A 112,586-nucleotide genomic window follows, 5' to 3' on the forward strand; every position below is an offset into this window, starting at 1 on the left:
TCGTTTATCTCGAACGACTGGACCGACAGCGCGAGCGCTTCGACCTGGCGGTCGGTGCAGTCGGCCTCGACGCTGGCTATGCCACGGCAGGCATCGCCAAGGGGCTGGAGGAAAGACAAATCCTCGGCGTCACCGGCTATCGCAATCCTACCCCGCCCAGGGACGGGATGACGCGCAAATCGAAGTTCGTCTACGAGCCCGAGGCAGACGGCTATCGCTGCCCGGAAGGCCAGTTGCTCGCCTACGCCACCACCGACCGTAACGGCTACAAGCACTACCGCTCCGATCCCGCCCTCTGCCGCGACTGCTCGCTTCTGGCCTCCTGCACGACCAACGCCAAGGCAGAGCGAACCATTACCCGTCATGTCTGGCAGGACGCCCGCGAGCGAACCGACAGCCACCGCAAGACGCCTTGGGGCAAAGCGATCTACAGGCGACGAAAAGAAACGGTCGAACGCTCCTTCGCCGATGCCAAACAGCTCCACGGGCACCGCTACGCCCGCTTTCGCGGCCTTACCAAAGTCAAATGGCAATGCCTGCTCGCCGCCGCCGCGCAGAACATCAAGAAGATCGCAATGATACTGACGAAAACGCCGAAAACAGCATGGGGATGAGGTCACCAGGCTCGCTCTGACCACATCGCGCGTCAACAAGACACAGTGCGAAAACCGTACCACCACAGAAAACAAAACCCGCCAGAAAAATCGGCGGGTTTGTCAGCGGTCTGAGCCGGGCTGATGCCCGGCTTTTTTTGGCCGAACAAACGGCCGCGCCCTGAAAGGCAAACCATCACACAAAGTTTCAGTAAGCCCTGTCAGCGGGCAAAAAGACTTTTAGCAAAATACGAAGCCAGTTCTTCTCGAAAGCAGATGCAGCGAGAGAGCAGGACTTCGTGAAACAGGCGCGGGAGGCCGTCCCTTCGACTGCGAGAAATGCGACTGGCAAAAGATACGGATGATCGCGCGAGAGCAACCTCGGCTCAGATCAGTATGCGTGCGAAGAAGGCCTGAGGCCAGAGACGCCGCTGCAGCCTGCAGCCGCTTCCAAGAAGTCTTAATATTGGACAATGCCCCCATGCAAAGGATACGCTCGAACTTCAAGCCGGCACGGCCGCAAGGCAGATCGCGATGCCCAATCCTTCGGTGACCGGTACGGCTTCCGTACGCCCACCCGACGTCAACATGATCGTCAATACTCGGTGGTTAGCTTCCCACTTACATGGAGCGGCTCTTCGACAACCTGAACCTCGAAGTAACCAGGTGGATGAGCCTTTCCACGCCCGGCAACAGGAAATGCTGGCGAAAGATAACTTCCCTGACGATTGTCTTGGTGTTCATGAACCTCTCCTGCCAGTTACCGCAGATTAGCAGCGCTGAGCGTGTAGGTTCTGCCCCGCTTCGGGTGATAAAGCTTCGTCGCAACCCGATAGATGCTTGATCGGGCGGCGTCGAAGGCACGTAGATAATCCGAAGCAGACAACCTTACCGCTGAGAGCGCGGCGGCATCAAGGTGGAACCTGACCTCGAACATGCCGTCATAGCCCGTAAACCGAACAACATTGCGCACGTCGTCAAAGCTCCTGCTTGCGTTTGGGAAAGTCAGCGTCATGTCACGTGCTCCAAGAGCTCGGGGATTGTCTAAGGGGAAGGGGACCGAGACGTTTCAAACCCACGATCATGGAAGCTGATGAGCGGTTGGCAGACGCGTTAGAGGATAATCATCGGCCTTATAGAGTGTCTGCATCTGGTCGCCGTCGAAACGAGCTTCATCCACCTCCAGAACCGAACCCCGCAGCAAAGCGGCGGGAAGTACCTCGATCGCAAATCGAAGCGCTTCAGCAGCGGTTTCAAACCGCCTGTACCGATGACGACTCCCCTTTTTCTTGCTCCTGCATGGGTAAAAGCCTGCACCATTCTGATAGTCAAAGCTGCCGGCCTGCTTGTTCGCTTGCTTGGTGGCTTTCTTGGTAATCTTTTGCTCAAACACCGCCGTCATCGTGCGAAAATGGCAGAGCCACCCTTACCAGCGCGCTTTTCAAGGCGCAGATGTTTCTCGGCAATTCTCGCTTCCCGCACGCGTTGAGCCTGTCTGATCCGAAAATCCTGCAGCTTCGCTGTGTAAGAGCCGTTCTCGGCCGACGTGACTTTGAATAGGCTGACCGCCTCATGAAGGCTTTTGTTGAACATGTTACGTCCTCGTCACTGGCTGGGCAGATACGAAACCTGCCGCCATCTCCAGCCAGGATGGCGGAGTTCGGGCCGTTCGCAAAAATCGAGGTTAGCCAAGGCCGCCGGCTGCGCCGGGAGGATCAGGTTTCCTAAAAGGCTGAAAACGTATCTCATCATATGGGGGCCGAATGATGAAGATACAAGTCCGCTGGTTACCGCCTCATCAAACGTTGCACCCTCATCAACGGGAGCACCTGGCTTTGTCCGATATTGCCTCCCCAACCAAGGGGGCCGAGGTTTAGGAGAACGTGAAAATAGAACGCAACGGACCTCGTCGATCACCAATAGGCGGGCCAGCCAGATGCTCGTGACCGCGTGAACATGTTGGCGATGGAGACCGAAGAGCTTTTGCGCCATCCAGTGGACGGCGCCGGTCTCATGGGCGGATGCGGCAAGGCCACACCTTGAAGGCGGCTTCCTTGCCTTCGTGGATACGACCTTCGAAGAGTGCCTGGCGAATGATCATGGTACGTCCGATTTAGTTGACCGTGGTTGGCGGCTTTTCGCCGTTGAAGAATGCATGGAGGTTGGCAAGGACAAGCTCACCCATCGCAATCCGCGTCTCGCGCGTCGCACTCCCTTGATTCGGCATCAACACCGTGTTGGGTGAGGTAAGGAATTCCTCGCGGATGCGTGGTTCCTCGACAAAGAGGTCCAGGCCCGCCCCGGCGATCATGCCATCCTTAAGAGCCTGAAGCAGCGCATTCTCGTCCAGAGACTGGGGCATCCCGACGATCATTGCTGGCGATTTCAACGCAGTTCCCTGGGAGCGGGTAACGCGTCGCGCCATGCGGATCGGAGACCTTCTTGATCCGCGTATTGGCCGGGGGGCTCTATCCACCTACGACACGAACAGTTGCTGACGTCCTGGCCACTCGACCAGATCCTGTTCCAGCCGCAGTTTGCGCTAAAGGCTTTCGACACCCTGCCCGACTTCGGTCCCGATCACCGCGCCGTGACTGCGAGCCTTTGCCATGATCCTGCAGCCGCACAGGACGTGCCGGAGGCGTCGGTAGACGACCTCGTTGAGGCACAGAGATCTCTTGAGGCTGCAAGAAGGTTCAGTGACTTAAGAGGATGATCAGCCGCCAAAGCCGAAGTACCACACTGCCACCGGCACCGCCGAGAGGAAGATGAGGGAAAGCACGACCAGCGCGCCGTCACGGGTCAACATGCCTGCCGCAAAGAGTGCAATCACCGCGGAAGCGATGGAGCCTGACGTGGGGATGATCTCCATGAACGGCATGAAGAGGGTCAACGCAAGGATCAGGGAGAGCGGCAGCCAGAGCCATGGGCGATGGAAGAGGAATGTGAGCCGCGCCTTGAGAAACCGTTCCACGAAGCCGACAGGTTTGCGCAACCATCCGATCCCCTTGCAGAGCTTGGTCGTGGACATCCGACGGTGGGTGATGAAGCTCGGCAGCCACACGCAATCACGGCCGATGATCATCTGAACGACCAGAATGAAGACAATCACCGCCACGGTCGCCGTGATGCCAGGGATGGCGCTTGCGGGCGATGTGGAGATCAACGAGAAAACCAGCATGAGGGACGCAAAGGATTTGTGTCCAAGCTTTTCGATCACCTCCTGAACCATGATGCTGTCGCCATGCGCCGAGCTTTCAAGCTGGTCCAGCACATCGCTAAGTGCGCGCGTGTTTTCCGTCATGCTTACCCTCTTAGAAGCGTTCGTCGATCCGGCCAGCAAGGCGTCCATCGTGATTGGACGTGGAGCGTCAAAGCGGCGACGCTCGCCGCTCCTTTTCGCAACGGCAAGCAGGAGCGATAGTTCCTGACTTCACGCCTGCTCAAGATTCTGCAGCCGCACAGGATGCTCCAACTGCGCGTCCATGCTTCTGCAGGGCCGGCTCCGTTTGCGCATTCTTTAGTGGTTCCCGGCAGCTTTACGTCTTCGTGCAGCGTCTCCCTGAGATAGAGCTCTTTCACAACCACATAGAGGACGACCGTGAGCGGCGTGCGAACAGCGTCAGAACCGGCGGCAGGTCTATCGTCCGTCGTTGAACGAGCGGCATGATGATGTTGCCTTCAATCTGCTGAACCAGAATGTAGAGCACCAGCACCCACAAGCCGTGCTGCCACCTTCCGAGAAGGCGATCAGCAGAGCGGGAACGGCACTAAGGATAGGGCCATGATCGGAACGAACTCGGAGGCGCCCGCCAGGAACCCCCAGGGCCAACGCCGATGGCATTCGCAAGACATAAAGCCCCAAGATTACGAGGACGCCAACCACCGTCATCGACACAAGCTGGCCCAGCAGCCATAGCCGCAGGGGCTCGCCGGAGTGGCCGGATGTGGCAGAGGCGCGTTCCCCACACGATGCGGAACGAGCCTGAGGATGCCCCGGCTGTACTGCTTAGACCGGGCCGCGAGATTGATGCCTGCGGCCATGACAAGCAGCACGTTGGCCAGGACACCGACAAGAGCCGAAGAATATCCCACGACTTCCGCCACCAGGTTGCCCCCGCCGGCGAATTCCCCGGCACGGTCCTCGAGTCGCCCGTAGAGGCTATCAACCCCAATTCGTTCGCCGAGGCTGTTGATCATTTCCGGCAGACGCTGAACTACAGTGGTGGCCTCACTAACGATCTGGCCACCGAGCAGATAGAAGAACCCGGCAACGATCAGAGCGACAGCCAGCACGCAGATCACCAGCGACGAAGGGGCTTTGATTGGCGTGGATCCTCAATTCCCTTCGCGCCGCTGCGCAGGATGACGGCAGCGACAATCGCGGCGAAGAACAACAGAAGCACGCTCGAAAGCTGCCACAGGAGGAGCGCCCCCGAAATCACTCCACCCACGATCAGGCTCACTTTCAAGACTTTGAAACCTTCTAGCTTCAAACCCGTCTTGAATTTCGCAACCATGTCTTCTCCCCATCCTGGTGCATGTAGTCCGCGCTGTTCGCGCGCCATCGGCGTGATAATTGACATCACCGCCAAGGAGGCGGATCAGCGGCACCGACGATGCCACCGGCTGGTACGCTAGAACCTCTCTAGCGGGCTTTCCGTGCGGCTCAAGGCGACAAGTCTTCGATGAAGAAGCAGCCTCCCTTCCTGCACCGCACCGACCGGTGTGACAGCCGAAAGATCAATAGTTCCCGAGCATTTGCGGCAAGTTTGGACCCATTAGCCGGAGTGGGGCCATCCTGCCTTGCTGCTCTCAACGTCTGGAACAGAGACTCTGACAGGCTTTTTCTGCACCGGCGTTCTGCCTCGGCGGCTCCGACGCAAAGAGCTGCGCGATCTAGCCCGATAGCGCAGCCGCTCAATCTCTGACCCGACATACCATTGTACCTCGACTAAATCTGCTTCGTCATCTGCACCTGACGCGCATCGGGGCCGGCCCGCCCCCCAGGCCGTGGAACAGAGGCGATAAGAAGCTGTTCGCGAGCACGTCGAATTCATTTGGGCGGTTTCGTTTAATGCACCGTTGGAAAGAGACGATGCTCTGCAGGCGGGCCACGCGGCTTACCGAGGATGGACATCTGGACCGATCTCTCAACAACGACCCTCGTTCCCGGTTCTTCTTTGGCGCCGCCGCAGTAATCTTCTTTGCGGGGTTGCGCATCACAGGACTGGCGGATCGGCTGGCAGACCGCATCGGTTTCGGAGAGGCACTCATCTGAGCGGTCCTCCTCGGTGCGGCAACATCGCTCATCGGCATCATCGTTCCGATCACCTCGACTCTCGATCGCCGCGCCTCTTTCGCGTTCTCCAACAGCGTGGGCGGGATCGCAGCCCGGACGGTCCTTCTTGCGGTGGCCGACGCGACCTACCGCAAGGCCAATCTCGAGCACGCCGCAGCAGATCTCGGCAATGTCTACCAAGGTTTGGTGCTGATGGGTCTCCTCGCATTGCCCCTGGTGGCGCTCACGATACCCGCGGTGTCAATATGGCGACACATCCCGTCTCCTTCGCTATTCCTGTTGTCTACGTAGTAGGCTACGGCGATGCTCATGACCTCGGTTCTCATCGCCGGGCTTATCCTGCGGCAGCGGCTCGGGCCGGGCCGGATTGGCGGAGAAAGCATCGCGCTACTCCTGCTTTATGGCGCCGCGGTAGCGGTTCAGGCTATGGTTTCGGGATAAGAGGGACGGCCGCGGCTAGCGCGCCGATGATGCCGGCGAAGAACATCGAGATGAGGTAGTTGCTCGTGAGGAGGCGCGACGATCCTGACCACCCGCTGCTCCCTCGCTTGTGGCCAAGGCAGAAGCAGACGCCCAGCATGCCAATGCTACGGGATCCCACAGCTCGCGCTAGTCGACGCGGAACAAGCCGGCAACTACGGGGTTCTTGCAGGCCGGCAGAGAGCCGAAGCAAGATTGGCAGGTTCATGTGAACGTTATTGACTACCGAGGTAAAAAATCCTCTAGGTCCCTTGCCGCCGAGGAACAGGCACAGGCCGGAAAGCTGCCGGCGGGTTTGGTCGCAACCAGACTGGCCGCCTCACTACAAGATTCAAGACGATCACAGTGCTATGTGGCCCTGAGCGAGGGGGAGGCGGATGAAATTGCTGGAGCCGTCGGCGCCCTTTTCCCCGACATCCAGATTCTTGTCTTGCCGCCTTGGGACTGCCTCCCCTACGATCGTGTACGACCCTCGCGCCACTCGATGGGCAGACGAATGGATGCGTTGCGGATCTGGAATGGACGCAGCGGCGCGCCGAAACTGCTGGTAACCTGTCTGGAAGCGATGCTTCAGCATGTTCCGCCGGCGACCATCATGGAAGGCAGCAAGTTCGATCTGGCGGTGGGCCAGGTATTCGACCGCGGCGCATTCTCCCGCTTCCTCCAGCAGACCGGCTATGTCGAAGAAGGCGTTGCCGACGATCCCGGCGAGGTGGTGGTTCGCGAGGGTGTGATCGACATCTACCCCGCGGGTGCGCCGGGACCGATGCGGATCGTTCTGTCGAAGGACGACCACATCCTTGAACTGAGGGGTTTTGACCGTGTGTCGCAACGCACCGAGAGCTTTCTGCAAGAGGTAACATTGGGACCCGCGTCCGAAGCAATCCAAAGCGAAAATGAAGGTGAAGGCGCGGCTGCAAGACCCGGTACGATGGAAAGCTTGCTCTGCCGCCTTTACCCTGACATGCCAACCGTCTTCGATATTCTCGGCGATGCCACTGTACATTTCGCTCCCGGCGCCAATGAACGGGTCAGCCGTTACTTCGACATCATCCAAGATGCCCGGCAGGCTAGGGAAAGTTTCGCCGAGACGGAGCATGCGCCGCCTCGTTCATTCTACCTCAACCCCGCGGAATGGGAACGCTACGCCAGCAGCGCACCGAAGGGTGCACTGGACCTCGAAGAAGGCGGTGTCCTGCCGGCGGAAGTGCTTGATACGGGTCCACGAAAGGCGTTGATCAGGTTCGTTCAGGACGGCATCGAGCAGGGAAGGAAAATCGTCATCGCTGGGACAGGCAAAGGTCCCGCAGCCCTTTGTCGCCGCTTGACCAAGGCTACCGCGACAGCAGTCCGCTCCGTCGACACCTGGGAAGCGGTCTTGGCGAACAACGTCGCAAACCTGTTAAAACTCGAATGTGATCTAGAACAGGGGTTCGTCGACGCAAAGAGCGATATCGTGGTCGTCGCCGCGGCCGGCGAAGCAAGTGCCGTCGGCGATCCTTCGGTCCATCTGACCGAGCCGGAGCTGAGAATCGGCGATGTCGTCGTTCACGAGGACCATGGCATCGGCGTTCTCAGAGACTTGGAGCGAATCGAGATCGAGGGTGTGTCTCACGACGCTGCTCGGCTCGAATATCGTGATGGCGGTTCGATCCTCGTGACGATGGAGGAGTTCGGCAAATTGTGGCGTTATGGCTCCGAAGCCGAGGCCGTAACGCTGGATCGGCTTCACACGGAGGCGTGGCAGAAGAAGCGCGAGAAGATTGCGAAAGACATTCAATCTACCGCGCGTCATCTCGCGACCATTGCAAAGCAGAGGCAGGCATCGCAGGCAGAGAAGTTTGTGCCGCAGCGGGCTGCGTTCTCCGCCTTTACAAGACGCTTCCCCTACGCCGAAACCCGTGATCAGACAGAGGCGATCCGAGTCGTCCTTTCCGATCTGGCATCCGGGCAACCGATGAACCGCCTCATCTGCGGGGATGTCGGCTTCGGCAAGACGGAAATCGCCTTGCGGGCAGCGGCCGCCGTGGCGCTTGCCGGCGGACAAGTGGTCGTCATCGTGCCGACCACCGTGCTGGCGCGTCAGCACTTCGCCACGTTCCAGCATCGCTTCGCAGGAACGGGCGTCGCGGTCGGGATGTTGTCGCGGCTCGTCAAGCAGAGCGAGGCGAAGCAGGTGAAGGCGGCGCTGGCAGAGGGAGAGCTCGGCGTGGTTGTTGCGACCCAGGCGATCCTCGCGAAGGATGTCCAATTTGCCCATCTCGGGCTGCTGATCGTGGATGAGGAGCACCGGTTTGGACTGAAGGAGAAGCGTGCGATGAGCGCGTTGGCGCCGGCGCTGCACACGCTTGCAATGTCGGCAACGCCGATCCCCCGGACGCTGCAGTCAGCCATGATCGGTGTTCAGGAGGTCAGCCTTCTGACGACGCCCCCCGTCAAACGACGGCCGGTCCGCACCGCGCTTGCCGCGTTTGACAGCGCCTCTCTCCGCACCGCGCTGATGCGCGAAGTGCGCCGCGGCGGACAGAGCTTTGTCGTGGTGCCGCGCGTTGAGGACATGGAAGAGGTCGAGGCGGTGCTGCATAAGATCGTGCCGGAGCTTTTGGTCAAGGTCGCCCACGGGAAGATGCCGGCGGCGGCCATCGATGAAGCAGTGGTTAGCTTTGCAGCAGGCGACGGCGATGTCCTGCTCGCGACGAACATCATCGAAAACGGTCTGGACGTGCCGCGAGCCAATACCATGTTCGTCTGGCGAGCCGAGCTCTTTGGCCTTGCGCAGCTTCATCAGTTGCGTGGACGGGTGGGGCGCGCAGGAGTGCAGGGCCTGGCAACTTTCTTTACGCAGGAGGGCGCCGAGCTGACGGAAGAAACATGCTCTCGGCTGTCGACCCTCGTCGAGAACGATCGCCTGGGCTCGGGCCTTGCCATCAGCCTACGCGATCTTGATCTGCGCGGCGGAGGCGATCTCGCCGGCGAAGACCAAGCCGGTCATATCAAAGCAATCGGGGTTGGCCTGTACCAGAAGTTGCTTGCAAACGCGGTCGCGAAAACAGGCAAACAAGCCGGACGCGCGTCGCCGCGCGCGACCCTCCATCTGGGTGTGGCGGGCACGATACCGGCTGACTATATCTCGGATCCGGCTGTGAGGCTCAATCTCTATGCCAGACTGTTGCGTGCGTCTGCGCCGAACGAGCTGGACGACCTCCAAGAAGAATTCGAAGACCGGTTCGGCGAGCCGCCGCAGGAAGTACTACTTTTGTTGCGGACGACCCGGCTGCAGATCGAGGCCGCACGGCTTGGCTTTGCCAAGCTTGAGGCCGGGCCAAAGGCACTTGCGGTGACGCTGACACAAAAGGCACCGGCGAAGGTTGTCGCTGCATTGACGAGAAAAGAAGGAGCGGCTCGGCGGGAGAACCGGCTGATATTTGAGGCGGAGAGCCTGGCTGGCGAGGCCCAGCTTCAATTTTTCGAACGGGTAATATCAACGGCGCAACAGCCTTAACGACGAACCAGACGCCGCTGCCGCCGTCATTCCAGGTCAAATGCTCACCTGGCGCCTTTAGCAATCAGCGTCTCCCACAACCTTGGCCGAAGTCGAGGCATGGTGCCGGGAAGCCACGGGGAAGCGGCCTGTCGACTTCCGGCAGACCAACTGCGAAGAGCGGCTGATCGACTGGGTGCATGAGGCGATCGACGAGGGGCGGGGATCACGATTAATCCGCAGCCTTCACCTTCACCTTCACCTCGCTGGCGCTTCTGGATGCCCTCAAGATGTTCAAGGGCCCGATCATCGATTTCCACATCAGCAACGTTCACCGCCGCGAACCGATCTACCACCGCTCGTACATCTCAATGACGGCGACCACGGTCATGGCCGGTCCGGGAGCGGAGGGGTATCCGCTGGCGGTGCGGGCCTGTGCCGTAGAATTCCGGCTCGCGCTTGCCTAGACGGTTCAGGTTCGGGCCGTTGAGGACGTAGATCGGTTTCATGCGTTATCCCTGGTATCCAAACAGTCGCGGCAGCCACAGGACGGCGTCCGGCACAAAGGTGATGAAGGCGAGGCAGACCACCATCCAGAACAGGAAGGGTGCAGCATCGACGATGATGTTCTTGATCGGAGCACCGGAGATCTTAGCAACGATGAACAGCAGCAGGCCGTAGGGCGGGGTCACCAGACCCAGCATGATGTTGACCACGACGACGACGCCGAAGTGCACGAGATCGATGCCGAGCGCCTGGGCCGTCGGAATGAAGACCGGCACGATGATGAGCAGGATTGCCGTGCCTTCAAGCAGGCAGCCAAGCACGAGGAGGATCACGTTGACCAGTATCAGGAAGCCCGTAGGGCTGAGGTCCCACCCGGTCAGCATCACCCGAAGGCTGTCGGGGATATTCTCGATCGTCACGACCTAGTTGAAGACTAAGGCGGCGGCGATGGCGGCCGCTCGGTTGGTGTGGTGATGCCGGAATAGATGCAGCCGAGCAGGACGACGGGCATCATCAGCGCCGGGAAGGCGCAAACCGTGATGCGCGGGATGTCGCGCAACGGAACAGGTTCCTCCACCGAGTAATTCCGGCGCCGCGCAGTGATCACCACCTGCACCATCTGCAGGCCCGCCATCAGCAGGCCGGACACCATTCCGGCGAGGAACAGGTAGCCGTCCGAAGCGTCGGAGACGAGGGAATCATCGGGATCGACGGCGGAATGATCCGGCCAACCACCGCCGTCAGAGCGGCGGCGAAGCTTGGCGTGTATCGCCCTTCAAGCGTCATCATGGTCTGCATCATCTTGCCACTGCCGGCGGCATCGGCGATCGCCGAGCCGGACATGCCGGCAAAGATGATGCTCTGAACGATGTCGACCTGCGCCAGCCGCCGCGGAACCGCCCCACCAGTCCGTTGCAAAAGCTCAGGAGCCGTTCGGTCATGGAGCCGACGTTCATGAATTCAGCCGCCAAGATGATGAGCGGCACGGCTAGAATGACGACGCGCATTTACAATCGCCATCCTAATTTGTTCTCCTGCCGCCAGCGCATCGGCACCGCCCGGACGCTCGCCCTCAAGCCGAAGCTGATCGTGTGCGATGAGAGCGTCGCAGCGCTGGACCTCTCCATCCAGGCGAAGGTCCTCGACCTTCGCCTGGATCTGCAGAAAGAGAGCGGCGTCACCTACGTCTTCATCACTCATGGCATGGCGGTGGTGGAAAACATCTCCGACTGCGTGACGGTGATGTATCTCGGACAGATCGTCGAGATGGGGACGCGCGCGCCAGCATTCGGCGCCCCGTAGCACGCTAATACGAAGCTCCCGCTTCCAGCCGTGCCGCTACCGGGTCCGCCCCGCGAACGTGGAACCAGCTATTGCACGCCGGAACGATGAGCCCTCGATCCGTGTTCTCCCGAAACAACAGGAGGACCCGTCATGCCCGATGAACTGAAGAACGCCGCTACAGACGTGAGTGAGAGCAGCGAGAGCCCGACGACCTTCGGAAGCTCGGCGGAAAGCCAAGCACAAATTGCGGATGCGGAGAAGCTTGCGCGCGGGACGGAGCCGGGCGAACCACTGAATATCTATCGTCTGGTCCCGGTGGCGCCGCCGAACGATGCGCGCTGGCACAATACGCCGGACGTCCGCGAGGTCCTGGTTGCTGCGCGCACGCCCGGTGACGCGCGCATCGTCGCCGCAGGCGTGGAATTCGATTTCACAGAGGTGGGAGCATTGCCGGGCGAAGATGTTACGAGTAGGCACGGCAGTATCTACCGCGATGAGAAGGCGTATACGGTCGTGGAAGTGGAGCGAGGGAGGCAGGACCTGCGCCGCGGGCCGCTCGAACAGCCGCCGCGGAGCGACGTGATCTCACCCGTCCGACGCTGAAGCCGAAGCGAGTTGCCGAAGGGGCCTCGTTCGAGAAGCCCATAGGCGCTGGTCTGCCCCCATCTTACCTCGCCTGTCGTCTCCTGTGGGAAAGCTGCCATTCTACGGTGACAGCAAACGCCAATGCCGATACCGGAGCTTAATCCTCCTGAGGCCCAGCTTCACGGCAGCCTTGCGAGATGATCCATAGGTTTGGCAAGAGCAAGCCGGCTTCTCTCCCAAGGCGTGCGCCTCGGGCGCGGGCCCGGCAGAAATCACATGAGGCGGCGATGGGCGAGACGGGTGGCGGCTATTTTCCAGGTTGGCGGCTGAAGACGGAAGGGCGCATCCTTCCCGACGAGCGACTTCCGGCTGGGCAGACAATCGTGCTGGGCCTGCAGCATGTCGTGGCGATGTTCGGCTCGACGGTTCTAGCCCCGATCTTGATGGGCTTCGACCCGAACGTCTCGATCCTCTTCTCCGGCATTTCGACGCTCATCTTCTTCATTGCCGTTGGCGGTCGGGTGCCGAGCTATCTCGGCTCCTCCTTTGCCTTCATCGGGCCTGTTCTTGCCGCGACGGCAGCAACGGCCGGATCTGCGAACCCCAACATTGCAGTTGCGCTTGGAGGGATCATTGCCGCCGGCGCTCTCTACGCCCTGATCGGCCTGATCGTGATGGCAGCGGGGCACCGCTGGATCGAGCGGCTGATGCCGCCGGTGTTGACGGGCGCCATCGTTGCAGCCATCGGCCTCGTGCTTGCGCCAATCGCAATTTCCAGCGCCTCCGGCATCAGCGCCGCCAGCCCCGAAGGAGACCAGATCTCGCGTTGGGTAGCGATCCTGACCTTCGTTTCGGTTGGGCTGGTGGCGGTCTACGCTCCGGGCCTTGCACGCCGCCTGCCAATCCTGATCGGCGGCGCGCTTGCCTATCTTGTTTACCTGGTGCTCGCCAACGGGTTGGAGCTCGCTGCACCGGTCGACTTCTCCGGCGTCGCATCGGTTCCCTGGTTCGGCTGGCCGAGCTTCACGGCGCCCGTGTTCTCCGCCTCGGCCGTCACCTTTATCGCTCCCGTCGTCATCATTCTCGTTGCCGAAAACCTCGGGCACATCAAGGCGATCGGCGCTATGACCGGCCGCAATCTGGATCCCTACTTGGGACGGGCCTTCATTGGCGATGGCATTGCCACCATGGTTTCGGGCTCATTCGGCGGCACAGGCATGACAACCTATGCGGAGAACATGGGCGTCATGGCCGTGACGCGAATCTTCTCCACCCTCGTCTTCCTGGTCGCGGCCGTGGTCGCGATCCTGCTCGGATTCTCCCCGAAGTTCGGCGCGCTGATCCAGACCATTCCAGGGCCGGTGATCGGCGGCCTTTCCATCGTCGTTTTCGGCCTGATCGCCGCGACAGCAGGACGCATCTGGGTCGAGAACAGGGTCGATTTCTCCGAGCCCCGCAACCTGATCACGGTGGGTGTGGCACTGGTTCTTGGGGCCGGGAATTTCAACCTCGCCGTGGCCGGATTTACGCTGGATGGGATCGGCACCGCCACCATCGGCGCCATCATCCTCTATCATGCTCTCGGCTGGGCCGCATACTGGTCGACTTCCGCTGAGCGCATCGGCTGAGGAGAAGCTTGCAGGGCTGGCATTTCGAAAAATGTGAGCAACACGGGTCATCGGGAATTAACCGCGTCCTTTAGCGGAATCCTTCTTCTTCTCAGGTACTTACTTGCTCGACAGCAGGTGAGGACGATCATGAGCCCCGAGGCGATCCGGACTGAAGATACTCGAGTGGCGGAAGGCCAGAAGGCGGCACTTCTCAAGCGCGCGCTGCGGGTCATTTGTGCGGCCGCCATCCTGACAGCCGGAAGCTGGCTGATCTCGTTCGTCGTGGCCACCGCATAGAGCGATAGGAGCGGCGATGACCTTCAGGTCGGCTCGCCGCTCAAGCCGGGTCATGCTCGGCGCCTGACTCGAGTCTATATCCGAGAAGGAAAGCATTGACCTTGTCGCTCGACATCTCGCAGGGCTTCAACGTCACCTTCTCCTTGCATGTGCGGTAGAGGTTGAAGCTCACGATGGCGCCTCCGGCCAGATCTTCTGCAAACAGCCAGACCCGCTTTCCGTCAGAGGAGCGCTTCACCGTCGCACCCCAACGCCTAGCTTCGAAATGACCCTCGTTGTAGCCGGAGGGGATGGCGGCGAGCGCCTTCTGGAAAAGTTCGGTGTCGTTGTGCGCGTTCGCCATTCCGGTCCCTGCGGTCCAGCGGCTGCGACTGAACCTCGCTCGGTTGTTGTGGAGCATTTTCTCTACGGCCAATCGCACTCTATCTTATCTGCTCGAAAGTGCACTGCGACGGGCGCTTGTCCGGACGCCAGCGCACCAATTTTGTTCCGTGGCGGAAGCGGTGGCCGGTGACTTGGTCGTAACGGACCTCGACGACCAGTTCCGGTTTAAGCGGCTGCCACTCACTGGTTCGGCCCGTGCTCCAGCGGCTGGGTCCGCCGGGCGCCTTGCCCGTGAATCCCGGAGGCTCGCCAAGTGCCCCTAGCCGCTTCGTCAATTCCGGCCGTTCCTCCTCGGTGATCGTCGAGGTGAAGCCGACGTGATCCAGCTTGCCGTCCTCGGTATAAAGACCGAGCAGCAGCGAACCCACGAGGTCGGACTTGCTCTGGTAACGGAAACCGCCCACCACGCAGTCCGCGGTGCGCACGCGCTTGACCTTGATCATTGCCCGCTCACCGGGGACATAGGCGCCGTCGCGCCGCTTGCAGACCACACCGTCCAGATCGCCGGCGCCGGAGGTTAAGAGCCACTCCTGGGCGGTCTCCATGTCGCTGGTGGCGGGCGAAAGTGACGGACGCTGATTGACAGGCAGGGAAACAGCGAACGTCTCCAGCGACCGGCGTCTCTCTTCCAACGGTGCGTCCAGAAGTGCTTGTCCATCCGGCGCAACGAGCAGGTCGAAGAGGATGATTTTCGCCGGGGTTTCCTTAGCGAGCTTCTTGATCCTGCTCTCCGCGGGATGGAGGCGCATCTGCAGAGCCTCGAAGGACAGACGTCCGCCGATCTCGATCACCAGTTCCCCATCGACGACGAATCGGTCGACGGAAAGTTCGCGCAGGTACTCGACCACCTCCGGGAAATAGCGCGTGAGAGGTTTGCCGGACTTGGCCCGCAGATCGATGGAAGAAGAGCCTCGCTTGAAGGCCAGGCACCGAAAACCATCCCACTTCGGCTCGTATTGCCACCCCTCCCCCTCCGGCAGGGTATCGGCCAGGCGCGCTTCCATTGGCTCAAGTTCGACGGACAGGCCGAAATCCACCAGTCTCTCCCTATCCCCGCGGGTAATGCCTCCGCCTGATCGGTCGATTGCATGTGGAAATCGGAAACAATGTGGCGAGTGCCAAGGTTCCAGCCGCCGGGGAGGAGAGCCTGGTGCGACGTGACGTTATTCGGCAGCCATTGAGGAATTGCAACCGTTCAGCTCGATCACTTTGCGCGCGCGCTGCAGACTGGAGGGCTGCTCAGCACGATAACGGGAGCAAATCTCCATCATCAGCACAGTGTCCGGCAGGAAAGTCAGCTCGGAAAAGATGTCGTCCCAGTCGATGTCGCCCTAGCCGAGCGGCATGTGCAGATCGCCGATGCCGAGGGCGGTATTTTCTTGGGGGTGATAGCCCTGGAAGAAGCCTTGCGGACGCCCGAAGGAATCATGGACGTGAAGGTGGCCGGCCACCGGTGCCATGGTACGAAGCTGCTGACGGAAATCGAGGCCAAGATACGTCGACTCGATATAGGCGTGGCTGAAGTCGATCAGGGCAACGATGTTCGGATGATCAAGCGTTCTGACCGTATCGGCAACCTCCGCCGGCGTCTGCCGATATTGCCCCGGCTCGGTGGTGAAGATGTTTTCAAGAGCGATGCGAACGCCATAGGGCCTGGCGAACTAGGCAAGCTCCAGCAGCGCCTCACGCTCGCGCATGTCGGCCGCCGCTCGTTGATGAACCTGGTCAGGGCGCAAGCATCCGCCGTGCTGAACCAGAACCCGCGCACCAATCCGATCGCAGATTCCCACCAGTGCCTTGGCCGCGCCAAGCTGATAGCTGCAGGTGGCTGTGTCCATCAAATTGGAAGAGACGAGACCGTGGACGGTATAGCGGAAGTCGAACTGCCCCGTCAGCGCGACGAGCCGCTGCAGGCGATCCTCGATTACCCTGCCGCCAGCGATGAGGTCGAGACTGGTGAGCCCAGCTCCACCGTGTCGACGCCAATCTTGGCCAGATGGCGCAGCTCTTCTTCAAGCGAAGCAATCTCTCCGTCAGGCGAGCCTGCGATAAAGCCGGTTGCGACGATGTTGACCATTATCTTGCCTCCTGAAGCGAACAGCCCTGTTGCTCCGCGTGCGGCAGCGTCTTGTTCAGTAGGCACGGACTGTAACGCGGCTATGACGACAAGCTAAGTCGGTCTAATGCAACGGCCGGTCCGGCCGTGAGAGGCTGGCTGCAACGAGACTCATTCCTTGCTGCAACAGGAGCTCCGCCGCCCGCAGATCGCGGGTCGCGAGCTCGGTTGCATAGCCCCGGATGGCAAGCGCCAGGTTGTGGGAGTTCGACGCCGAAAGCCGGTCGCCCTGCTCTTCTGCTTCCTCGGCGGTTCCTTCGAGTGCCGACACCACGAAGTCGATCAACTCCCGCCGTTCGTTCACCGTCATCTCTGCAAGCGTCTTCGGTGCATCCATAGCAATATCTCCTTGCCGGCTTGCAAAAACTTGCGCGCCAGGTGCGGTCAGTTGTCTTCCGGGTGATTGTTTCGAAGGTCACTGCCTTCATGTTTGCGTCATGTAAGACTCAGGTCCGCCGCCGGCAAGGCTTGAGCTCGAGTGATTACCTGGGAGGCGCTATCTTCCCCCGGCCAAAGGGTGGGTGCACACGGCCGTAATATTGCGCTACTAAGAGCTTCAGAAGCTCCGGCAGCTCCGGACGTCAACGTGAACAAAGAGATCTTCCATGCGCCTCACGTTTTTTGGCATTGGCTATGTCGGCCTGGTGCAGGCGGCCGTGTTCGCAGAAGCAGGCTATCAGGTGATGTGCGTCGACATAGACCCACAGAAGATAGAGAACTTGAAGGCCGGCAAGATCCCAATTTACGAGCCGGGACTGGAAAGCCTCGTGCGAGAGAACGTGGCATCCGACAATCTGCTCTTCACCACGGACGCACAAGAAGGCGTCAGGTTCTCGCCGCTGCAGTTCATCGCAGTGGGCACTCCTCCCGACGAAGACGGGTCCGCAGACCTTCGCCATGTGCTAACGGTCGCACGGACCATCGCGAGATACATGGAGCAGCCGAAGACGATCGTAATCAAGTCCACGGTGCCGGTCGGTACAGCTGACAAGGTGCGCGCTGCCGTCGATGAGGGGCTGAAGGAGCGGGATCGCATAGATCTCGCCTTTGATGTCGCCTCCAATCCGGAATTCCTCAAGGAAGGCTCCGCGGTTGCCGACTGCATGAAGCCAGACAGGATCATTATCGGCACCGACAATCCAGGCACAGAGCAGCAGCTACGGGAGCTTTACGCGCCGTTCAACAGGAACCACGAGAAGATCATCGCAATGGATATCCGCAGCTCGGAGCTTACCAAGTATGCGGCGAACTGCATGCTTGCGACCAAGATCAGCTTCATGAACGAGATGGCCAATCTTGCCGACCGCTTCGGTGCGGACATCGAGAGGGTGCGCGTCGGGATCGGCGCTGATCCGCGGATCGGCTACCACTTCATCTACCCCGGCGTCGGTTACGGCGGCTCCTGCTTTCCGAAGGACGTGCGGGCCACCATCCGGACGGCCGAGGCGGATGGCTTCGATCCTGTGCTTCTGAAGGCGGTTGAAGCGCGCAACGAACTGCAGAAGGGCTTTCTCGTCAACAAGGTCCTCAGCCATTTCGGTGGCGATGTTCGCGGACGCCGCTTTGCGCTATGGGGACTGGCCTTCAAGCCGAAGACGGACGACATGCGCGACGCGCCGTCACGGGTGGTGATGGAGGCGCTCTGGCAGGCCGGCGCTACGGTGCAGGCTTATGACCCAGCCGCCATGACCGAGTGCCGCCGGATCTACGGCGATCGCTCCGATCTCGCCCTCTGCGACACGAAGGAAGCAACTCTCACCGGGGCAGACGCACTCATCGTGGTCACCGAGTGGAAGCAGTTCCACGCGCCGGATTTCCAGGCAATCAAGCTGGCACTGCGTGAACCGGTCATCTTCGACGGGCGAAACCTCTACGATCCGATGATCGCTCAGCGCCACGGCCTCGAAGTTCGTTCCGTTGGCCGCAAGCGGCTGGCACCGCCAGCACCGCTCACGCAACGATCTGCAGCGGAATAGGAGGGGCGAGGCTGGAGACTACCTAGCGCCTCCTCCAGCCATCGCGACTCTGCTAGCGCGGGTCTTCCTCTTCTTCCACCTCAAGTAGAGCCGCAAGCTCCGCGACGCGGCCGCCGGGCAGCGGGCGGCCATCGTTGATCAAGGCCTCGTCGCTGTTGACCCAGGCCCAGGCTTCGGAAAGTTCGCGTGCGTTTGCGCCCGTCGCCGCAATCTCTGCCGCGAGCGTGTTTCCGACAGGGCCCAGCACGTGTCTGATCTCGTCTCTCGTGATCGTCATGGCTGCCTCCTTTATCCGTTTTGGAAGACAGACGATCATATAAGAATTGCCCGGTGCGGTTCCACCCTCGGATGTCCACCTGAACGCTTTGTTGGCGATCGGGAGGGAGGCAAATCCTGATGCCTTAACGCTTGGCTACATCTCCCGCCGGAACTGCCTCGCCAGCGGCCGACATCAATTCGCCTAGTCGGGCAATCGCATCTGCCAGCGTCTGCCGCTCCTCAGGAGAGAGACGTGCGAAACGGTCAAGGAACATCTCTCCCAGCGGCTCTGGCGCCTGGGTCATTAGGGCACGGCCCTCGTCTGTCAGCCGCGTATGAACGATCCGGCGATCACTTCCTGAGCGGTAACGTTGGATCAGCCCCCGCTCTTCCAAGTTGTCCAGGATGGTGACGACAGTCGCCGCACTGATATCTGCATAAACGGATAGCGCGCCGGAGGTCACCTCCCCGAGCTCAGTGACACCCTTCATCACGACCAGTTGCGCAGCCGTCAGTCCACAGCGCTTTGCCAGCGCACGCGACTGGAGATCATGGGCCCGAACGATACGGCGTACGGCCTTTTCGATGCTCCGCGCCTGCGGCATCTGCAACTTTTCGCCCCCGTTTCCGTTCTCAATGATGCTCATGACCTTGACCTAGATGATTTGAACTCTAATTATCATATCTATAACAGTTTAGCGGACAATCAATAGAAAAGGATCAAGCGGAACCGTGTGCGGGATTTGTGGTGAGATACGTTTCGATGGGGCGCAGCCTTCTCCTCTGGTGCAGGCTCGGATGATGGAGGCCATCGCGCCTCGTGGACCGGATGGATCAGGTCTTGTGATCCACGGTAACGCGGCGCTAGGGCATCGGCGCCTTTCTATCATCGATCTGTCGGAAAAAGCGCGGCAGCCCATGGTCGACGCGGAACTCGGCCTGACGATCGCGTTCAACGGCTGCATCTACAACTATCCGGAACTGCGTAAGGATCTCGAGGCGAAAGGCTATCGCTTCTTTTCTCACGGCGACACGGAAGTCATCCTGAAGGCCTGGCATGCCTGGGGCACGGAATGCGTAAAGCGTTTCCATGGCATGTTCGCCTTCGTCATCCATGAGCGCGACAGCGGCCGCGTGGTAATGGCGCGCGACCGCTTCGGCATCAAACCGCTCTACTTCAGCAGCAACGGCTCATCCATGCGGTTTGCGTCCTTCCTGCCGGCGCTCCTCAAGAGCGGCGACATCGACACGTCGATCAACAAGACGGCGCTGCATCACTACATGACGTTCCATGCCGTCGTGCCACCGCCGCACACGATCATCAACGGCATCAAGAAACTGCCGCCGGCGACCATCCGGGTGATCGAGCGCGATGGGCGCGAACAAGACACGCTCTACTGGAGCCCTCCTTACCAGCGTGATCCGGCCATGGCGAAGCTGTCATCGACCGATATGCGCGACATGGTGCTGGAGGCGCTGCGCACCGCCGTGCGTCGCCGCATGGTGGCGGATGTGCCGGTCGGCGTGCTGCTTTCCGGTGGCGTGGATTCCAGCCTCATCGTTGGACTGCTGGCGGAGATGGGCCAGAAGGACCTGATGACCTTCTCCGTCGGCTTCGAAGCAGCCAACGGAGAGAAAGGCGACGAATTCATGTACTCGGACATCGTGGCGAAGCGTTTCGAGACGGACCATCACCAGATCTTCGTGCCGTCGGAACGCCTGATGGAGGCGCTTCCTGGCGTATTCGCGGCCATGTCCGAACCGATGGTCTCCTATGACAATGCCGGCTTCTACCTTCTGTCGCAGGAGGTATCCAAACACATCCGCGTCGTCCAATCCGGACAGGGTGCGGATGAGGTCTTCGGCGGCTATCATTGGTATCCGCCGCTCGCCAATTCGAACGATGTCGCCACCGATTATGCGAAGGTGTTTTTCGACCGGTCTCACGAGAAGCTGAAGAGCCACCTCAACCCTGAGTGGATTACGGAATACGACGTGAGCTTCAACTTCGTGGCCGATCATCTGCGTGCTCCCCGTGCCGACACACCGGTGGATGCAGCCCTGCGGCTGGACAGCCAAGTTATGCTCGTCGATGATCCGGTCAAGCGCGTCGACAACATGACGATGGCATGGGGGCTGGAAGCTCGCGTGCCCTTCCTCGACCACGAGCTGGTTGAGCTTGCGGCGAAGATCCCGCCGGAGGAAAAGCTGCGCGAAGGCGGCAAGGGTGTTCTGAAGGATGCGGCGCGGCTTGTCGTGCCGCCGGAGGTGATCGACCGGAAGAAGGGGTATTTCCCCGTACCGCAGTTGAAGTATGTGGGCGGCCCCTATCTGGAGATGGTGAGGGACGCACTTCAGTCACAGGCGGCGCGCGAGCGAGGGCTTTTCCGCCAGGATTACCTCGAACAGCTCTTCGAGAGCCCCTCCGACCACATCACGCCGCTCAGAGGCTCCGAGCTCTGGCAAGTCGGCCTCTTGGAAATGTGGATGCAGACCCACGGGGTATAAGCAGATGGCCAAGACGATCACCGAGGACAAGGGGCGTTTTCGCTCAGCCAAATCGGTTGCGCATCGGCTGAAGCAACGGGTGGACTACTCTAGCCATAGCCACCACGGAGCACCCGACCAGGGCGTTCCCGAGGAGGCGGCGCAGGTGGACTGCGGTTGGGGCCGGCTGCTGTTTGCTCAGACGTTCAAGGACCCTGCGCAACTAATTTCGGCTCTTCGCGAGGAAGCGCCGGAACATCGGGACATCGCGATCTATGTCGGTGACCCGCATGTGGTGCTTGCAATAGCCCCTCAGGAGCTGTTTCTCGATCCGTCCCACACTTTCCGCCTGGATCTCGCGACTTATCGCAGTAGCCGCAAGCAGCCGCGCGGCTTCTTCGTGCGCCGCCTCTCGTCCGAAGCCGATGCCGACGCCGTCAATCGGATCTATGCCGCACGCAACATGGTGCCGGTGCGTCCCGACTTCTTTTGGTCCAACAGGGATAACCGGTCGATCACCTATCTCGTCGCAGAAGACGAAAGCACCGGCGAGATCATCGGCACGGTGACCGGGATCGACCATCGCCGGGCCTTCAACGACCCGGAGCGAGGCTCGTCCCTCTGGTGCCTGGCCGTCGACCCGCAGGCGCGCCATCCGGGGATCGGGGAAGCACTGGTGCGGCGGCTGGCGGAACATTTCAAGGCGCGCGGGGCTGCCTGCATGGATCTCTCCGTGCTGCACGACAATGAGCAGGCCATCCGCCTCTACGAAAAGCTGCATTTCCGACGTATTCCCGCCTTTGCGGTCAAGCGAAAGAACTCTATCAACGAGCGCCTCTATGCGCGGCCGCTTGAAGCCTACGACGTGCTCAATCCTTACGCTCGGCTGATCGTCGACGAGGCGCGCCGTCGAGGTGTGCATGTGGAGATCACCGATGCCGAAGGTGGTTTCTTCCGGCTGTCGCAGGGCGGACGATCGGTCCATTGCCGCGAAAGCCTCTCGGAGCTCACGTCGGGGGTGGCGATGTCCATCTGCGACGACAAGGCGGTGACGCGGCGCGTCGTGGAGCGCGCTGGTCTCATTGTCCCGGAACAGATAACCGCGACGGATGACGAAACAAAACTTGCAGAGTTTCTGGAACGGCACGGACGCGTGGTGGTAAAACCCGCGCGCGGTGAACAGGGCCGTGCGGTGGCCGTCGGACTGGACGATCTGGAGGCCGTGAAGCGTGCGATCAAGGACGCGCGAGAGGTCTGCGACCGGGTTCTTGTCGAAGCATGCTTCGACGGGGAGGACCTGCGGCTTGTGGTGATCGACTTCAAGCTCGTGGCCGCCGCGGTTCGTCGACCGCCTTACGTCATTGGTGATGGCCAGCAGACCATTCGGAGCCTGATCGAAGCTCAGTCACGGCGCCGTGCGGCGGCAACGGGTGGCGAAAGCCGCATTCCGACTGACGGAGAGACGGAACGCTGCCTCAAGCTGAATGACCTCAATCTTGACAGTGTGCTCGAACAAGGCCGGGAAGTGGTGGTGCGCAAGGCCGCCAATTTGCATACCGGCGGCTCAATCCATGATGTAACGGAGATTGTCCATCCGAGGCTGGTCGAGGGGGCAATCAAAGCCGCCCGCGCGATCAACATTCCCGTGGTCGGCATCGACTTCATGGTTCGAAACCCCACCGAGCCGGACTACGTCTTCATCGAGGCGAACGAGCGCCCCGGCCTTGCCAATCACGAGCCGCAGCCGACGGCTGAGCGTTTTCTCGATCTTCTCTTTCCGTTATCCGGTCACCGAGCTGCCAGCGTGGCCCTGGGAAAAATGTGACCTCCATGACAATTAGCATCGACGTGACATATCTCCGCGAGCAGTTGAAGGCTCTGCTCGCGATCGCCAGTCCGACCGGCTATACTGACGAGATCGTCCACTACTGCTCGCGGGAACTCGAGCGGCTCGGTCTCCATCCGGAACTCACGCGCCGAGGCGCGATCCGGGCGATCCGCCAGGGCAGCCGCCGCCGTGGTGCGCGCGCGATGGTAACTCATCTGGACACGCTCGGCGCCCAAGTGAAGTTCATCAAGGACAATGGGCGCCTGGAACTGGTCCCTATCGGGCACTGGTCCGCGCGCTTTGCGGAAGGCGCTCGGGTGACGATCTTCAGCGGGAAAGGAAGCTTCCGAGGAACAATCCTGCCGCTGAAGGCGTCAGGTCATACGTTCAATGACGAAGTGGACACGCTTCCGGTCGGCTGGCGCTACGTGGAGCTGCGTATAGACGCAGTGACAAATTCTCGAGACGACACGCTGGCACTCGGCATCGACATCGGCGACACCGTCGCAATCGATCCGACACCGGAGTTCATGGACAACGGCTTTATCAATTCCCGCCACCTCGATGACAAAGCGGGCGTCGCCATTGCGCTTGCCGCCATCGAAGCGTTGGAACGAACTGGAGCGACAACGCCGGTCGACACTCACTGGCTATTCACGATTGCCGAGGAAGTCGGAGTCGGTGCCTCGTCAGTCATCACGGCAGATGTGGCTTCCATGCTCACCATCGACAACGGAACGACTGCGCCGGGTCAAAACTCCTCAGAGTTCGGGGTGACGATCGCCATGGCCGATCAGTCGGGACCCTTCGACTACCACCTGACGAAAAAGCTGGTTGACCTCTGCAGATCCGAACAAATTGCCTTCCAGAAGGACGTCTTCCGCTACTATCGCTCCGATTCCGCATCGGCCATCGAAGCAGGGCATGATGTGCGTACATCATTGGTAACGTTTGGGGTCGACGCATCTCATGGATACGAACGTATCCACACCGACGCGCTCGTCTCTGTCGCTAAATTGGTGGGCGCCTTCGCGGTCAGTCCAGTGGAGATCAAGCGAGATCTTCGGGCGATCTCCGGCGTGGAAGGGTTCACCCACCAGCCCACCGAGCAGGCGGACCAGCCGGCACCGGGCCCGGCGGCGCAAACAGTTGTTTCACACACGGTTCGAGATTAGGTTTCTTCGCGGCGCCAATGCACCTTCATCGAGGCGTCAAAGGCTTGTCTTCGGCCTTACGGCTGCGACAGCCTCGACGATGCGGCGAAAGAGCCGACTTCCCGCCAGTTCCTCCACAGGCACGGACAGCTTGCGGCGCCAGTTGGGATAGGCATCCGACGTCCCGGGCACATTAGTTGGCTGATCCTCGCCAACGAGGTCTGCAAGCCGGAGCGCCACCATCACGCTCGGTGACCTGGCAAGCAGCCGGTGAATGGCAATCACTGCCTCCTCCGAAATCTTCTCGTCGGCGTCGTTCTGCTCCAGAAGACCCGCGCCAGCGAGCCCGGTGACGAAGCTCTGGCGCCGCTGCGCACGTTCCTCCCGCGCTTTCTCCGCAGCTACCGGCTCCGTCAGGCCAACTTTTAGCGCAAGATCGATATCATCGCCGCGCCACCAGCCGATCAGCGGCGGCAGATCATGCGTGGACAAGCAGGCCAGTGAGAGGCGGATGATGTTGCTGACATCGAAGCCTTCCGGATCGGCCTCCTCGAAATAGAGGACCCGGTAGCCGAGGATCTGCGCCTCTTCCATGACATCACGAAAGCCGTCTGGGACATTGCCCAGATCTTCGCCGATCACGACACTGCGCCGCGCATGGCTCACTTCGGCCAGGACCGAGACCATGTCCTGGAACGGATATCGCAGGTAGCCGCCGACGGCGGGCGTCTCCCCCTCCGGCAGCAGAAAGAGTTGCCAGATGCCCATGGCGTGGTCGATCCGCAAGGCGCCGGCGTAGCGCATGGAGGCATCGATCAGCTCTCGGTACGGCTTCATTCCCTGTTCCTGGAGTGCTTGCGGAGACAGGGCGATCAATCCCCAATCCTGGCCGCTGGTGCTGAAGACGTCAGGCGGCGCTCCGACACGCAGGCCCTGCAATCCGAGCTCGGGCGTACACCAAGTCGATGAGCCGTCCGGCGCCTCTCCGACGGCAAGGTCGAAATAGAGGCCGATCTTCATCCCGACTTCTCGAGTATGATCCGTCACCTCGGCGAGCTGCTTTGCTGCTAGCCACTGCAGCCATTGATGGAACTCGACCTCGTCCGCATGTTCTTCGGCAAACTGGCGCACCCCATCGCTGCTCCAGCCCTGAAACTCTCCCGGCCAATGGTGCCAGCCGCTTTGATGACCGCTGTCTTTCAAATGCAGTGAGAGCGTTTCGAAGACGGCATGGCGATGCAGTACTTGCCCGTGTTCGCTCTTGAACCGGTCGAATTCCTCGGCTCCTTTCTCTATTGAAGATCTTCGATTCCAGATCGCCTTCAGTGCGCGGAGCTTCAGGTCGGTCACGGCAGGATAGTCCACCAGCTCAGCCGCCCGCAGCCGTTCGAGTTCAGCACCGCTTATTCCATCTGGCTCGAAACCATTGACTTGGTCGACCGCAATGTAGAGCGGATTGAGAAAGACGCGGCTGGAGGGGGAATAGGGGCTGCAGCGTTCCGGCTCGGCAAGAAAGAGCGCGTGGAGCGGGTTCAGCCCGATGAAATCGGCTCCGGCGGCGGCCGCGATGGTGCAGATCTGCCTGAGATCGGCGAAGTCGCCAATCCCCCAGTTTCGGCTGGACTTCAGCTCGTACAACTGGAGCGAGATTCCCCAGACCGGTGCGTTCTGCAGCGATTCCGGCAGATAGCATACTGTTGGCTCCTTCAGTTCGAGCCGCGGTGGCTCGCGCTCACTTGCTGCTTGCCGCAGAGCATTGAGATTGTCGGGAGCACCCAGAGCCTTCAGAATACGGCGCCGTGTCTCTTCCGGCACCGGACGAACCTCGCTCTGGAGATCCTCGTAATCCGGAGGAACGCCGTAAAGCGCTGCGAGATCATCGAAGCCGAAGCGTGCTGCCGTCGCGTCGTTCTTGCCCATGTGTGGAGGCCCCAGTTTTTCTGTTGAACCACAGATGGCAGATGAAGGTTCCGTCGACGTTGGACCGACGTTCAAAAGGAACAATCCCCCATTTGGGTGGTTGGCAGGCGACAAGGAGAGACCCATGGCCAAAGACACGACATCAGAAAAGACAACCGGAGGCGCCCTCAATGTCCGCGAGGTCCAGCCGCCGCACCTGACGGACAGGGAACTCAAACAAGACCAGTCCGAGAAGCGCGAAAGCGAGCGCAAGGAAGGCAAACCTTCCTGACCACCAGAGCCTATTACCTTGTCCCTGCCCTCCTCGCAGGGAGCAAGGGAACAATCTCACGCGCGTCGTGGTTGCTGGTGGGCCAGCCTCAGAGGAGATCATAATGACGAACCAGCTTGCGCTTTTGGATGCTGATTTGGCCCCACTTACAGACACGGGCGACGGGACGAAGGCTTTTGCGGCCGACCTCGCTTATCGCAAGCTTTCCATAGTCAACGTCATCTTCTACGGCGATCCAGGGCGGGATGGATGGGTACTTATCGACACCGGCCTGCCCACCTCCCGCAGCACCATCATCGAATGCGCCGAGCGGCGGTTCGGTGAGAATACGCGGCCAGCGGCCATTCTCATGACCCACGCTCATTTCGATCATGCGGGCTCCCTGGAAGAGCTTGCGCAGCATTGGGACGTACCCGTTTACGCCCATTCCCTCGAGGCTCCGTTTCTCAACGGGGAAACATCCTATCCCCCGGCCGATCCCTGGGTCGGCGGTGGCGCGATGTCACTTCTCTCTCCGCTTTACCCGCGCTCTCCGGTCGATGTTCGGCTTCGCATGCGGATGCTGCCGGAGGATGGCAGCGTGCCGTTCATGCCGGGCTGGCGCTGGCTGCATACGCCCGGCCACACACCCGGTCACATCTCGCTATGGCGCGAGCGCGACCGCACCCTGATTGCCGGTGACGCGGTCATCACCACGGGGCAGGAGTCGGCCTATGAGGTTCTGACGCAAAAGCCGGAGATCCATGGCCCTCCCCGCTATCTGACACCAGACTGGGAGCTTTCGGAGCAGTCCGCCAGATTGCTGGCGAGACTTGCCCCCGATCTTATCATCTCCGGACATGGGCGACCGGTGAAGGGTCCGAACGTGACTGCAAAGCTCCGCGAGCTGGCAGAGAAGTTCCGTCAGATCGCAGTGCCGGATGATGCCCGCTACGATCACGAGTCCGCAACACCCGCCGGCGGCCACAAGGACGCCCATCACTAGGCACATCGACACGGTCGAGAAGGGAGGATCAACATGCTGGAAGAGAAGATAGAGGAAGCAATCCGTGTCGAGCTCAAGCGGCAGGCTCAGGAGCGTAAGGAATTGCAGGTGGATGAGGGTGACGGCCTGGAGGTGAAGGGCAAGATCGATCTCGCGGCACTTGCAACTGCCATCGCCGGCGCGATTGCGGGAGGCCCGTGATGAGCAAAGAGGAGGCCAGCAAGACAGAGCGCCAAAGGGAAGTGGAACGCGCGGCCGCACTCGGTTCGGGCAAGCCGGAAGGGAGCCTCGCCAAGGAGAAGGACAGCTTGGCCAACGCCTCGCGCGAAACCAGCGTCAACGGACGCAAGGAGAGCTGACTGCCGCCTTGCTCTCCCGGGTGCCGCTACTGATCGATCGCATGGGGAGGGGCCTGTCCAGGGTCTTCCTCTACCACCGTCTGCTGAAACGGCCGGGACAAGAAGGCGACGATGGCGATGGCGATGATTGCAACGATAACGACAATCGCCATGGTGCGGCTTTTCATGAAGGCTCTCCTGTTTGCGACCTGCAAACATTGAGGTCGTTCGAAAGTTCCTGACCTTCAGCCGGCTGCGGCCGCTCTTGCCCAGCCTCGGATCCGCTCCAGACCGGCACGCAGCAGCGCGGCGGCTGCCGTCTCATCCTTAGCCTCTACATAGCACCGCATTTCCGGCGCATTTCCCGACGGCCTGAAGTGGATAATCCGCCCGTCCTCCAGAGTGACGCGCAGACCGTCGATATCGCTTGTCATTGCAACTGCCCCGATCGTCTCAAGAAACTGCGACAGCTCCGCCCGGCCGCGCCGGAGGTAAGCCATGAGAGCAGTGCTCGTTTCAATCGGGAAGTTCTCCAGCCGATCGGCCGCTGCGACCGGCAGATTGAAGAATGCCACGACCTGCGACAACGGCTTTTGGTGGCGGCGTGCCAGCGACAGTATTGCGAGGATCGGAAGGAAGCAGTCGCGGGTCGGTAGAGCCCTCACCTGATGGCCGTTGATGGTAAAGTCGCTACAGGTCAGAAGTCCGCCATTTGCTTCGAAGCCCATAACGCAATCTCGTCCTCCGGCGACGGCCTCTTCCATCCCGGCAATGACATAAGGGGAGCCGACGCGGGTTCGCACAACATCATAGTTCCCGGCAGCCTCGACTCCCGAATTGGACGTGACAGGCGTGACAACCACTGCCGCATCGAGAAACTGCGCGGCGACGAGCCCTAGAACATCACCGCGGATGACGGTGCCGGTTTCATCCGCAACGAGAGGCCTGTCACCGTCGCCGTCTGCAGACACGACCGCATCCAGGCGATGCTCCGCCGCCCACCTTCCGAGCTTCTCGAGCGTTTCTTCGGAAACGGCCTCGGTGTCGACTGGGATGAAGGTTTCTGAGCGCCCAAGCGGCACCACGTCGGCGCCGTAGGACGTCAGCACATCGACCATCATGTCGCGCGCGACGGTGCTGTGCAGGTAGACCCCGATCCTCAGTCCATTCAAAGCACCCTCCGCCAAAAGTGCACGGTTGCGCTTGAGGAATAGGGTTCTGCATGCCTCTTCTTCGTTCGTGACGGCAGACGCTTGTGCATCCATGTTCTCATTGCCGAGGGACGAGGCGATCCGCGTGATCGCCGTTTCATCCTCCTTGCCTATTTCGCCATCCGGCCGATAGAACTTGATGCCGTTGCGGTCCGCAGGGATGTGCGACCCTGTGATCATGAGCGAAGCAGAGTTCGTCTCCAGCCCATAGAGTGCCAAGGCAGGCGTTGGCACCGTGCCGCAATCGACGACCGCAAAGCCGAGGTCGATCAGCGCTGCCGTGCAATTTGCAGCGATCTTGGGACTTGAGTCGCGAAAGTCACGCGCGATGAGGATCCTTGCCCCCTTTCGGGCTTTGCCGCTTTCAAGGAGATAAAGTCCGAAGGCCTTGGCGTATCTATAGGATGGGGGCCCCTTGAGATCGGAGGACAATCCTCTCAGCCCGCTCGTTCCGAACTTCATGTAACCCCATCTCCCGCTTGTTGCGTTTGTCGGAAGCTGTAGCTTTGTCTCTTCTCCCGTTCAAGCCGCGCTACCATTCTCAAGCCCGCCAGACACGCCCCGGGGCAATTTTCCGATTGCGCCGCAGCATCGTCCCCGGCATGTTTGCGCCAGACAATAACAGGACTGGAAACAAGCAGATATGACAGCTGATGCGATCGTTCTGGGCGCCGGCATCATTGGCGTCTCAACGGCACTTCAACTTGCCCGGCGGGGGAAGTCGGTCGTGCTGGTCGATCGCCGAGGTGCGGGCGAGGAAACGTCCTACGGCAATGCCGGGCTGATCCAGAGGGAGGGCGTGGTCCCCTACGGCTTTCCGCAGCAGTTCGGGATGATCTTCCGCTATGCGCTCAACAACCGGATCGATGCCCATTATCACTGGCGCGCCATTCCGTCCGTCACGTCGTTCCTGGCGAAGTACTGGTGGCATTCGAACCTCAGCCGGCACCAGCTGATCGCGCGCGCCTATGCACCCCTGATCGAGCATTCCATCTCCACCCACAACGAGTTGATCGAGGAAGCGGGCGCTCAGGACCTGATCGTCAAGCAGGGCTGGACGGAAGTATTCCGGACATCTTCCAAACGCGACGGCGAACTGAAGGAGGCGGCACGCCTGAGGGAAGAATACGGCGTCACCTTCAAGGAACTGACGCCTGCCGATATCGCCGAGCAGGAACCCGCCTTGAGCCGCGATTTCGTCGGCGGGTTGAAGTGGCAGGATCCGTGGTCGGTGCGCGATCCGAAGGCGCTGACGCTCGCGTATCTTCGCCTGTTCGAGAAGCTTGGAGGGCGCTTCCTCAAGGGCGACGCAAAGAGCCTTTCGCAGACGGCCAACGGCTGGCGCATGGTTGCGGGCGATGGACTTGTCGAGGCGAAGGACGTTGTCGTGGCGCTCGGCCCCTGGTCGGACACGGTTACGAAGCCGCTCGGCTACCATTTCCTAGTCGGCGTCAAGCGTGGATACCACATGCACTATGCGGCAGACGGTGACGCGAAGCTTAACGGCTGGACGATGGATGCAGAGCGCGGGTATTTCCTGGCACCGATGAACCAGGGCATCCGCCTGACAACGGGTGCCGAGTTTGCCCTGCGAGACGCGCCGAAGACGCCGGTTCAACTTGACCGTGCGGAGGCGGTTGCCCGCACGATCTTCCCGCTCGGAAAGCGGCTTGACGACGAGCCGTGGATGGGTGCCCGGCCCTGCACGCCCGACATGATGCCGGTGATTGGCAAGGCACCGCGGCACGACGGCCTGTGGTTTGCCTTTGGCCATGCCCATCATGGCCTGACGCTCGGCTCTGTCACGGGACGAGTCATCGCCGAAGCGATCGTGGGCGAGACACCGCTGATCGACATTTCCGCCTATCGCCCGGAGCGTTTCCGCGCCTGACTGGCATTGGCTGGCGAATGCCGCTAGAATTTGCGAATAGGGGACGATGCGGCCGATGCGGCTGCGGCACAACATGGTTCGATACCTGATCTATAACGCCAGAACCGTTCATCGCTAGCAGAGCCTCTGACGGCTCGGGCGCCTCAAGGCGCCGATCGATAACAGCTTCTGGTGTTTCATGGAAGATATAAGCTCCGCACAAGTTTTCTTCGAAAATAATCCCGACATCGAGGTCCTCGAGGCCTTCGTGATTGACGTCAATGGGGTGCCGCGCGGGAAATGGATCCCCCGCGAACGGGCGCTCGACGTGCTGTCCAAGGGCATGGCGATGCCGCGCTCCGTCTATGCCCTCGACGTCTGGGGACGCGACGTCAACGCCGCCGGACTAGCCGAGGGCACCGGCGATCCCGACGGATTGTGCTTTCCCGTCCCCGGAACGCTTTCACGGGTGACGTGGCTGAACCGGCCGACGGCGCAGGTGCTGCTTGGCATGCGTGACCCCGACGGCAGCGGGTTCTATGGCGATCCGCGGCAGGTACTGGCGAATGTGCTGAGAGGCTTTTTCCGACTGAAGCTGACGCCGGTGGTAGCGACGGAGCTGGAGTTCTACCTGATCGACCCGGTCCGCTCGGCGCTCGATCCCGTCCGCCCACCGAACTCTCGCGATGGCCGCTGGCACACCGGACAGACGCAGGTCCTGTCGATCTCTGAACTGCAAGACTTCGAGGACGTCTTCCACGGAATTGCGTCCGCCGCACGCGCACAAGGCATTCCGGCCGACACCACGCTTCGGGAGAATGGCCCGGGGCAGTATGAGATCAACCTCAACCATGTTCCGGATGCGCTGAAGGCTGCCGATTATGCCGTGCTTTTGAAGCGCATCGTGAAAGGCGTGGCGCGGGCGAACGACCTCGATGCCACATTCATGGCCAAGCCTTACGGACGCCAGGCCGGCAGCGGCATGCATGTGCATTTCTCGCTGATCGACGACACGGGCACGAATGTGTATGCCGGTGAGGACGGCCCGTCAGAGAAGCTCTTCCATTCGGTGGGCGGGCTCCTGGAGAACATGGGGGAGAGCATGGCCGTGTTCGCCCCGCATGCCAATTCCTACCGGCGGCTGAGACCAAGCGAGCATGCGCCGACCTACGCCTCCTGGGGTTTCGACAACCGTTCCGCAGCCGTTCGCGTTATCACCGCCAGCAAGCCTGCAACACGGATTGAGCACCGCGTCGCCGGTGCGGATACCAACCCCTACCTCGTTCTTGCGATGATCCTGAGCGCCGCACTCGCCGGCATCCGGGAGAAGCGGATCCCGGGCGGCGCCATCACCGGCGATGAACATGCCGTCAGCCACGAGCCGCTTCCCACAAACTGGGACTACGCGCTGCAGCAGTTCGGCAAGTCCACTTTCGCCTATGCGACACTCGGGCCGAAGTATCGCGCGCTTTACACGGCCTGCAAGCAGCAGGAAGTTCAGGAGTTTTCACTTCGCGTCACCGACGTCGAATACGACGCCTACATACGGACGGTGTGACATGACCTACAAGACCAGCGACAACCCGCGACACACGAACTCCTGGTACGCCGCATCGGCCAATGACAAGCGCGTCCGGTCGCGACTGCAAGAGGAGCTCGAAGCCGATGTCTGCGTCATCGGCGCCGGCTTCAGCGGCATTTCGGCTGCCCTGGAGCTGTGCGAGCGGGGCTTCTCCGTCGTCGTTGTGGAGGCCGAGCGGGTCGGTTTCGGTGCCTCGGGCCGCAATGGCGGCCAGATCGTCAACGGCTACAGCCGAGACCTGGAGACGATTGCTAGGCGCTACGGCCAGGAGAAGGCGAATAGATTAGGAGAGATGTCGCTCGAGGGCGGCCAGATCATCCGAGACCGTGTCGCCAAATATGGTATCGACTGCGACCTTGTGAGCGGTGGCTTCTTCGCTGCCTTCACCGACAAGCAGATCCGCGAGATGGAGGCACAGAAGAACCACTGGGAGAAGCACGGACATACTGGGCTGGAGATGGTCAGTAAGGCGGATGTCGGCAAATACGTCAGGAGTGCTCGCTATGCAGGCGGGATGATCGACCGGCTTGGTGGGCACATTCATCCGCTGAACCTGGTGTTGGGAGAGGCTACCGCCGTTGAAAGCCTCGGCGGACGTATCTTCGAGCAATCGAGAGTGACGAGCATCGAGCCTGGGGAACGACCGAGGGTGCGAACACAGGAAGGCTCAGTAAAAGCGGATTACGTCCTCGTCTGCGGTAATGCCTACCTCTCCCCGCTCCTGCCGGAGATCCATGGCCGCATGATGCCGGTTTCAAGCCAGGTCATGGCAACAGAGCCGCTGGACCGGCAACTGATCGAGAGCCTGCTGCCGGCAAACTACTGCGTGGAGGACGCCAACTACGTGCTCGACTATTACCGGCGCACCTCGGACAATCGGCTGCTCTACGGCGGTGGCATCGGCTACGGGGGAAACAATCCGAAGGACCTGACGAGCGTCATCCGCCCCAACATGCTCAAGACCTTCCCGCAACTGAAGGACGTTCAGATCGACTATGCCTGGAGCGGCAACTTTGCGCTGACGCTGACACGGATCCCGCATGTGGGCCGCCTGTCGGACAAGATCTACTTCTCCCATGGCGACAGCGGCCATGGGGTGACGACGACACACCTTCTGGGCAAGATCCTGGGCGAGGCCGTCGCAGGCCATGCCGATCGGTTTGATCTCTGGGCGTCTCTGCCGAACCTTCCCTTCCCGGGCGGCCGGAGGTTCCGTGTACCGCTGACGGTACTGGGCGCCTGGTGGTACGGCATCAGGGACCGGCTCGGCCTATGAGGCCTGGGCCGATCGCCTCCTGCCCTCATCAACGGTGATGAAGCGCTGGAACTGGACGTTCGCCGCCTTTTTGAAGTTCTGGATCATGCATTGCTCCTCCTTCTCGCCGACGAGAAGCGCAAGTCGGATGGCGCCTGCCGCAAGATGAAACATCATCAGCACCATGCGGTCGTATTCCTCCCTTAGATCTTGCGGAACGAGCTCACGCGTCGCCTCAGCAAATATGCGGCTGTGCACCCGCGACTGTTCCAGATCCAGCGCTGCCAATCCTTTATCCGCTTGCGCCGCATTCAGGAGGTCCTGGATTGCTGGCTCACTTTTCACCTTCTGGAAATATCCATCGACCAGGAAATCGATCGCGGCGAAAGCGTCCTCCGGTCTGGAGATGGCAGCGATCCCGGTCTCGATCATAGTCTTCACTTCATCTGCATAGCGCTCGTAAAGCATCGCCACGATCGCCGTCTTGTTTGGAAAGTATTGATAAACGGAGGCGATGGGGCCGCCAGATAGAGAGGCTATCTCCTTCATCGTCACCGCATCGATACCCTTGCGGCCGATAAGATCCATCGAGACCTTGAGGATCTCATCGATACGCTCGCGACTGCGTTCCTGCTTGGGAACCCGCCGAAGCTGACCCCGCGTTGCAGATTCATTCATGTCGGGCATCTGTAGTACTTCCTCACACACATCAACCAAGCGGTCGGTGCCACCTGCTTCCACGCTGTACCTTAGCACCGGCGTATATGCGTGTACGGAGACAGACGTGACCCAGATCATCTCCGAGAATGTTTCTTCAACATTTTCGTATGTAAGTACGTACTATTCAACACGAGAGTTAATTCCCGCTTTACACGGGGTGTTTCTTGAGCCCCTGATATGCAGCCTCGACGATTTCATCGAGGGTCGCGTCGATGTCTACGGTAACGACGCCCTCTTCCCCTTCAGGACTTTCTAGCGTTGCAAGCTGCGTCTGCAGCAGAGACAACGGCATGAAATGTCCCGTTCGCTCCCCCATCCGGACCTCGAGCAACTCCGGCGTGCCCTTGAGGAAGACGAAACGCAAACGGCCGCCAGCAGCCTTGCGCATCCGGTCGCGATAGACGCGCTTCAGCGACGAGCAGGAGACCACGATATCCTCACCCTTCTCGATGCACTGGGCCAGTTCCTTGCCGATCAGATCCAGCCACGGCCAGCGATCCTCGTCCGTGAGGGGAATGCCCTTGGCCATCTTCTCGACGTTGGCAGCAGGGTGGAGCCGGTCGCCTTCCGCGAACTCGCAGCCAAGTCGTGCTGCCAGACGCTCTCCTATCGAGGACTTGCCGGCGCCGCTGACGCCCATGACGATGACGGCGGCTGGATGTTTTTTCGACATGACCTTCTACTCCACGTGAGACGGCCCGGTGCTAGCCATCTGCGGCAGGTTTCACAAGGGGCTGACCAGCCGATGGCCCCTCACCGCTGACTTATCCGCATATCCTTGCGCAGCGCGTACGGCATCAGACCGGAAAGGATGAGGAGGCGCAGAACATGATGCGCGCCGACATAGGTCGGCTGCGCGTTCAGCATGACTGCCATGGCGGCCATGGTTTCCAGCCCACCCGGTGCGAAGGCAATCAGCGCGGCATCCACGGGTACAGCCGTCACGGAGGAGACGAGAGCCGCGATCAGTGCGGCAAGCACAACGACCACAACAGTGACGACGCCGCCTGCAACGAACGCGACCCGCATTGCCTTCAGCGATGCGCCCGAGAAGCGCGAGCCGATCATGCCGCCAAGCAGGATATAGGTCGGCGTCATGATCCAGACGGGCATCTGTCCGTCAACGATGCCAGTGAGGTGGGTGCTGCCGGAGGCAACCAGCCCGCCAAGAAGAAGCGCCGCCGGGACACGCCAACGTTGAAACAGAAGGCCTAGCAAAACAGCGACGCCGAACGAGCAGACCAACGGCGACAGTCCGAGCGGCGGAAGGGCCGCATGCGGGCCGGCGTCCTGAAGCCCGAGGACTTCGACGATCAGCGGCACCGTGAGTGTCAGAGCCAGAACTCTCACGCTTTGGATGATGCCTACAGCCAGAAGATCACTTCGCGTCTCCGCAGCCAGGCTCATCACGAAGCTTAGATGCCCCGGCGAGGCCGCGAGCACGGCGGTCGTGCGGTCATAGCCGAAGAAGCGCTGCAGAACCCATGTCGCAACCCATAGAAGAAGAACGACAGCGACCGGCACCATGGCAAAGCTCAACGGCCAGGTTTGCGCGGCGACGAAGACCTCCGGTGTCAGGCCGGTCCCCATTGACAGGCCGACGACTACGAAGCTGGCATTGCGCACGATCACCGGGATGCGAAGCTGAAGGCCGGCAAGCCCGCCAAAGGTCACCGCAACCGCGGGACCGACAAGGAAGGGCGCAGGAAAGGCGAGCAGATATGCCATCGCCGCTCCGGCAGCGGCGATGGCCACGGTCAGCAGGAATGTGCGGAATTCAGGAAGCGACATGAACTGCCTGCGGTAACGAGGAGCCGACTGGCCTGGCGAGTCGATCTCTTCTAAGTGCTACCCGGCGAAAGGTAAAGCGGACGCCAAAGCATGGCATCCGAAGCACATCAGGCCGCCGGAACGGCAGCAAGCTTGGGCCTGCGAACATCGTCGAGACCGAGCAGGAAGTTGATCTGCGGACGGGCCTTCACCAGGTCGTCGATGGTGTATTCCGTCAGCACGTCGAAGAACGCGTTCAGGGCCTTTCGAAGCGCGGAGTTCAGCCCACAGCTGTCGACCAGGGGACATTCCGCCACGCCATCTTCGAAGCACTCCGCCATGGCAAAATTGTCTTCCGTCACCTTGACGACGTCGAAGAGCGTTATGCGGTCTGCCGCACGCCCGAGACGCACGCCGCCGTTTCGACCACGCACCGTTTCCACCAGGCCCGCCTTGTTCAGCGGCTGGAGGATCTTGAAGAGGAAAAGCTCCGACACGCCATAGGCCTTGGCGATCTCAGGGATCCGGCTGAGGTGCCCCTCGTTGGCGGCGCAGTACATCAACATGCGCACCGCATAGTTCGTTTGCTTGGTCAACCGCATGTGGATGTCTCTCCTCGAGTCTTCTGCCCAACATATAGTGGCTCGGGCAGTTTTGAACAATTCAAAAATGAGAAAATCGTGATCAAGTTATGGCACCTGTGGAACATTGGAGCGGCTCGCTCCTATTGACCTGACCGGAAAATCGTGACCCTCGTCATAAGGAAATTCATCTGCATGGAGGACCCAATGACCAGTTTCAAATCCACCCTTGCTGCCGCCATTTTAACCGGCACCTCGGCACTGATTGCACAGCCAGCACTGGCGGACGGTGAGGTGAACGTTTACTCCTATCGCCAGCCGGACCTGATCGAGCCGCTACTCACTCGCTTCACCGAGGAAACGGGCATCGAGACCAATGTTCTCTTCCTCGACAAGGGCCTGGTCGAGCGCATACAGGCGGAAGGGGCAAACTCGCCGGCAGACGTGATCCTGACCGTCGACATCGCCCGCATTATGGAAGCCAAGGAAGGCGGCGTCACGCAGCCCGTCACCAACAACAAGACGATCAACAAGGACATCCCGCCGCAATTCCGTGACCCTGAAGGAGACTGGTTCGCGCTCACCACGCGCGGCCGCGTCGTTTATGCGTCGAAGGACCGCGTCGACCAGGACAAGATCACGTATGAGGAACTTGCCGACCCGAAATGGCAGGGCAAGATCTGCATCCGCGATGCCCAGCACTCCTACAATATCGGCCTGATCGCGTCGATGATCGCGGCGCACGGGGAAGATTACACCGAAGAATGGCTGAGCGGGCTGAAGAACAACCTTGCCCGCACGCCGAGCGGCGGTGACCGAGACCAGGCGAAGGCCATCTTCGCCGGCGAATGCGACATCGCCCTAGGCAACACCTACTACGTCGGCCTGATGCAGACCAACGAGAAGGAGCCGGAACAGAAGGATTGGGCCGGCGCCATCAAGGTTCTCTTTCCCAATACCGATGATCGCGGCACCCACGTCAACATCTCCGGCATGGCGCTTGCGAAGAACGCTCCCAACAAGGACAATGCGCTGAAGCTGATGGAATTCCTTGCTTCAGGCGAAGCGCAGAAGATCTATGCCGAGCAGGTCTTCGAATATCCGGTCATGCCAGGCTCGGAGCCTTCGGACATCGTCAAGGCCTTTGGCACGATCAAGCCGGACACGCTGCCGCTTGCCGAGATCGCTGCCAACCGGAAGAAGGCTTCCGAACTGGTCGACAAGGTGGGCGTCAACGAAGGTCCGGAGGGATAACTCTAGGACATAGAGCGGTTGAGGGGGCCGGCAAACGCCGGCCCTTTTTCGTTCGCCATTCATAGGCGACAGGATCAATCAGAAGCCAAACCCAAGCGCCGACGCAATCCAGGCCGATGCACCGATGGCGACCATCACGATGGCTGCCGTGAGACCCACCCGGGTCCAGTAGGCGCGCCGGGCACGCTTCTCATCCCATTCGTAGACCATCTTCCCCACTCCTCAAGCGGATGGGAGAGTTAGCGCTTGGTTAATTAAGATCAAGTACAGATAGCCGACCCAACCGGGCCGGCCACACGCAATCGCCTATTTCATCGTCGGCATGATGTATTCGGCACCGTCCTTGATGCCGGACGGCCAGCGGGAGGTGACCGTCTTGGTGCGGGTCCAGAACTTGATAGAGTCCGTGCCGTGCTGGTTAAGGTCGCCGAAGGAGGATGATTTCCATCCACCGAAGGAGTGGTAGGCCAACGGCACCGGGATCGGCACGTTCACGCCAACCATGCCGATGTTGATGCGGGAGGCAAAATCGCGGGCGGCGTCACCGTCGCGGGTATAGATCGCAACGCCGTTTCCGTATTCGTGCTTCATCGGCAGTTCGAGCGCTTCCTCGTAGTTCTTCGCCCGCACCACAGAAAGAACCGGGCCGAAGATCTCCGTCTTATAGATATCCATGTCCGGCGTGACGTTGTCGAAGAGACAACCGCCAACGAAGTAGCCGTCTTCATAGCCTTGGAGCTTGAAGTCGCGACCATCGACAGCCAGGTTGGCGCCTTGCTCGACGCCTTTCTCGATCAAGCCGAGGATGCGTTCGCGCGCTTCCTTGGTGACCACTGGTCCCATGTCGGCCTTGTCATCCGTGTAGGGACCGATTCGCAAGCTCTCGACCATCGGCGTCAACTTGTCGATCAGCCGGTTCGCTGTTTCCTCGCCGATCGGCACCGCGACAGAAATCGCCATGCAGCGCTCGCCGGCGGAGCCATAGCCTGCGCCCATGAGGGCATTGGCCGCCTGATCGAGATCGGCATCCGGCATGATGATCATGTGGTTCTTGGCGCCGCCGAAGCACTGGGCGCGTTTGCCGTTGGTTGCGGCCGTGCCGTAGACATAGCGGGCGATCGGGGTGGAGCCGACGAATGAAACGGCACCGATATCGGGATCGGCCAGGATCGCGTCGACCGCCGACTTGTCGCCGTTGACGACGTTCAGGATTCCAGCGGGCAGTCCCGCTTCGATCATCAGTTCCGCAAGACGGATCGGCACAGACGGATCGCGCTCGGATGGCTTAAGGATGAAGGCGTTGCCGCAGGCGATTGCAGGGGCGAACATCCACATCGGGATCATTGCCGGGAAGTTGAAGGGCGTGATGCCGGCGCCGATGCCGACCGGCTGGCGGATCGAGTACATGTCGATACCCGGGCCGGCACCCTCGGTAAACTCGCTCTTCGACAGGTGCGGAATGCCGATGACGAATTCGCAGACCTCGAGGCCACGTACGATGTCGCCCTTGGAGTCCTCGACGGTCTTGCCGTGCTCCCTGGAGAGCATCTCGGCCAGTTCCTGCATGTTCTGGTTCAACAGATCGACGAACTTCATGAAGACGCGGGCGCGGCGCTGCGGATTGGTCGCCGCCCAGGCGGGCTGGATCGCTTTCGCATTTTCCACCGCCGCATGGATTTCTGCGTCACTCGCAAGCGCCACTTTGGCCTGCACTTCGCCCGTCGCCGGGTTGAAGACGTTGGCGGTGCGGCCGCTCGAACCTGCTACGCGCTTGCCGCCGATGAAATGACCGATCTCGTACATAGATGCTCCTCCATTCTTGCTTGAACAGAGACTGACATTCATACTTGCACAAGGCAACTTCGTTATCTCCGTAGCGGTTGTGCAGAAAAGTGCATTGGAGCAGTCATGGACTGGGATGACGTGAGGATGTTTCTGGCCGTTGCCAGAGCGGGGCAGTTGCTCGAAGCCTCTCGTCGCCTTTCTGTCAATCATGCAACGCTCAGCCGACGGATGACCAATCTGGAAGCGGCGCTCGGAACCCGCCTTCTCGTCCGCCGCACCAATGGCTGCGAGCTGACGCCGGAGGGTAACGTGTTCTTCGCAGCGGCAGAGCGCATGGAAACGGAAATGGTCAGGGCACAGGCGGCAACCGGGCGGATCGACACGACGATCGGCGGCACGGTTCGCATCGGCGCTCCGGACGGCTTTGGCGTATCGTTTCTGGCGCCCCGCCTGGGACGGCTCACCGAACGGCATCCGCAACTGAAGCTGCAACTGGTACCGGTGCCGCGATCCTTCTCGCTTTCCCAAAGAGAGGCGGATATCGCCATCACCATCGAGCGGCCCGAGCATGGACGGCTGATCTCATCGAAGCTGACGGACTACACACTCGGCCTTTATGCGGCGCGAAGCTACCTGGAAGCCAGAGGCGCCCCGCATGACGTGGAGGCCCTGAAAGCCCATCTGCGGATCGGCTATGTCGAAGATCTGATCTTCTCTCCATCGCTCAACTTCACCGGAGAAGTGCTGCGCGACTGGGATGCCCGCTTCGAGATCTCGAGCGCGATCGGGCAGACTGAGGCGGTGAGATCAGGAGCGGGCGTCGGCATCCTGCACGACTACATCGCTCGCCAGCATGTCGAGCTTGAACGGGTCCTGCCGCAGGTGGCGATCCGCCGATCCTACTGGACGACCTATCACGAAAGCAGCCGCGATCTGGCGCGCCTGCGAGTGGTTGTGGATTTCCTGAACGAACTTGTTGAAGGGGAGCGGCAGATCTTTCTGTGAGCCTGCCACCAACCTCATTCAGGCTGTGAGGAATGCGGCAGCCGGCAGGCCGAGACCGGTCGCGATCCGCTGCAAGAGCGCCGGTTCGGCGGCGGCGCCGCTCTCCACGGCGTTCAGTTCGTCAACCGTCAGGCCGGTCGTAACGGCCAGCTGCTCCATCGAGTAGCCGACGGCCTGGCGGGCTTCGGCAACGGCTGCTGCGAGCTGCTCCGCGGACACTTGCTTGTCGGTGGCAGCTTCAAAGTTGTTGATGCAAATCGACATGGGGGCAACTCCTTCGACAGGGTTTCGCCAAAGCGATGTCTTTTGAAGATAAAGAAAGCAACAAGCGCGACTGACGCGCTGCACAAAAGTAGGTACTTCTGGTTCAATGACAAGTGGAAACAAGCAGACCGCGATTATGTGATGCGAGCTTGAGCTGTTTCCTGCGAGTGGAAGTGGTACGGTTGGCTGGAGTTGAACCAGCGACCTCAGGTGCCACAAACCTGCGCTCTAACCAACTGAGCTACAACCGCACGATCAGCGCTAGGGCGCTGTTGCGGCTCCAATACGAGCATCGGCTCGAATTTGCAAGCCCCAAGGCCTAAAGAGGCCAGCGTTTTTCCCGCCAGCCTCTTTGGTGTGTTCATCAGTGCATTAGACCGGTTTGAAAGCAGACATGGCTTTTTCAGCCGCTTCCCGGCTAGGCTGGCTTACGGCATCGGCCATCTTGCGCGTGGCGTCCTGGATGGACTTCGCCTGCTCCACCGTCAGCTCGGCCTGCTTGCGGATGTAGGTGGTCTGTAGCTCCAGGAATTCGGCAACGGACTTGAGGCCCAGCAGCGATTCTACGTGGGACAGGGACAGGTCGGCATTGGTGCGGAGTGCCTCAATGGCCTTCAGACCGATTTCTACGGAGCCAGCCTGAGCGGACTGCATGGTGGTCTCGGCGGTCTTGGTTGCATCTTCGGCAGCGGCCTTCATGCGGGCGTAGGCTTCACGCGACTGGGCCGCGCCCTTTTCTGCAAATTCACGGAAGCTGTCGGTCATCTTTGCCGGGTCGAAAGCGGCGAAAGAGAACACGTCATCAGTGCGGTATGCCATGATATTGTTCCTTTTCTAGCTGGTGCCGGGCCAGTGCCCGAGCTTCATGACCATTACATAATACATCCGATTGTGCATTGCAACATTTTTGTGCACCGCACAATTCGCGTTCGTTAACCTTGTGTCGCCATTCCGACGTCCTTTGGTGGACCTAAACACCCGCTCCGGGTATTAACTCTCTGTTAACAAGTGATCGCCGCCAACCCAGCGACTTCGGGCCTTGTCCATGTCAGTCACCCACTATCCATTCATCGATATTGCCGTGCACGAAGAGGTCAGCCGCTATTTCGCAGCAGGCGAAGCGGTGGTCCTGTTTTCGTCAGAGATGACTGAGGTCGTCTGGGCGAATGGACGGGGTGCTCGCCTTTTCGGCTATGATTCCGTTTACGACTTCCTCGACCGCGGCCCGTTCCAGCAGGACCTGTCGTTCCGGCAGATGGCAACTGCCGGCCGCCGTCTTCGCGAAATCGGGGAGAGCGCTCCGCTGACGATCCGCACGACCGCCGGCTTTCGGCGGATCACCGTCACGGGCGCCTGCAGGCTCATCGACGTCTGCGGCCAGGCGGTGGTGCTTTACCATGCGGCAACCGAGGCCGATGCTGCTTCCATGGGCGGCCGTGCATCCAGCATGATCGAAGGTTTGGACGATCCGGGGATGCATCTGGCAGTGATCGATGACGAAGGCGTCGCGCTTGCGAATTCCGCCGGTTTTCCTGATCTCGCGCTGACCCCGCAGACCGCCCGGATGCTCGTCACCATGGCAGGAAGTGAGGCGAGCGGTCTCGTTAAGCGACCGGTTCCGACGGCGAAGGGTTATCTTCCCGCCGCAATGGCCAAGGTCGCGAGCGATCCCGGGCTCCATCTTCTTTTCGTTGTCGAGGCGGCCGCACCGGGCGTTGACCAGCCACCGGCGGACGACACCCTTCCTCTCGAAGACCGCGAGGACCTCGAACACAACCATATCGGCGAAGAGCCACCAGCGTCCACCGATTTTGAGGAAGCGATCGATGCGGTTTCGCATCTGGAAGACCTGCCGGAGCCCGATGAGTTCGTTACGCTTGATCTTCCGGCGAAGGATCCTGACGATGAGGAAGCAGCCCTTTCCTCGCCCTCCCTCCCGCCGGAGGCACAGTCAAGCCAGCAGTCCGACGAAGTAAACACCGCCGATCTGGCGCCGCCGAGGGGGGCTGGCGCTGCCAGCAATGACTTCGTGTTCCGGCGCGATGCTCGCGCCACCCGGTTCGTGTGGAAGATCGACGCAGAGGGTCGCTTCTGCGAGATTTCGGAGGAGTTAGCTAAGACCGTCGGGCCTCATGCCGCAGATATCAGCGGCATGGCTTTCAGCGATGTTGCAGCGCTCTTTTACCTTGATCCTGACGGCAAGATCGGCGAACTCTTGCTCAGGCGGGACACTTGGTCGGGGAAAACCATCTGGTGGCCGGTGGAAGGAACTTCCCTTTCCGTCCCCATCGACCTCGCGGCACTGCCCACTTATACTCGCGACCGCACCTTTGATGGCTTCCGCGGCTTCGGGATCATTCGTGTCAGCGACGCCATCGAAGATCCGAATGCTGTAGGCCTGACCCTGGCGCGTTCGCTTCCCGCGGCCGCGTCTTCAGAAACGCCCCCTGCGGAGGAAAGCGCAAAGCTTGTTGAGCGTGCGGTGGAGGACGACGCACTGGCGGGAGAGCTGACGGCGACCGACGCTGAAGCCCCCGCGGCAGAAGCAGAGGAGCATTCACCTCAGGCGGACGAGCGGTCGGCGGACCAGGCGAGCAATCACGAGCCGGAGGCGGCCGAAGAGCAATTCGATTGGCCGAAGGGAGAAAGGCCAGCATTGCGGTTGGTCGAAAACCGTCTCGAGGCGTCCGACAAGGTGATCCCCCTCAGCGATCGCCGCACACGCCGCGAGAGCCTTTCCCCGGTTGAGCAGGCTGCATTCCGCGAGATCGCGCGCCAGTTGGACAGCTTTATCGGCAAGCGTGACGAAGAGGACGGCATTAAGGCGCCGCAGACGACGGAAGCGGCGAACGCTCTGTCCGACGACGCTGCCGCGGACAATCTCGAGCCGACGCAGACCGTTGGAGAAACACCTGCTGACCCGGTCACCTCGATGCCGGAGCCCGATGACGACCGGACTGGCGCAGTCGACGTCGAATTTGAAAGCGCGGTCTCCGTGCAAGGCGAGGTCGACTCAGAAGCCGACGAGGAAGCCCACGCCCCTGCGCCGGAAGAACCCATTGAGGAGCAATCGGCGCCGGCAGATGACCAGGATAGTTACGGCTCTCTCTACCGGAAACGGGAAGGGCTGACGGGTGAGGTCCTTGACCAGATGCCGGTGGCGCTGCTCGTCCACTCGGGCGACCGCCTCATCCATGGAAACCCTGAGTTCCTGCGGCTGACCGGGTATGCATCGATCGAGGCGCTGGCCGAGGTCGGCGGTCTGGATGCGCTGCTTCAGCGGCAGGACCTGGAGGGAAAAACAGAGGAGTCCGGCGGGATGATCGTCGTCAGACGCGATGACACCATCGTCCCGGTAACGGCACGTCTGCAGTCGGTGTATTTCGAGCAGGCCAGCGCCCTGATGCTCGCCTTGATGCCTGTTGCTGAGCCCCACGGGGCGCAGACGGAGGCACCTTACGAGGCCGACGTCATTCCCCTGCCCACGTCTCAGCTTCCGGAGCAGAATGCACGCCTTCAGGTTGAAGTGGACGAGCTGCGTGCGATCCTCGAAACGGCGACCGACGGCGTCGTCGTGATCGACGCAGAGGGTCAGATCCGCTCGATGAACGGTGCTGCAAGCGCCCTCTTCAACTATGACAGCGAAGAAGCTTCCGGAAAGCCTTTCGTCATGCTGTTCGCGCACGAGAGCCAGCGGGCTATTGTCGACTATCTCTCCGGCCTTTCCGGCCATGGCGTTGCAAGCGTCCTGAACGATGGACGCGAGGTCATCGGGCGCGAAGCGTCCGGCGGCTTCATCCCGCTCTTCATGACGATCGGTCGGCTCAGCTCCTCGAACGGCTACTGTGCGGTCATCCGCGACATCACGCAGTGGAAGCGGACGGAGGAGGAGCTCAGAACAGCAAAGCGCTCGGCCGAGACCGCGAACGCACACAAGAGCGAGTTCCTCGCACACGTCAGCCACGAGATTCGCACGCCGCTGAACGCCATCATCGGCTTTGCGGATTTGATGGCGACGGAGCGCTTCGGGCCGATCGGCCATCATCGCTATGTCGAATACGCCAACGACATCGTCCGGTCCGGCCGCCACGTGCTCGATATCGTCAACGATCTTCTCGACATCTCGAAGATCGAGGCTGGCGAGATGGAACTCGACTTCGTGTCGGTGGACCTCAACGAAACGGTCTCCGAAGCGGTCTCTCTGGTGCAGCCGCAGGCAAACAGCCAGCGAGTCATCATTCGCACCGCGCTCTCGCCTGCGGTGCCCCCGGTGGTGGCCGATCAGCGCTCGGTGAAGCAGATTGCCCTCAACATCCTGTCCAACGCCATCCGCTTCACGCCCTCAGGCGGTCAGATCGTCGTGTCCACCGTCTACGAACCGAACGGCAGCGTCGTCCTGCGGATCAGGGACACCGGCATCGGCATGACGCGCCAGGAACTGGAGACGGCCATGAAGCCCTTCCAGCAGGTGGCGCCGAGCACGCGCAAGCGCGGCGACGGGACGGGGCTCGGACTGCCGCTGACAAAGGCGATGGTCGATGCCAATCGTGCGGACTTCACCATTCAGTCCACACCGCGGGAAGGAACGCTCGTGGAGATCGCCTTTCCGCCGCAGAGGGTGCTTGCGAACTGAGACCGGCGCGATTAGCAATCCTCTGTTCTAAGGAGGATTAAAAGTTGCAGGTTTTGCAGCAGCCCCTGCCTTCTGTAACGCGTCCACCCGCGCGATCGCTCTCCTGGGCAGCCATGCTGGCAGCGGCCGTCGTTGCAATGCCGATCCTGGCCGTGGTCTGGATTGCGCTTGTCGATGGTGACGACAGTTGGCGCCACGTCTTGACGACGGTCGTGCCCCGCGCGACGGGGCGTACCCTCCAACTGCTTTTCCTGACGGGGCTGGTAACTGGCGTGGTCGGTATCATGACGGCCTGGCTGGTGAGCGCCTTCGACTTCCCCTTCAGGCGGACACTTTCCGCCGTCCTCGTTCTGCCGCTGGCGATCCCCTCCTATCTTGCCGCCTATGCCTTCGGCGAATTCTTCGATTTCACCGGACCGCTGCAAAGCGCCTATCGCGCCCTCTTCGGATTTCAGACTTCTCGCGACTATTGGTTTCCCGACATCCGCTCCATGGGCGGCGCGGTTCTGGTGCTGAGCTCGGTTCTTTACCCTTACGTCTATCTCGCCTGCCGCTCAATGTTTCTGATGCAGGGACGGACGGCGGCCGACGTGGCGCGAACTCTCGGCGCGAACCCGGTGAGGGTGTTCTGGCGTATTCAGGTGCCGATGGCGCGCCCGGCCATCATGATCGGTCTTACTCTGGTGATGATGGAGACGATGAACGACATCGGCGCCGTCGAATTCCTTGGCGTGAACACCCTGACCTTCTCCGTCTATTCCACCTGGCTCAACCGCGGCAGCCTGGCCGGTGCTGCCCAGATTGCCTCGGTCATGTTCATCGTCGTAGCGCTCCTGATCCTTCTGGAGCGCAAGGCCCGCCGGAGCCAGAGGTTCTCGACAAACAAGACGACGACAGTCGTCCATGATGGGGTGAGAGCTCGCCTGACGGGCGGCACTGCAGCGGCGGCCATTTTTGTCTGCGCAGCTCCTGTGGCGTCCGGCTTCCTTATTCCGGCACTGGTCATGGGCGGGTTCGCCGTTCGCCGCCTGGACGATTACGCCGACCCTCGGCTGCTGGATGCTCTCTTCAACAGCGTGATGGTTTCGTCCGCCGCAGCCCTCGCGGCCGTGACGCTGGGCTTCGTTCTCTCCTATGCCGCACGCTGCGACCGCTCTTACGGTACGACCTTCGCCGGCCGCATTGCTTCGCTTGGCTACGGCGTCCCAGGAACAGTGCTGGCGATCGGCGTCCTTATTCCGCTTGCCGGCTTCGACAACGTGCTGGACGGCTTCCTCCGATCCCACCTTGGCGTTTCCACAGGACTGCTTCTTTCTGGCAGCGGTTTCGCGATTGTCTATGCCTGCACCGTGCGCTTCATGACCATGGCGGAGGGAACGCTGGACGCGGGATTCCAGAAGCTCTCTCCACACCTCGACATGGCTGCCCGCACACTAGGGCGCAACCAGAGCCAGACGCTCCGCACCATCCTGCTTCCCAACATGCAGCCGGCGATGATGACTGCAGCGCTGCTGGTATTCATCGAAACGATGAAAGAACTCTCGGCCACAATCCTGCTGCGGCCCTTCAATCTCAACACGCTGGCGACGCTCGTCTACGAGGACGCATCGCGCGCGAAGATCGAGGATTCCTCGGTCGCCGCGATGATCATCATAGCAGTCGGCCTCATCCCGGTGCTGCTGGTGTCGCGCGGCATGGACCGGCGCAGCTGAGGCCTGCCTGCCATACGATCAGTGCTGCAGTTCGGCTAGCCCTTCGAAAAGGTCAAGCGCCTCGGGATTTGCAAGCGCCTCCTTGTTCTTCACCGGACGCCCGTGAACCACGTCCCTGACCGCCAGCTCGACGATCTTGCCGGACTTCGTCCTGGGGATGTCCGGAACGGCGATGACCTTTGTCGGTACGTGCCGCGGCGAGGCGCCGGTGCGAATGCGGGTCTTGATCTTCTTGATCAGGTCCTCGTCCAGGGCATGTCCCGGAGTGAGACGAACAAACAGAACGACCCGGACATCGTCATCCCAGTCCTGACCAATACACAGAGCCTCGGCAATCTCCGGCAGCTGTTCGACCTGGTTGTAGATCTCCGCGGTGCCGATGCGCACGCCGCCGGGATTGAGCGTCGCGTCCGACCGTCCGTGGATGATGATTCCGCCGTGCACGGTCCATTCGGCAAGATCACCGTGGCACCACACGTTCTCAAACCGCTCGAAATAGGCCGCCTTGTACTTCCGCCCGTCGGGATCATTCCAGAACTTGATCGGCATGGACGGAAATGGCTTCTTGCACACCAGTTCGCCCTTTTCGCAGCGCACGGACTTGCCTTCATCGCCCCATACGTCCATTGCGAGACCGAGGCCGGGCCCCTGAATTTCGCCGCGCCAGACCGGCTTCAGCGGGTTCCCCAGCACGAAACAGGAAACTATATCCGTGCCGCCGGAGATCGATGCGAGCTGGACGTCGCTCTTGATCCCCTCGTAGACAAAGGAAAAGCCTTCCGGTGACAATGGAGACCCGGTGGACGTCATCAGCCGCAGGCTAGAAAGATCATGGCGTTCTTTCGGGACGAAGCCGCTCTTGCGCACGGCGTCGATGTACTTGGCGGAAGTGCCGAAGATCGCGAACTTCTCTTGCTCGGCGTAGTCGAAGAGGACCTTTTCATCGGGTGCAAAAGGAGCGCCGTCGAACAGGCAGAGGGTGGCGTTCACCGCAAGGCCTGAGACCAGCCAGTTCCACATCATCCAGCCACAGGTGGTGAAATAGAAGAGCCGATCGCCTTCTCCGATGCCGCAATGGAGCCGATGCTCCTTCAGGTGCTGCAGAAGCGTCCCGCCGGCGGAGTGGACGATGCACTTTGGCACGCCGGTGGTGCCGGACGAAAAGAGGATATAGAGCGGATGCGCGAACGGCAGCCGCAAGTATTCAACTTCCTTTTCCGCAAGGCCTGAAACGAAAGCCTGGTAAGTCCGTCCGTCGGGGAGAGACGTCGCAAGAGCATCGGCATCACCGGCATAAGGCACCACCAGGACCGGAACAGCGAGAGCAGCCGAAACCTTCCGCACCTTCTCCGCAACGTCCTGCAGCTTGCCGTTGTACCAGTACCCGTCGCAGGCGATGAAGAGCTTTGGTTCGATCTGCCCAAATCGGTCCAATACACCCTGCTCGCCGAAGTCGGGGGAGCAAGAGGACCAGACGGCGCCGATGGACGCCGTCGCCAGCATCAGCGCCACCGTTTCCGGAATGTTTGGCATCATCGCCGCGACGCGATCACCTTCCTGGATTCCGAGGTTCCGCAGTGCCTGCTGGAGTTTGGAGACATTCTCGGCCAGACGATCCCAGGACCACCGGTCCCGCACCTTGTCCTCGCCACGGAAGATGATGGCGTCCTCCGGGCCCCGCCGCGACAGCAGGTTTTCTGCGAAGTTCAGTTTAGCCTGAGGGAAGAAGCGGGCCGCCAGCATGTGATCGCCGTTGACCAGGACCTGCCCTTCGGCTTCCCCGCGCACATCGCAGAAGGACCAAAGTGCCGACCAGAATTGTTCAGGATGAGCAACGCTCCAGGCATGAAATTCGTCATAGCCATTTATCGGGCTGCCATGCTGCTCGGCGCAGCGCTTCATGAAGGCATAAAGCGGGGTCTTCTGCTGCTCGGCCTCAGACAGGCTCCACAGCGGCTGTGCATTTTCCATTGGATCTCCTCCACCCAGTCCTCTTTCTATAGCATGCTGCACCGCAAGATAAAGAGAGGCGGCCGAGCCTCCCAGCCGGATTTGCACCGTCTCGGGATTTCCTATAATCGCGGGTTCCTGTGCTATTCCTTCCGCACAACAAGGCTAGCTTTGACATCATGAGCGCCGCACGTAGACGCATCGCCGGCCTGTTTCGTCCGACCTCGCCACGCGCGCAGGGGATTACACGCGCATTGATGTGGGCCATCGCGATCCTTGTCCTGCTGTCGGTTCTGTTCCGCCTTGCTGCTCCCTTTCTGATCCAGACCGCGATCGTGCGCGGTGGAATAGAGCGTGCTATCGCGCAGTGGACCGGCCACGACGTGACGATCGAAGGCAACACCACCATCTCATTCTGGCCGCAACCGCGAATTCAGGTCGAGGGCATCACCGTCAGCAAACCATCGGAGGACGGCGTCAGGCTCCTGTCACGCACAGCGAGGCTATCGGCAGAGTTCAGCCTCTACCAAGCACTCCGGGGCCGGGCCAGGTTTGAGGATTTCCGCCTTATCAATCCGGAGATCTTCGTCATCAGGGACAGGGACGGACGGCTGGAATGGACCAATGACGGTCAGCTGAGTGCCGCGATCCGCAGCGTCGCCGCCTCGGGCGGACCTCCGGATCCCAACCTGGACGTTCGGGTAGGCGACATCGCGATTGAAAACGGGCGGATTGAGGTCGAGGATCTTTCGACCGGGAAAACCTGGCGAGTGACACGGATCAACGGGAACATCCGATGGCCGCGTCTTTCGGATCCCGCGAGGGCGCAACTGACGGCACAAGTAGCGGGACAGGCGGTGGAGCTCGGGTTTTCGTCGCCTGAACCGCTGCTATTGCTGGCGGGCAGCACGGCACCCTTGGAAGGAAGCGTTACATCCGCTTTAGTCAGCGCCCGCTTTTCCGGATCGGCGAACTCGGCGGAATTCGGCTTCGTCTCAGGGAGGCTTGAACTTTCCGCGCCGGATGTTCCAACACTTGGCGAATGGGCAGGCCTCTCCACGTCCGGACTGTCAGCCATCCATCAGGTTGATCTGACTGCCGATCTGCTGACGGCAGAAGGAACGGTGCGCTTCAATCAGATGCAGTTGTCGCTGAACGGTTCTTCAGGAAGCGGCGTTGTGGACCTTTCCATACCGGACACAGGGTCCCCTCGCCTCACGGGAACCGTTGCCTTGCAGCGGTTCGATCTCCTGCCGGCTGCCGAAACCGTTGCCGCAGATCCGCCAGGAGATGTTGGTGATGCTATTGCCCCTCTTCTCGATCTCGATCTGCGTGTCTCGGGAGAGGAGGTTACGGCTGGGCCGCTGAACCTGAGCGACGTCGCGATCAGCATCATGAGCCGCACCGACGAGGCGCGTATCGATATCCTTGACGGCACCGTTGCCGGCGGCCGGTTGACCGGTCAACTCGTAGGATCTGACGGAAATCTCAGCACTGGAGGCACCGCTCGCCTCAGCATCCGCAACGCTGAGCTCGGCGAGATCTGGCGAAGCCTGAACCTTCAGGGACCGCTGCCACAAGCAACGGGATCCGTCGAAGCGACTGTGAACTTCGATGGTCGCCCCTCTTGGGAATCTCTCGTGTTCGGCCGCGGCGATCTTCGCGTCATCAGTGGTCCCGGTGTCCTGCAGGATGTGAGCCCTCAGGTCATCCTAGATCGGATCGGCACCAGGAATTATTCGCCCTTGAGGAACCCCGGCGGCGAAGACTTCGACTATTCGACGCTGGAATTGGATACGCTCTTGGAACGGGGGCTCGCAAAGATACAGAGCGCGAGTGTGCTCAGTGACGGCATCAGCGTCGAGCTTTCCGGCATCGTCTCCTATCGTGACGGAGGCCTTGCCTTGTCCGCCCGTCTTCTTCAACCTGAACTCAACGCAACTCCGGAGGAGATCTTTATCGGAGGGATCTGGCCCGACCCGATAGCCATCAAGGTCCCCTAAAGCCAAGCGTAAGGGCGGTGAACCAATCCTTCCTATCAAGGAGAAGCCTGTCCCTCATCCTACACAGTTCCGCGAAGTGCAACATGCTCATCGCGTATCCTGCGAAGCTCTGCTCGCTTAGACGCAATCGAGGCGACTACGACGCTTACCGTCACAAGCCCGATCAAGATCGTGCAGATCGCGTTGATCTCCGGCGTCACGCCGAGGCGGACCTGCGAATAGATCTTGATTGGCAGGGTTGTCGCGCCAGGACCGGTGGTGAAGCTCGCGATGACGAGATCATCGAGCGACAGGGTAAATGCCAGCATCCAGCCCGCCAGAACAGCCGGCAAGATCAACGGCAACGTGATCTTGAAGAATGTCTTCACCGGCGGGCATCCAAGGTCGAGGGCCGCCTCCTCCAGACTGCGATCGAACGTCAGCAATCTCGACTGCACAACGATCGCCACATAGCACATGGTGAAGGTGGTGTGGGCGATCGTTACGGTCCAGAAGCCCCGATCGACGTTGACGGCCACGAAGAGGAGGAGCAGCGAAAGCCCGGTGATCACTTCGGGCATGACGAGCGGTGCGTAGATCATGCCCGAGAAAATCGTCCGGCCGGGGAAGCGGCTATAACGCACCAGCGCAAGCGCAGCCATGGTGCCAAAGACGGTTCCGATGCTGGCACTCAGGACACCGACGCGGGCCGTGACCCAAGCGGCGTCCATCAGCCCCTCGTTCGACCACATGGCCGCATACCACTGGAGGGAAAAGCCGCCCCAGACAGTGACCAGCCGGGAGGCATTGAAGGAGTAGATCACCAAAATGATGATCGGGATGTAGAGAAAGGCAAAGCCCAAGGTGAGGACGATCGGATCGAAGCGTGCCGATTTCATCGCTTACCCTGCCTTCTGCTGCTGGTTCTGAAAGATCATGATTGGGACGACAAGCACCAGGAGGAGCAGTACGGCCACGGCTGAGGCGAGTGGCCAGTCCCGGTTGCCGAAGAACTCCGTCCAGAGCGTTTTGCCGATCATGAGCGTATCCGGGCCACCCAAGAGATCCGGTATGACGAATTCGCCGGTGATGGGGATGAAGCAGATCAGCGAGCCCGCGATCACTCCCGGCGTGGACAGCGGGAAGGTGATCTTCCAGAAGGCCTTCATCGGAGGGCAACCGAGATCATTTGCCGCCTCCAGCAGGGTCGCGTCCATCTTCTCGAGGGCCGAATACAGCGGCAGCACCATGAACGGCAGGTAGGAATAGACGATGCCGATGAAGACGGCGATGTCGGTGCGGTAGATCTGCACCTGCTCGTCGGGGCCCATCAGACCGATCGTCTGTAGGAAGACTGTCAGCAGTCCTTCCGGCTTCAGGATGCCGATCCAGGCATAGACGCGGATCAGGAACGACGTCCAGAACGGCAGGATGACGAGCATCACCAGCGTCGGCCGCCACCGTGAGGGCGCACGTGCCATCGCAAGCGCCATCGGGTACCCGATCAGCAGCAGGAGAAGGGTGGAGATAAAGGCCATCTGCAGCGAAGACAGGTAGGACTGGATATAGAGCGGGTCTTCGGCCAGGAAGAGGTAGTTCTCCAGGTCGAGTTGAGACACGAAGTCACCAACCGACCCGAGTCCGTCTAAGACCGGCGTATAAGGGGGCATGGCGATTGCCGTGTCCGACAGCGAGATCTTCAGGATGATCAGGAAAGGTGCAGCGAAGAACAGCAGGAGCCAGATGTAGGGCACTGCCACAACCAGCCAGCGCGCAGGCCCGGAATTGGACGTCGTCGATATCTCTGCCATTGCCGCCTCTCCTTTACCGGGTCAGCACCAGACCGGCATCCTTCGGCCAGGTCAGCCAAACCATGTCGCCGAAGGTGATCGGCCGATCGACCAGGCGTGACACGTTCGCCTGCGCCGCGCGAACGATCCTGCCGTCGGAAAGGCTGACGAGGAAAATGGAGAAGTCGCCAAGATAGCCGATGTCCCAGACTTCGCCCTGGGCTGCGTTCGCAGACGCATCGGCCGGCTGATCCGGGCTGATACGTACCTTTTCCGGGCGGATGGCGAATGCTACGCGGTCGCCAGGGATGGCTGCGCACTCCTGCTCGACCGCCACGGCCAACCCGTTGCAATCCAACGTTACGACAGCTTGAGATCCCTGGTCGACTGCGGGCGAGACGACGGTTCCCTCCATGATGTTGATGTCACCGATGAAATCCGCGACGTAGCGGCTGTTCGGTGCCTCATAGATCTCGGCGGGTGTGTCGACCTGGACAATGACGCCCTTGTCCATCACGGCAATGCGATCGGAAACCGTCATCGCCTCCTCCTGGTCGTGGGTAACGATCAGGAAAGTGAGGCCGAGCGTGTGCTGGATATCCATCAACTCGAATTGCGTCTCCTCACGTAGTTTCCGGTCGAGAGCGCCGAGCGGCTCGTCGAGAAGAAGGACCTTCGGGCGCTTGGCCAGCGAACGCGCAAGCGCCACACGCTGACGCTGGCCGCCGGAGAGCTGTCCGGGCTTGCGCTTGGCGAACTCTTCGAGTTTCACCAGCTTCAGCATTTCCTGGACGCGCGCCTCTATCTCCCCCTTTGAAAGCCTGTCCTGTTCAAGGCCGAAGGCGATGTTCTTCTCCACCGTCATGTGCGGAAAGAGCGCATAGCTCTGGAACATCATGTTCGTCGGCCGCCGATAGGGAGGCACTCCGGAGATATCGTTTCCCTGGAGCAATATCCGGCCCTTGGTCGGATCCTCGAAGCCTGCCAGCATGCGCATCAAGGTCGTTTTGCCACAGCCGGAGGGGCCGAGCAGGGAAAAGAACTCGCGTTCGTAAATGTCGAGGCTGAGATTGCTGACGGCGGTAAAGTCGCCGTACTTCTTGGTGATGTTTTCAAAGCGGATGAAGGGTTGTGCGTTGGGATCGTTCCAAGGTTCGAACTTGCGCTTTACGGGTCCCAGAGATTTGGCCATGCCGCCCCCAAATTGAGCTTTCTATCACCGCGACAAGAACAAAGGGGCAGGATCACCCTGCCCCTCCTAGACTGCTCAGGTACCGGTCTTGATCTGCGTCCAGAGGCGGTTCAGCACACGCTGCTCGCGCGGCCCATAGGGAGAGATGGTGAAGAGCTTGGAGACGGTTTCCTTCGGAGGATATACGGCTGGATTTTCCAGCACTTCCTTATCCAGGAACTCCTGAGAAGCGAGATTGCCGTTGGCGTACTGGACGTAGTTCGACGCCTTGGCGATCACCTCCGGCTTCATCAGGTAGTTGATGAATTCATGCGCCTCGTCGACATTCTTGGCGTCAGCCGGGATTGCCAGGTTGTCGAACCACATGTACGTGCCTTCCTTCGGGATGACGTACTCGACGTTCACCCCATTGCCCGCCTCTTCCGCGCGCGCCTTCGCTTGCAGCACATCGCCGGACCAGCCCATGGAAATGCAGGTGTCGCCATTGGCAAGTTCGTCGATGTAGGCGGACGAATTGAAGCTCTTCACGTGCGGCCGAATGTTCATGTAGACCTCGGCGCCGGCTTCCAGATCCGCGGTTTCCTTGCTGTCCGGATCCTTACCCATATAGTTCATCCCGATGGCAAAGGTCTCGTCAGAAGCGTCGAGGATGTTGATGCCGCAGGATGCGAGCTTCTCGGCGTTCTCCGGCTTGAACAGGACGTCCCAGCTGTCGACAGGCACGTCGCCAAGCGCTGCCTTCACCTTGTCCACGTTGTAGCCGAGGCCGGTGGTGCCCCACATGTAGTTGACGGCATATTCGTTGCCGAGATCGTACTTCGCGAGCCGCTCGGTAATCTCCGGCCACATGTTGGAAAGGTTCGGCAGCTTTGACTTGTCGAGCTTCTGGAACACTCCCGCCTGGATCTGGCGCGCTAGGAAGGGCGCGGTTGGAACCACGACATCATAGCCGGAACCACCGGCAAGCAGCTTTGTTTCGACGATTTCGTTGGAATCGAAGACGTCGTAGACGACCTTGATGCCGGTTTCCTTGGTGAAGTCTTCCAGGATGGATTCGTCGATATAGTCCGACCAGTTGTAAACATGGACCACACGTTCCTGGGCCGTGGCGGCGGTCGCAGCGAGCAGGACGCCGACAGCGAGTGCGGGTAGGCGGAGCAAATGGTTCTTCATGGTCTCTCCTGTTCCAGTTCCTTTCGGCACGATGCGGTGCCTCTGTTCCCTGGACGAGAGACTAAGAAGGAAAAGCGGGCACCACAAGCAAAAATCTGGGGCGTATCAAGCCCTTCACTGGAAGTCGAACGCGCTCAGGCCTGCCACCATCTTGTCAAGCCCGAGGGGGCGGGTCAGCGGCGGTTCCGCGCGTGCCAGACATCCCTGCCGCTCGCAGAGACGACAGGCCGGCCCCGCCAGCACGCGTGCCGAGGCCGCCGCGGCAGCCGGGCTGTAAACCGTGTCCGCCGCCACCGTCACCTCTCAGCCGAGAAGGATGGCGATCCGCCTCAGCCTCTCCTCGAAGGCTGCCTGCGGCGCCTCGACAGTCCGCGAAACCGTGAGGAACGTGTTTCCATCCGGCATCTCCACCGCTTCTGCCAGAACCTGGCCCGGCTGGGCGAAAGCGGAATGGATGCCGAGCTTCGGACACTGCCCTCCGAAGGCGCCTTCGGATATCCTTGCGCGCCCGCCCTGCGAATGGCGTTGCCTGCATGGTCGAGCTCGAACATGAACGAACCAGGGCAGGCCGGCAGCTCCTGGCCGGGCCAGGGTAGTCAATCGACTGGTTGCCTGTTCGAAGGACACGTTGAAACGCGACCTCAGGACATCGATGTCGTAGCGCACCAGTTGCGCGGCTGCCAGGAAGTCGCCGTAAGGCATCATCAGCGCGTGCGTAGCGTAACGCGCAAGCTCAAGGCGCACTATCCGCCGGGACTCGCCCGTCGAAAGTGAAAGCGCGTCAAGCTCCGCAGAGATTTCTTTTCCCAGCGCGAGGAGCGCAACTTCCATCGGAAGCTCCCGCGTCCGGTCGAAGGGAGACATCCGCTCCGACAGGAAGAGCCGCATCGTGTGCCGGTCATAGCGTCTGTCAGATTGGGCATCGCGTGCACCGGCAGCGTGCGCACGGAAATCCCATGTTTGCTCCCCGATGTGCATCTCAATGCGAAAAGGGTCGTGCTCTGTTCCTCAGGACCGAGAAGTTCCTCGTGACCCACCATGCTAGCCAGGTCCCACAGGAGATCTTCACCCGTGTGGCGCCTGCAGCCTCGTTCTGCCACCCATCAATCCGCCGTGCCGCTCCCTCCATTTCGTGAACCTGACTCAGCAGATCCCTTCCGTCGGCTGTCAGACGCTATCCGGTGCGGCTTCGCAGGAAGAGCGAGCGGCCGACGAGCGCCTCGAGCTCCACCATCCGGCGGCCAATCGTTGCGGGGCTGAGCTCCGTGACTGCGGCGGCACCAGACAGCCCGCCGCAACGTGCGACCTGAAGAAACAGTTGGTACGTGTCCCACGGGATGTTCTTCATTCCTGAAAAACAATATTGCGTTCCAGGTTCTAAAGGAAGTCCGTGGCTGAGGCTTATTATGAGGATCTGTTTTCACAGATGGAGATCATCATGTACGAGTTGGTTGCAGCCGTCGTGGCGACGGCAGGCAGGAAGAACTGCGCCTTGGGAGGCGTCTCCAAGGGCCGACGATCGCTTCTATCAGAAGTTCGCCAGTCCGATGCCGCGGATCTGGACGATGTTGTGTCACTGCTTGTCAGGCGGATGCGTGTGGCGCTTCCGGTGAGTAGGAGGAAGGGCGGCAGCGCCTCAGCGACCGCCGTCCCCCTCGCCTGCTCCGATACTAGGCGGCTTTGTAGGAAAGCCGCCTCGATGGTTGAGTTGTCGTATCCGTGCGGAACTGCTCGACCAGTTGCATCAGCCCTTGCGCTTCGCTTGCCAGCCGGCGACTGGACTCGCTGGTTTCGCCGACCATTGCACCGTTCTGCTGCGTCATCTGATCCATGCGGTTAACGGCACCGTTGATTTCCTGGAGGGCGGCGGACTGATCCTGGCTCGCGGTCGCGATCGTTTCGACATTCTGGCTGATCGCGGTGATCTGCTCGCTGATGGCGGCGAGAACCCGTCCGGCCTCCTGGACGAGGCCCGACCCGGTGCTGACTTCATGCGTCGACTGGTGAATCAGTGCCTTGATCTGCTGGGCGGCATCGGCAGAGCGTTGCGCAAGCTCACGCACCTCCTGTGCCACAACCGCGAAGCCCTTACCAGCTTCGCCGGCGCGGGCTGCCTCGATCCCGGCATTGAGAGCGAGGAGGTTCGTCTGGAAGGCGATGTCGTCGATGACCTCGATGATCAGCTCGATCTTCTTGGACGCATCCTCGATGCGTCCCATCGCGTCGACGGCATTGTTGACTACGGTGCCGGAATCGTCGGCGCTTCGCTTGGTGGCGGCGACTGCGGCATTGGCTTCCTTGGCACGTGCGGCGGAAGACTTCACGGTTGCGGTGATCTCCTCGACGGCCGCAGCCGTTTCTTCCAGCGAGGCGGCCTGGCTTTCGGTCCGCTTCGACAGGTCGGCGGATGCCTCGCTCAACTCGGCGCTGCTGTGCTGGATCGCCAGCGTACCGTTACGGATCTGCGTGAGTGTGTCGCTCAACCGTTGGATCGACCCGTTGAAGTCCACCCGCAGCTGCTCGAGCCGGCCGGAAAAGCTCCGTTCGATGGTGACCGAAAGGTCGCCCTGTGACAGCCTAGCGAGTGCGGCTCCAAGCGCACTTACAGCGTGCTCGATCTGATCGTCCATCTGCTGCTTTTCGACATCGCTGCGCTGCCGCTCTGCTTCAGCTTCGGCCCGTTCCTTGGCGCCGCGGTCTTCGATCGCCTGTTTCTCCCGGTCGTTGTCGCGGAAACGTTCCAGCGCACGGGCGATGTTACCGAACTCGTTCTTGTGGTTGCGATAAGGGACATCCGAGGCAGTATCGCCGCCGGCGATTGCTTCGACCGTCGTGGTCAGCACCTTGAGCGGCCGGATCTGGCTGCGGATTGCGACGAAGCCGATGACGCCGACAAAGAGGAGAGCCAGCAGCGAGCTGCTTATGATGACGTTTCCGGAGGATGCGATGTGGTCGAAGTAGACCGCCATCGGAATGCCGATGAAGAGGATGCCGTCCACGGCGCCGCTTCCATTCTTCGTCGGAAAGTAGCCGGTCATGAAGTCCTTGCCGAAGAGAACGGCTGGACCGAAATAGGCTTCTCCGCGTGCCAGCAGTGGCTGGGCCGGGTGATCGGGGGCAAGCTTGGTGCCGGTGGCCCGGTCGCCATTCTCCTTCTTCACGTTGGTGGAGATGCGCACGAGTTCCGCACCTTGCTTCTGGAAGACCGTCGCGACCCCGCCAATGGAAGCTGCGGTGCGGTCGACAAGAGCGTGATCCTCGGTGCCGCCCTCGCCCGAGCGGATTGCGGTCACCATCTCGTCGGTCAGCGTCACCTTCGATCCAGGGGACTGAACCTCGTAAAGCAGCCCCATCACCCTCAGCGCCTTCTGCGCATCGATGACTGCTGTCTGCATGACGTCATTGTGGATGTGGCGGTACGCCAGCCCTCCCACTGCGACGACAGAGGCGCCAATCAGCCCGAGACAAAGAAGAAGGATGCGTGTGACAACAGAGGAAGGAAGCAAACGCGACATGATCTAAATAGCCCCCAAGTAGAATCGCGGCAGTGTCGCGCAGACACGTAAAATTTTACTGAACCGGACGTCGGTCTATTTTGCAGATTGCTGCAATCGGCAAGGAGAGCTCGAAGCTCGCTTCACAGCGCCACCCTTACCGCGGACGCAGGAAACGCCTGAAAATCTAAATGACAGGAGGAGCTTAGAATACGGCGGGGAGTGAGAGAAGAGCCGCGATTGCACAAACGCTAACGACAAAGAGGCGGACGCGCACCGTCTGCGCCCTTTCCTGGGCCTGAGCGATGGCAACGGCTTGAGCACGGCGGGTCTTCTGCATGAGTATCCCCAAGGTCAGTCGGTTCGCTCCCGACGACATCGCGGCGGGCGCATGCCAGCCACTCAACATAAGACTTGGCTGGCAATAAGGCAGGATCGCTCATCCTCCCTTAACAACAGCTGAATCGGCCGCTATCACAAAGCATCCCCGCAAACATGTCCGGACGCCCAGGCCCATTGGAAATTGTATCCCCCCAGCCACCCGGTGACGTCGACACATTCGCCGATGAAATGGAGGCCGGGAACTCGTTTTACTGCCATCGTCCGCGAGTCAAGTTCTTTGGTATCGACCCCACCGATCGTCACTTCCGCCGTCCGATATCCTTCGGAGCCTGCTGGCGTGAGCGACCAAGACTGGATGGCGTGGCGAAGCTTGTCGAGCGTCTTGTCCGACAGGTCCGCAAGCTGGGCGGTGACGCCTGCGGTCTCTGCTAAAAACTGCGCCAGCCGTTTCGGAAGCACCTCTGCCAGTACGGTCTGCGGCGCCTGTCTTCCGTTATGGTTCCGGGCAGCCTTCAACAGCGGAAGAACATCGAGACTCGGCTCAATCTTCACCTCGACCGCATCACCCTCCCGCCAATAGGAGGAAATCTGGAGAATTGCAGGCCCGCTCAGCCCGCGGTGCGTGAAGAGAAGTGCTTCCCGGAAGCTCGTCTTTCCGTGCCGCACCTCGGCCGGAACACTGATGCCGGACAAAGGCGCAAGCCGCTCCAGCAGAAGCGGATCCAAGGTCAGCGGGACAAGGCCCGGGCGCGTCTCCACGAGCCCTACGCAAAACTGCTCCGCGATACGATAAGCGAAACCGGTGGCGCCCATCTTGGGGATCGACTTGCCCCCCGTCGCCACCACCAATGCCGGCGCCTGGACCAGCCCGCCGGCACCCATCCGAAGACGATAGGTGCCGTCTCCATGCTCAATGCTGGCAATCTCCTGCTGCAACTCCATGACAACTCCGGCTGCCTGCATCTCGAGGAGCAGCATGCGGATGATGTCCTTGGCGCTGTTGTCGCAGAAGAGCTGTCCCAGGGTCTTCTCGTGCCACGTGATGCCATGTCGCTCGACGAGATCAAGGAAATGCTGTGGCGTGTAACGCGCCAGTGCCGACTTGGCGAAGTGCGGGTTCGACGACAGGTAGTTTGAGGGAGACGTATGGAGGTTGGTGAAGTTGCACCGCCCACCGCCGGAAATGCGAATCTTCTCTCCCGGCGCCGTTGCATGGTCGAGCAACAGGACCTTCTTGCCGCGATTTCCCGCGCGAATGGCGCACATCATGCCAGCAGCGCCCGCACCCAGAATTATCGCATCGAATGTCCTTACCAAGCCTAGGCTCCATCATCTCGCGGTGGCTGCTGTTTTCGATCTTCATGCCAAAGTCAATGGCCCGCCCCTCTCGCCAATCGTCGATCTCTGGTTATGATGGCGCTCGGATCAACGCTCACGGTGAATCATGCCCCGTAAAGAAACCGCCTCCACTTCGACCCAGAGCAGCGTGCTGAAGTCGACCGGCACTGCGCCTGTCCAGCCACCGCTGACCTCGCTGAGAGGCGTGTCGGACTGGCGGGAAGCAGCGCTTTGGCTGCGCACACGGGGCATCGAGGACATCGAATGCATCACGCCGGATCTGGCCGGAGTGCCACGTGGCAAGATGATGCCATCCTCCAAGTTTACCTCGAATACCTCGCTTGCTCTTCCCTCGGCGCTTTATCGGCACACGATCTCTGGTGAATATCCGGACGAGACGGCAAGTTTCCGCTACGAGCCCCGCGATAGTGACCTCAAGCTGGTCCCTGACCTCTCCACCATTTCGGTGGTGCCGTGGGAGACGGACCCCACGGCACAGGTGATCTGCGACGTCGTCGGCACCAGCGGCGAGCGCGTGCCTTACACGCCACGGGCCGTTCTCAAGAACGTCGTCGAGCTCTACCGCGATCGCGGCTGGCGACCGGTGGTCGCGCCGGAAATTGAGTTCTACCTCGTCGCCAAGAATGACGACCCGGACTACCCGCTGCACCCGCCAAAAGGGCGCTCCGGTCGCGCAATCCTCGGCGGCCAGGGCTACTCGATTGCCGGGATCAACGAGTTCGACGAACTGATCGACGACATCTACCACTTCTCCGAGAAGCAGGGCTTGGAGATCGATACCCTCATTCACGAGGAAGGACCGGCGCAGCTCGAGATCAACCTGCGCCACGGCGATCCGGTGGAGCTTGCGGACCAGGTCTTCATGTTCAAGCGGACGATCCGCGAGGCGGCACTGAAGCATGGAATCTACGCGACCTTCATGGCAAAGCCGATGCAGGGACAGGCTGGCTCCGCCATGCACATCCACCAGTCCGTCGTCGATATCGAGACGGGGCGCAACATCTTTTCCGATGAGGACGGCAGCCCCTCCAAGGAGTTCTTCCAGTTCATCGGCGGGATGCAGCACTATGTGCCGCGAGCGCTCGTGATGATGGCGCCCTACGTCAATTCCTATCGCCGCCTCACCCCGGACATGGCAGCTCCTGTCAACAACGCCTGGGGCTATGACAATCGCACGACCGCGTTCCGGGTGCCTGTTTCAGATGCCGCAGCGCGCCGGGTGGAAAACCGGCTGCCAAGCTCCGACGCCAACCCTTACCTCGCGCTTGCGGCCTCCCTTGGGTGCGGATTGCTGGGGATCATGAAGGGGATCGAGCCGGAACCGCCGACCGAGCATACGGCAAATGAAGGGACGATCGATTTGCCGCGCGGCCTCCTCGAAGCCGTTTCCGAGCTGGAAGGCGAGCCGGCTCTGGCGGAGGTGTTCGGTGAAGAGTTCATTGGCCTCTATGCCGGCGTAAAGCGCGGCGAATTCGAGACCTTCATGCAGGTCATCAGCCCCTGGGAGCGCGAGTTCCTGCTTCTCAATGTATGAGGTGGCGGCATGACCCTGTGGCAGAGCCCAATTGCGCCGGGCGTATCCTGGTATCAAGCAAGTGTTGAAGACCGGCCGACCTATCCGGCCCTTGATGGCTCCCGCTCCGTCGACGTTGCGATTGTCGGCGGCGGGTTTACCGGGCTGCAGGCGGCGGTCAACCTGGCGCAGCGCGGGGTGTCGGTGGCTCTACTTGAGGCGCATCGCCTTGGCGATGGGGCCTCGGGACGCAACGGTGGTCAGTTCGGCACCGGCCAGCGCGCCTGGCCTGAGGATCTCGAAACGCAGATCGGCTTTGAACGGTCGAAGGTGCTATTCGACATGGCCGAGGGTGCAAAACGCTACCTGCTGAAATTCGCGGCCGAGCACGGCATCGACATGGATTACATGCCGGGTCAGATGAACGTTGCCCACAAGCCCGGGCACGAAAGGGAGTACCGGGCGAATGCAGAGATCGCTGCCGAACGTTACGGTTACCCGCACCTCTCCTACATGGATCGGAAGGAAACGGCCGAACGCCTGGGGTCCGACCACTACCATTGCGGCGTTCGCGATACCGGCACGGGTCATATTCACCCGCTGAAGCTGCTCATTGGGCTCGCACGGGCCGCCGCTGTCGCCGGTGCAGACATTTACGAGATGACCAAGGTAACGCGGATGCAGCGGGAGGGTGGCAAAACGCTGCTGACCACGCCACAAGGCAGCGTATCTGCCGAGCGCGTGCTGCTCGCTACAAACGCCTATATCGAGAACCTAGAACCGATAACGGCGGCGCATGTGATGCCGATTGGATCCTTCATCGCCGCCACCGAGCCGTTAGACGATCACCCTGCAGTGCTGCCCGGTGGGGAAGCGGTTGCGGATTCCCGCTTCGTCGTTCGCTATTTCCGCAAGACGAAGGACAACCGCCTGCTCTTTGGCGGCCGCGAGGTCTACTCGTCGAAGAACCCGCAAGATACGGCAGAATTCATTCGCAAGCAGATTGTGGAAACCTATCCTGCGCTGAAGAACATCCGCATCACCCATGCCTGGGGCGGCAATGTCGGGATCACGATGCCCCGGCAACCGTTCGTCCGCGAGGTGATGCCGAGCGTGACAGCAATCGGCGGTTACTCCGGACACGGCGTTATGCTGTCGAATTTCTGCGGCAAGCTTTACGCAGACAGGATCACCGGTGGCGCGAACTGGCTCGACGCTGTTGAAGAGCTGGACGTCCCCAGCTTCCCCGGTGGACGCCGTTTTCGCAACCCTCTGCTGTTTCTCGCGCTCACCTGGTTCGCATTGCGAGATAGGCTGTAATGCCGCATCAAAAAGCCCGCGCAGGGATGGAAATTTTAAATCGATTAGATTATCACAGCCAGATTCCAGACGAAGGAAAGAGCAGTCCTATGAGCAGCCAGATCATCCCGGTCGATCCCTTTGATTGCGTCGTCTTTGGCGGCTCAGGCGACCTTGCCGAACGCAAGCTGCTTCCGGCCCTCTACCACCGGCAGATCGAGGGTCAATTCATCGAGCCCACCCGTATCATCGGTGCCTCGCGCAGCCCGCTTTCTAACGAAGAATACTGCACCTTTGCGCGCGAAGCGCTGAAGAAGCATCTGAAGCCCGGCGAGTACGACGAGGCGGAAGTCGACAAGTTCAGCAAGCGGCTCTTCTACGTTCCGGTCGATGCAAAGAGCGATCAGGGGTGGGACCAGCTCAAGAAGCTCCTGGACGAAGGCAAGGATCGCGTGCGGGCTTTCTATCTCGCCGTGGCTCCTTCGATCTTCGGCGCCATCTCAGAAAAGATCCGGGACCACAAGCTGATCACCAAGCAGACCCGCATCGTAGTTGAAAAGCCGATCGGTCGCGATCTCGCCTCCGCGCTGCAACTGAACGACACGATCGGCAAGGTTTTCCCAGAAGAACAGATCTTCCGCATTGATCACTATCTCGGCAAGGAGACGGTGCAGAACCTGATGGCGTTGCGCTTTGCCAACGCTCTTTATGAGCCGCTTTGGAACGCCCAGCACATCGATCACGTACAGATCACTGTGGCCGAGGCTGTCGGCCTTGAAGGTCGGGCGGGCTATTATGACACGGCTGGCGCACTGCGTGACATGGTGCAGAACCACATTCTCCAGCTGCTCTGCCTCGTCGCGATGGAAGTCCCCTCTTCGCTCAGTGCCGAAGCGGTACGCGATGAAAAGCTTAAGGTGCTGCACGCCCTGAAGCCGATCAATGAGTCCAATGTCGAGCAGCTGACGGTGCGTGGACAATATCGCGCCGGCGCGTCCTCGGGGGGGCCGGTCAAAGGTTACCTGGAGGAGCTGGAGGGCGGCGTCTCCAACACCGAAACCTTCGTCGCGATCAAGGCCGAGATCGGCAACTGGCGCTGGGCGGGTGTCCCCTTCTACATCCGGACCGGAAAAAGGTTGGCGAACCGCGTCTCCGAGATCGTCATCACGTTCAAGCCGATCCCGCACAGCATCTTCGACGGCGCGGCGGGCCGGATTACCGCCAACCAGCTGATCATCCGCCTGCAGCCGGACGAGGGTGTGAAACAGTCGCTGATGATCAAGGACCCCGGTCCCGGCGGGATGCGCCTGCGCAACGTCTCGCTCGACATGAGCTTTGCCGAGGCGTTTTCGGTGCGCCATCCCGATGCCTATGAGCGGCTGCTGACGGACACGATCCGCTCGAACCAGACGCTTTTCATGCGCCGTGACGAAGTGGAAGCGGCATGGCAGTGGATTGACCCAATTCTCTCCGGCTGGGAGGCAACCGGGCAGGCACCGCAGGGTTATACCGCGGGAACGTGGGGACCAAGCCAGGCAATTGCCCTGATCGAGCGTGACGGACGGACGTGGCATGAAAGCTGAGATGACAGAGCTATCGCTGCACGAATTTGCGGACGGCCCAACGCTCGCGGACAAGCTGGCTGCCCAGGTGGCTCATCGGCTGTCATCCGCCATCGAGGCCAATGGAAAGGCGAGTATCGCCGTGTCTGGCGGATCGACGCCGAAGAAGTTCTTCCAGGCGCTCTCTGCACGGGACGTTGACTGGCAGAAGGTGACGGTGACGCTTGTTGATGAGCGGTTCGTGCCGGTCGACAACCCACGCTCCAACCACGCGCTCGTACGCGACCACCTGCTGCAGAACAAGGCAGCTGACGCCCAGTTCATTCCGCTCTTCCATCAGTGTCCAAATGCCGACGAGGCGGCTTCGATCGCCACGCGGGAAGCGGCGGAGATCGGCAACCCCTTTGATGTCGTGATCCTCGGCATGGGTGGCGACGGGCATACTGCCTCCTTCTTCCCCCACGGCGATCATCTGGCGAAGGCGCTTGATGCAAACGGCCCCCGATGCGTGATGTCGATGGAAGCCGAGGGCGCCGACGAACCTCGCCTGACATTCTCCTTCTCCAGTCTCAGCGATGCGCGCCTGCTGGTGCTCCACATCGAGGGCGAGGCGAAGAAAGACGTTCTGAAAAAGGCGCAGGACGGCACGGATGAAACCGAGATGCCGATCCGCGCCGTACTCAACCGGGCCGCTTCACCGGTGGAGATATACTGGGCCCCGTGAGGCCCTCCTGAAGCATCATCCGGAGCTGCCGACGGCATCTGCCGCTCCCATCGGCATGCTCCCGAACCGGAGGACATGGCCATGGCTGCTCATTCCAGCATTGAAGCGATCACGGCGCGTATCGTCGAGCGCTCCAAACCCCACCGAGAAGGCTATCTCGGCCGCCTGCAGGGAGCCATTTCGCGCGGTCCGCACCGGGCCGTCCTCTCCTGCGGTAATCTCGCGCACGGCTTTGCCGCCTGTTCCCCCCCTGACAAGGCTGACCTTGCCGGAGACGTGGTGCCCAATCTCGGCATCATCACAGCCTACAATGACATGCTTTCGGCCCATCAGCCCTACGAGACGTTCCCGCCGATGATCCGAGAGGCGGCCCGAGAAGTGGGCGGCGTCGCGCAGGTGGCCGGCGGTGTGCCGGCGATGTGTGATGGCGTCACTCAGGGGCAGCCGGGAATGGAGCTTTCGCTGTTTTCACGCGACGCGATCGCGATGGCCGCCGGCATCGGCCTTTCGCACAATATGTTCGATGCGGCGGTCTTCCTCGGCATCTGTGACAAGATCGTGCCGGGCCTCGTGATCGCCGCCCTCACCTTCGGCCACCTGCCTGCCGTCTTCATTCCGGCGGGCCCCATGACCTCGGGGCTCCCGAACGACGAGAAGTCGCGCATCCGCCAGCTCTATGCCGAGGGCAAGGTTGGGCGTGCAGAGCTTCTGGAGGCGGAATCCAAGTCCTATCACGGCCCTGGCACCTGCACCTTCTACGGCACCGCCAATTCAAACCAGATGCTGATGGAGATCATGGGCTTCCACCTGCCCGGCGCCTCTTTCGTCAACCCGGGTACGCCCTTGCGCGATGCGCTGACCAAGGAAGCGGCCAAGCGAGCCCTGGCGATCACCGCACTCGGCAACGAGTTCACGCCCGCGGGAGAGATGATCGATGAACGGTCCATCGTGAACGGCGTCGTCGGCCTCCATGCCACCGGCGGGTCGACCAATCACACGCTGCATCTGGTTGCGATGGCGCGGGCCGCCGGGATCCATTTGACCTGGCAGGACATTTCCGAGCTCTCGGACGTGGTGCCGCTGCTTGCCCGTGTCTACCCGAACGGCCTTGCCGACGTGAACCACTTCCATGCCGCCGGCGGCATGGGCTTCCTCATCAAGCAGCTGCTGAAGACTGGGCTGTTGCACGACGACGTCCGGACGGTCTTTGGCCACGGCCTTGAAGCCTATACGGTTGAAGCGAAGCTCGATGACAACGGGGTCGTCGTTCGCGAACCGGTGCCTGAAGAAAGCGGCGACCCGAAGGTTCTGGCCAAGATCGAGAACCCCTTCCAGCCTACCGGCGGCCTCAAGATGCTGACCGGCAATATCGGCAAGGGCGTCATCAAGATCTCGGCGGTCAAGGCGGAGCGGCATGTGATCGAAGCGCCGGCCATTATCTTCCATGATCAGCAGGAACTGCAGGACGCCTTCAAGCGCGGGGATCTCAACAAGGACTTCGTCGCGGTCGTGCGTTTCCAGGGTCCGAAGGCGAACGGTATGCCGGAGCTGCACCGCCTCACGCCGCCGCTCGGGGTTCTGCAGGACCGCGGCTACAAGGTCGCGCTGCTGACCGACGGGCGGATGTCGGGCGCATCAGGCAAGGTTCCTGCGGCAATTCATGTCACGCCAGAAGCTTCGGACGGCGGCCCGATCGCCAAGATCAAGGATGGCGACATCATCCGTCTTGATGCGGTGCAGGGAACGATCGAGGTGCTCGCTGATACTGCGGAATTCGCCGCAAGGGCACCGGTGAACATCGACCTGACGCATAACGATTTGGGGATGGGCCGCGAACTGTTCTCCGTCTTCCGGCGGACGGCTGGTCCGGCGGACCAAGGCGCAAGCGTCTTCGCCTGACAAAAGCAATGAAGGCGGCTCCGGCCGCCTTCAGACTGCTGACAAAGTCCTCTTTGCCGTTGCTGGCGCTACTTCGACTCCGATCCGTTCTCTTTTCGATTCAGAGACGTTCCGAATCTTGGTCCTTGAGAAGGTGGGGCGGGGGTTTGTCATCAAGCTGAAGGCGGCTCCGGCCGCCTTATCTTTGGGATTGGGAAGCGGTTGCCTACCAGCTCCGGATGTCGAGCACCTTGTCGCGGTGCGCCGGGTGGGTGCTGAACACGAAGATGCGATCCAGCTCCTTCTGCGTCAGCAGCTTCAGGAATCGCACTTCGATCGTGTTGTTGGCAAAGGTCTTCATCAGCAGGCAGCCAACCTTTGCAATACGAGCGTCGGGGATCTCAAGATAGAACTGCTCGGGAAGCTTATATTGGGTGAGAAGGCCAAGGACTGCGCCACTCATTGAGATGCGCAACACGTCGCATCGACGGGAGGCCATGTTCATGACCCCCTTTTCAGTGTACTCGATACGCGCGGCGTTCATCGTGTCTTCCATGCGAAACCGGGTTTCGCGGTCGTACATGAACGACTCTTCCTTGTTCAGAAAATGGTTGCTGCCGCGCTGGACGCCCACGTGCTTTCTCCTTCTCGAGTGCTGAGAGGCTACAAAGCTAAGCTTAACAGAGCGTGTTTGGGCGGTGGCGAGACGAGGAACATGTCATCGTCTCACATATTTGTAGCTAACGGCGGGTAAACACCTCAGCGTCGATAGGTTTTCCCTTCAGCGTCAAAGAGATGCAGCTTCTCTGGCGCTGCCGTCAGGCGGACCGCATCGCCTTTCTTCGCCTGAAAGATCCCGGGCATTTTTGCCACGATCGTCTCCTGGCCGCCCACTTCCTCAAGGTAAAGAAGGGTCACTTCCCCCAGCGCCTCAACAATGGCGATCTTGCCTTCGAAGAGGTGATCGCCATCCGCCGCGACGCTCAGGTCTTCCGGCCGTACGCCGAAGCTTGCAGCCTTCCCGGCCTCCGAAGCGGCAGTGGCCACCGGCACCCGAACGGGTTTGCCGTCTGGTAACGCGATGGTGGTTGTGTCGCCGGTTTCCTTGACTGTTGCCGAGATGATGTTCATGGCGGGCGAACCGATGAAGCGCGCGACGAAGAGGTTGTGCGGCCGCTCGTAAAGTTCCAGCGGCGCGCCCACCTGTTCGATCCTGCCGGCGGACAGGACGACGATCCGGTCGGCAAGCGTCATCGCCTCCACCTGGTCGTGCGTCACATAAATCATCGTCGTGTCCGGCATCGACTCCTTCAGCTTGGCGATCTCGATGCGGGTCGCCACGCGCAGGGCGGCATCAAGGTTAGAAAGCGGCTCATCGAACAGGAAGACCTTGGGATCACGGCAGATGGCCCGTCCGATTGCCACGCGCTGGCGCTGGCCGCCGGACAGTGCCTTGGGTAGGCGGTCTAGATAAGGCGTCAGCTGCAGGATGTCGGCCGCCGAGCGAACCCGGCGATCGATCTCCGATTTGCTTTCGTTGGCGATCCGCATGCCGAAGGCCATGTTGTCGTAGACCGTCATGTGTGGATAGAGCGCATACGACTGGAAGACCATGGCGATGCCGCGCTTGGACGGCGGCACCTCGTTGACGAGCGCCTCGTCAATGAACATCTCACCACCGGTGATGGTCTCGAGCCCGGCGATCATGCGCAATAGGGTAGACTTGCCGCAGCCGGAAGGACCGACGAAGACGACGAATTCGCCCTGCTTGATGTCCAGATCGATGCCGTGGATGACCTTCACCTGACCATAGGCCTTGCGGATGTCCTTCAGAACGACGCCTGTCATGCTTCCCTCCCCTTTTCTCTTTCAGGCTCGACGGGCGAAATACGCCCCCCAGACCGGCAGATTGATCTGGTTGCCTTCCACAGTGCTCTCAAAGCCGTGGCCGTCAAGCATCTCCCAATCACCCGGCGGCGGCTCGACCGACAGCGGCTCTGCGCTCATGTTGAACGCACACAACACAGCTTCATCCCCGAAGATGCGTTCATACTGCAGGAGCGGCCCCTCGGACTCCAGGAACCGAACCTCGCCCTTCACCAAGGCTGGATGCTGCTTCCGGAAGGCAAGAAACCTCCGGTACTGCTCCAGCACCGATTCCGGATCACCATACTGCGCACTCACCGCCCGCAGCTGATGCTCGACCGGGATAGGCAGCCAGGTCTTTTCAGAGGTCGAAAATCCGGCCTGCAGCGCCTGAGCATCCCAGACCATGGGCGTGCGGCAACCGTCGCGGCCCTTAAATTCCGGCCAGAACTGAATACCGTAGGGGTCCTGCAGATCCGCATAAGCGATGTCCGCTTCTGTCAGCCCCAGTTCCTCACCCTGATAGATGCAGACCGAACCCCGCTGCGTCATCAGAACGGCGGACAACATCTTCACATAGGCCTCGCGATCCAGAACCTCCGAGCCCCAGCGGCTGGCATGGCGGACGACGTCGTGGTTTGAGAACGCCCAGCAGGCCCAGCCTTCCGGTGCGGCTCCCGAGAAGCCGTCCTGAACCTCAGCGACGCGCGAGGGCGTGAGTGCGTCCGGCGCCAGGAACTCGAAGGCGTAGCACATGTGCATCTTATCGCCGCCGGACGTGTACTCGCCGACGATCTCCAGCCCGCGCTGGCTGTCGCCCACTTCGCCCACCGCGGCAATGGAGGGAAACTCGTCCAGAACCGCACGGAAGCGCTTCAGGAAGTCGATGTTTTCCGGGCGGTTCTTGTCGTAGACGTGTTCCTGGAAGTTATAGGGATTGACCGCCGGTGCGGTCGACGCATTGCGGCGCGATGGATCGAGCGCGGGGTTGTCTCTCAGGTCGCGGTCGTGGAAATAGAAGTTGATGGTGTCCAGACGGAAGCCGTCGACGCCGCGCTTCAGCCAGAAGCGTGTCATCTCCAGGAGCGCATCCTGGACCTCCGCATTGTGGAGGTTGAGATCCGGCTGCGAGGTCAGGAAGTTGTGCATGTAATACTGCATGCGCGTCGGGTCCCAATGCCAGGCGGACCCGCCGAAGATCGACAGCCAGTTATTGGGCGGCGTTCCATCCGGCTTGGCATCCGACCAGACGTACCAGTCGGCCTTCGGATTGACGCGGCTCGACCGGCTTTCGATGAACCAGGCATGTTGATCCGAGCTGTGCGACATCACGAGGTCGATCATCACCTTCAGACCGAGCCGGTGTGCCTCATGGATGAGAGCATCGAAATCCGACAGAGTCCCGAACATCGGGTCGACTTCGGTGTAGTTCGAAACGTCGTAGCCGAAGTCCTTCATCGGTGACGGGAAGAAGGGGGAAATCCAGACCGCATCCGCGCCCAGCGCGGAGATATGCGGCAGCCTTGCGGTGATGCCTTTCAGGTCACCGATGCCGTCGCCGTTGGAGTCCTGGAAGGAGCGTGGATAAATCTGATAAATAACGGCGCCGCGCCACCAGTCCTTGTCCGGCACTGCGGGGCTTGCTGAAACGATCGTCATCTAAAGTCCTGTAAGCGAATGGTGTGTCAGCCGCCCTTGACGGAGCCCGCCAGAAGGCCGCGCACCAGATATCGCTGAAGACCGAAAAACACCAGAAGCGGAACGATGATGGTGATGAAAGCAGAGGCTGTCAGGATCTCCCAGTTGCCGCCACGCGAGCCCAACAGCGCGTTCAGACTCCCGGTCAGGACCAGCTGCCCGCGCCCGGTGCCGAGGAAGACGATTGCGATCAACAGGTCGTTCCAGACCCAGAGGAACTGGAAGATGGCGAAAGACGCCAGCGCCGGGAACGAAAGCGGCAGGACGATCTTCATGAAGATCTCGAAGTCACTTGCGCCGTCTACCCGGGCAGACTCGATGATTTCCTTGGGAAGACCGGCGATATAATTGCGCAGCAGATAGATGGCGAGCGGCATGCCGAAGGCCGTGTGCGCAAGCCAGATCCCAGCATAGGTCTTCGATGGAACGCCGAAGATCGAGCTTACCTCGTTGTAGAGCCGAAGAAGTGGGATAAGTGACATCTGCAGCGGCACGACAATGAGCCCGATCACTGTTGCGATCAGGATCGCTCGCCCTGGAAAATCCATCCAGGAGAGCGCATAGGCTGCGAATGCAGCGATCAAGATCGGTATGATTGTGGCTGGGATGGTGACCGTCAGCGAATTGATGAAGGACTGGCCGATGCCTTCCGCGTCGATCACCCGCTCATAGTTTTCCAGCGTGAACTCCGGCGGGGTGGCGACGCTCAGATAGACCCGCTGGCCGCGGCTGCCCTCGAACGGCGTGTTCTTCGAATGAACGTAGGAACCGTCTGCGTTGACCATCAGCGTCTCGCCGTCCCCGATATCGGCGTCCTCCCCGGCCTCGAATGCTGCCGGCTCCTGGACCCGCACGCCGAAGGCTCGCACCGTCCCCCCGGCTCCCTCTTCGAAGACATTGCCGGTAATGACATATTCATCGCCCTCCTGCCGCTGTTCGGAGGGATCGCCCAGCCTTGCGGCAGAGGTCTGCGAGGAACTGCTGAAAGCGGTCCACCAGCCGGAGGTGGTGATCTGGTCGCGATCGCGGATGGAGGTCACGAAGATGCCGAGCGTCGGGACGAGCCAAATGATCACGATGAGGAGCACCGAAAGATGCACGAGAAGGCGGGGAAGGCCGACGCGCCGGATGCGCGTTGCAAGTGCCGTCATCTCAGTGCCCTCCCGTTTCGCGGTTCGCCTGGCGGATGTTCCAGATCATTATCGGCGTCACCGCTGCCATGATGACCAGCGCGATGACGGCGCTTCGGCCACTGTCGCCGCCGCCGCGGAACATCCAGTCGAACATCAGGTTGGCAAGCACCATGGTGTCCCACTGGCCGTTGGTCATGGTCAGCACGATGTCGAACACCTTGAGCACCAGGATGGTGATGGTCGTCCAGACAACGGCGATCGTTCCCCAGATCTGCGGGACCATGATCTTCCAGAAGATCTGCCAGCCATTGGCCCCATCGATCACGGCAGCCTCGATCGTCTCCTCCGGAATGCCGCGCAGGGCCGCCGACAGGATGACCATTGCGAACCCGGTCTGGATCCAGATCAGGATCACCATCAGGAAGAAGTTGTTCCAGAAGGGCATCGCGATCCAGACCTCGGGATCTCCGCCGAAGAAGGTGACGATAGCGTTCAGGAGACCGATCTGGGTTTCGCCCGCCCCGCGGTACTCGTAGATGAACTTCCAGATAACCGAGGCGCCAACGAAGGAGATCGCCATCGGCATGAAGACCAGGCTCTTGGCGATGCTTCCCCACCAGATTCTGTCCGTCAGGACGGCAATCACCAGCCCAAGGAAGGTGCAGGCGGCCGGCACGACGAGGAGCCAGAGGAAATTATTGAAGATCGACTGACGGAAGCCCGCGTCCTGCAGCGCCCAGCGGTAGTTCGACAACCCGACGAACACCGAACCGGTCCGGTCATAGAAGGACAGGATGAAGGTCGCGATCACCGGATAGACGAGATAGACCCCGAGCAGGAGCAATGCGGGTCCAAGGAAGAGCCACGGGCGAACGACTGCGCGACGATTGAGATTGCGGGAGGCCCGCTGGATGTCCCCGGATGGTGTGGGAAAGATCACCTGCAGGATCTTGTCAGAAAGCCAATAGTAGAGAGCGCAGACGAAAACGCCGACGACCATCACTCCGACGGCCGATATGATCTGCGACACCATACTCTACCTCCCCCGCCGGAGCGCCGTGTTTTTTGTCTTGTTATCCTCCCCAATGCATGCCGGGAGGGACGAAGCTGCGCCGGCTGAGGCGGGCGCAGCTCCCGATCAGATCAGACCAGATCAGTTCAGGCCGTCCCAAGCCTGCTGGATTTCCTTGCCGACCGTCTCGGCATCCTTACCGCCAACATAGTCGACCATACCTGTCCAGAAGGCCCCAGCACCGATCTTGCCCGGCATCAGATCCGAAGCGTCGAAGCGGAAGGTGGTAGCAGAGGTGAGAATGTTACCCTGCTTCTTCAGCGGCTCGTTGGCATAGGCATCGACGTTCACACCCTTATACGGCGTCAGGAAGGCCGCCTGCGCCATCCAGACCTCATGCGCGATCGGTGTCTTCAGGAACTCGATGAAGGCCTGTGCTGCGGGAGAGTCCTTGGTTATCGAGACCAAAGTGCCCGCGCCGAGAACCGGCGTTCCGAGGTCAGTCTTGGAGGCATAGGTCGGCATGTAGAAGAAGTCGGCATCCGTTCCGAGCTCCACGCCATCCGGGAAGAAGGACGGGATGAACGAAGCCTGGTGGTGCAGGTAGCACTTCGGCGGAATGTCGAAGAGGCCCTTAGGGCTGTCGCGGAAGTCGGTCGATGCGACTGCAGCAACACCGCCGCTGACATACTCCTCGTTCTTTGCAAACTTGCCGAACTCCTCGATGGCGCCGACGACAGCGGGATCATCGAACTTGATCTCGTTGCTCACCCACTTGTCATAGGTCGCGGCCGGCTGCGTGCGGAGCATCATGTCCTCGACCCAGTCTGTCGCCGGCCAGCCGGTTGCGCCGCCCGATCCAAGGCCGATGCACCACGGAACGCCGCCGTCCTCGACGATCTGGTCGCTGAGCGCGATCAACTCCTCCATCGTCTTGGGAACTTCGTAGCCGGCTTCCTCGAAGTTTTCCGGCACATACCAGACGAGCGACTTCACGTCGGCCTTGTAGGGGAATGCGTAGAAATGCTCGTTGCCCTCTGGGCCCTCATAGGTGCCGTAGCCGACCCAGCTTTCGCCCGCGCCATAGTTTTCCTCGACCCAGTTTGCCGTTTCCTCGCCCAGCGGGGTCAAGAAGCCCTTTTCCGCAAGATCGGCGAGCAGGCCGGGCTGCGGGAGAATGGCGATGTTCGGCGGCGAGCCAGCCTGCGTGTCGATGACGATCTGCTGTTCGTAATTTTCCGAAGAGGAATAGCGCGCGTCGACCCCCGTCGCCTCGCGGAAGTAGGCCAGCACGCTGTTGAAGAGGATTTCGTCGTCACCACGCCAAGGCCCGAAGAGGGTGAGGGTCTGGCCCTGCAGGTCACCGTGCGCTGCCTTGAAATCCTCGTAGCTTTGCCAGTTGAAGCGGGAATCCTCCCGTGGCGCGAACTTCAGCTCCTGTGCTGCAGCAGTTCCTGCGATCAAGGCCGCGATCGCTGCGCCCATCAAGAGTGATCTCTTCATGTCGGACCTCCCTGGTATCCTATTGAACGTCTTTTCGCGGCACGGCAGCGAGGCTGCGTGCGCCCTTCCTTCCTTGTTCCAGTAGGTGTTCTTCTTCCAGGGGGAGTCAAGACCCTCGGATCGCAGAGGGCGCTGGCTCATAGCTCTTGCCGGCAGCACGAGGCGGACAGGCCGAAGGACATAACGCGGTCGGTAGTGGTGTCTGCGAGGCTCAGTGGAAAGCCTAGAACTTCGGGACGGGGCGTCCGGCGGCACGATGTGCCGCAACCAACGTGTTTGCCATCAGCATGGCAATCGTCATCGGTCCAACGCCACCCGGTACCGGCGTGATCGCTCCAGCGACCTCGGCGCATTCGTCATAGGCGACGTCGCCGGTGATCTTGCTCATCCCCTCCCCCTTATCCGGCGCCGGAACACGGTTGATGCCGACATCGATGACTGTCGCACCCGGCTTGACCCAAGACGCTTTGACCATGTGCGGCCGCCCCACAGCTGCGACCAAGATATCGGCCCCGCGGCAGATTCCGGCGAGATCCTTGCTCCGCGAATGCGCCATGGTGACGGTGGCATTAGCAGATAGCAGCAGCAGGCCCATCGGCTTGCCGAACAGATTGGATCGTCCAATTACTACCGCATTCAGTCCAGACAGATCGGCGCCGTGTATCTTGTTGATCAGGATCAGTGCGCCAGCGGGTGTACAAGAAATCAGACCGCTGGCGAGATCGCCCGTGGCGAGCTTGCCGGCGTTGACGACGTTCAGCCCGTCGACATCTTTTTCGGGTGCGATGGACTGGATGATTGGCTCGGCGTTCAGATGCTGGGGCAACGGCAGCTGCACCAGGATGCCATGAATGGAGGGATCGGCGTTCAGCTCGGCAACCAGGGCTTCCAGTTCTTCCTGCTTCGTCTCCTCGGGAAGGCTGTGCTGAATCGAGTTGAAGCCGCACTGCTTGGCCATCTTGCTCTTGGAATTGACATAAGCGTGGCTGGCCGGATCGTTCCCGACGATGACGACCGCCAGGCCAGGCTTGATGCCAGTTTCTTGTTCCAGGGTCTTCGCGGCAGAACTCACGGTCTCGATGACCGATGCTGCGGCATGCTTTCCGTCGATGATGTGCGCCACGCAATTTTCCCCTTGTCCACCAAAAAGCCGAAGCCGAGGCCACCAGAAGATAGCCTTGCCAGGTCACGCCTTAGCTTCGGCTTGCGAACAAATGCAAGGCTGTTGCGACAAAATCGGTCGAAAGGGGGCGCGAAGCGATCAGGCCGCTTTCGACCCGGAAGAGCTTTTCCCGGCAAGAAGCGCAGGGCGGAAATCCGCAGCTTGCGGGCGCTGGGCCAGCCTGTGCAGCCGCTGATCGGCAAAGAAGACCAGACCGGCCGGAACGCCGGCAAGGCGGATCCTGTCCGAGATGCTGAGGCGGCCTTTGACGACCACAACCAGATCCGCCGCCTGCCCTTCTCGAAGCGCCTCGAAGGAGGATGCAAAGATGCCGTGCCAAGATGTGTGGGCCTGAAGGTGGTCTTGTAAGGGCCGTATCCCTGAGGAACTGTCGCCAACAACCAGGACTCGGAGCGGTCGCTCGATGTAGGTCAGAAGCGCCGGAAGGACGGTTTCGGCTGAGAATGTGCCTTGTGGCCGTACCCGGCAGAAGCGCGCGACGAGACCTCCCACACCAATCCGGGAGGGCAGAAGCACCTGCTGCGAAAGCCAGCTGCGGTAGTCGGCATCGAAGAGCTGTCGAAGCAAGGTCCTGCCGTCCAAGAAGGAGACCTCGCTCCTGACGCCCTTGCGGGAGACCATGGCCTCGGCCTTGGCAAGAAGCTCAGGCCAGGGAAGATCCAGAACGGGCAGACCTGCGACATGCCGCTCCGTCGGCCAAATCTTCCGGCCTGGCTCGACCTTGGTAACTAGCTGCGAGTGAATGAAAGACAAAAGCCGCATGGATGCTCATCCCCTCCTTGTTCCGAGAGGGGACTAGCAGACGGGAATGAACGGAAACCCAAGCGGATCGCTAAATATTTAGCATCCGCTTTATTTGAAGTTTCTGGAGCGTCAGTGACCTGGCGGCGCAGGTTCTTCAACCGTGATGCCCTGGACGATCTTGGTCGCCTCGATCGGCCGCTTGCCTTCCCTCGCCACGTTAGTACGAATATCTTCCTTCGAAAGGTAATCGAGCTGCTCCACCAGGACTTCGGCCACCATGTCGTCTCCCAGTCGGTGGTTCATGTCGTCCTTGATCCGGGTGCGGAAGGTCTCCAGATCGAAGGCTCCAGGGTTCCCCAGATCGATCATCTTGTCGCCCACCAGCAGCGTGAAGAGCTCATCCGTCGTGAGCTCCGTCATCGGCAACTCCGCCCCCTTGATCTTCTCCTTGTCCATCATGAAGGAGAAGCGACCGAGAAAGTAGCCCGTGACCATGCCGTTGGAAATGACAGGGATCGTCAGCGATTCTCCTCTTACGAGCTGCAACGCTTCCTTCTTCGCCGCTTCTTCGTCGACAGGTGGCGGCGGAGCCGACATCTGCACGGAGAAATAGACCGCACCCAGCGTAACGAGGCAGACCCAAAGGCCGGTGAGCAGGAGCTTCAGCATCAGTTCTCGCTGTAGAGGAATTGTTCCTGGGTATAGGTGCCGTCGCCGTCAGCCTCACGCGCGGCGTTCTTCAGAAGATCGGCCACTGCACGCACTGCATGCAGATGCGCCTCAACGCGCCTTGCGTTCAGCGCCAGCTTGTCCTTGAGCGAATGCATCTGGTCGATATGCGTGACTGCGAGTTCCTTCGGGTCGGTGCTGCGGAACAGCATCGTCAATTCGTAGAGGCAGCGACTCTTGTGCGCGTTTGAGACCTTGAGGTCGAACTGCGGGTCGGTTCCGATCCGCTGGTTTTCGTTGTCGACGATCATCTCAAGGCGACCAAGCACGGTCTTGATCCGGTGATCGTTGGATACGACTTCCATATTTCCTGCCCCAATCTCGGCCATCTCAGGCCTCACTTTCGTTGGCGGCCGAAAGGCCGAGAACCTGACGTTCGAAATCCGTGACGAGCCTCATCGCCTGGCTGCGGTCATCCTCGTCGGTGGTGGCGTTCACCACCTTGCCTTCGCTTCTCGCCAAGGCTTGCGAATACATCTGTTCGGCGATGCCGACGCCGCCGTTCTTGGACATGCCGTCAGCAATCTGCTCGGCCATCATGCTCTTCCAGAACTCGCCGGCAGAGCCCTTGCCGTAGACCTGTTCGCTGTCATTCGGCAGCATGGAGCCGATGAAGTTCTGCAAGATGCTCGCTTCGAATTTCCGGTACTCTTCAGGCATCTGCACCGAGTGCTTGCTCGGCTCGGCATTTCCGAGACCCGCCTTCGTTGCCGGCTGGGAGATGATGTCCATGGCGGCACCGAAGCCGGCGCCCGCCTCCGCCAGGCTGGTTGCCGCAAAAGCCGCCCTGTTGGCTTTCAGCTTTGCCTGCGCCGCCTGAACTTCCGTTGGGTCTGCAGCCTTTACGACATCAAGGATAAGGTCGCTGGGAGGAGAGATGGCCACGTTTTATTCCTTTCGCCATGGCTGAGACATCGGCGACCTGAAGGACGCGACGTGCCAGCAACACTTTGATCTGGTGCGTATTTCCGACCCTGCTCAACGAGCTTCGGGAATACCGTGGGCTAGACTATGAGGTCTGAACCTTGCTGGAGGCTGGCGCCGCCAGCGTTATTTCAAGAAGATCGTAAGTAGCCTGGTCGCTGGCTTCACGGTCCTCCAGTTCCCGCGCCTCCTTCATGTGCTCCTCCAGGCGCTCTGCCTTCGTGCGCTCCTTGAGGACCTTGTTCTCCTGGATCTGCTGCACGTTTTCCAGCTGCTGCTCCTTGATAGCAAGGCGACCGAACCGTTCGACATAATGTTGAGAGAACTGCCGGTGAACCGGCTCCAGAGAGCCTATGGCCTCAATTACGATATCCATCGTTTGCGCGACTTCTTCGCGATGTCGCGTGGTCGCTGCAAGTTCGCTCTCGGCCATTTTCTCCAGATGCCGCTGTACCGCCACCAACCGCTTCAGCTTTTTTGATCGGTTCAGCTCGGCCATAACACCCTCAAAACGACAGGAAGACCATCGCGAAGCCATCCGCGAACTGGCGGATGAAGGCTGCGATAGAAAGGTAGAGGAGGAACAGGCCCCCCGTGATCAGGAACGGCGTCGAGATGAAGAAGACCGGGATCTGCGGCGCGAGCTTGTTGATGAGGCCGATCGCCACGTTGAACATCAGTCCGTAGATAAGGAAGGGGCTTGCAAGCCGCAGCATCAAGCCTGTTGTAGCGCGCAAGGTGTCGGTGAGGGTAATCAGCATCTTCTGCGGGTCGATCACATCCCCCAGCGGAGTTGCCGCATAGGACTCCACCAGTGCGCGGAAAACGACGTGGTGGAAATCCATCATGAAAAGCATCAGGAGAGCGCTGAAACTCAGCAGGTTCGTGAGTTGGTTCTCGGACGTATCTTCCAAGACGTCCGAACCGCCAGGAGCGGTGAAGCCGATCGACATCGTGAGGATTGCACCCGCATACTGCATGCCGAGGGTATAAAGCCGGGCGATCAGGCCGTACACCACGCCCACTGCGGTCTCGCTGACAATAAGGCCGACATAGGTGGCGCCCGGCGAGGAGGCGCGTGGATAGATCGTGTCCCACAGCAGGGGCAGGACCGCCATCGACACCGCGATCGCGACCAGAAGCCTTACATTCGTGGGAACGCGAGCGCTACCGAACCCCGGCAGCACCATGATACATGCCCCCATCCGGCAGAACGCCAGAAACAAGGCGAGAATGGTCCCTTGCGGGTCGAGGAGCATCAGCACGATCCCTTACGGGTCGGTCATCAGGAGATGGCGCCCAAAATCTTAATCTCGAGACCCTTTGCGAGTTCCACGTGGGAGAGGACTGGAAGCGTGGCGAACAGCCGCTCGATGATCATGCGCACATAGGAGCGTGTTTCGGGCGAGGTTACAAGGACGAAGGGCAGTCCCCGATCCATGAATTCACGGATAACTTTCGTCGCCTGCTCACTGAATTCTTCCAGGCTGCGCGGATCGATGTCGAACTCGATCACCTCGCCCTTCGCATCGCGCTTAAGCGCCTGATGGAAGATCATGTCCCACTTGGTGCCGAGTCGCAGCACGCGTAGCACGCCGTTATCCGCGAGATCGCCGCAGAGCTGCTGCGACATGCGGATGCGGACATGCTCGACGATCTGTTCTGTCTTTCGGACATGCGGTGCGAGTTCCGCCACCGCTTCGAGGATGAGGTGAAGGTTGCGGATGGACACCCGCTCCGCCAGCAGCAGCTTCAACACAGCCTGTAGGCCGGAATACGACATGTGCGAGGAGCAGATCTCGTCGGCCAGCTTCTTGTATTCCGGATCGAGTCGGTCGATCAGGATCTTGACGTCCTTGTAGGACAGAAGCTGGGGAAGGTTGTTGCGGATGACCTCCGACAGGTGGGTGAGGACAACCGAAACGTTGTCGATGGGATGGAAGCCCTCGCGCTTTAGGTCCTCCGCGAAAGTCTCGAGAATGGAGACTGCCGGCATACCGAATGCGGGCTCGCGGACCTCGTCGCCCGGTATGCTGGGTTTGCGGCCGGCCCCGGTGACCACGAGGACATCGCCGACGCGCAAGGTGTTGGAGGCAATGGTCGTTCCGTGAACACGGATCTGGTAGGACTTCTCCGGGATCATGATGTCGTCGGTGACCTTAATCTCCGGCACGACGAAACCGTACTGAGACGCAAACTTCTTGCGCATCTTGCCGACGCGGAAGGCAAGTTCCTGATGCGCCCCCAGCAGACGGGTGGAGACCTGCTTGCCAAGCGCAAGCTCGATTTCAGCCGTGCGAAGCGCGCTCTTGACCGAATCCTTCTCCGCTTCCTTGTTCTGAACGACCTTCTTTTCCTCGTCCTCGCGCCGAAGCTTGTTTTCCGCCTCCAGGCGCCGCGGCACTAGCCAGGCTCCGAAGCCCATGACGCCGCCGAGCGCCATGAATGGAATTATCGGCAGTCCAGGAACAAGAGCCAGCACCCCCATCAGACCGGCCGCCATGGAAAGAGCACGAGGATAACCACTTAATTGGTCAACGACCGCCTTGTCTGTCGAGCCGGCCGTCCCACCGCGCGAGACCAGCAGGCCCGCAGCCAGCGAAACGACCAGTGCGGGGATTTGAGAAACGATGCCATCGCCGACAGAGAGCTTGACGAAGACGTCTGCTGCCTCGCCAATCTCCATGCCGTGCCTGAAATAGCCGATGATGATGCCGCCGAAGATATTGATGGCGGTGATGATCAGGCCGGCGATGGCATCGCCGCGGACGAACTTGGAGGCACCGTCCATCGCCCCGAAGAAGGAGCTTTCCTGCTCCAGTTCCGAACGGCGGCGCTGGGCCTCCTTCTCATCGATGATGCCCGCCGACAGGTCGGCATCGATCGACATCTGCTTGCCGGGGATAGCATCCAGGGTGAAGCGGGCGCCGACTTCCGCTATACGCGTCGCGCCTTTGGTGATGACTATGAAGTTCACCGTCACCAGGATCATGAAGACGATGACCCCGATCACGAAGTCCCCGGACATGACAAGCCCTGCGAAGCCCGCGATCACTCCGCCGGCAGCGTCATGACCTTCGTTGCCGTTCGACAGGATCACCCGTGTCGTCGCGATGTTCAGGGACAGGCGGATCATCGTCGAGATCAGAAGGATGGTCGGAAAAGACGAGAAATCCAGCGGCCGCTGAATCCACAGCGACACCATAAGGATCAGCACGGAAAAGGCGATCGAGAACGCCAAGCCCATGTCGATCAGGATGGTGGGGATCGGCAGAAAGAGGATGCATAGGATAGCGATGATGCCGGCAGCAAAGCCGATATCACGACCGTTGGGAGAAACCTTGGGGATCGATAATGCAGGTGGTTGCGCCATGGTGCATCCGTCTCTTCATGAGAAGGGAGGCGGAAATCCCGCCAATTCACCACCTGACTAACCCTTCAAGCTTGCGCGAGGATGGGCTAGAAGCCCGATTGGACGCGGGAGAAGACGAGTGTCGCGAAGAGATTAATCTGAGCGCCGATGAACGGTGCCGTGACCCCAATTGCTACCATGATGGCGACGATCTTGGGCACGAAGGTCAGCGTCATCTCCTGGACCTGCGTCAGGGCCTGCAGAAGAGCGATACCCACACCCACGACCATGGCCGTGAGGACGGCGGGACCTGATGCCACCAAGATGGTCCAGATCGCCGCCTGCATGATGTCAAGCGCGTCGGCTTCGCTCATGTCGCCTGCTCCGGCCCGAATCATTCGGACCTCATTGATGGTTAGGTGTTTGTACCGCCGGAGGAGTCGTCCGTCGAGCCATCGGTGGCGCCGTCAGCCGGCGTGTCTGTCGTTGGCGTTGACTTGACGATCTCCGCGTCTGAGACCACCACGCCAGCCTGAAGCAGCACCTTATCGCCATTCTCAGTGACGGCGATGACGCCATCAGAGTAGACTTCCACTTCCTTGATCTTGCCCATGACGGAGTCATCGGCGCTCATAACGTACTTGCCGACGAGATCTCCCGCACGCGTCAGCGCCTCTGCCTGTAGCATGCTGCGCAGATGGCTGTTCGTCTGGATCGTCTGCTCGACCTGCGAGAAGGAAGCGAGCTGCGACATCTGTTCGCCCGCATCCATCGGATCCGTTGGATCCTGGTTCTTCATCTGAGCGATGAGCAACTGCAGGAAGCTGTCATAGTTCAGCCCGGCCTTGTCGGCGTCCGCGGTTGTGGCCGCCGCATTTGCCCAGGGGTTGGAGGCCGCGGTCGATACGGGATCTACCGCCATGGAGCAATCTCCTTGCGGATCTGCTCGATCGTTGCCGGCGTTATCTCCTGACTGTTCAGGATGCGGTCTTCCGTAGGGTAGAGCCCGCGGATGGCCTTGAGAGCATCAAAAGCCCTGCCGGAGGCGACCATTCCGTCGATGCGCTTCAGCTCGGCGAGAATCTCCTCATTCTGGAAGCAGTTAAGTAACATGCTGACCGACTTGCGGAAGAGCACTAGCGACTGCTCCTTGCCCTCCGGGTTGATCAGCATCATCTGTGCGATGAAGTACAGCTGGCGCAGCGGCGTGTTTGCGTCTTCCGGCTGCAGAACATGGTTTTCCAGAAGGAAGGTCACGTCATTGAGAAATTCCAGTGCCACCTTCCGGTCGACGCGCAGCACGGCGCCGTTGATAAAGATTCGCTCTCCGGACTTCAGCGAGATGCGCAGCGTACTTTTCATTTAAGTCCATCCCTGATGATGGTGGTGACGTCGATAATGCCCTGGTAATTGTCGGACTGCCGCTTTCTGATCCGCTCGCACTCCTTCAAGATCCAGATCGCGATCGAGATGAGGTTTGCGCGCAGTTCAGCGGCCAGTTCATTCTCGGGCTGACTGAGATCCTCGATAAAGCTGATCCATACACGGCGCGCGTAGTACACGGCGTCAATCGTTTTGCGGGAATAGGCGCCCTCGTTTTTGGCAGCCATCAGTAAGTCTATCGACCGATCCAGCGCCTGCCGTTCACGGTCCTTGGCGTCAGCGACGCCATCTTCCATGATCTCGGCATATGAAAACTGGTACATTCATGTATCCTTCATTTTCACAGACTTCCTTCTTCACTGAAGGAAGTTAACAAGGCTCAACTGTTGCAGGCGGGCGGTTAGCGTGTAGGCGGTCTCGATCAGGGCTTCCAAGCCCTTCACCCTCGTAGACGCCTCATAAGCATCCACCGACTCCAGGTCATTGAGGTGCGTTTCAATGATGTTCTTCTGCGCGTTGAGACTTTCGTCGGCCTTTTTCACCCGCTCGGCAGAAAGACCGAGCCTCGTCCGCTCCTGATCGATTCCCAGCTTGGCCGTTCCAATTGAGGCCATTGCTCGGGCTGCAGCCACCTTGCGACCTTCGTCCGAAGTCGCCGCGTTCAAGAACATTTCGGAAACGAATGCGGTGAAGACCAAGTCTCGCACGCCTTTTTCGTTGGCACTGGTCGAGGTGTCGACAATTTCCGACTGGCTGACGCGGCTCCTCATGCTGGCGTCGGATGCGTTCGAAACAAATGTAGACCAAAAGTCTTCACCAACTGTTTCAGGAGGAACAGGCGTCAACACCTGTTTTCCAGCAAAAATCTCCTCCATCTTTGTGAGGAAGGCATTGGCTTGCGCCTCTGTCATCTGATCCTTGGTAACGGGCGGCACCTGGTCCGCAAGGAATAGATCAAGCTCGCGGTCAATTGCCTCGCGTGCAGCAGAATCTGCATCTGAGATGTTCTCAAGGGGCTTCACGTCCGTATTGATGCCCGCAAAGAGGTATTCGCCATTAACGGAGGTATTCGCGAAGCCTACAACCGTGTCTAACGCAGTCTGGATCGAGGTCTGGAAGGTCGCGATCATGGTCGCGTCCGTGCTGTCACCAAGGGTGATAAGGGCATTCATCATCTCTTGGCTTTGGTCAGACATCTTGGAAAGCGCTTCTTCCGACGATTCAAGACGCTGCGTGGCCAGAGAATTTGTAGTTAGCATCGACTTGATGCGAAGGACATCGCGCGTCAGATCGAGGCTTCGGGCGGTGGTTGCGCCGAGGGCCACACCAACGTCCGCGTGGCGACCGGTCGTCACCTCCTGCTGCGCCGCAACCATGTCCTGCTGCGCCTTCGCAACGGCATAGCGCATCGTCGTCTGAACACTAAGTGATGAGATAAACGAGGTCTTCATCCGTTAACTCGCTGCTTCCAAGAGGGCCTGCATCATGGTGTCTACCGTTGACATGAGCTTGGCTGCCGCCTTGTAGGACTGCTCGATGTCGAGCAGCAGTGACAGTTCTTCGTCAAGGCTGACGCCAGTCTCGCTGGAATAGGCGTCGGTTGCGCGGCTGAGCATCGCTAGCTTGTTTTCGGCAGCAGTCGTTGCGCCGCTGCGGTTCATTTCAAGCCAACCGATGGAGTTTGCAGCAAACGCCAGAACCGAGAACGACCCGCCGATCTCGGTTCCATCACCCATGGTGATTTTCACGTCGAAAGCATCATCGAGTTCGTTGAGGCGCTCGGAGAAGCCGGACGCATTTTCGTTGTTGAGGACGTAGCCCAGGCCATTGATGCCACCGTCACGGATCAGGTTCGGGTCACCAGTCGGCGGAACGATCACGGGATTGACCTTGATCCGGCTCGCAAGGCCAGGCTCTACCACACCGCCTGCGGGCATTGCCGTTGAGTCGTCCCAAGTGAATAGTCCCGGGAGCGTTGGCAGCGTCGCGGGATCCGCGGGGTCTTTCTCGGCGAACGCCACAATCAGACCACGCGCAATTTCGTCCAGTTGGCTCTGGATCTCAGGGACGATTTCATCGCGCAGTTGAACAAGCGCCTGAAGCGAGCCCTTGGCGCTGGTATCGGCGCCGACACCAGTCTTCAGCGCGATGCCATCGATGTAAATCCCGCCTCCCACAGTCGTGGCACCGAACGCGGATGTCGGAGTGAATGAAACAGTGCGGGGCACAGTTTCGAACAAGACCGTACCGTCGGTCGTATAGAGCGCTAGATCCTCATTTTCGCGCCTCACCGTGGTGATGCCGACAATCTCAGAAATTTGCTTCAGAAGCGTGTCGCGTTCATCAAGAGCGTCATTTGGATTTCCTCCGACAGCGACTTCCTGCTTTACCTTATTGTTGGCTACTTCGAACTGAGAAAGCAGGTTGTTGAGACTGTCGACGCTCTGCTTGATCTCGTCATCCGCGCGCTTGCGAATAGCCTGTAACTCGTTCGACGCGTTGTTCAGTCCGTTTACCAAATCCTGGGCGGAAGAAACCACGGTTGCTCCCAAGGTCGTCTCGCTTGGCTTACTCGCCCAGGTCTGTAGGTTGTTGCGAAGATTGCCGATGAGGACCGAGGGCGACGTCTCGTAGTCGTTGCCTCCCATCAGGGACTTGATCTCTTCTAAGCCTGCCAGCAATGTCTGCTGACCACTAAAGAGCGACGAGGTTTCGATCGTCTGCCGGAACAGCGACTGGTTCTGGGAACGTTCGATCCCCACCACCAATGCCCCGTTACCGCCCGTCATTAGCACCGCAGACCGCCGGACGTAGTTCGCATTCTGTGCGTTGGCAATATTCTTCGACGTGACGCCCGTCTGGATGCCGGTGTTATTGAAGATCGATTGCGCTGTGTTTAGTGCTGACGAAAGAGTCATTGTGACTGCCTCTGCGGGGTAGCTCCCATCACCTCTTCAGGTTAACGAGAACTTCCATGAGTTCGGAACCGGTCTGGAAGACCTTTGAGTTAGCAGTATAATTGCGCTGGGACTCAATCATCGACGTCAGCTCTTCCGCGATGTCGACGTTGGAGTCCTCGAGAGCACCAGAGAGGATGCTTCCGTAGCTGCCATTGGCCGGATAGCCCATCACAATGACGCCGGAGTCCATACTTTGTGAATAAACATTTCCAGCTAACGGGTTCAGCTTGTCCGGGCTCTGCACATCAGCCATAGCGATACGGAACTTTGGAACGAGCTCGCCACTTTCGTACTTGAGCGAAACTACTCCGTCTTTGCCGATCTCATATCCAATTGCCGAACTGGCCTCGCTACCATTGATGTCCCCAGTCGACTCAAACCCTTTTCCGGTTTGAGTCAGACCGGAAATGTCAATGTCAAGCTCCCCCAGAACCGCACCACTGATGGTGAGTTCGTCCGTTTGGAGCAGCCCCGCAGCAGGCGTTTCAAGCTTGCCATCAGCATCAAACGTCAAGGCAGTGGGGGCAAGAACTGTTGTCGTCGTCGAGGTGGTTGGATCGGTATAACTTGCCGTCACGCTCCAAGCATTATCACCGGTCTTTGTGTAGGTGAAATCCAGCTTTCGTGTATTGCCCTGGCTATCGAATGCGACGAGGGACGTGGCTTTCGAATATGGCACCACCTCATTCGCCGGAAGGTTAGCAGTGATATAGCCGGCAGTGGAAGGGTTTGTGCTGATGCCGCCCCCCTTCAAATTGATCTCCGTCAAGCCATCAAACCCGTTGATCACGATGGTAGGATCAACATTGCTTTGATACGGGTAGCCCATGAGCTTGAAGCCAGCCGCATTGACAAGAGTGCCATCGTCCAGCTGAACAAAGGAGCCAGCACGCGTGAGATATTCTACGCCATCTGTCCCCTCAACGATAAAGAATCCGCGACCGTTGATCGCGAGATCCGTGTCAGAGGTCGTGTAGGAAAAAGTGCCTTGATCAGAGATAGAGTAGCGCACAGACGCGTTCACGCCACCAGAGTTGTAGGAACCTTGGCCAGAAGGAAGGATCAGCGACGAGAACTGCGTCGAGGCCTTCTTGTAACCTGCCGTTGACGCGTTGGCGATGTTGTCGCCGACTGTGCTCAAGCGAGTGGCTTGGGCGTTCATTCCGGACACGCCGGTTCTCATGGTTCCGTAGAGGCTCATAGCAAATCCTCGTTATCGCTTTGTACCGGGAGACTAGGCGGTGGGCCTTGCGTGAAGCTGTCTGATTTCCGCTTCCTTCGAACGCCGCGGAACTCGTTGCAGGTCAGCTCCAATCGATGCAGTAGCCGAGGAAGCGTTTGGAATCGACCGGGTCAAAGCCGAGCTTCTTTCGAAGCTTCTTGCGTAGCTTGCTGATGTGGCTTTCGACAACGTTTTCTTCGACTTCCTCGTCAAAGATGCCGTAGATGGCGTTAAAAATCTGGGTCTTGGAAACGCGCCGTCCACGATTGGCGACCAGATATTCCAGGATACGGCGCTCACGGCGCGGCAACGGGAATACTTCGCCTGCAATCTCGGGATCGCGGCCATCCGAGAAGACGCGGATCTGACCGATGTCGGTGTAGTTGGCGATCGCCTTCAGACGACGCCGGATGGCAGCTGCCCGCGCTAGGATTTCGCGCGGGTGCACCGGCTTGCGCACCACATCGTCGACACCGCTGTCGAAAAGAGCCAGCGTCGCATCCAGCGAGGGTTGATCGCTAACCGCGATCACGGGCGCCTGCGAGCGGTCGCGGATGGCCCGCGGCAGCTCGAGCATACGGTCGCCCTGTCCGATCAGGAATGCCTCAACTGCGTGGATGTCGCCGTCTGCAGCCGTGTTGACCCATTCGGTGAACTCCGACGGGTCGAATCCGGTCGATGGTATGCCCTCACGGCCAAAAAGGGAAGTGTAGCCGTCTTTAACAAGCTCGCGCTCATCAACCACTACGATCATTCGTCCGCCTCCGAATCAGTTGTGGTGCTTCAATGGAGCTATGGGTACGAATCGAGGGAATCGGGTACAAGCTGTAGGAAGTTAACCAAACAAATTAATAGTTGATTAACCACTGCCCTGCGATTTGCACTAGATGTAGTATGCCCATCCTTTGCGGCACACAATTCATCAGTGGATAAGATTAACATCTTGCTTGTCAGGCGTTGCCTTGCCAAATTTGGCCGCAAACTCGCCACAAATCGGCATGCGGGTCATAAGGTTGCGTACTGCAACCAGAGGTCGCACCTTGAGCGCTAGTTCTGGCAAAACTGCGAAGCGTTCGAAGTCCACTTTCCGTAGCCGGTTGCGACTAGATTGCTGATCACCCGGCAGACGTATTTCTTCTGCGCAGGGTCGTTGCTTGGTCCAGCATGGTAACGTGCTACCGCCATTGTCCAGGTCTCATGACGCTCGTGAAGATTGCGGAGGAACTTCGCCGCATACTCCACATTGCGCCGCGGCTCGAACATTTCGGCAGCGGACGAGAAGTTCTCACCGTGGAAATAGTGGTTGATCTGCATGCAGCCGACGTCGATCAGCTTGCGACCCTGCCGCTTCGCCGCGTCGAACTCCGCCAAAGCCTGGTCCCGAGAAGGCGGATAATATGCCTTCCCCTCGATGTTCATCGCGAACGGATAAAGGCTCCCCTTGCGACCCGTTTCCGTCAGTCCAACCGAATAGAGGATGCCTTCGGGCACGCCATACTTTGCTGCAGCCGCCTGTATTTCCTGCTCGCAGGCCCCGGCCGATGCTGCCGCGTCAGAGGTAGAGCTGGCCAGCGCTAGGCCCACCAGCGCCGCCAGGACCGGAAGCGGGCAAAATATCCAAGGATGCATCATTATCAGTATTCCTGTCGTCCGCAATGTCGGAGAATCGCGTACCGCTCTGGTCGCGGTTGGTGCTGCCTTGACGCTCACCATTGCCTGGCGCTTGCTGCTGACCCGCCTGGGCTCCCTGCTGGCCTTTTTGGGCATCACTCTCTGTGCTAGGTGCGATGCTGATGGTGACCTGGTCGACGGAAAAGCCTTGAGACCGAAGGGCATCCAGCATCCCGCTGCTGTCTTCGCTCAATTGCCGATGCGCGGCGCGGCTCTCCACCGTCAGATGCACATGCAGTTGTTCGCCGCTCATTTTAAGCGTCGCGGTGACCGTTCCAAGGTCGTGCGGTGTCATCTGCAGCTTAAGCATGTGCATAACGGAACCGGAGCTGCCTTGCGAGGCTATGTTCGACAAAGTAGCGTCCGGCTGCATGGCGGCCGACCACGCCTGGTCACCTACCATGGCCGCCATTAGCGAGGCGCCGTTGGAGCTCGTCTGCATGCCGATGAACCGGCGGGAATCGAGCACCATCACCGTGTCGGTCTGAGACGTACCGGTCTTGCTTTCCGCACCGGCGGCATCCCGTGACTGTGCAGCCATGGCCAGCTCTGCGTTGAGGCTACCATTCTTCGCGTTGATGAACCGCAGGTTTCGGTCGTTGCCTGCACCTGGATCATCGGCCGTCGGCATGTCCAGGACGTCGATGGGAAGATCTTGACCTCGCGCCACCGCCGCGACCTCGGAAGAAGCCTTGGCAGATCTTTCGCCGCCGCTCCCTTCCGATGTCTTGCGTCCTTCGGCAGCATTTCCAGACTGTGGTGCCGACGTCGCGTTCGATGCCGCACGCTGGCCTGCCAAGATAGCCAGGAGATCGGCCGCCCCCTGATGAGCTTCGGCCGTTGCCGGTGCGGTTGTACCGTCGCCTTCCTCAGCGGCCTTGGGAGCATCCGATCCGTCTGCCTCCTCGGAGCCGCCCTTTCTCGGCGCCCCATGCTTCTCTATAGCGGGGGTCTTCGCCTGGCTGACGTCCTGTGCCTGCGCGGCCTTCCCCTGCATCACTTGGCCTTGCATCACCTGGCCCTGCAGTGCCGCCTCACCCGTGTCTATCAGCACAGCCTTGATGGAGTATCGAACCGGGGCGTCCGTTAACCTCGATTCGTCACCTTGAGCATCCTGAGCGGACCAGCGATGTCCCTCGGCCGCCTTCTCTTCAGAGGCGCCGCGTCCTGCATTCGACAAGGCGGACGAGAAGCCATTTGCCTCCCCATTTTCGCCCGCAGCCCGTCCACTTCCCTTGACCTGTGTCTCGGTCGGGGCCGTTCTGGCAAGAACCTCAAGCGTCATGGCTTTACACCTTCTTCTCTCAGAAGATCGTCGATCGCGCTCAGCTTGGAGCGGCCGGCTTCAACGAAGGTCTGGAATTCGGGATCCAAATTGACACTGGCGCTTGTCGCCGACTGAGGCGCGATATCGGCAGATCCGGCAGCATCATTGCCGATCGACGCAATCGGCGTGCTTGCGTCTGGTGTCGATTGGATCGTGCGCCCTGGATCTTGCGCCAGGCTTTCGGCGTTCGGTTGCCGCAAGACCTCATCGGCAACGAACCTTGCCGCTTGCCGCAGGGCCCGATCGCGTGGCGTCAGTTCTTCTTCGGGGATCGCGGAAAGCTTCTGGGCGGCATCGCCGACCTTGGAGGTGGGAATATTGGCCAATCCGCCATAGAGCTTCGCCAGGGTTTCAGGCGTAGTTGCCTCCATGCCCGACAGCTCCACCGCCTTGGCCGAAGCCAGGCGCGCGAGCTCATCCTTGCCTTGAACGGCAGCACTTCTTGCAATTCTGAGGAAGACCTCGCGACGTCGGTCGACATCCATGAAGGCGATGGTGCCATCTATGTCTGCTTCCCCGACCTGCGGGTAGTGCTCCACGACCAGCTGCACGAAGAAGTCGGCGAACTGGCTTGCATAAGGAGAGTGGACGAAACGGCGCGCGTACTTTCGCGAGTATGCCAGCCCCTTGTCGACCAAGTCCGCATCGACCGCTATCGCAACCGACCGCCTAAGAGCCGCTTCCTCGACGATTGTCCCCGGCGCGGCCAACCTTGCCATGTCATAAAACTCAAGTGCCGCCTTGACGTCCTTTGGTACGGTGACATTGCCGGCAACAAGAGCAACATAAGCGCCGATCCGCTGGTCCCGATACTCCCTCGCCATCTCGCCGAGCGAATTGGCAATTAGGGTCCCCTTGCCGGCGAGGTACTTCCTCAGCGCGTCGGCCACCCTTGTGTCGAAATTGCCAGCCACGTCCCGGCTTACCAGATATTCGAGCGTCGCCGGATTTCCGCCGCTCATCGCGTAGATCAATGCCGCGTCAACGTTGCGCGGGTCTTCGAAGATCGATGGATTCGCAGTCCTCAGCCGCTGATCGATCTTGCTCAGCATGAACCGCTGCATTTCGCCGGCAGAGTGATCACCTGCGACGACCGTGTCCTGCACGAACTGCAGCGATCGCAGCATGATATTGGGTGCCAGCGTCGGATCCTCCTGCGCCGCCGCCTCTGGTCCAGGCAGGATTGCCGAGACCACGACGCCTGCGAGGAGGATATCCCGAAGACCGGCCAGCACCCTTGTCATCCCTTGTCCGCCTGCACGAGGATTTCGATGCGCCTGTTTGCCGCCGCCAGAGGATCGTCCGGCACCTGAAGACGTCGGTCTGCAAAGCCTGAGACCTGCTTTACGCGAGCTTCGGCAAGGCCTCCGCGCACCAGCATGTAATAGGCGCTGTGCGCACGCGACATGGAGAGCTGCCAGTTGTCGTTCTCACTGCCCTTGAACTGCCGGCTATCCGTGTGGCCGCGGATAAGGACATCGCCCTTGCGGTCCTTCAGGATCTGGCCGATCTTCTCCATCGCCAGGACCATTTCCTTTCGCGGCACCGCCGACCCGATGTTGAACATCGGGTCCTCCGCCTGATCGGAGATCGTGACGAGCAGTCCGCCTTCTGCAGGCGTGACAACCAGTCCCTCCGCAAGCTTGCCCGCCACGCCCTTGATCTCGGCCGCGATCTTCTGGCGGAGTTCATCTGCTGCGGTCGACGGATCGGAGGGCTCTTCGGCATCTTCCGGCGGCGGAACATCGCCGCTAACGGCCGCAGCCTGAGGATCCTGGGGCTTTTCTTGATCCTGGTTTTCCGCGACGTCCTGCGGCGAAGCGGGCAATGAGGTATCCATCCGTGGCTGCGGCGCGGCAAGTGCCACTTCCTGCTCATCGGCCGTGGTGGCGGCCTTCGACTGCGCCGTCTGAGGCTCGTTGCCTTCTTCGGCGCTAGTGACCTCAACCTGCTGTGTCCAGAAATCGGGATCGAAGGGGTCGCGATACGCCTCGCCACCATCAGCACCCGTCGCAGGGCCGGAGTCGGCAGCTCCGCCCTCGCCCTTGGCGCTCACATTTGCCTGCTGGCCAACCTCCTGCGCAATTTCGGCGAGGACGGAGTAAGGGTTTTCGAAGTAGTCGGCCTCGGAATAATTGGTTTCGTCACCGGACGTGGAGGTGAGGTCCTCCCCCGTCGCCGCTGCCGAACCGACCGTGTCCTGGTCCGCCTTGACCTGGGATCGCTCTCGCTGCTCCTGGCCTTCGGCCTGGTCAACAGGCTTTTCGATGCCCTTCTGCGCAGGCGTCTCGTCGGATAGCTTGATCGGATTGAAGTAGCTCGCCATGGAGGCCTTGGTTTCCTCGTTGGCTGCGTTGACGAGCCACATAACGAGAAAGAACGCCATCATCGCCGTCATGAAGTCTGCATAAGCAATCTTCCAGGCACCGCCGTGGTGGCCGTCATGATCGCCCCGATGACGTTTGACGATGATGATCTCGTTCTTGCCGTGGTGGTGATTTTCGCTCTCGCTCACGCCAGCACCTCCTTAAGCCGAGCCGACCAAGCAGAGAGCCGCGTCACGAGAGCTGCGTCTCCGATCTCCGCGGAAATATCGACGTCCGGCGCTTCAACGTGACGAAGCTGCGCTGACTGGTCCGGGGAAAAGGCCGCCTGCAGCCTTTCAAACAGGCTGCGAGGGCCGCGAACAGTTACCGTTGCTACATCGCCGTCACTGATCGCAGCCCGAAGCAGGGCGGCCAGATCATCGACTGCCTTCGAGATCAGTGCCTCCTCTACAACCGGTGCCAATACTCGCGCTGTCTGATTGCTGACGGCTTCGGCAATGATGAGAGCCGCCTCGCCCATCTTCCGCTCAATGGTGGAAGCAATGTCAGCCTCGAATCTTTCCCGGAGAGCCGCAATCTCATCCGCATGGGCCTTGAGGAGCTCTTGTCGTTGTTCTTCCCACACGCGTTGCGCGTCAGCGCGGCCTTCATCATAGCCCTTGGCATGCGCTTCTGCCCGCTCCGCCGCAAGATCGACCGGAGCGGCGATCGGCTCCTCCTGCACGTGCAAGCTCTCGCCAGCAAAATCGAAATCACCCTCGTCGACCAGGATCGGAGGAACCGATATTGGCTCGCCGAAATCCTTCAGATAGCGGGCAATTGAGGCGGTCATCGCTTTTCCTGCTCATCAATGTTTGCGCATCCGGATGCCTCGGGTGACATGCCCGCCACATCCCGCCCCTACCGTGCAACAGGCATTCCGAGGGATTGCAGAAATGTTAGGGGATCAAACTTGCGCGAAGGTGAAGATAGCCGTCATCTGCCCCTCTCCCCTAACAAGTTGAGCAGGGTACGTCCTTACTGACGGAATAGGGTGAGGATGTTCTCTGCATTGGTATTGGCGATCGACAGCGACTGGATACCGAGCTGCTGCTGCGTCTGCAGCGCCTTCAGGCGCGTGGACTCCTCGTTCATCTCGGCATCGACAAGACGGCCAATGCCCTTATCGATAACGTCGATCAGCGACGCGACAAAATTTTCCTGAAGATCAATGCGGCTCTGGATCGAGCCGAGGCTCGAGGCTGCGCTGGTCATCGCGAGAAGCTGTCGGTCAACGAAGCTGGTCAAGACGTCGAGAACATCTTCATCCTTGGTGATCGAACCAGGAACCTTGCCATTGAAGGTCACCGCCATCTCAGCCAGCCTGGTGATGTCCAGGGTGACAACGGAGGGGCCGACCCGTCTAGATGCAAGATCATCAGCGAGCGTGAAGGCAAAGAAGAAGGAATCGGTACCGTTGTTATGAACTTCGGTGGTCGTTGCTGGAGCGGCCGGGTCAACAGTCGTCAGCTCAGCCCAGGTGTCGGGCGCGACCCTCATGTAGGACGTCGTTCCATCCGAGAACACATTCGCTGCAGGATCGGCATCTGCCACTCCAAGGTCGGCTATCTGCTTGTCGGTTAGGAAGGGTACGGGATACTCTGTCGGCGTTACCGTCGTCCCATCGTCGATGGTTGCGGTAACCACTGTCTCGCTGGGTCCAAGATAGGTCAGATCCTGATCGAGGATCCCAAGCTTGCCGCCGCTGGTATCAAAAAGGACGGTGGAAGAGTCCATGACGTAGTCTACGGTCGTGACGGCAACCTCGCCGGAAGGGCCACGTGTGAAGGCGGACACCACTTCCTTGACCTGAGCCATGAGCGTGGCGGGGGAATTCCCGTCACTGATCTTCCCCTGGATCCAATTCTCGCCGGAGAAGCTCGCGGATTCCGAGATGCTGCGCAGTTGCTCCTGAAGCTGCGTGATCTCTTCCTGAATTTTCGCGCGGTCCACACCGACACCGTAAGCGGCTACGATCTTGCTTTTGATCTCCTGGACCGTAGCGATGGCACTTTCCATGGCTTCGTAGGCGGTGTCCACCTTGGCAGCACCGAGGCCAAGCGCGTCCTGCACTGTCGAGAGCGTGCTGTTGTCTGATCGCATCGTCGTTGCGATGGACCAGTAGGCTGCATTGTCCTCAGCGGTCTCGACGCGAAGACCGGAAGAAACCCGCGCCTGCGTCGTTTCCATGTCGCGATCGATCGACCGGAGTGTCTGGAGGGCCGCCATGGCTGCGACGTTGGTAAGAATGCTGGTCATTGCTTTTTGCCCCTGCAGAATGCGAACTGCCTCGAATGAGGCTGGCAAAAAGCGTGATGCTGGGCCGCCTTATGCTCCCATCATGGGAGGCAGTCTGCCGTTCGTTAACGGATTGTAAACAGGCATTAGCAGCCGAGGCTTGCGCCGAGCAGGCGATAGGGGCGCATGCTTCAGCGTCAGGGGACGTTTCTAACTAAGTTCAGCGAACGCAAAAACCGCGCCCCGGGTGGAGCGCGGTCTTCCATCATGATCCTCAATCCGCAGGGCGGGACGAAGATGCCCCTAGCCGGGCTCCGCTTACTGGCGGAAGAGGGTCAGGATGTTTTCGGAAGCGGTGTTGGCGATGGAGAGCGACTGGATCGCCAGCTGCTGCTGGGTCTGCAGGGCCTTGAGGCGGGTCGACTCCTCGTTCATGTCGGCATCAACCAGACGACCGATGCCGGAGTCGATGGAGTCGGTGAGAGCTGCGATGAACTCTTCCTGCATTTCTATGCGCATGGCGATGGAGCCGAGATCTGCACTGACGCTGATTGCCGCCTCGAGCGCGACATCAACGGCTTGAACCATGATGTCCAGCTCAGCGTTGGTCAGGGTGGTGATGTTGAGCAGATCGATCGATTGCGGTGCCACAATATTAGTCTGCGGTGCGCCGGTCAGACCCGTATCAACACCCCATTTGTTCGTGCCGTCATCATAGATAACTTCCTGACCTGTGGTACCCACATCGACTGCGCGTACCCAGTAACCATCTACCTTGACGTAGTTACCGTTGTAGTCGATGCCGCCTGCGGGAACTGTGTAGCCTGTCACGTTTGCGGAATTCCCATCGAAGACGGCTCCCGCTCCGATCAGTCCGTCGATCGAGTAGACGCCTACCGTATGCTCTGAAACCGTGCCGTTGATGTTTACCTGGAGAGTGACCGCCGACTGCGAGACGTTGAACTGCTTGTCCAGAATGCCGGTGTTTCCTCCCGTGTCGAAGAGAACATTGGCGGCCGAAAGTGTGTAGTTTACCTTTTGGACCGAGACGGCTCCCGTCTCGTCACGAACGAAGGAGGCGACGACGTTCTTCTGGAGAGCTGCACCGCCGGCCGTCAGATCCGCCTGCAGCCAGTTCTCACCGGAGAAGGAGGCCGCCGAAGCGATCGAGGTCAGCTGATCCTTCAGCTGTTCGATTTCCTCCTGAATCTTGCTGCGATCGACGCCCTCTTCCGTGGCGGCGACGACCTTCGCCTTGATCTCCTTCATGACCTCGACCACGGTTTCCATTGCTGCATACGCGGTATCGACCTTGGCAGCACCGAGACCCAGTGCATCCTGAACCGCCGAAAGAGCCATATTGTCGGAACGCATGGTGGTAGCTATTGACCAGTATGCAGCGTTGTCGGACGCGGTCCCGACACGAAGGCCGGAGGAAACACGCGCTTGGGTCTCTTCCATCTTCGCGTCGATCGAACGGAGAGTCTGAAGTGCAGCCATGGCTGCGATGTTGGTCAGAATGCTCGTCATTGTGTAGTTGCCCCTGTATTGGCTAGATGAGGGACATCCCGGAAGCGCCGGGAACGATGGTGTGGCCTGATGCCGTTAACCGCTTCTTCGTCTTGGTTAACCCATCGTTACGATGAGCGCAGTTAAGCCGCACTTGGTTAACAAACTTTAAACGGAATTCGCAAAGCTTGACTAAACACGAAAAGGCCGCCTTGAGGGCGGCCTTAACTTCTTGTTCTTTTTCGCGATTAACGGAACAGCGTGAGGATAACTTCCGAAGCCGAGTTGGCGATCGAGAGCGACTGGATTGCCAGCTGCTGCTGCGTCTGCAGAGCCTTGAGGCGGGTCGACTCTTCGTTCATGTCAGCATCGACAAGGCGGCCGATACCGGAGTCGATTGACTCGCTCAGCTTCTTGACGAACTCTTCCTGCATCTCGATGCGCATGCCGATCGAACCAAGGTCGGCGGCAGCACTTGTCATGTCGGTGAGAGCTGCATCAACCGCGGAGATCATCACGTCAAGCTGGGCATTGGTTAGCGTGGCCAAGTCGAGCGTCGCAACCGACTGCGTGGCAACAGCCGTGGCCGGAACCGCGGTGGTGTCTACGCCCCACTTGGTCGTGCCATCGTCATAGACGACTTCCTGGCCGGTGGTGCCGACGTCGACTGCAGCAACCCAGCTACCATTGACCTTGACATAGTCGCCGGCGAGAGCACCCGTGGAGTTGGCGTAGTCGCCATTAAACGTAGCACCGTCGGCGATCAGGTCGTCGACCGAGTATGCACCTACCGTGAACTCGGTGTCGGTGCCGTTCATGTTGACAGTCAGTGTGGCGCTTGCCTGCGAAACGTTGTAGGTCTTGTCGAGGATGCCAGTGTTGCCTCCGGTGTCGAACAGAACGTTCGTGGCGGCGAGCTGGTAGTTCACCTTCTTGACCGAGACGTTGCCTTCGTCGTCGCGAACGAAGGAGGCGACGACGGACTTTTGCAGAGCTGCACCGCCGGCGGTGAGATCAGCCTGCAGCCAGTTCTCGCCAGAGAAGGAAGCAGCCGAAGCGATGGAAGTCAGCTGATCCTTCAGCTGGTCGAGTTCTTCCTGAATCTTCGCGCGGTCGACGCCGTCCTCGGTGGCGGCAACTAGCTTGGCCTTGATTTCCTTGACGACTTCGATGGCCGATTCCATACCGGCATATGCGGTATCAACCTTGGCAGCGCCGAGTCCGAGAGCGTCCGAAACAGCTGAAAGAGCCATGTTGTCCGAGCGCATGGTCGTTGCGATCGACCAATATGCAGCGTTGTCTGCCGCTTCGCCGACGCGAAGACCAGAGGACACGCGGGCCTGTGTTTCTTCCATGCCGGAAGAAATGCCGCGCAGGGTGGAGAGCGCAGCCATAGCTGCGACGTTTGTGAGAATGCTAGTCATTTGTGAGTGCCCCTTGAGTGGCTGATACGTGAAGGGACATTCCGGACTTCACCGGGAGAGGGCGCGCAGCGTCATGCTTGCCAACCTCTTGATAATTAAGGTCAACTCGCTCTCTCGATGAACCTAGCTAACACCTGTTTGGTTAATGAAGAACTAAACGCTGCCCGCAGATCGCCGCAGCCTCAGGTTTTATCTTTCGCCTTTCGCGTGTGCGCGCGTGCCAGAACATGCTTAAAAAAAGATAAAGCCGCACCCGTCTCCAGGTGCGGCTGAACGTACTAACTCTGACGAGTTGGCAATTGTATCGGATTAACGGAAGAGCGACAGCACGCTCTGCGAGTCGGAGTTAGCGATCGACAGAGCCTGAATTGCCAGCTGCTGCTGCGTCTGCAGAGCCTTGAGGCGGGTCGACTCTTCGTTCATGTCGGCATCGACAAGGCGGCCGATACCCGCGTCGATCGATTCGCTCAACTTCTTGACGAATTCGCCCTGCATGTCGATGCGCATGCCAATCGAGCCCAGGTCGGCGGCAGCGCTCGTCATATCGCTCAGGGCCGCATCAACAGCGGAGATCATCACGTCAAGCTGAGCATTGGTCAGGGAGGCCAGGTCGAGCGTCGCAACCGACTGCGTGGCAACAGCCGTGGCCGGAACCGCGGTGGTGTCTACGCCCCACTTTGTCGTGCCGTCATCATAGACCACTTCCTGGCCCGTGGTGCCGACGTCGGTTGCAGCAACCCAGCTACCGTTGACCTTGACGTAGTCGCCGGCGAGGGCGCCCGTGGAGTTGGCGTAGTCGCCATTAAACGTAGCACCGTCGGCGATCAGGTCGTCGACCGAGTATGCACCTACCGTGAACTCGGTGTCGGTGCCGTTCATGTTGACCTTCAGCGTGACGCTGGCCTGCGAAACGTTGTAGGTCTTGTCCAGGATACCGGTGTTGCCTCCAGTGTCGAACAGGACGTTCGTGGAGTCGAGGGTGTAATCAACCTTCTTGACTGACACGTTGCCCTGATCGTCACGAACGAAGGAGGCAACAACGTTCTTCTGCAAAGCTGCACCGCCGGCGGTGAGATCAGCCTGCAGCCAGTTCTCGCCAGAGAAGGATGCCGCGGAAGAGATCGCCGTCAGCTGTTCCTTCAACTGGTTGATTTCTTCCTGGATCTTGGTCTTGTCTACGCCGTCTTCGGTGGCGGCAACTAGCTTGGCCTTGATTTCCTTGACGACTTCGATGGCCGATTCCATACCGGCATAAGCAGTGTCAACTTTGGCAGCACCGAGACCGAGAGCGTCCGAAACAGCCGAGAGAGCCATGTTGTCAGAACGCATGGTCGTTGCGATTGACCAGTAGGCGGCGTTGTCTGACGCGGCCCCGACGCGCAGCCCCGAAGAAATGCGGGACTGGGTGTCTTCCATGTTGGACGAAATTGAGCGGAGAGTCGAGAGCGCAGCCATTGCGCTGGTGTTCGTCAGAATGCTCGTCATAACTTGCTTGTCCCTTTGACAAAAATACTAGGTGGGGGACATACCGGTCTAGTTTCCCTTCCGGTCACGTACAGCTCGGCTTCATGCCACTCGGTGCCGCATCTTGGCTACCAAACCCGTCGTGTGGGAGGAAATTCGCACGCCAATTCTTGCCAACTTCTTTAAATCAGGCCCAGCCGTAGGTTACCGCTCACGCTATGGTAAATGAACTACTTATGGGGCCACGACCTCAGCGCTCAGCTGAACGAGCGCACCAAGCTGCCGACAAGCAGGTTCCAGCCGTCGATCAGGACGAAGAAGAGGATCTTGAACGGGAGCGAGATCGATGTCGGCGGCAGCATCATCATGCCCATGGCCATGGTGATGGCGGCGACGATCATATCGATGACGAGGAATGGTAGGATGATCAGGAAGCCGATCTCGAAGCCACGCCGGATCTCCGATAACATGAAAGCCGGGATGAGGACCCTGTAGTCGATCGCTTCGGGCGTGCCGACACTTTGGTTGCGCTCGCGTGCAAGGTCAACGAAGAGGGCAAGGTCCTTGTCGCGCGTGTTGACGCTCATGAAGGCACGGAATGGTTCGGCGATCCGCTGCACCGCCTCCGCCTCCTCGATCTGGTTCTCCAGCAGCGGCTGTATGCCTTCGTTCCAGGCCCGATCAAAGGTCGGCGCCATCACGTAGAAGGTCATAAACAGCGCCATCGAAATCAGCACGAGGTTCGACGGTGCCGTGCCAAGTCCCATGCCAGACCGGAGGATGGAGAAGGCGATCACGAAGCGGGGAAAGCTCGTCACCATGATCAGGATCCCCGGAGCGACCGAGAGAACCGTCAGAAGGCCAAATGTGCGGATGATCCAAGCGGCTGCAGACCCATCTACGGGTATGTTCAGAAGATCAGCCGGCGACTGCTGCGCAAACGCGAGTTCTGGAAGCGAGAAGAGCGCGAGGAAAAGGAAGATCAGCCGAATCATGCGGACACGAAGGTTCTGGACATCAACCTTCCGTCTCACCCTTGCCCTGGCCGGTCAACACGGGTTCGCCAACCATCCCCCGTTATCGGAGGGCGGCGGGCGGGGCAACTATTCGATCACCATGGTCCGGAACAGCACCTTGGAGACCTTTCCTTGCGATCGCAGATCCACGCGCTCCTGAATGTCGTCGCGGAGATACTGGAACCCGCGCGGCCCCTCGATCTGCTGCAGGGACACAGTTCGCATATAGGCGAGAATATCCTGATGGATCTCTTCGGCGAGCGGAAGCTCCGGCGGCCCCTTGAAGGCAAGTGCGACTTCAAGACGGATCCAGTTGTCGGAAGGATAGGCAAGATTGGTGGTTACTGGGTCAAGAAGAACGACGCCGTTCGCCTCGGTCGCGATCTTCGGGATGCCTTCTTCCTTACCTTCGCCATGCGCGCCTGCCCCGCCTTGCGTCGCGGCATGCTCATCGGTCGGCGCGGCGGGTGCGATCATGTTGCCGAGGAACCAGCCACCGCCGCCGCCGATTGATGTCAGAGCGGCGACGCCGACAATCAGCATCAACGGCGACTTCTTCTTGCCGCCTTCCGTGCCCTGGGTTTCGTCCATAGCCGTTGTCCTGTCCGAGAGTCGGTCCAATCAGAAGGGGGAGTAGAGGTCAACGACCTGCTGTCCGATCGGTGGTTGCTGTACTTCCATCAGCCGACCGCGTCCGCCGTAGGAGATTCGCGCCTCGGCGATGCGTTCGTAGGAGATGATGTTGGAGGCATCCACATCCTGCGGCCGCACGATACCAGCGACGTTAAGAATGCGGATCTCGTGGTTGACGCGGACTTCCTGCGAACCGCTGATCAGCAGGTTGCCGTTTTCGAGGATGCCGGTCACCACCGCAGCGACGAGCAGCTTCAGTCTCTCGGACCGTTCTGTCGAGCCCTTGCCCTTGGAATCCGAACTGGAGTCGGTTCCGAGGTCGCCGGTCGTTCCAGTGTCGGTGCTGAAGCCCAGGAAGTTCGAAACCTGCGCGCCCCACTGAAGGTTCGTGCCGTTGGTCCGGCTGCGTTCGGTCTCGTTATCGAAAGAGGCGCGGTCGTTGATCTGGATATCGACGGTGAGGATGTCGCCAACGTTGAGCGCCCGCGCGTCCTTGAAAAGCGCCGCCTGGGAATCGCTCCACAGCGAATAGCCGTTGGACAGCTGACGCGGCTGTTTCGGGTAGGATGCCATCTGGGGCGCCTGGGCATATTGCAGGCCGCTGCCAATCGGGCTCATGGACGGCGCGTTGCCAATTTCCTTAATCGTCTGGCTCTGGCACCCGGTCAGGAGGAGTACAGCTGCGAGAGCTGAGAAGCGCTTCGTCATGAGGGTTCTTTCGAGGTATTGGGATCGGAAGCGCTGGATATGATCGTCGCGATCATACCGGCCTTCTGTGGGTCCATTTCGCTAAGTACAAGACCCGATTGCCGGGCAGGCAGCTTCATGATGATCGCCGCAGCGACTTCCATGTTCATCTCTTCCAGTTGCGGCGCTGCAGCATCTGCCTTCATCGTCTTGAAGATCTCGACCAATCCCGCTTCGGCCCGGACAAGGAAGTCGTTGCGGCGCTGCAGCCAATCCTGGTACTCGGCCTTGCGGCCCTCGAGCACCGCGATACGCTCATCCACGTCCGCCTGCAGCTTTTCCAGTTCCTGCTTCTGCAGCAGGTAGCGCTGATCCCGTGCGGCATCCGCGATATTGGTGCAGAACTGCTGGATCTCGCTCTCAGAAGAAGTCGCCGAAGCGGTCGCCGGCTCTTGAGCGCTGACTTGCGGAACCAGCAGGACGATTGCACCTAGCGCGAGCAGCCTCCGGATCAGGCTTTTCGAGAGGGAAATCCTGAAGATGGTCGATGCTTCAGTCATTGCAGCACGAGCTCCGCTTGCAGGGCGCCGGCCGACTTGATGCCCTGGAGAATGGCGATTATGCCGTCAGGCTTAACGCCGATATTGTTGAGCCCGGCGACGAGGGTGCGGAGATTCGGCCCCTCGAGGATCGCGACCGGGCCACCTTCCTTCATTGCCATGATGTCGGTTTGCGGTTCCACCGCCGTCACACCACGGGAGAAGGGTTCGGGCTGAACGACCTGCGGGGTCTCCGTCACCTGCACGGTTAGAGTGCCGTAGCTGACGGCCACGCGGGAGACGCGCACGTCTGCGCCGATGACGATGGTTCCGGTTCGCTCGTTGATCACCACCTTGGCAGGTGTATCCGTCTCGACAATCAGGTTCTCGACCTCGGCCATCAGTCGTGTCAGGTCGGTCACCTTCGGTTTCAGGATCACCACCTCCTGCGAATCGCGGGCTTCCGCAATCGGCCCGCCGTAGCGGCGGCCGGCAAAGGCATTGACGGCATCCGCCATGCGAACCGCAGTGGAGAAGTCGGGATTGCGCAGCTGCAGGACGAGGTTCACCGCGTCTTTGAAGTGCGAGGGCAGTTCGCGCTCGATGATAGCGCCGTTCGGGACCCGGCCGGCGGTCGTCACGCCCTCATTCAGCGTTGCCGCATCTCCCTGGGCGGAGAAGCCGGATACGATCACGGCTCCCTGGGCGACGGCGTAGATCTGGCCGTCGGCGCCGGTCAGTGAGGTCATGACGAGTGTCCCGCCACGAAGCGAGGTGGCGTCGCCGAGGGAGCTGACAGTGACATCGATCCGGCTGCCGGGGCTCGCGAAGGGCGGGAGATTGGCGGTCACCATGACCGCCGCGAGGTTCTTCGCGTTCGACTGGCCGCCCTGTGTTGAGATCCCGAGGTTCTGAAGCATGGCCCGCATCGACTGGTCGGTGAATGGCGAGCTGCGAAGACTGTCGCCCGTGCCCTGAAGGCCGACAACAAGGCCGTAACCGATAAGCTGGTTGTCGCGGCCCGCCTGCAGCGATGCGATGTCCTTGATCCGCGCCGCATCGGCCTTGGCGGGAAGGCTGCCAAGAGCGAGGACGCTGAATGCTGCGGCGGCGAGTGCAGCTATGAGATGGAGGGATTTCATCGCGCCATCACCTGTACCGTTCCATCCGCCATCACCGTCCCGCTCACGATGACGCCCGTATCGGTGTTGCGGACGCGGATGACATCCCCCACGGAAGCGTCCTGAAGGGGCGTTCCCGCCGCCGAGATCGTCATGTTGCCCATGCTGAAGGCGAGCCTGACCGCCGAGCCGCGTTTGACGGCATAAGGCGCTCTCAGCGCCGAGAGCAGGATGGTGCGGCCGGGCAGCAGTGTTCTGGTGCTGATCATACCGGTCACTTCTCCGACCGAGCGCGCATATTCTCCGGCGAGCTTGGGATTGGTGACGTCGACTTCTTCAACCACGCCGGCAGAAATTTCTTCGCCGGGATAGATGATCTGCTTCGGAATGACCGCTGTGCCCATGTCGGCGACGGCTGGCGCCGCGAGCGCCATCCCAGCCGCTGCGAGAACGGCTGCGGCACCTCCGCCTGCAATCGTCTTGATCCGGCGAAACATCATGTCTGCCTCCTGCTGGTTACTTCAGGTTCTTGCTGACGATGGAAGCCATTTCGTCTGCGGTGGTAATAACCTTGGAATTCATTTCGTAGGCACGCTGTGCGGAAATGAGATCGGTGATTTCCTTAACGGCGTCGACGTTGGAGGCTTCTAGGTAGCCCTGCTTAACGTAGCCGAAGCCCGGATCTTCCGGCACGGCGACGATTGGCTCACCTGACGCAGGGGTTTGGGCGAACAGGTTGTCGCCGAGCGGCTGCAACCCGGCTTCGTTAACGAAGTTCGCAACGGTCAGCTGACCGATCTCCTGGAATTCTGTCTCGTTGCCGACGCGCACGCTGACCTGTCCCGTGCGGCTGATCACGGTTTCGCTGACATCCGGCGGAAAAACGATATTTGGCACGACGGTATAGCCGTCGATTGTGACCAACTGGCCTTCGGCATTGGTGTTGAACGCGCCGGCGCGGGTGTACATGGTCGTGCCATCGGGCGCCTCGATCTGAAACCAGCCGCGACCGATAAGCGCCAGGTCCAGGCTGTTTTCAGTGTGTGTCAGCTCGCCTTGCGTGTGAATGTTACGCACAGCCGCCGTCTGCACGCCGAGACCGATATTGGCACCTTCCGGCACGATCGCCTGGTTGGCGCGGTTCGCAACACCCTGCGCCCGCTCCGTCTGGTAGAGAAGATCGGAGAATTCGGCGCGGGCACGCTTGTAGCCCGTCGTGTTGATGTTGGCGATGTTGTTGGCGATGACCTCGAGATTGGTCTGCTGGGCATCCATGCCCGTCGCGGCGACGGCAAGCGCTCTCATGTCTTTATCTCCGGTCCGTTAGATCGACATCTTGGTGACTTCGAGGTAGGCGTTCACGATCTTGTCGCGTAGCGCGATTGCCGTGTTCAGCGACTGCTGCGCCTGCAAGACGGCATCTACGACTTCACGCGTGTTCGCCTTCCCCTGGATCGCCTCGAACGATTTGGTTTCGGCGAACTTGAGGCTGTTCATGGATTCGGTGGCAACGCTTCCCAGCACGCTGGCGAAGTTCATGCCGGCATTCTCTCCGGGTGCCACGCCTTGCGTAGTCGCGTCGCTTTCGACGAGAGATTCCAGTCCCCGTGAGGACGACAGGGAGCTTACCTTGGTGATGTTGTCGATCATTGTCCGCTCTTCAGAAGGTCGATTGTCGCGGCGACGAGCTCGCGTGTCTGTTTGATGGTCTGCAGATTGGCGTCATAGGTGCGGTTGGCTTCGCGCATGTCCGCCATTTCGATCAGCATGTTGACGTTCGGCAGCTTCACCATGCCGCGCTCGTCTGCCGCCGGATGGTTCGGGTCGTATTCTTCGACGAAGTCCGATTCATCGGTGCCGAGCTTCTGCACCTTGACCAGATCGACGCCGGCAGTGCGGTCGAGCTCTGCGCCGAACGTGATCGTCTTGCGACGATAAGGGTCGGCACCAGGCGTGTCGCCGGTGGAACGGGCGTTGGCGATGTTTTCAGAGACAATGCGCAGGCGTGTCGCCTGTGCTTCGAGGCCGGAGCCTGCGATCTTGGAAGCGGCTGAAAGCGGATCCATTGCTTTACCTTCTTACCGTCATGAGCATCATGCTATGAAAGGACTTCACGAGGCTCGTGCTGAGCTCGTACTGTTTCTTGATCTCACCCGTCTTGGTGAGCTCCTCGGCCAGCGCGACCGTGTTGCCGGACTCCTGGATGCCGATCTCGTCGTTGACCTCGGTCTCCTTGACCGCAATGTCCTGGCTGAACTGACTTTCGGCGAGATGGCCCGGATGGGTCCGCGCCATACGAACCTGGGTCTCATCGAGAACGGCGTCGAAAGGTGAGACGTCCTGAGCCCGGTACTTCGGCGTGTTGGCGTTGGCGATGTTGGTGGCCACGACTTCCTGGCGGACCGAAAGCCATTCAGCCTGCCGAGACGCGAGCGCAAACAGTTGGATCGGTTGCATAGGTTTCTCCATCGTTTGTCTGGAGACTATGCGGGTAATCTTGCGTGGGACTTACGGACGGGCGGCAGATCCCTCGTCGTAGACTTCGCCGGCGGTTGTGACGATCACCCACTTGCCTTCTCGCTGCTCGATGGTGGCAAGCTTGCTGTTGTCAGGCAGGATGGAACCGATACGCACCATGTACATTCCCGCGCCGTCCTCGATCAGAGCACGGCCGTTGGCCACGTGGAGCAAGCGGAAGCTCGACTTCCCAGGGAAGGGTTGGTCAGGAAGAGCATTGCTTCCGCTCTTCTCCTTTCCGAGAGAGGAGACGGTCGCTGTCGTAAGGTTATCGGTCTTTTCCAGCGGCGCCGGCGTCTCCTCGTCTTCGCTATTGTCGGTCATGGCAAGGGGTGACACGCCCATAACGTTGCGGCCTGGCAGCGGAGGCAAATCGCGTGTATGCCCAAAGCTTTCGGTCTTGATGCCGAACTTGTCCTGGTTCAGGAACACGTACCAGGGAAAGAACGCGGAGGCCGCGGCGAGGATGATGCCGGATGCCGTCAGCACGCGATCGCCAAGCCTACCGGTTTCCTTGCTGTTTGTGTGCAGGTCGTTGCGCCGGTCTGCGCTTTGCTGAAGCATCTTCATCCTCTTGGCCTATTAATTAGCGCAGGCGGCGCTTGGTTGGCGGCGTTGCGAAGCGCAGTCGCCAGATCCGCATAGGCATCCGCAGAGGGCTGCTCACCCGGCGATTGTTTGAGAACCTCGTAGATCACCGGCACCTGCTTGATCGCCATATCGAGATCCGGATCCGTACCGGCGCGATAGCCGCCTATGAGGCGCAGATCGCGCGTCTCCTCGTAGCGGTGGATCAGCGCCTTCAGCCGCGAGACGAGCTTTTCCTGATCCTCCGTCCATGCCTTTCGGGCAAGACGCGAGATCGAGGCCAGGGGATTGATTGGCGGATAGCGCCCCTCCTCCGCCAGACTTCGGTCGAGAACCAGGTGGCCATCAAGGATCCCTCGGGTGGAATCGGCAATTGGGTCGTTATGATTGTCGCCGTCCACGAGAATGGAGATAATTGCGGTAACGGTTCCGGCACCCTCGGCGCCTGGCCCTGCTCTTTCAAGAAGCCTCGGCAATTCGGTGAAGACGGAGGCCGGATAGCCACGCGCGATGGGCGGCTCGCCAGAGGCAACCGCCACTTCGCGGATAGCGTGGGCAAAGCGTGTGATGCTGTCTGCGATGAACAGGACGTTGTCGCCTTGGTCGCGGAAGTGCTCTGCGATCGTGATCGCCACAAGCGGTGCCATCTTGCGCAGCATCGGGCTTTCGTCACTGGTCGCGACCACGGCGATCGACTTCGCCATGTTGTCGCCGAGCGTGTCCTCGATGAACTCCCGCACCTCGCGGCCACGTTCGCCGACAAGCGCTATGACTACCTTGTCGAAGGCGCCCGCCCTGGCAAACATTGAAAGCAATGTGGACTTGCCGACGCCCGAGCCGGCAAAGACGCCAAGGCGCTGGCCGAGGCAGAGGGGGGAAAAGATATCGACCGCCCGCACACCGGTCTTGAAGCCTGTCTCGACGCGGCTTCGCGTCATCGATGGTGGCGCAGCGTTGGCGATCGAGCGTCTGACGCGGCCGGTCATGAGCGGCCCTCGCCCATCGATCGGCTCGCCCAGCGCATTGATTGTCCGCCCACACCAGCTGTCGTGCGGCGCAACCCGGAAGGCGCCCTTGCGAATGACGGTGTCACCGATCCCGATCGGTTCGCCCGGCTCGATCGGGCAAACGAAGACAGCATCGGGCTCGACACGCACGACTTCCCCGAGATGGATGCCGGTGGCACTGCGGTGCGCGACGAACTCGCCAAGCCGCACGTGCTTCGACAGGCCCGCCACCGTGTAATGGCCGGCAGCTATAGTTCTTACCTTTCCGCCATGCGCCACGGAGAATGCCGGATCGGCATAACGCTCGGTGATATCGGCAAGCTGGGCGAGCTTGCCGCCCGATACCGCTTGCAAAATGGCTGCCTGTTCCAGCATCCGATCTCAGCCCTTAGCGCCCGCTGCCAAGCGTCTTGATCGCTTCGTCGAAACTCGCTTCCGTGTCGCGCATCAGCGACGAGATACCCTCGAAGGCGCGGTTGACCTGAATCAGCTGTGTCATCTCGCTGATACCGCTGACGTTGGATCCCTCGATATAGCCCTGCATCACTGCAACATCGAAATTATCGACCACCGGTTGCGGGTTGTCCGTGGGAATGACGCCGCTGTTGTCGGCGCGGATGAAGCCCTTGCTCAGGTCGGCCGTAAACAGGCCGATCGTCCCAACAGGCTGGCCGCCCTGCATGATGCGTCCGTCGGCGCCGACTGTCGGAGGTCCGCCGGCGCGGTTGAGTTGTATCGGCGCTCCGCCTGCATCCAGCACAGGGTGACCCATTATCGAGACGAGCTGTCCCGTTTCGAGCATGGTGAAGCGGCCATCCCGGGTCAGTACCTGGCCGGCCGGCGTGTCGATCGCAAACCAGGCATCACCCTTGATGGCAAAGTCGAGCGCGTTGTCGGTATTCTGCAGCTGCCCGTTACGCGTGGAAAGGTAATCGTTGCCCTGCGTCACGAAAGCGACCTTTGCATTGAGGTCGTTGCGCGTGTTGCTCATCACCTCATCGAACTTAACCTCGGTCGCACGGAAGCCCACCGTGTTCATATTCGCCATGTTGTCGGCGATGGTGTTCAGGCGCCGTTCGAGCGCGATCTGCGAGGAGATACCGACATAAAGTCCGGACTGCATATCATTTGCCTCCGAGTTTCAGTGCGTTGATGGAGATGAGAAGATCGGTGGAGATGCCGCTCGTGGAGGGAGAGAAAAGCGTCGTGACGCTGTCTGGGGTTGAGGCGTTCTCCATCTCCCAGAGTGTTGAAAACCTCTCCAGGAACTTCGCAGTCTTCGAAGCGTCCTGGAAGTCCTCGATGTCGATCGATTCCTCGATGAAGGCGGCCTGCCGATCCACATCGAGAGCCGCCACTTCGTCGGGAAGCTGCAGCACGGTGCGAACCACCTCGGCGAGGGCGTCGTCGGCGAGGATCTCCATCCCGGACTTGATCGAAGGGGCCATCCGTTCGAAGTAGAGAGCCAGTCGGACGCCGGGATTCTCCGCGCCCACTTCTTCTTCCAGCGTCTGGCGCTGGTACTTCTCGACAACGCCCTTCTGTGCCTTATCGAAGGAGGTGGCTGCGGCGCCGTTCGCCTGGAAGTTCAACGTTTCGGCAAGGCCCGCATAGCGGCTGTCGGCGAGCTTCAGCGCGAAGGCGTCAGGAGTTGCGACGCCCTCAGTCAGGACCTTCCGGATGAAAGCCTTGGCGTAGGCCATGTCTTCCAGACCATGAGCCTTCAAGGCGTAGTTATAGAGACGGCTGTCGGCCATGAAGTCGTCGACCGACTTCACCTTGCCGATGTTCTCCAGGTAATAGGCGCTTTCGCGGGCGACGTTCGGCTGTTCGGCAACGCGAGCGAGAGAGCCAGGGAGGTCCCTGCTGATTATCGCATAGCTGGTATAGGTCGTGATCACCCTGATCCCCCGCCGATCCTGTCCTTGATTGAAAGCCGGATTTCTCAGCCGACCAGGCATCAGTAGGCGCAAAGACTTGTGCGAGGCTGTACCCGCGCTGCCCCTTTTCGCAGACCCGGAAAGGCCTAGCAGCCAGCCTCACGCAAGCCAGACGGGCTATTCCCGAAACATAAGATCAAGATCGGCGCAGGTAGAAGATGAACATTCTTATCGGATTGGTGATCACGTTCGGTTGCATCATCGGCGGCTATATGGCGATGGGCGGTCACCTGGACGTTCTCTTCCAGCCGTTCGAGTTGGTGATCATCGGCGGTGCCGGCCTTGGCGGCTTCATCATGGCCAACCCGATGAAGGTCGTGAAGGATTCCGGCAAGGCGCTCGGTGAGGCTTTCAAGAATTCGGTCCCGAAGGAGCGCAATTATCTCGACGTCCTCGGCGTGCTCTACGCGCTGATGCGCGATCTGAGAACAAAGTCGCGCAACGAGATCGAAGCCCATATCGACAATCCGGAAGAGTCCTCGATCTTCCAGACGGCGCCGAACCTTTTGAAAAACAAGGAGCTGACGACCTTCATCTGTGACTATGTCCGCCTGATCATCATCGGCAACGCCCGCTCGCACGAGATCGAGGCGCTGATGGACGAGGAGCTCGAGACGCTTCTGCACGACCGGATGAAGCCGTATCACGCGATCACCGCAATGGGCGACAGCTTCCCGGCGATCGGTATCGTGGCGGCGGTTCTCGGGGTGATCAAGGCCATGGGCAAGATCAACGAGTCCCCTGAAGTGCTGGGCGGTCTGATTGGCGCGGCTCTCGTCGGCACCATGCTCGGGATCATTCTCTCCTATTCCATCTGCAACCCGCTTGCAGCGCAGGTGAAGATCGTGCGGACGAAGCAGCACCGTCTGTTCATCATCGTGAAGCAGACGCTGCTCGCCTACATGAACGGGTCGGTCCCGCAGGTAGCGCTGGAATATGGACGCAAGACGATTTCAAACTACGAACGCCCCTCGATCGATGCGGTCGAGCAGGAAATGATGAACCCGGGCGGCGATAACAAGGCGGCATGATGACGAGAGTTATGGCTCAAGCGGCTCCGGCTCCCATGGACCGTTCGCTTCTCGCGAAGCTGACGGGGGGGCTCGGCGACCGCAAGACAATTGAGAAGATCAGCAGCGAATTCGGCCATCTCTATGCCGATTTCCTGCCGGACGTGTTCCACAGTGAAACCAGTATCCCGATCGATGTCGCCTATGTCGGCTGCACGTCCGGCCTGATGGCCGACCTGATCAGTGAGCTTGGCGAGAATGTCGCTCTTGCCGACGCCTCCTTGCGGAACTGGTCGCCCAACTTCCTGCTAGCCTGCGGCAACAGCTTCGTCATCGCATTGATGGAGCGCATGCTCGGCGCACTTCCAGAGACGATCGAACAACCCTTCGATCGCCCCTTATCCGATATCGAGCTCGATCTTGCGCAGATGGTGCTGGGTCGAATGGCTTTCGTTCTCCAGTCCGGCGTCAATGCGCCAGGCGGTTACGAGGCACTGCTCGAACGGACCCATAATGCGGAAGACCGCGCCGCGCCCGACGAGGCTGCCCCGGCAGAGTTCGGGGTCGCCGTGAAGTTGAGCGTCGAACTTGGAAAGGTGACGTCGGACTTCTTCCTGGTGCTCCCTCAGAAGGCCTTACTCAAAACGCAGGTCGTCATGCCGAAGTCGAAAGGCCAGGCCTCGAAGGGCAAAGAAGAATGGCAGCAGCGTCTCAGCGAGCAGGTGCGACGCTCGCAGGTGACGCTGGAGGCTAAGGTTCGGCTTCAGACGCTGACGCTCGGCACCATCTCGCGTCTCGCCGTCGGCGACGTCATTGCCTTCCATGATCGGAAGGATGTCAACGTCCAGGTCAGTGCAAACGGCAAGGACATGTATTCGTGCGAACTGGGGCGCTCCGGCGAGCGCTACACGGTTCGCGTCAGAGACAATATCAGCACGGAAGACGAAATCCTCGACCACCTCATGGGCTGATCAGGGCGACCCCGGTCAGCAGCGCCCAGTGCAAGGCAGGTTGACGCAAGTTTCAACGGGAATAATGAACGCATGGCTACGAAGAAGACACCTGTAAAGGAAGAGGATGACCTGATGCCCGTCACCGGCAACGGCGAGCTCGATCAGGCCATTGACGATCTCCGCGGCGTTCTCCAGGCCGACGCCGATGGCGGTGTGCCCGGGTTCGATGCCGACTTCGGCATGCCAGGGGATGCGGCCACCGATACCGCAAGCTTCGGCGGCGGCTCCAGCGACCTTGGTGGCTCAGATTTCGGGGGCGACTTCGGCGGCAGCAGCGATTTCGGTGGAAGCGACTTCGGTGGCGGTGACTTTGACGGCTCAACTGCCGGGGACAGCTTCGGCTCCGTGCAGGAGCCAGGCAGTGCACTGACGGCCAACATGGACCTGATCATGGACATCCCGATCGATGTCGAGATCGTCCTGGGGTCCAGCCGCATGCAGGTGTCCGGTTTGATGAACCTTGAAGAAGGCGCCACGATCGCGCTGGACAAGAAAATCGGCGAACCGGTCGAAATCATGGTGAACGGCCGCCGCATCGGCAAGGGCGAGATCACCGTCCTGGAGAATGACGACACCCGCTTTGGTGTCAAAGTGACTGAAGTGCTGAGTACGAGAAGAACCTGATCCCGGTCTGGGACAGAGAGGGAAGACCATGATGGACTTTGACGACTTCGGTAGCGCTGTTACCGAACAGCCGTTGTCCCAAGCCGAGAAAGCCGCTGCGGTGCTCTTGGCTATGGGCAAGGGCGTTGCCGGAAAGCTCCTCAAGTACTTCACGCAGAGCGAACTGCAGATGATCATTGCATCTGCACAACGCCTGCGAACGATCCCTCCGGACGAACTCCTTCTTCTCGTCAACGAATTCGAGGACCTGTTCACTGAAGGAACAGGCCTTATGGACAATGCGGCTGCCATCGAAGCCATTCTCGAGGAAGGCCTTACACCGGAAGAAGTGGACGGCCTTCTCGGCCGCCGCACCGCGTTCCAGGCATACGAGTCCTCGATCTGGGACCGCCTTCAGGACGCGGATCCTGCCTTCGTCGGCAAGTTC

The 112,586-nt window shown here is 60.3% G+C and carries 110 protein-coding genes, 1 tRNA gene and 8 pseudogenes (1 of these 119 running past the window's edge); 35 read left to right on the forward strand and 84 right to left on the reverse strand.

What is annotated here, in order from left to right:
• Positions 1-614 (forward strand): transposase (locus tag MUU54_RS18410; RefSeq protein ID WP_247245478.1); only part of this gene is annotated, 614 nt, incomplete at its 5' end.
• A 600-nt stretch (positions 615-1,214) separates the two neighbouring features.
• Here the strand turns inward: MUU54_RS18410 and MUU54_RS24640 are convergent.
• The 5 genes and pseudogenes from MUU54_RS24640 to MUU54_RS18430 all read right to left on the reverse strand — a co-directional run.
• Positions 1,215-1,337: a hypothetical protein gene (locus MUU54_RS24640; protein ID WP_281433391.1), complete on the reverse strand. Its 123-nt coding sequence runs from the start codon at positions 1,335-1,337 to the stop codon at positions 1,215-1,217.
• A 16-nt stretch (positions 1,338-1,353) separates the two neighbouring features.
• Complete coding sequence (locus tag MUU54_RS18415) at positions 1,354-1,608, reverse strand: DUF1488 family protein (protein WP_247245479.1); 255 nt, start codon at positions 1,606-1,608, stop codon at positions 1,354-1,356.
• Positions 1,609-1,674: 66 nt separating this feature from the next.
• Positions 1,675-1,986: a hypothetical protein gene (locus MUU54_RS18420; protein ID WP_247245480.1), complete on the reverse strand. Its 312-nt coding sequence runs from the start codon at positions 1,984-1,986 to the stop codon at positions 1,675-1,677.
• A 5-nt stretch (positions 1,987-1,991) separates the two neighbouring features.
• Positions 1,992-2,186, reverse strand: a complete 195-nt coding sequence (locus MUU54_RS18425) for a hypothetical protein (RefSeq protein WP_247245481.1) — start codon at positions 2,184-2,186, stop codon at positions 1,992-1,994.
• A 520-nt stretch (positions 2,187-2,706) separates the two neighbouring features.
• Positions 2,707-2,943 (reverse strand): annotated as a pseudogene (locus MUU54_RS18430) (NAD(P)-dependent oxidoreductase); the annotation flags it as partial.
• A 22-nt stretch (positions 2,944-2,965) separates the two neighbouring features.
• On the opposite strand from MUU54_RS18430, the gene MUU54_RS25060 reads away from it, so the two are divergent.
• Both MUU54_RS25060 and MUU54_RS18435 read left to right on the forward strand, forming a co-directional pair.
• Entirely contained in the window at positions 2,966-3,091 is a 126-nt protein-coding gene (locus MUU54_RS25060; RefSeq protein ID WP_376742211.1) for a hypothetical protein, read from the forward strand.
• Complete coding sequence (locus MUU54_RS18435) at positions 3,085-3,309, forward strand: hypothetical protein (RefSeq protein WP_247245482.1); 225 nt, start codon at positions 3,085-3,087, stop codon at positions 3,307-3,309. The genes MUU54_RS25060 and MUU54_RS18435 overlap by 7 nt, the downstream gene beginning before the upstream one ends.
• On the opposite strand, the gene MUU54_RS18440 is transcribed toward MUU54_RS18435, so the two are convergent.
• From MUU54_RS18440 to MUU54_RS18450, 4 genes and pseudogenes are all read right to left on the reverse strand, one after another.
• Positions 3,310-3,897 (reverse strand): exopolysaccharide biosynthesis protein, encoded by a 588-nt coding sequence (locus MUU54_RS18440; protein WP_247245483.1) that lies wholly within the window; start codon positions 3,895-3,897, stop codon positions 3,310-3,312.
• A gap of 274 nt (positions 3,898-4,171) precedes the next feature.
• A pseudogene (locus tag MUU54_RS25065) lies at positions 4,172-4,321 on the reverse strand (hypothetical protein); the annotation flags it as partial.
• Between the two features lie 160 nt (positions 4,322-4,481).
• Positions 4,482-4,889 carry an AI-2E family transporter gene (locus MUU54_RS18445; RefSeq protein WP_247245484.1) on the reverse strand — a complete coding sequence of 136 codons (408 nt, stop codon included), beginning with the start codon at positions 4,887-4,889 and terminating at the stop codon, positions 4,482-4,484.
• 5 nt (positions 4,890-4,894) lie between these two features.
• Positions 4,895-5,179, reverse strand: a complete 285-nt coding sequence (locus MUU54_RS18450) for a hypothetical protein (protein ID WP_247245485.1) — start codon at positions 5,177-5,179, stop codon at positions 4,895-4,897.
• A 1,025-nt stretch (positions 5,180-6,204) separates the two neighbouring features.
• Between MUU54_RS18450 and MUU54_RS24645 the strand changes: the two genes are divergently transcribed.
• The 3 genes from MUU54_RS24645 (at position 6,205) to MUU54_RS24850 (ending at position 10,323) form a co-directional block, all read left to right on the forward strand.
• On the forward strand, positions 6,205-6,336 hold the full coding sequence (locus MUU54_RS24645) for a hypothetical protein (protein ID WP_281433392.1): 132 nt from the start codon (positions 6,205-6,207) through the stop codon (positions 6,334-6,336).
• Positions 6,337-6,727: 391 nt separating this feature from the next.
• The gene (locus MUU54_RS18455; RefSeq protein WP_247245486.1) at positions 6,728-9,877 is read left to right on the forward strand and encodes a DEAD/DEAH box helicase; all 3,150 of its coding nucleotides are present in this window, start codon (positions 6,728-6,730) and stop codon (positions 9,875-9,877) included.
• Positions 9,878-10,146: 269 nt separating this feature from the next.
• A complete protein-coding gene (locus MUU54_RS24850; RefSeq protein WP_312038847.1) occupies positions 10,147-10,323 on the forward strand; it encodes a type II 3-dehydroquinate dehydratase in 177 nt (58 codons plus the stop codon).
• On the opposite strand, the pseudogene MUU54_RS18465 reads toward MUU54_RS24850, so the two are convergent.
• Both MUU54_RS18465 and MUU54_RS18470 read right to left on the reverse strand, forming a co-directional pair.
• Positions 10,291-10,365 (reverse strand): annotated as a pseudogene (locus tag MUU54_RS18465) (type II 3-dehydroquinate dehydratase); the annotation flags it as partial. The gene MUU54_RS24850 and the pseudogene MUU54_RS18465 overlap by 33 nt on opposite strands.
• A 3-nt stretch (positions 10,366-10,368) precedes the next feature.
• Positions 10,369-11,361, reverse strand: a pseudogene (locus MUU54_RS18470) (TRAP transporter large permease); the annotation flags it as partial.
• A gap of 16 nt (positions 11,362-11,377) precedes the next feature.
• On the opposite strand from MUU54_RS18470, the pseudogene MUU54_RS18475 reads away from it, so the two are divergent.
• The 4 genes and pseudogenes from MUU54_RS18475 to MUU54_RS18490 all read left to right on the forward strand — a co-directional run.
• Positions 11,378-11,725 (forward strand): annotated as a pseudogene (locus MUU54_RS18475) (ABC transporter ATP-binding protein); the annotation flags it as partial.
• A gap of 72 nt (positions 11,726-11,797) precedes the next feature.
• Positions 11,798-12,250, forward strand: coding sequence for a hypothetical protein (locus MUU54_RS18480; RefSeq protein ID WP_247245487.1), 453 nt, complete (start codon positions 11,798-11,800; stop codon positions 12,248-12,250).
• 269 nt (positions 12,251-12,519) lie between these two features.
• Complete coding sequence (locus MUU54_RS18485; protein ID WP_247245488.1) at positions 12,520-13,860, forward strand: solute carrier family 23 protein; 1,341 nt, start codon at positions 12,520-12,522, stop codon at positions 13,858-13,860.
• Positions 13,861-13,989: 129 nt separating this feature from the next.
• Positions 13,990-14,139, forward strand: a complete 150-nt coding sequence (locus tag MUU54_RS18490) for a hypothetical protein (RefSeq protein WP_247245489.1) — start codon at positions 13,990-13,992, stop codon at positions 14,137-14,139.
• A gap of 40 nt (positions 14,140-14,179) precedes the next feature.
• On the opposite strand, the gene MUU54_RS18495 is transcribed toward MUU54_RS18490, so the two are convergent.
• The 4 genes and pseudogenes from MUU54_RS18495 to MUU54_RS18510 form a co-directional block, all read right to left on the reverse strand.
• Positions 14,180-14,482, reverse strand: coding sequence for a hypothetical protein (locus MUU54_RS18495; protein WP_247245490.1), 303 nt, complete (start codon positions 14,480-14,482; stop codon positions 14,180-14,182).
• Positions 14,483-14,561: 79 nt separating this feature from the next.
• Positions 14,562-15,560, reverse strand: coding sequence for an ATP-dependent DNA ligase (locus tag MUU54_RS18500; protein ID WP_312038848.1), 999 nt, complete (start codon positions 15,558-15,560; stop codon positions 14,562-14,564).
• A gap of 126 nt (positions 15,561-15,686) precedes the next feature.
• Positions 15,687-16,600 (reverse strand): annotated as a pseudogene (locus MUU54_RS18505) (TIM barrel protein).
• A gap of 103 nt (positions 16,601-16,703) precedes the next feature.
• Positions 16,704-16,976 carry a hypothetical protein gene (locus MUU54_RS18510; protein ID WP_247245491.1) on the reverse strand — a complete coding sequence of 91 codons (273 nt, stop codon included), beginning with the start codon at positions 16,974-16,976 and terminating at the stop codon, positions 16,704-16,706.
• Between the two features lie 268 nt (positions 16,977-17,244).
• On the opposite strand from MUU54_RS18510, the gene MUU54_RS18515 reads away from it, so the two are divergent.
• Complete coding sequence (locus tag MUU54_RS18515; RefSeq protein ID WP_247245492.1) at positions 17,245-18,615, forward strand: UDP-glucose dehydrogenase family protein; 1,371 nt, start codon at positions 17,245-17,247, stop codon at positions 18,613-18,615.
• A gap of 52 nt (positions 18,616-18,667) precedes the next feature.
• Here MUU54_RS18515 and MUU54_RS18520 read toward each other — a convergent pair whose 3' ends face one another.
• Together MUU54_RS18520 and MUU54_RS18525 are read right to left on the reverse strand one after the other, a co-directional pair.
• Positions 18,668-18,892, reverse strand: coding sequence for a hypothetical protein (locus MUU54_RS18520; protein ID WP_247245493.1), 225 nt, complete (start codon positions 18,890-18,892; stop codon positions 18,668-18,670).
• 124 nt (positions 18,893-19,016) lie between these two features.
• Complete coding sequence (locus tag MUU54_RS18525) at positions 19,017-19,520, reverse strand: MarR family winged helix-turn-helix transcriptional regulator (RefSeq protein ID WP_247245494.1); 504 nt, start codon at positions 19,518-19,520, stop codon at positions 19,017-19,019.
• A gap of 85 nt (positions 19,521-19,605) precedes the next feature.
• Between MUU54_RS18525 and MUU54_RS18530 the strand changes: the two genes are divergently transcribed.
• From MUU54_RS18530 to MUU54_RS18540, 3 genes are read left to right on the forward strand one after another with little or no spacing between them, the layout of a single operon-like run.
• Positions 19,606-21,381, forward strand: coding sequence for an N-acetylglutaminylglutamine amidotransferase (locus MUU54_RS18530; protein WP_247245495.1), 1,776 nt, complete (start codon positions 19,606-19,608; stop codon positions 21,379-21,381).
• Positions 21,382-21,385: 4 nt separating this feature from the next.
• Entirely contained in the window at positions 21,386-23,185 is a 1,800-nt protein-coding gene (ngg, locus tag MUU54_RS18535) for an N-acetylglutaminylglutamine synthetase (RefSeq protein WP_247245496.1), read from the forward strand.
• Positions 23,186-23,190: 5 nt separating this feature from the next.
• Positions 23,191-24,363 carry an osmoprotectant NAGGN system M42 family peptidase gene (locus MUU54_RS18540; protein ID WP_247245497.1) on the forward strand — a complete coding sequence of 391 codons (1,173 nt, stop codon included), beginning with the start codon at positions 23,191-23,193 and terminating at the stop codon, positions 24,361-24,363.
• Positions 24,364-24,399: 36 nt separating this feature from the next.
• Here the strand turns inward: MUU54_RS18540 and malQ are convergent, their stop codons facing one another.
• Positions 24,400-26,262 (reverse strand): 4-alpha-glucanotransferase, encoded by a 1,863-nt coding sequence (malQ, locus tag MUU54_RS18545; protein ID WP_247245498.1) that lies wholly within the window; start codon positions 26,260-26,262, stop codon positions 24,400-24,402.
• A gap of 124 nt (positions 26,263-26,386) precedes the next feature.
• Here malQ and MUU54_RS18550 point away from each other — a divergent pair, with 124 nt between their 5' ends.
• From MUU54_RS18550 to MUU54_RS18565, 4 genes are all read left to right on the forward strand, one after another.
• The gene (locus MUU54_RS18550; protein WP_247245499.1) at positions 26,387-26,533 is read left to right on the forward strand and encodes a hypothetical protein; all 147 of its coding nucleotides are present in this window, start codon (positions 26,387-26,389) and stop codon (positions 26,531-26,533) included.
• Positions 26,534-26,636: 103 nt separating this feature from the next.
• Positions 26,637-27,518, forward strand: a complete 882-nt coding sequence (locus tag MUU54_RS18555) for an MBL fold metallo-hydrolase (RefSeq protein WP_247245500.1) — start codon at positions 26,637-26,639, stop codon at positions 27,516-27,518.
• Between the two features lie 33 nt (positions 27,519-27,551).
• Positions 27,552-27,719, forward strand: a complete 168-nt coding sequence (locus tag MUU54_RS18560) for a hypothetical protein (protein ID WP_247245501.1) — start codon at positions 27,552-27,554, stop codon at positions 27,717-27,719.
• On the forward strand, positions 27,719-27,877 hold the full coding sequence (locus MUU54_RS18565) for a hypothetical protein (protein WP_247245502.1): 159 nt from the start codon (positions 27,719-27,721) through the stop codon (positions 27,875-27,877). The genes MUU54_RS18560 and MUU54_RS18565 overlap by 1 nt, the downstream gene beginning before the upstream one ends.
• 26 nt (positions 27,878-27,903) lie before the next feature.
• Here MUU54_RS18565 and MUU54_RS18570 read toward each other — a convergent pair whose 3' ends face one another.
• Positions 27,904-28,044: a hypothetical protein gene (locus tag MUU54_RS18570; RefSeq protein ID WP_247245503.1), complete on the reverse strand. Its 141-nt coding sequence runs from the start codon at positions 28,042-28,044 to the stop codon at positions 27,904-27,906.
• Positions 28,045-28,101: 57 nt separating this feature from the next.
• Positions 28,102-29,529, reverse strand: coding sequence for a phosphomannomutase (locus MUU54_RS18575; RefSeq protein WP_247245504.1), 1,428 nt, complete (start codon positions 29,527-29,529; stop codon positions 28,102-28,104).
• Between the two features lie 181 nt (positions 29,530-29,710).
• Between MUU54_RS18575 and MUU54_RS18580 the strand changes: the two genes are divergently transcribed.
• From MUU54_RS18580 to MUU54_RS18590, 3 genes are all read left to right on the forward strand, one after another.
• The gene (locus MUU54_RS18580; RefSeq protein ID WP_247245505.1) at positions 29,711-30,958 is read left to right on the forward strand and encodes an NAD(P)/FAD-dependent oxidoreductase; all 1,248 of its coding nucleotides are present in this window, start codon (positions 29,711-29,713) and stop codon (positions 30,956-30,958) included.
• Between the two features lie 178 nt (positions 30,959-31,136).
• Entirely contained in the window at positions 31,137-32,495 is a 1,359-nt protein-coding gene (locus MUU54_RS18585) for a glutamine synthetase family protein (RefSeq protein WP_247245506.1), read from the forward strand.
• Position 32,496: 1 nt separating this feature from the next.
• A complete protein-coding gene (locus MUU54_RS18590; protein WP_247245507.1) occupies positions 32,497-33,795 on the forward strand; it encodes an NAD(P)/FAD-dependent oxidoreductase in 1,299 nt (432 codons plus the stop codon).
• On the opposite strand, the gene MUU54_RS18595 is transcribed toward MUU54_RS18590, so the two are convergent.
• From MUU54_RS18595 to rirA, 4 genes are all read right to left on the reverse strand, one after another.
• Positions 33,790-34,461 (reverse strand): TetR/AcrR family transcriptional regulator, encoded by a 672-nt coding sequence (locus MUU54_RS18595; protein WP_247245508.1) that lies wholly within the window; start codon positions 34,459-34,461, stop codon positions 33,790-33,792. The two genes, MUU54_RS18590 and MUU54_RS18595, sit on opposite strands and share 6 nt — an antisense overlap.
• Before the next feature lie 181 nt (positions 34,462-34,642).
• Positions 34,643-35,167 carry a gluconokinase gene (locus MUU54_RS18600; protein WP_247245509.1) on the reverse strand — a complete coding sequence of 175 codons (525 nt, stop codon included), beginning with the start codon at positions 35,165-35,167 and terminating at the stop codon, positions 34,643-34,645.
• A gap of 80 nt (positions 35,168-35,247) precedes the next feature.
• The gene (locus tag MUU54_RS18605) at positions 35,248-36,285 is read right to left on the reverse strand and encodes an AbrB family protein (protein WP_247245510.1); all 1,038 of its coding nucleotides are present in this window, start codon (positions 36,283-36,285) and stop codon (positions 35,248-35,250) included.
• Positions 36,286-36,392: 107 nt separating this feature from the next.
• A complete protein-coding gene (rirA, locus tag MUU54_RS18610; protein ID WP_247245511.1) occupies positions 36,393-36,866 on the reverse strand; it encodes an iron-responsive transcriptional regulator RirA in 474 nt (157 codons plus the stop codon).
• A 186-nt stretch (positions 36,867-37,052) separates the two neighbouring features.
• Here rirA and MUU54_RS18615 point away from each other — a divergent pair, with 186 nt between their 5' ends.
• Complete coding sequence (locus MUU54_RS18615; RefSeq protein WP_247245512.1) at positions 37,053-38,099, forward strand: Fe(3+) ABC transporter substrate-binding protein; 1,047 nt, start codon at positions 37,053-37,055, stop codon at positions 38,097-38,099.
• Positions 38,100-38,177: 78 nt separating this feature from the next.
• Here the strand turns inward: MUU54_RS18615 and MUU54_RS24650 are convergent, their stop codons facing one another.
• Both MUU54_RS24650 and MUU54_RS18620 read right to left on the reverse strand, forming a co-directional pair.
• Positions 38,178-38,309 (reverse strand): hypothetical protein, encoded by a 132-nt coding sequence (locus MUU54_RS24650; protein WP_281433393.1) that lies wholly within the window; start codon positions 38,307-38,309, stop codon positions 38,178-38,180.
• 96 nt (positions 38,310-38,405) lie between these two features.
• Positions 38,406-39,902, reverse strand: coding sequence for a CoA-acylating methylmalonate-semialdehyde dehydrogenase (locus MUU54_RS18620; protein WP_247245513.1), 1,497 nt, complete (start codon positions 39,900-39,902; stop codon positions 38,406-38,408).
• Positions 39,903-40,007: 105 nt separating this feature from the next.
• On the opposite strand from MUU54_RS18620, the gene MUU54_RS18625 reads away from it, so the two are divergent.
• The gene (locus MUU54_RS18625; protein WP_247245514.1) at positions 40,008-40,889 is read left to right on the forward strand and encodes a LysR family transcriptional regulator; all 882 of its coding nucleotides are present in this window, start codon (positions 40,008-40,010) and stop codon (positions 40,887-40,889) included.
• Positions 40,890-40,907: 18 nt separating this feature from the next.
• Here the strand turns inward: MUU54_RS18625 and MUU54_RS18630 are convergent, their stop codons facing one another.
• From MUU54_RS18630 to MUU54_RS18640, 3 genes are all read right to left on the reverse strand, one after another.
• Entirely contained in the window at positions 40,908-41,153 is a 246-nt protein-coding gene (locus tag MUU54_RS18630) for a helix-turn-helix domain-containing protein (RefSeq protein ID WP_247245515.1), read from the reverse strand.
• A gap of 174 nt (positions 41,154-41,327) precedes the next feature.
• A tRNA-His gene (locus MUU54_RS18635) sits at positions 41,328-41,404 on the reverse strand.
• 121 nt (positions 41,405-41,525) lie between these two features.
• Positions 41,526-41,972, reverse strand: coding sequence for a phasin family protein (locus MUU54_RS18640; RefSeq protein WP_247245516.1), 447 nt, complete (start codon positions 41,970-41,972; stop codon positions 41,526-41,528).
• 226 nt (positions 41,973-42,198) lie between these two features.
• Between MUU54_RS18640 and MUU54_RS18645 the strand changes: the two genes are divergently transcribed.
• Positions 42,199-45,786, forward strand: a complete 3,588-nt coding sequence (locus MUU54_RS18645) for a PAS domain-containing sensor histidine kinase (RefSeq protein WP_247245517.1) — start codon at positions 42,199-42,201, stop codon at positions 45,784-45,786.
• Positions 45,787-45,899: 113 nt separating this feature from the next.
• The gene (locus MUU54_RS18650; protein WP_247245592.1) at positions 45,900-47,498 is read left to right on the forward strand and encodes an ABC transporter permease; all 1,599 of its coding nucleotides are present in this window, start codon (positions 45,900-45,902) and stop codon (positions 47,496-47,498) included.
• Positions 47,499-47,516: 18 nt separating this feature from the next.
• On the opposite strand, the gene MUU54_RS18655 is transcribed toward MUU54_RS18650, so the two are convergent.
• Positions 47,517-49,469 (reverse strand): acetoacetate--CoA ligase, encoded by a 1,953-nt coding sequence (locus MUU54_RS18655; protein WP_247245518.1) that lies wholly within the window; start codon positions 49,467-49,469, stop codon positions 47,517-47,519.
• Positions 49,470-49,627: 158 nt separating this feature from the next.
• On the opposite strand from MUU54_RS18655, the gene MUU54_RS18660 reads away from it, so the two are divergent.
• Positions 49,628-51,451, forward strand: coding sequence for an AsmA family protein (locus tag MUU54_RS18660; protein ID WP_247245519.1), 1,824 nt, complete (start codon positions 49,628-49,630; stop codon positions 51,449-51,451).
• A 59-nt stretch (positions 51,452-51,510) separates the two neighbouring features.
• Here MUU54_RS18660 and MUU54_RS18665 read toward each other — a convergent pair whose 3' ends face one another.
• The 9 genes and pseudogenes from MUU54_RS18665 to MUU54_RS18700 form a co-directional block, all read right to left on the reverse strand.
• Positions 51,511-52,329 carry an ABC transporter permease gene (locus tag MUU54_RS18665; protein ID WP_247245520.1) on the reverse strand — a complete coding sequence of 273 codons (819 nt, stop codon included), beginning with the start codon at positions 52,327-52,329 and terminating at the stop codon, positions 51,511-51,513.
• A gap of 3 nt (positions 52,330-52,332) precedes the next feature.
• Positions 52,333-53,241, reverse strand: coding sequence for an ABC transporter permease subunit (locus MUU54_RS18670; protein ID WP_247245521.1), 909 nt, complete (start codon positions 53,239-53,241; stop codon positions 52,333-52,335).
• Between the two features lie 13 nt (positions 53,242-53,254).
• The gene (locus MUU54_RS18675) at positions 53,255-54,412 is read right to left on the reverse strand and encodes an ABC transporter ATP-binding protein (protein WP_247245522.1); all 1,158 of its coding nucleotides are present in this window, start codon (positions 54,410-54,412) and stop codon (positions 53,255-53,257) included.
• 75 nt (positions 54,413-54,487) lie between these two features.
• Complete coding sequence (locus MUU54_RS18680) at positions 54,488-55,585, reverse strand: polyamine ABC transporter substrate-binding protein (RefSeq protein WP_247245523.1); 1,098 nt, start codon at positions 55,583-55,585, stop codon at positions 54,488-54,490.
• 114 nt (positions 55,586-55,699) lie between these two features.
• Positions 55,700-56,251, reverse strand: a pseudogene (locus tag MUU54_RS25070) (short-chain fatty acyl-CoA regulator family protein).
• Positions 56,240-56,563 (reverse strand): annotated as a pseudogene (locus MUU54_RS25075) (ImmA/IrrE family metallo-endopeptidase); the annotation flags it as partial. The pseudogenes MUU54_RS25075 and MUU54_RS25070, both read right to left, overlap by 12 nt.
• A 196-nt stretch (positions 56,564-56,759) precedes the next feature.
• Positions 56,760-56,933, reverse strand: a complete 174-nt coding sequence (locus tag MUU54_RS18690) for a helix-turn-helix domain-containing protein (protein ID WP_247245524.1) — start codon at positions 56,931-56,933, stop codon at positions 56,760-56,762.
• A gap of 322 nt (positions 56,934-57,255) precedes the next feature.
• Positions 57,256-59,100 (reverse strand): methyl-accepting chemotaxis protein, encoded by a 1,845-nt coding sequence (locus tag MUU54_RS18695; protein WP_247245525.1) that lies wholly within the window; start codon positions 59,098-59,100, stop codon positions 57,256-57,258.
• A gap of 453 nt (positions 59,101-59,553) precedes the next feature.
• A complete protein-coding gene (locus MUU54_RS18700) occupies positions 59,554-60,690 on the reverse strand; it encodes a BaiN/RdsA family NAD(P)/FAD-dependent oxidoreductase (protein ID WP_247245593.1) in 1,137 nt (378 codons plus the stop codon).
• A 175-nt stretch (positions 60,691-60,865) separates the two neighbouring features.
• On the opposite strand from MUU54_RS18700, the gene MUU54_RS18705 reads away from it, so the two are divergent.
• The 5 genes from MUU54_RS18705 (at position 60,866) to edd (ending at position 67,777) form a co-directional block, all read left to right on the forward strand.
• Entirely contained in the window at positions 60,866-62,314 is a 1,449-nt protein-coding gene (locus MUU54_RS18705) for a glutamine synthetase family protein (RefSeq protein WP_247245526.1), read from the forward strand.
• A 9-nt stretch (positions 62,315-62,323) separates the two neighbouring features.
• Positions 62,324-63,613: an NAD(P)/FAD-dependent oxidoreductase gene (locus MUU54_RS18710; RefSeq protein WP_247245527.1), complete on the forward strand. Its 1,290-nt coding sequence runs from the start codon at positions 62,324-62,326 to the stop codon at positions 63,611-63,613.
• An 89-nt stretch (positions 63,614-63,702) separates the two neighbouring features.
• Positions 63,703-65,175, forward strand: a complete 1,473-nt coding sequence (gene zwf / locus MUU54_RS18715) for a glucose-6-phosphate dehydrogenase (RefSeq protein ID WP_247245528.1) — start codon at positions 63,703-63,705, stop codon at positions 65,173-65,175.
• Between the two features lies 1 nt (position 65,176).
• The gene (gene pgl, locus MUU54_RS18720) at positions 65,177-65,878 is read left to right on the forward strand and encodes a 6-phosphogluconolactonase (protein ID WP_247245529.1); all 702 of its coding nucleotides are present in this window, start codon (positions 65,177-65,179) and stop codon (positions 65,876-65,878) included.
• An 81-nt stretch (positions 65,879-65,959) separates the two neighbouring features.
• Positions 65,960-67,777, forward strand: a complete 1,818-nt coding sequence (edd, locus tag MUU54_RS18725; RefSeq protein ID WP_247245530.1) for a phosphogluconate dehydratase — start codon at positions 65,960-65,962, stop codon at positions 67,775-67,777.
• Between the two features lie 205 nt (positions 67,778-67,982).
• Here the strand turns inward: edd and MUU54_RS18730 are convergent, their stop codons facing one another.
• From MUU54_RS18730 to MUU54_RS18950, 45 genes are all read right to left on the reverse strand, one after another.
• The gene (locus MUU54_RS18730) at positions 67,983-68,339 is read right to left on the reverse strand and encodes a hypothetical protein (protein ID WP_247245594.1); all 357 of its coding nucleotides are present in this window, start codon (positions 68,337-68,339) and stop codon (positions 67,983-67,985) included.
• A gap of 176 nt (positions 68,340-68,515) precedes the next feature.
• Complete coding sequence (locus MUU54_RS18735; RefSeq protein ID WP_247245531.1) at positions 68,516-69,604, reverse strand: ABC transporter ATP-binding protein; 1,089 nt, start codon at positions 69,602-69,604, stop codon at positions 68,516-68,518.
• 21 nt (positions 69,605-69,625) lie between these two features.
• Positions 69,626-71,281, reverse strand: coding sequence for a beta-galactosidase BglA (bglA, locus tag MUU54_RS18740; RefSeq protein ID WP_247245532.1), 1,656 nt, complete (start codon positions 71,279-71,281; stop codon positions 69,626-69,628).
• A gap of 26 nt (positions 71,282-71,307) precedes the next feature.
• The gene (locus MUU54_RS18745) at positions 71,308-72,471 is read right to left on the reverse strand and encodes a carbohydrate ABC transporter permease (protein ID WP_247245533.1); all 1,164 of its coding nucleotides are present in this window, start codon (positions 72,469-72,471) and stop codon (positions 71,308-71,310) included.
• Between the two features lies 1 nt (position 72,472).
• Positions 72,473-73,486, reverse strand: a complete 1,014-nt coding sequence (locus MUU54_RS18750) for a carbohydrate ABC transporter permease (RefSeq protein ID WP_247245534.1) — start codon at positions 73,484-73,486, stop codon at positions 72,473-72,475.
• A gap of 120 nt (positions 73,487-73,606) precedes the next feature.
• On the reverse strand, positions 73,607-74,968 hold the full coding sequence (locus MUU54_RS18755; protein WP_247245535.1) for an ABC transporter substrate-binding protein: 1,362 nt from the start codon (positions 74,966-74,968) through the stop codon (positions 73,607-73,609).
• A 223-nt stretch (positions 74,969-75,191) separates the two neighbouring features.
• Complete coding sequence (gene folD, locus MUU54_RS18760) at positions 75,192-76,091, reverse strand: bifunctional methylenetetrahydrofolate dehydrogenase/methenyltetrahydrofolate cyclohydrolase FolD (protein ID WP_247245536.1); 900 nt, start codon at positions 76,089-76,091, stop codon at positions 75,192-75,194.
• A gap of 138 nt (positions 76,092-76,229) precedes the next feature.
• Positions 76,230-76,913 (reverse strand): hypothetical protein, encoded by a 684-nt coding sequence (locus tag MUU54_RS18765; protein ID WP_247245537.1) that lies wholly within the window; start codon positions 76,911-76,913, stop codon positions 76,230-76,232.
• 111 nt (positions 76,914-77,024) lie between these two features.
• Positions 77,025-77,564 carry a hypothetical protein gene (locus MUU54_RS18770; protein ID WP_247245538.1) on the reverse strand — a complete coding sequence of 180 codons (540 nt, stop codon included), beginning with the start codon at positions 77,562-77,564 and terminating at the stop codon, positions 77,025-77,027.
• Positions 77,564-77,929 (reverse strand): hypothetical protein, encoded by a 366-nt coding sequence (locus MUU54_RS18775; RefSeq protein WP_247245595.1) that lies wholly within the window; start codon positions 77,927-77,929, stop codon positions 77,564-77,566. The genes MUU54_RS18770 and MUU54_RS18775 overlap by 1 nt, the downstream gene beginning before the upstream one ends.
• Before the next feature lie 25 nt (positions 77,930-77,954).
• Positions 77,955-78,509 (reverse strand): rod-binding protein, encoded by a 555-nt coding sequence (locus MUU54_RS18780; protein WP_247245539.1) that lies wholly within the window; start codon positions 78,507-78,509, stop codon positions 77,955-77,957.
• Positions 78,510-78,633: 124 nt separating this feature from the next.
• Complete coding sequence (locus MUU54_RS18785) at positions 78,634-79,047, reverse strand: hypothetical protein (RefSeq protein WP_247245540.1); 414 nt, start codon at positions 79,045-79,047, stop codon at positions 78,634-78,636.
• Positions 79,048-79,054: 7 nt separating this feature from the next.
• Positions 79,055-79,807 carry a flagellar biosynthetic protein FliR gene (gene fliR / locus MUU54_RS18790; protein ID WP_247245541.1) on the reverse strand — a complete coding sequence of 251 codons (753 nt, stop codon included), beginning with the start codon at positions 79,805-79,807 and terminating at the stop codon, positions 79,055-79,057.
• Positions 79,808-79,833: 26 nt separating this feature from the next.
• Positions 79,834-81,921: a flagellar biosynthesis protein FlhA gene (gene flhA / locus MUU54_RS18795; RefSeq protein ID WP_247245542.1), complete on the reverse strand. Its 2,088-nt coding sequence runs from the start codon at positions 81,919-81,921 to the stop codon at positions 79,834-79,836.
• 86 nt (positions 81,922-82,007) lie between these two features.
• Positions 82,008-82,274 carry a flagellar biosynthesis protein FliQ gene (gene fliQ / locus MUU54_RS18800; protein ID WP_247245543.1) on the reverse strand — a complete coding sequence of 89 codons (267 nt, stop codon included), beginning with the start codon at positions 82,272-82,274 and terminating at the stop codon, positions 82,008-82,010.
• A gap of 41 nt (positions 82,275-82,315) precedes the next feature.
• Positions 82,316-82,822, reverse strand: a complete 507-nt coding sequence (flgD, locus tag MUU54_RS18805) for a flagellar hook assembly protein FlgD (protein WP_247245544.1) — start codon at positions 82,820-82,822, stop codon at positions 82,316-82,318.
• A complete protein-coding gene (gene flbT / locus MUU54_RS18810) occupies positions 82,813-83,262 on the reverse strand; it encodes a flagellar biosynthesis repressor FlbT (protein WP_247245545.1) in 450 nt (149 codons plus the stop codon). The genes flgD and flbT overlap by 10 nt, the downstream gene beginning before the upstream one ends.
• Positions 83,259-83,606 (reverse strand): flagellar biosynthesis regulator FlaF, encoded by a 348-nt coding sequence (gene flaF, locus MUU54_RS18815; protein WP_247245546.1) that lies wholly within the window; start codon positions 83,604-83,606, stop codon positions 83,259-83,261. The genes flbT and flaF overlap by 4 nt, the downstream gene beginning before the upstream one ends.
• 33 nt (positions 83,607-83,639) lie before the next feature.
• Positions 83,640-84,734 carry a flagellar hook-associated family protein gene (locus MUU54_RS18820; RefSeq protein ID WP_247245547.1) on the reverse strand — a complete coding sequence of 365 codons (1,095 nt, stop codon included), beginning with the start codon at positions 84,732-84,734 and terminating at the stop codon, positions 83,640-83,642.
• A 3-nt stretch (positions 84,735-84,737) separates the two neighbouring features.
• Positions 84,738-86,201 carry a flagellar hook-associated protein FlgK gene (flgK, locus tag MUU54_RS18825; protein WP_247245548.1) on the reverse strand — a complete coding sequence of 488 codons (1,464 nt, stop codon included), beginning with the start codon at positions 86,199-86,201 and terminating at the stop codon, positions 84,738-84,740.
• Between the two features lie 28 nt (positions 86,202-86,229).
• Positions 86,230-87,444: a flagellar hook protein FlgE gene (locus MUU54_RS18830; protein WP_247245549.1), complete on the reverse strand. Its 1,215-nt coding sequence runs from the start codon at positions 87,442-87,444 to the stop codon at positions 86,230-86,232.
• A gap of 103 nt (positions 87,445-87,547) precedes the next feature.
• Positions 87,548-88,219, reverse strand: a complete 672-nt coding sequence (gene rem / locus MUU54_RS18835; protein WP_247245550.1) for a transcriptional activator Rem — start codon at positions 88,217-88,219, stop codon at positions 87,548-87,550.
• Between the two features lie 293 nt (positions 88,220-88,512).
• Positions 88,513-89,094 carry a transglycosylase SLT domain-containing protein gene (locus tag MUU54_RS18840; RefSeq protein WP_247245596.1) on the reverse strand — a complete coding sequence of 194 codons (582 nt, stop codon included), beginning with the start codon at positions 89,092-89,094 and terminating at the stop codon, positions 88,513-88,515.
• Positions 89,018-90,421 carry a flagellar hook-length control protein FliK gene (gene fliK, locus MUU54_RS18845; RefSeq protein ID WP_247245551.1) on the reverse strand — a complete coding sequence of 468 codons (1,404 nt, stop codon included), beginning with the start codon at positions 90,419-90,421 and terminating at the stop codon, positions 89,018-89,020. Before fliK ends, MUU54_RS18840 begins: the two co-directional genes overlap by 77 nt.
• Positions 90,418-91,707, reverse strand: a complete 1,290-nt coding sequence (motC, locus tag MUU54_RS18850) for a chemotaxis protein MotC (RefSeq protein WP_247245552.1) — start codon at positions 91,705-91,707, stop codon at positions 90,418-90,420. Before motC ends, fliK begins: the two co-directional genes overlap by 4 nt.
• On the reverse strand, positions 91,704-92,978 hold the full coding sequence (locus tag MUU54_RS18855; protein WP_247245553.1) for a MotB family protein: 1,275 nt from the start codon (positions 92,976-92,978) through the stop codon (positions 91,704-91,706). The genes motC and MUU54_RS18855 overlap by 4 nt, the downstream gene beginning before the upstream one ends.
• The gene (locus MUU54_RS18860) at positions 92,975-93,622 is read right to left on the reverse strand and encodes a FliH/SctL family protein (protein WP_247245554.1); all 648 of its coding nucleotides are present in this window, start codon (positions 93,620-93,622) and stop codon (positions 92,975-92,977) included. The genes MUU54_RS18855 and MUU54_RS18860 overlap by 4 nt, the downstream gene beginning before the upstream one ends.
• 185 nt (positions 93,623-93,807) lie before the next feature.
• The gene (locus MUU54_RS18865) at positions 93,808-95,088 is read right to left on the reverse strand and encodes a flagellin N-terminal helical domain-containing protein (protein WP_247245555.1); all 1,281 of its coding nucleotides are present in this window, start codon (positions 95,086-95,088) and stop codon (positions 93,808-93,810) included.
• A 297-nt stretch (positions 95,089-95,385) separates the two neighbouring features.
• Entirely contained in the window at positions 95,386-96,597 is a 1,212-nt protein-coding gene (locus tag MUU54_RS18870) for a flagellin N-terminal helical domain-containing protein (protein ID WP_247245556.1), read from the reverse strand.
• Positions 96,598-96,824: 227 nt separating this feature from the next.
• Positions 96,825-98,000: a flagellin N-terminal helical domain-containing protein gene (locus MUU54_RS18875; protein ID WP_247245557.1), complete on the reverse strand. Its 1,176-nt coding sequence runs from the start codon at positions 97,998-98,000 to the stop codon at positions 96,825-96,827.
• A 309-nt stretch (positions 98,001-98,309) separates the two neighbouring features.
• On the reverse strand, positions 98,310-99,485 hold the full coding sequence (locus tag MUU54_RS18880) for a flagellin N-terminal helical domain-containing protein (RefSeq protein ID WP_247245558.1): 1,176 nt from the start codon (positions 99,483-99,485) through the stop codon (positions 98,310-98,312).
• Between the two features lie 236 nt (positions 99,486-99,721).
• Complete coding sequence (gene fliP / locus MUU54_RS18885; RefSeq protein ID WP_247245559.1) at positions 99,722-100,459, reverse strand: flagellar type III secretion system pore protein FliP; 738 nt, start codon at positions 100,457-100,459, stop codon at positions 99,722-99,724.
• 108 nt (positions 100,460-100,567) lie between these two features.
• Positions 100,568-101,071, reverse strand: a complete 504-nt coding sequence (locus MUU54_RS18890) for a flagellar basal body-associated FliL family protein (protein WP_247245560.1) — start codon at positions 101,069-101,071, stop codon at positions 100,568-100,570.
• Between the two features lie 30 nt (positions 101,072-101,101).
• A complete protein-coding gene (flgH, locus tag MUU54_RS18895) occupies positions 101,102-101,821 on the reverse strand; it encodes a flagellar basal body L-ring protein FlgH (protein WP_247245561.1) in 720 nt (239 codons plus the stop codon).
• Entirely contained in the window at positions 101,818-102,360 is a 543-nt protein-coding gene (locus tag MUU54_RS18900) for a MotE family protein (protein WP_247245562.1), read from the reverse strand. The genes flgH and MUU54_RS18900 overlap by 4 nt, the downstream gene beginning before the upstream one ends.
• Positions 102,357-103,481 carry a flagellar basal body P-ring protein FlgI gene (locus MUU54_RS18905; RefSeq protein ID WP_247245563.1) on the reverse strand — a complete coding sequence of 375 codons (1,125 nt, stop codon included), beginning with the start codon at positions 103,479-103,481 and terminating at the stop codon, positions 102,357-102,359. The genes MUU54_RS18900 and MUU54_RS18905 overlap by 4 nt, the downstream gene beginning before the upstream one ends.
• The gene (gene flgA / locus MUU54_RS18910; protein WP_247245564.1) at positions 103,478-103,960 is read right to left on the reverse strand and encodes a flagellar basal body P-ring formation chaperone FlgA; all 483 of its coding nucleotides are present in this window, start codon (positions 103,958-103,960) and stop codon (positions 103,478-103,480) included. Before flgA ends, MUU54_RS18905 begins: the two co-directional genes overlap by 4 nt.
• A gap of 16 nt (positions 103,961-103,976) precedes the next feature.
• The gene (flgG, locus tag MUU54_RS18915; protein WP_247245565.1) at positions 103,977-104,765 is read right to left on the reverse strand and encodes a flagellar basal-body rod protein FlgG; all 789 of its coding nucleotides are present in this window, start codon (positions 104,763-104,765) and stop codon (positions 103,977-103,979) included.
• Positions 104,766-104,783: 18 nt separating this feature from the next.
• Positions 104,784-105,110, reverse strand: a complete 327-nt coding sequence (gene fliE, locus MUU54_RS18920) for a flagellar hook-basal body complex protein FliE (protein ID WP_247245566.1) — start codon at positions 105,108-105,110, stop codon at positions 104,784-104,786.
• Positions 105,107-105,526 (reverse strand): flagellar basal body rod protein FlgC, encoded by a 420-nt coding sequence (flgC, locus tag MUU54_RS18925; protein WP_247245567.1) that lies wholly within the window; start codon positions 105,524-105,526, stop codon positions 105,107-105,109. Before flgC ends, fliE begins: the two co-directional genes overlap by 4 nt.
• A 4-nt stretch (positions 105,527-105,530) precedes the next feature.
• Complete coding sequence (gene flgB, locus MUU54_RS18930) at positions 105,531-105,917, reverse strand: flagellar basal body rod protein FlgB (protein WP_247245568.1); 387 nt, start codon at positions 105,915-105,917, stop codon at positions 105,531-105,533.
• 51 nt (positions 105,918-105,968) lie between these two features.
• Positions 105,969-106,541: a flagellar protein gene (locus MUU54_RS18935; protein ID WP_247245569.1), complete on the reverse strand. Its 573-nt coding sequence runs from the start codon at positions 106,539-106,541 to the stop codon at positions 105,969-105,971.
• 2 nt (positions 106,542-106,543) lie between these two features.
• A complete protein-coding gene (gene fliI / locus MUU54_RS18940) occupies positions 106,544-107,947 on the reverse strand; it encodes a flagellar protein export ATPase FliI (protein ID WP_247245570.1) in 1,404 nt (467 codons plus the stop codon).
• Between the two features lie 13 nt (positions 107,948-107,960).
• Positions 107,961-108,695, reverse strand: a complete 735-nt coding sequence (gene flgF / locus MUU54_RS18945; protein WP_247245571.1) for a flagellar basal-body rod protein FlgF — start codon at positions 108,693-108,695, stop codon at positions 107,961-107,963.
• 1 nt (position 108,696) lies between these two features.
• On the reverse strand, positions 108,697-109,473 hold the full coding sequence (locus tag MUU54_RS18950) for a DUF1217 domain-containing protein (protein ID WP_247245572.1): 777 nt from the start codon (positions 109,471-109,473) through the stop codon (positions 108,697-108,699).
• Positions 109,474-109,670: 197 nt separating this feature from the next.
• Here MUU54_RS18950 and motA point away from each other — a divergent pair, with 197 nt between their 5' ends.
• The 4 genes from motA to fliG form a co-directional block, all read left to right on the forward strand.
• Complete coding sequence (gene motA, locus MUU54_RS18955; RefSeq protein ID WP_247245573.1) at positions 109,671-110,543, forward strand: flagellar motor stator protein MotA; 873 nt, start codon at positions 109,671-109,673, stop codon at positions 110,541-110,543.
• The gene (locus MUU54_RS18960; RefSeq protein ID WP_247245574.1) at positions 110,540-111,493 is read left to right on the forward strand and encodes a FliM/FliN family flagellar motor switch protein; all 954 of its coding nucleotides are present in this window, start codon (positions 110,540-110,542) and stop codon (positions 111,491-111,493) included. Before motA ends, MUU54_RS18960 begins: the two co-directional genes overlap by 4 nt.
• A gap of 72 nt (positions 111,494-111,565) precedes the next feature.
• Complete coding sequence (gene fliN, locus MUU54_RS18965; protein ID WP_247245575.1) at positions 111,566-112,159, forward strand: flagellar motor switch protein FliN; 594 nt, start codon at positions 111,566-111,568, stop codon at positions 112,157-112,159.
• 28 nt (positions 112,160-112,187) lie between these two features.
• On the forward strand, positions 112,188-112,586 hold the beginning of the coding sequence (gene fliG, locus MUU54_RS18970; RefSeq protein ID WP_247245576.1) for a flagellar motor switch protein FliG. It continues 645 nt past the right edge of the window; the window shows 399 of its 1,044 coding nt (coding positions 1-399); it begins with the start codon at positions 112,188-112,190; the stop codon falls past the right edge of the window.

Source organism: Pseudorhizobium tarimense, from assembly GCF_022968135.1.
In the GTDB taxonomy this organism is placed as follows: Bacteria; Pseudomonadota; Alphaproteobacteria; order Rhizobiales; family Rhizobiaceae; genus Neorhizobium; species Neorhizobium tarimense.

Coding starts and splice junctions, on each gene's coding strand:
- MUU54_RS18665 (WP_247245520.1), bottom strand. CDS start 52,329: ATGAAATCGGCACGCTTCGATCCGATCGTCCTCACCTTGGGCTTTGCC.
- MUU54_RS18570 (WP_247245503.1), bottom strand. CDS start 28,044: ATGAAAAGCCGCACCATGGCGATTGTCGTTATCGTTGCAATCATCGCC.
- MUU54_RS18960 (WP_247245574.1), top strand. CDS start 110,540: ATGATGACGAGAGTTATGGCTCAAGCGGCTCCGGCTCCCATGGACCGT.
- MUU54_RS18540 (WP_247245497.1), top strand. CDS start 23,191: ATGACAATTAGCATCGACGTGACATATCTCCGCGAGCAGTTGAAGGCT.
- bglA (WP_247245532.1), bottom strand. CDS start 71,281: ATGACGATCGTTTCAGCAAGCCCCGCAGTGCCGGACAAGGACTGGTGG.
- flgC (WP_247245567.1), bottom strand. CDS start 105,526: ATGGATCCGCTTTCAGCCGCTTCCAAGATCGCAGGCTCCGGCCTCGAA.
- MUU54_RS18595 (WP_247245508.1), bottom strand. CDS start 34,461: ATGCCCGACATGAATGAATCTGCAACGCGGGGTCAGCTTCGGCGGGTT.
- ngg (WP_247245496.1), top strand. CDS start 21,386: ATGGCCAAGACGATCACCGAGGACAAGGGGCGTTTTCGCTCAGCCAAA.
- MUU54_RS18770 (WP_247245538.1), bottom strand. CDS start 77,564: ATGCTGAAGCTCCTGCTCACCGGCCTTTGGGTCTGCCTCGTTACGCTG.
- MUU54_RS18735 (WP_247245531.1), bottom strand. CDS start 69,604: ATGACAGGCGTCGTTCTGAAGGACATCCGCAAGGCCTATGGTCAGGTG.
- MUU54_RS18515 (WP_247245492.1), top strand. CDS start 17,245: ATGCGCCTCACGTTTTTTGGCATTGGCTATGTCGGCCTGGTGCAGGCG.
- malQ (WP_247245498.1), bottom strand. CDS start 26,262: ATGGGCAAGAACGACGCGACGGCAGCACGCTTCGGCTTCGATGATCTC.
- MUU54_RS18565 (WP_247245502.1), top strand. CDS start 27,719: ATGAGCAAAGAGGAGGCCAGCAAGACAGAGCGCCAAAGGGAAGTGGAA.
- MUU54_RS18520 (WP_247245493.1), bottom strand. CDS start 18,892: ATGACGATCACGAGAGACGAGATCAGACACGTGCTGGGCCCTGTCGGA.
- MUU54_RS18525 (WP_247245494.1), bottom strand. CDS start 19,520: ATGAGCATCATTGAGAACGGAAACGGGGGCGAAAAGTTGCAGATGCCG.
- flgK (WP_247245548.1), bottom strand. CDS start 86,201: ATGACTCTTTCGTCAGCACTAAACACAGCGCAATCGATCTTCAATAAC.
- MUU54_RS18890 (WP_247245560.1), bottom strand. CDS start 101,071: ATGGACGAAACCCAGGGCACGGAAGGCGGCAAGAAGAAGTCGCCGTTG.
- MUU54_RS18765 (WP_247245537.1), bottom strand. CDS start 76,913: ATGCGGCTTTTGTCTTTCATTCACTCGCAGCTAGTTACCAAGGTCGAG.
- MUU54_RS18695 (WP_247245525.1), bottom strand. CDS start 59,100: ATGTCGCGTTTGCTTCCTTCCTCTGTTGTCACACGCATCCTTCTTCTT.
- fliI (WP_247245570.1), bottom strand. CDS start 107,947: ATGCTGGAACAGGCAGCCATTTTGCAAGCGGTATCGGGCGGCAAGCTC.
- MUU54_RS18425 (WP_247245481.1), bottom strand. CDS start 2,186: ATGTTCAACAAAAGCCTTCATGAGGCGGTCAGCCTATTCAAAGTCACG.
- motC (WP_247245552.1), bottom strand. CDS start 91,707: ATGACAAGGGTGCTGGCCGGTCTTCGGGATATCCTCCTCGCAGGCGTC.
- MUU54_RS18600 (WP_247245509.1), bottom strand. CDS start 35,167: ATGTCGAAAAAACATCCAGCCGCCGTCATCGTCATGGGCGTCAGCGGC.
- MUU54_RS18700 (WP_247245593.1), bottom strand. CDS start 60,690: ATGATGTGCGCCATTCGCGCGGGAAATCGCGGCAAGAAGGTCCTGTTG.
- MUU54_RS18820 (WP_247245547.1), bottom strand. CDS start 84,734: ATGAAGACCTCGTTTATCTCATCACTTAGTGTTCAGACGACGATGCGC.
- MUU54_RS18645 (WP_247245517.1), top strand. CDS start 42,199: ATGTCAGTCACCCACTATCCATTCATCGATATTGCCGTGCACGAAGAG.
- MUU54_RS24645 (WP_281433392.1), top strand. CDS start 6,205: ATGACCTCGGTTCTCATCGCCGGGCTTATCCTGCGGCAGCGGCTCGGG.
- fliP (WP_247245559.1), bottom strand. CDS start 100,459: ATGATTCGGCTGATCTTCCTTTTCCTCGCGCTCTTCTCGCTTCCAGAA.
- MUU54_RS18480 (WP_247245487.1), top strand. CDS start 11,798: ATGCCCGATGAACTGAAGAACGCCGCTACAGACGTGAGTGAGAGCAGC.
- MUU54_RS18490 (WP_247245489.1), top strand. CDS start 13,990: ATGAGCCCCGAGGCGATCCGGACTGAAGATACTCGAGTGGCGGAAGGC.
- MUU54_RS18840 (WP_247245596.1), bottom strand. CDS start 89,094: ATGCATCCTTGGATATTTTGCCCGCTTCCGGTCCTGGCGGCGCTGGTG.
- MUU54_RS18905 (WP_247245563.1), bottom strand. CDS start 103,481: ATGAAATCCCTCCATCTCATAGCTGCACTCGCCGCCGCAGCATTCAGC.
- MUU54_RS24650 (WP_281433393.1), bottom strand. CDS start 38,309: ATGGTCTACGAATGGGATGAGAAGCGTGCCCGGCGCGCCTACTGGACC.
- MUU54_RS18620 (WP_247245513.1), bottom strand. CDS start 39,902: ATGTACGAGATCGGTCATTTCATCGGCGGCAAGCGCGTAGCAGGTTCG.
- flgH (WP_247245561.1), bottom strand. CDS start 101,821: ATGACGAAGCGCTTCTCAGCTCTCGCAGCTGTACTCCTCCTGACCGGG.
- MUU54_RS18640 (WP_247245516.1), bottom strand. CDS start 41,972: ATGGCATACCGCACTGATGACGTGTTCTCTTTCGCCGCTTTCGACCCG.
- rem (WP_247245550.1), bottom strand. CDS start 88,219: ATGATCGTAGTGGTTGATGAGCGCGAGCTTGTTAAAGACGGCTACACT.
- MUU54_RS18750 (WP_247245534.1), bottom strand. CDS start 73,486: ATGGTGTCGCAGATCATATCGGCCGTCGGAGTGATGGTCGTCGGCGTT.
- fliQ (WP_247245543.1), bottom strand. CDS start 82,274: ATGAGCGAAGCCGACGCGCTTGACATCATGCAGGCGGCGATCTGGACC.
- MUU54_RS18745 (WP_247245533.1), bottom strand. CDS start 72,471: ATGACGGCACTTGCAACGCGCATCCGGCGCGTCGGCCTTCCCCGCCTT.
- motA (WP_247245573.1), top strand. CDS start 109,671: ATGAACATTCTTATCGGATTGGTGATCACGTTCGGTTGCATCATCGGC.
- MUU54_RS18575 (WP_247245504.1), bottom strand. CDS start 29,529: ATGAAGTTCGGAACGAGCGGGCTGAGAGGATTGTCCTCCGATCTCAAG.
- MUU54_RS18555 (WP_247245500.1), top strand. CDS start 26,637: ATGACGAACCAGCTTGCGCTTTTGGATGCTGATTTGGCCCCACTTACA.
- flgD (WP_247245544.1), bottom strand. CDS start 82,822: ATGGCGGTAGATCCCGTATCGACCGCGGCCTCCAACCCCTGGGCAAAT.
- flgG (WP_247245565.1), bottom strand. CDS start 104,765: ATGAGAGCGCTTGCCGTCGCCGCGACGGGCATGGATGCCCAGCAGACC.
- MUU54_RS18860 (WP_247245554.1), bottom strand. CDS start 93,622: ATGACCGCCTCAATTGCCCGCTATCTGAAGGATTTCGGCGAGCCAATA.
- MUU54_RS18785 (WP_247245540.1), bottom strand. CDS start 79,047: ATGGCCGAGCTGAACCGATCAAAAAAGCTGAAGCGGTTGGTGGCGGTA.
- MUU54_RS18650 (WP_247245592.1), top strand. CDS start 45,900: ATGCTGGCAGCGGCCGTCGTTGCAATGCCGATCCTGGCCGTGGTCTGG.
- MUU54_RS18670 (WP_247245521.1), bottom strand. CDS start 53,241: ATGGCAGAGATATCGACGACGTCCAATTCCGGGCCTGCGCGCTGGCTG.
- MUU54_RS18830 (WP_247245549.1), bottom strand. CDS start 87,444: ATGAGCCTCTACGGAACCATGAGAACCGGCGTGTCCGGAATGAACGCC.
- MUU54_RS18580 (WP_247245505.1), top strand. CDS start 29,711: ATGACAGCTGATGCGATCGTTCTGGGCGCCGGCATCATTGGCGTCTCA.
- rirA (WP_247245511.1), bottom strand. CDS start 36,866: ATGCGGTTGACCAAGCAAACGAACTATGCGGTGCGCATGTTGATGTAC.
- MUU54_RS18775 (WP_247245595.1), bottom strand. CDS start 77,929: ATGGAAGTCGTATCCAACGATCACCGGATCAAGACCGTGCTTGGTCGC.
- flgA (WP_247245564.1), bottom strand. CDS start 103,960: ATGATGTTTCGCCGGATCAAGACGATTGCAGGCGGAGGTGCCGCAGCC.
- MUU54_RS18590 (WP_247245507.1), top strand. CDS start 32,497: ATGACCTACAAGACCAGCGACAACCCGCGACACACGAACTCCTGGTAC.
- MUU54_RS18675 (WP_247245522.1), bottom strand. CDS start 54,412: ATGGCCAAATCTCTGGGACCCGTAAAGCGCAAGTTCGAACCTTGGAAC.
- MUU54_RS18680 (WP_247245523.1), bottom strand. CDS start 55,585: ATGAAGAACCATTTGCTCCGCCTACCCGCACTCGCTGTCGGCGTCCTG.
- MUU54_RS18585 (WP_247245506.1), top strand. CDS start 31,137: ATGGAAGATATAAGCTCCGCACAAGTTTTCTTCGAAAATAATCCCGAC.
- fliR (WP_247245541.1), bottom strand. CDS start 79,807: ATGCTCCTCGACCCGCAAGGGACCATTCTCGCCTTGTTTCTGGCGTTC.
- flgF (WP_247245571.1), bottom strand. CDS start 108,695: ATGCAGTCCGGACTTTATGTCGGTATCTCCTCGCAGATCGCGCTCGAA.
- flhA (WP_247245542.1), bottom strand. CDS start 81,921: ATGGCGCAACCACCTGCATTATCGATCCCCAAGGTTTCTCCCAACGGT.
- MUU54_RS18710 (WP_247245527.1), top strand. CDS start 62,324: ATGACCCTGTGGCAGAGCCCAATTGCGCCGGGCGTATCCTGGTATCAA.
- MUU54_RS18660 (WP_247245519.1), top strand. CDS start 49,628: ATGAGCGCCGCACGTAGACGCATCGCCGGCCTGTTTCGTCCGACCTCG.
- MUU54_RS18630 (WP_247245515.1), bottom strand. CDS start 41,153: ATGTCGATTTGCATCAACAACTTTGAAGCTGCCACCGACAAGCAAGTG.
- MUU54_RS18935 (WP_247245569.1), bottom strand. CDS start 106,541: ATGCTTCAGCAAAGCGCAGACCGGCGCAACGACCTGCACACAAACAGC.
- fliN (WP_247245575.1), top strand. CDS start 111,566: ATGGCTACGAAGAAGACACCTGTAAAGGAAGAGGATGACCTGATGCCC.
- MUU54_RS18870 (WP_247245556.1), bottom strand. CDS start 96,597: ATGACGAGCATTCTGACCAACATCGCAGCCATGGCTGCACTTCAGACT.
- MUU54_RS18415 (WP_247245479.1), bottom strand. CDS start 1,608: ATGACGCTGACTTTCCCAAACGCAAGCAGGAGCTTTGACGACGTGCGC.
- flaF (WP_247245546.1), bottom strand. CDS start 83,606: ATGTACCAGTTTTCATATGCCGAGATCATGGAAGATGGCGTCGCTGAC.
- MUU54_RS18755 (WP_247245535.1), bottom strand. CDS start 74,968: ATGAAGAGATCACTCTTGATGGGCGCAGCGATCGCGGCCTTGATCGCA.
- flgB (WP_247245568.1), bottom strand. CDS start 105,917: ATGCAACCGATCCAACTGTTTGCGCTCGCGTCTCGGCAGGCTGAATGG.
- MUU54_RS18495 (WP_247245490.1), bottom strand. CDS start 14,482: ATGGCGAACGCGCACAACGACACCGAACTTTTCCAGAAGGCGCTCGCC.
- MUU54_RS18705 (WP_247245526.1), top strand. CDS start 60,866: ATGCCCCGTAAAGAAACCGCCTCCACTTCGACCCAGAGCAGCGTGCTG.
- MUU54_RS18875 (WP_247245557.1), bottom strand. CDS start 98,000: ATGACTAGCATTCTCACAAACGTCGCAGCTATGGCTGCGCTCTCCACC.
- MUU54_RS18655 (WP_247245518.1), bottom strand. CDS start 49,469: ATGGAAAATGCACAGCCGCTGTGGAGCCTGTCTGAGGCCGAGCAGCAG.
- MUU54_RS18730 (WP_247245594.1), bottom strand. CDS start 68,339: ATGTACGACCGCGAAACCCGGTTTCGCATGGAAGACACGATGAACGCC.
- MUU54_RS24850 (WP_312038847.1), top strand. CDS start 10,147: ATGTTCAAGGGCCCGATCATCGATTTCCACATCAGCAACGTTCACCGC.
- MUU54_RS18605 (WP_247245510.1), bottom strand. CDS start 36,285: ATGTCGCTTCCTGAATTCCGCACATTCCTGCTGACCGTGGCCATCGCC.
- MUU54_RS18900 (WP_247245562.1), bottom strand. CDS start 102,360: ATGACTGAAGCATCGACCATCTTCAGGATTTCCCTCTCGAAAAGCCTG.
- MUU54_RS18510 (WP_247245491.1), bottom strand. CDS start 16,976: ATGGATGCACCGAAGACGCTTGCAGAGATGACGGTGAACGAACGGCGG.
- MUU54_RS18440 (WP_247245483.1), bottom strand. CDS start 3,897: ATGACGGAAAACACGCGCGCACTTAGCGATGTGCTGGACCAGCTTGAA.
- MUU54_RS18450 (WP_247245485.1), bottom strand. CDS start 5,179: ATGTCAATTATCACGCCGATGGCGCGCGAACAGCGCGGACTACATGCA.
- MUU54_RS18550 (WP_247245499.1), top strand. CDS start 26,387: ATGGCCAAAGACACGACATCAGAAAAGACAACCGGAGGCGCCCTCAAT.
- MUU54_RS18625 (WP_247245514.1), top strand. CDS start 40,008: ATGGACTGGGATGACGTGAGGATGTTTCTGGCCGTTGCCAGAGCGGGG.
- fliE (WP_247245566.1), bottom strand. CDS start 105,110: ATGATCGACAACATCACCAAGGTAAGCTCCCTGTCGTCCTCACGGGGA.
- MUU54_RS18865 (WP_247245555.1), bottom strand. CDS start 95,088: ATGACCAGCATTCTTACCAACGTCGCAGCCATGGCGGCCCTCCAGACA.
- fliK (WP_247245551.1), bottom strand. CDS start 90,421: ATGACGCTTGAGGTTCTTGCCAGAACGGCCCCGACCGAGACACAGGTC.
- pgl (WP_247245529.1), top strand. CDS start 65,177: ATGACAGAGCTATCGCTGCACGAATTTGCGGACGGCCCAACGCTCGCG.
- MUU54_RS24640 (WP_281433391.1), bottom strand. CDS start 1,337: ATGAACACCAAGACAATCGTCAGGGAAGTTATCTTTCGCCAGCATTTC.
- flbT (WP_247245545.1), bottom strand. CDS start 83,262: ATGAAAAGTACGCTGCGCATCTCGCTGAAGTCCGGAGAGCGAATCTTT.
- MUU54_RS18615 (WP_247245512.1), top strand. CDS start 37,053: ATGACCAGTTTCAAATCCACCCTTGCTGCCGCCATTTTAACCGGCACC.
- MUU54_RS18690 (WP_247245524.1), bottom strand. CDS start 56,933: ATGAAGAACATCCCGTGGGACACGTACCAACTGTTTCTTCAGGTCGCA.
- edd (WP_247245530.1), top strand. CDS start 65,960: ATGGCTGCTCATTCCAGCATTGAAGCGATCACGGCGCGTATCGTCGAG.
- MUU54_RS18880 (WP_247245558.1), bottom strand. CDS start 99,485: ATGACGAGCATTCTGACGAACACCAGCGCAATGGCTGCGCTCTCGACT.
- MUU54_RS18485 (WP_247245488.1), top strand. CDS start 12,520: ATGGGCGAGACGGGTGGCGGCTATTTTCCAGGTTGGCGGCTGAAGACG.
- MUU54_RS18560 (WP_247245501.1), top strand. CDS start 27,552: ATGCTGGAAGAGAAGATAGAGGAAGCAATCCGTGTCGAGCTCAAGCGG.
- zwf (WP_247245528.1), top strand. CDS start 63,703: ATGAGCAGCCAGATCATCCCGGTCGATCCCTTTGATTGCGTCGTCTTT.